Genomic DNA, 113,860 nt, shown 5'->3' with positions numbered 1-113,860 from the left:
GCGGGACCGGTGGAAGCGGGCATGGCAGTCCTAGGGCAGCGGGCGCGGGGACGTCGCCGTGCTGGGCCGGACAGGTCCGGGGCAGCGGCGCGTGTGGTGCACCACACTGAAGCCACTGACCTTTTCAGTCAACACCCAAGTCTCTATGAACTTTTAGGACGCGACTCCTTCACCTGTGAAGATTTCAGTCACATCACCGCGCGTTACGGGCGTCTGCTGGACGTCGGGAACTGCACCCCGCTGCGCTTGAACGCGTCGACCACCAGATGCGACTGCACGGCCTCCACATGCCGCACCCAGGGCGAGGCGGTCAGGAACTCGTACAGCGCGGCCTTCGACGGCTGCGTCACGTCGACCAGGAGCTGATGCTCACCCATGACCGCGGCCGCGTACCGCACGAGCGGCGACTCCACGAGCAGCCGCCCCACCTTCTCGACCTCGTCGGGGCGGGTCCTGATCCACAGGAGCGCCTCGACCGGGAGGCCGAGCAGCGCGGGCTCGACGGCGGCCCGGATGCTCACGTGCCCGTCGCGGGTGAGCGTCTCGACACGGCGGCGGGCGGTCGCCACGGAGACCCCGGCGACGGCGGCCAGGTCCTCGTGCGTACGCCGCCCGTCCTCGGCGAGCGCCCCCAGGATCGCGTGCTCCTCGGGCCCGACCTCGACCTCCGGGAGACCGATCTCGTCGACGATGCCCGACGGCCCGCCGAGCGCCTCGATCTCCCCGGCGCCGAGGATCCCCGGCGACCACTCGTGCACGGTCCTGAAGTAGCGCAGCACAGGCGACACGCTCTGCGAGACGAGACCGGGCAGCGCGGGCACCTCGTCGAGCATCAGCGGCCCCAACTGCCCCTGAGGAAACTGCAGTTCGGCCACGCAGTCGACGGGTCCCGCGAGTGCGTACGAGAAGATGCAGTCCGCCCGCCGGGCCGCCGCCACGGCCACGTCCCGCACCGATCCCGGCCGGCACGTCATCCGCAGAATCACGGTCTCGCCCCGCACGACGAGCCCCCGCACGGCCACGTCCCCGCTCTCCAGCAACCGCAGCCCCCGCCGCGCCACCTTCCGCTCGGGCTCCCCGAGCGCGGCCGCGATCCGCCGCCACGACGCCCGCCCATCGATCTGAAGGGCGGCGACGATGCGCCGGTCGAGGGGGTCCAGGGGGGCGGGGGCGTTCGCGGCGGCGGTCGGGGTGGCCGGTACTGGGTGCGTCACAGGACTGACCATAACGAGCGGGGGTGACGGGGTGGGCCGGGGCCGTACGGCCCGTCCACTGCCGCGCACCGGAGCCCCGACCGCAACATGAGCAGGCACAGGAACCAGGCCCCGCCCCTAGGCCGCCCCGGCCGCGAGCCGAGCCTGCTCGTCCTCCACGATCCGGCGGGCCAGCGACGTGTCGGAGACGTCCACGGCGTCGGGGGTCGCCTCGGCCGTCGCGCTGCGGCGCGCGTAGGCGTCGAAGAGCCGGGACTTGTTCTCGAGGAGCTTCACCATGCGCTCGTCCACGCCCCCCGTGGCGAGCAGCCGGTGGACCTGGACCGAGCGCACCTGCCCCATGCGGTGGGCCCGCGCCACGGCCTGGTGCTCGACGGTCGGCTTGACCTGGGGCTCGCAGATGATCACGACGGTCGCGGCCTGCATGTTGAGCCCCACGCCCCCGGCCTCGATCTGCGCCAGAAGCACCGCGTGACCGGACACGGCGGCGAACTCGTCGACGAGCTGCTGCCTGCGCGCGGGCGGCACGCTCCCCGAGACCGGGCCGAACAGGGCGGCGCCGTCGAGCGCGTCCTTCACCACGGCGAGAACGTCTCGGAAGGTGGAGAACACCACGACCTTCAGCCCGTTCTCCGCTGCGTCCTCGACGATCTCGCGCAGCCGGTTCAGCTTCGCCGACGACTCCGGCCGCGCGTATGCCGCACGGCGCATCGCCATGAAGTTCCCGGCCCGGACCGCCTCCCGATAGGCCTCCTCGTCCGACGCGCTCAACTCCTCCCATTCGTCGGTGTGCTGGAGCGCCGGGAGTTCGGTCAGTACGTCCTGCTGGTTGCGGCGGAGATAGACGGGGGCGACCGCCTTGCGGAAGGCCTTCGAGCCGGCCACTCCGTCGCGGTCGCCGACGACGTCGGCCAGGTCGGGCCGGAGGATCTGCACGAGGTTGCGGAACTCGGCGACGCGGTTCTCCATCGGCGTACCGCTCATGAAGAGCACGCGTTCGCAGCGCTCGGCCCACTCGGCGACGGTGCGGGAGCGGCGGGTCTGCGGATTCTTCACGTAGTGCGCCTCGTCCACGACCAGCATGCCGAGCTCGCCGCCGCCGGGGACGGGGAAGCGGCACAGCGCGTCGAAGGTGGTCACGCCGACACCGCCGCGGCCCTTCCAGTCGGCGTACGCGTCCTGCCGGTCGGGGCCGTGCAGGGGCAGGGCGCGCAGCTTGCTGCGGGACTCGATCTCGCGCGTCCAGTTGATCAGTACGCTCGCCGGGCAGACGACCATGAAGTGGCTCCTGCCCTCGGCGGCGAGATGCGCCAGGGCGGCGATGGCCTGGACGGTCTTGCCGAGCCCCATCTCGTCGCCGAGGATCACCTTGCGCTGGGCGAGGGCGAACCGGGCGCCGAAGGCCTGGTAGCCGCGCAGTGACACCCGGCGCCGCGTGTCGTCGAGCGCCTGCCCGCGGACCCGTTCGGCGACCTCGTCGGGCAGGAACCCTTCGGAGGCGGCCGTGTCGGGGGCGTGCCCCGAGATCTCGGCGAGCAGGCTGTAGTACTCGGCGGACCGCAACTCGAAGTCGACCCAGGCCGCCACGTCGTCCGAACAACCGCGCAACAGGTCCACCGACGCCTGCGCGAGCAGCTCCGGGTGCCCGGCGCGCACCGCCTCCTCGGTCAGCTCACGGATCTCCGCGACAGCCTTGAGTGCCTGCGCCCGCTCGGCCCTCCCGGCCAGCAGCATCCGAAGCCGCCCGGTGGCCGGCCGGGCGTCGGCCAGCAACGGACCGAGCCGCTCGGCAAGAGCCGCGGCCGTCTCGACGGCACGCCGCGCCTCGGGCCCCGCCTCCACCAGAACATGCAGGGCGGTGACGAGTGCGGTGGTACGCGGCTCGGGCCGGTCCACATCGATGTGGACGGCGACGGTCTCCCGGACGGCATCGGAAATCTGCCGGGCGGCAGCGACCAGCTGATTGGCGGTCTGCTCCCCCACGCCAGGAATCTGCCGCAACCGGTAGGTCCCGGCCTCGAGCACCTGAAGAACGCAGGACAGCCCGCTCCTCTCCACCTCCCCGAGCCTCAGCCGCCCCTCGGTGACGTCCTTGAGCCGAGCAACAGGAATAGCCCCCAGGGCCTGCGCGGCCTCGGCCTCATGAATCGGCTGCAAGGCGCCCCTGACCGCCTCGACAGCCCGAGCGTGATCCCCGACAACCCCCCGAGCGGCCCCCTCCAGCCGCACACCCCCGTCAACAACCCCCCGCTCCCGCAGCCCCATCCCAGCCCTTTCTCGCTCCCGTCCCGGAATCCTGCCACCGCCGCCCCCACGGACAACGCCCCGCCCGGACAGCAAAGCAGGGCCCGCCCCCGAAGAGGCGGACCCTGGATGACCTGCGAGTGAGGTCGAGAGAGACCTCCCGACCGCGACGCCCCTTCAGCCTGATCGCGCCCCAAATCCCTTGCCTCGCCTACTACTTGCCACTCACCGCGGCCAGGCTGTCAGCAAGTGATCGGGGCCGTAGGAGGCGTCGAGCCCCCGGCAGTCGACTCCGCTGCGCGAAACCGCCACGACGGGAACAGGTTCGTCGGTGAGGGCGGCCCGGTGCCGGTGGAGGGCGGCCAGGTCGTGCCGGTCGAAGGGCGACTGCTCCAGCCACTTGATGGAGCCGACGAAGAGCAGCTCCTTGGCAATGGGGGCGCGGTCCGCCCCGACGATGTCGATTTCGACGTCGTTGGTGCGGGTCCAGTAGCCGCCCACGGCTGGGGCTGCGGGCAGTTGACCGTCGGGCAGTATCCGGGCGAGCGCCTCGCGAATGAGCGGCTCGATCGCCCGGCCTCGCCAGCTGGTCCAGTTCTCCCGGATGCGCGCCAAGGTCAGGTCGCCCCGTCCCCGCTCGATCTCTTCCATGGACGGGCCGAGCAAGTGCAGCCAGAACCGCAGGTAGGGATCGGTCACCCGGTAGCGGCGATCCTTCGACGGTCGCAGCGACACGGGAAGCTCCCCGGCGACGATCCGCTTGTCCGTAAGCGTCTCCAGAGCTCGCTGCAGCGGCGTGGCCCCGATCCCGCCGGCCGCACGGGCGATGTTGGTGAAGGTCCGCTCGCCACTGCCGATGGCCGCCAGCACCGTACGCGCCTGGGCCTGCGGGGGAAATTCGGCAGCCAGCGAGCGCTCGGCCGACACGAGCAGGGCCGAGACCGGATCGCTCAACGCCTCACCGAGGAAGTCCCACAGCCCTGCGCCGCTCGGCCACTCGGCGCAGATCAGCGGCAGCCCGCCGGTGACCAGCGCGGCGTCGAAGGCTTCCGCCGGATCCAGTCCGAGCATCTGCCCCACCTCGGCAGGGTTGAGCGGTCCCAGCACCATCTCCCGGCCGCGCTGATGGAAGGGTCGCCCGTAGCTGTTCAGGGCCTCCATCATCGAAAGATCGGAGCCGATGAGGACCAGCAGCACCGGCTTGGTCTCCAGCACCCGGTCCCAGGCCCGCTGCAGCATCCCCTCGAAGGCGCCGGCGGTATCCATCAGATACGGCACTTCGTCGATGACCAGCACGCTCGCCCTGTCGGCGGGCAGCGCCGCAGCCAGCACGTCGAACGCGGCATCCCAGCTCTCCGGCCGCGCGGCGGCCACCAGCCCCGCCAACGACAGGGTCGACGCCTGGGCGTCCCGGGCCAGCCGTGCCAGATCATCCCTGGGGGACGCACCAGTCGCCGCGTAGAAGAGGAACGGGGCCCCGGAGCGCTCGGCGAACCGCTCGACCAGTCGCGACTTGCCCACCCGGCGCCGCCCACGCAACATCACGCACCGACCGGGCCGCTCCCCACCAACCCCTGCCGCCACCTTCTGCAGCTCTCGTTCCAGCGTCGCCAGCTCCTGCCGACGGCCCACGAAATCAACCACGTCCGCCGACCTCCACGCACGTCACTAACAACATTGTTAGTAACATACACGTTAGTATCCGTGGTCGCGATCGATCTCCACCTGTTCGGAGACCAGGGCCGAGGCCTTCTCCTTGGCCTTCTCCTTGCCGGCCAAGAGACCGAAAACGTCGAGGCGTGCAGATCTGCCGCTCCGGCCACGGAGCCATGAAAAAGGTGAAGGGCCCGACTCCAAAGAGTCGGGCCCTCCTTGACCTGCGCGTTTGCCAGATCAGCGACGTGGTGACGCGTCAGCCGCTACACGTTGAAGCGGAACTCCACCACGTCCCCGTCCTGCATCACATAGTCCTTGCCCTCCATGCGGGCCTTGCCCTTGGCGCGGGCCTCCGCGACCGAGCCCGTCTCCATCAGGTCGTCGAAGGAGATGACCTCCGCCTTGATGAAGCCCTTCTGGAAGTCGGTGTGGATCACGCCGGCCGCCTCGGGGGCCGTGGCGCCCTTCTTGATGGTCCAGGCACGCGTTTCCTTCGGGCCCGCCGTCAGGTACGTCTGGAGGCCGAGGGTGTCGAAGCCGACGCGGCCGAGCGTGGCCAGGCCGGGCTCTTCCTGGCCCATCGACTGGAGGAGTTCGAGCGCCTCGTCGTCGTCGAGCTCGATCAGCTCGGACTCGATCTTGGCGTTGAGGAAGATCGCCTCGGCGGGGGCGACCAGGGCGCGCTGCTCGTTCTTGAAGTCCTCGTCGACCAGCTCGTCCTCGTCCACGTTGAACACGTAGAGGAAGGGCTTGGTCGTGAGGAGGTGCAGCTCGTGGAGCAGGCGGCCCTTCTCCGTGCCGGCGGTGATGCCCGCGGCGAAGAGCGTCGTGCCGGACTCGAGGATCTTCTGCGCCTCCTCGACCGCGGCCAGCACCGCGACCTTCTCCTTCTGGAGGCGGGACTCCTTCTGGAGGCGCGGGACCTGCTTCTCGACGGACTGGAGGTCCGCGAGGATCAGCTCGGTGTTGATCGTCTCGATGTCGTCCTTGGGCGAGACCTTGCCGTCGACGTGCACGACGTTCTCGTCCTTGAAGGCACGGATGACCTGGCAGATCGCGTCCGACTCGCGGATGTTCGCGAGGAACTTGTTGCCCAGGCCCTCACCCTCGGAGGCGCCGCGCACGATGCCCGCGATGTCGACGAAGTCGACCGTCGCCGGGAGGATCTTCTGGGAGCTGAAGACCTCGGCGAGCTTGGCGAGGCGGGGGTCGGGGACACCGACCACGCCCACGTTCGGCTCGATCGTGGCGAACGGGTAGTTGGCCGCCAGCACGTCGTTCTTGGTCAGGGCGTTAAAAAGGGTCGACTTGCCGACATTCGGCAGGCCGACGATTCCGATCGTGAGCGACACGTTGCGACTTCCCGTACGTGAGGATGGAGGGACCCCAGTCTACGGCGTGCCGTGCCACCCCCCGGGCGCCGCATAGAACGCTTGGCCAAGGTCGGCGAAACCGCGTGTCCCGGAGCGGATTCCACACATAACCCGACCTAAGTTGGTGCGGTGGAACAACCCAGTCGCACTCCGCCGCGCGCCCAGCAGAACCGGACCCGCCGCACGCCCCCGCTCCCCCCGCAGGCGCAGGGCCGCAGCGACCGACGCGACGGGCCCTCCGCGTCCCGTTCCGGAACGGTGTACCGGGCGTCGGGCAAGGCCGGCGGCAGCGCGCCGCGGCCCGTGCCGCCGGTCGTCCTCGCGCTGCGCCGCTTCCCCGACCCGCGCCTCACCGGCCTGGGCAGCGGACTGTTCTGCACGGCCGCGATGTTCGCGCTCGCCTGCCTGGACGCCCTGCTGTTCGGCGGCTCGATCGTCGTGTACGGGGTGCTGTTCCTGCTGGTGAGCACGCTCACCGCGATGTGGGTGCGGCGAGCCGACCTGGTGGCCGCGCCCGTCGCCGTGCCGATCGGTTTCGCCGTCGGGATCCTGCCGGTGGCCGACGGCTCGGGCGGGCTCGGCGGGCAGGTGATGGGGCTGGTGACGGCCCTGGCGATGCACGCGGGCTGGCTCTACGGCGGCACGCTCGTCGCCGGACTCGTCGTGACCGTGCGCGGCATCCGTCACATGGCGCGTCGCGCGGCCCGCCGCCGAGCCCTCGCCCAGGCCCGCGCCGGCTCCCCCCGCACACAGGCACAACAGGTGCCCTCGGCCCCGCGCCCCCGGCGGCGTACGGCCTGAGGCCAGGGCTCCCGCGCCGCTTACGCCTGCTTCTGCCGCGCGTCTACTTCTGCTGAACGTCTACTTCTGCTGCGCCGCCGCCATGGCCGCCCCCACGATCCCCGCATTGTTCTGCAGCTGCGCCGGGACGATCTCCGCCTTGATGCCCTTGATCAGGGGCAGGAACTTGTCGGCCTTGCGGCTGACGCCGCCGCCGATGATGAACAGTTCGGGCGAGAACAGCATCTCGACGTGCGCCAGGTACTTCTGGACACGGTGCGCCCAGTGCTCCCAGCTCAGGTCGTGGTCTTCCTTCGCCTTCGTCGAGGCGTGCTTCTCGGCGTCGTGGCCGTGCAGCTCCAGATGGCCGAGCTCGGTGTTCGGGACGAGCTGACCGTCGAGGAACAGGGCGCTGCCGATGCCGGTGCCGAAGGTGAGCAGCAGGACCACGCCCTTGCGGCCGCGGCCCGCGCCGAAGTGCATCTCGGCGACGCCCGCCGCGTCCGCGTCGTTGAGGACCGTCACGGGGAGCCCGCCGAGCCGCTCGCCGAGGAGGGCGCGGGCGTCGACGTCGATCCACGACTTGTCGACATTGGCGGCCGTACGGATCGTGGCGCCGCCCGTGACGACGCCGGGGAAGGTGATGCCGACCCGGTCGGGCCGGGTGCCGAAGTGCTCCACGACCTGTTTCACCCCGTCGGCCACGCCGTCGGGCGTGGCCGGGTGCGGGGTGAGGACCTTGAACCGCTCCTGTGCCAGGTCTCCGCGGTCCAGGTCAACGGGTGCGCCCTTGATCCCTGATCCGCCGATGTCCACGCCGAAGATCTGCATGGACACCACGTTACGACGAGTGGCTGACCGTCACTTCTCGGAAGTGCCGTCTTCCGTGAGGGCGGCGGCCTCCGCGCGCAGGTCACGGCGGAGTTCCTTCGGCAGCGAGAAGGTGATGGACTCCTCGGCGGTCTTCACGGTCTCCACGTCGGCGTAACCGCGCTCGGCCAGCCACTCCAGTACGCCGTCCACCAGCACGTCGGGGACGGAGGCGCCGGAGGTGAGGCCGACCGTGGTGACGCCCTCGAGCCAGGTCTCGTCGATCTCGGCGGCGAAGTCCACCAGGTGCGCGGCGGGCGCGCCGGCGTCCAGGGCGACCTCGACCATGCGGATCGAGTTCGAGGAGTTCTTGGAGCCGACGACGATGACGAGCTCAGCGTCCTCGGCCAGCTTCTTCACCGCGATCTGGCGGTTCTGTGTGGCGTAGCAGATGTCGTCGCTGGGCGGCGAGAGCAGGTTCGGGAACTTGGCCTTGAGGGCGTCGACCGTCTCCATGGTCTCGTCCACGGAGAGCGTGGTCTGGGAGAGCCAGACGACCTTCGACTCGTCCCGCACCTCCACGTTCGCCACGTCCTCGGGGCCGTCGACCAGCGTGATGTGGTCGGGGGCCTCGCCCGAGGTGCCGATGACCTCTTCGTGTCCCTCGTGGCCGATCAGGAGGATGTCGTAGTCCTCCTTCGCGAAGCGGACGGCTTCCTTGTGGACCTTGGTGACGAGCGGGCAGGTCGCATCGATGGTGGCGAGCTTGCCGGCCGCGGCCTCGTCGTGGACGACGGGCGCGACGCCGTGCGCCGAGAACATCACGATGGAGCCCTCGGGGACCTCCTGGGTCTGCTCGACGAAGATCGCGCCCTTCTTCTCCAGGGTCTGCACGACGTACTTGTTGTGGACGATCTCGTGGCGGACATAGATCGGGGCCCCGTACTGCTCAAGGGCCTTCTCGACGGCGATCACGGCACGGTCCACACCGGCGCAGTAGCCCCGGGGGGCGGCGAGCAGGACGCGGCGGGGGCCAGTCGTAGCAGTCATGCCCACCATCGTAAGGCCGCGTCCAACAGGTCAAAGATCCACCGTTTGGCGAGACTGGAGGCCCGTGCGCGACGACGTGCGCGACAGACGGAGGCCCGATGTCCGCCCACACCGCTCCACCAGCCGGGGAAGCCGGGGAAGAAGGACAGCCGCCCGCAGGGGAGGACACGCTGCGGCGCAGCCTCGGCTTCCGGGACCTCGTCGTCTACGGGCTCCTGTTCATCGCCCCGATGGCCCCCGTGGGCGTCTTCGGCACCCTCGACGCCAAGTCGCACGGCGCTGTCGCGCTGGTGTACGTCGTCGCGACCGTCGCGATGGCGTTCACCGCGTTCAGCTACGCGCAGATGGTGCGGGTCGCCCCGCAGGCCGGCTCGGTCTTCACCTACGCGCGCGTGGGGCTCGGTGAGGCGCCGGGGTTCATCGCCGGGTGGATGGCGATGCTCGACTACCTGCTCATCCCGGCGGTCGCCTATCTCTTCTCCGGGATCGCGATGAACGCTCTGGTGCCGTCGGTGTCGCGCTGGGTGTGGACGGCGCTGGCCGTGATCATCACGACGTTCCTGAACCTGTGGGGCGTGCGGGCGGCGGCCCGGGCCGGCTTCGCGGTCCTGGCGATGGAGATCGTCGTTCTGCTCGTGTTCCTCGTGTCGGCGGTCGTCGTACTCGTACGCGACGGCGCGGAGCGCGGCTGGCTGTCGCCGCTGACGGGGGACGGCTCGCGGGGCGCGTTCGCGCTGTCGGCGGTCGTCGGCGCGGTGTCCGTCGCCGTGCTGTCGTATCTGGGCTTCGACGCGATCGTGTCGTTCGCGGAGGAGGTCACGGGCGGCTCGGCGAAGGTGGCGCGGGCGGTGCTGTTCTGTCTGGCGCTCGCGGGTGTCCTGTTCATCGCGCAGACGTATCTCGTAGCGCTGCTCGAACCGGTGTCGTCGGCGGAGCTCGCCGCCGACCCGGCCAGGCAGGGGTCCGCGTTCTACGACGCGATCGACGTGTCGGTCGGCGGGTGGCTGCACGACCTGGTGGCGGTCAGCAAGGCGATCGGCGCGGCGTTCGCGGCACTGGCCGGGCAGGCGGCGGCCGGGCGGCTGCTGTTCGCGATGGCCCGCGACCGGCGGCTGCCGAAGGCGCTGTCGCGGACGGACTCCGGGGTGCCGCGGGTCGCGCTGCTGTGCGCGGCGGTGGTGACGCTGGTGGCGGCGGTCTGGGCGGCCCGCAGGGACGACGGCCTCGACCATCTGGTCTCGGTGGTCGACATCGGCGCTCTCACGGCGTTCGTACTGCTGCACGCGAGCGTAGTGGGCTGGTTCGTGGTGCGGCGCGGCGCGGGGACATTCAGCTGGTGGCGGCATCTGATCGTGCCGGTGCTCGGCGCGGCCGTCACGGTCGCTGTGATCGTCGAGGCGTCGCGCACGGCCCAGGTGGTGGGCGCGGTCTGGCTGGCGGCGGGGCTCGTGGTGCTGGTGGCACAGAGGGGGCGGCGGGGCGCGCGGGTGGTCTGACGGACGCGCGGGTGGTCTGACGACGTCCGGCTGCGGTGCGCGTACGGGCGCCGCGCCCGTACGCGCACACCGGGGCTCCGCCCCGTCCCCGTAACGCCTTACGTACGTCCTCCGTACGCCCTCCGTACGTCCTTCACGTCACGGAGCGTTGTCGGTGGGTGCGGTTACGCTCACGGGCATGGCTGTGAATACGTCCGCGGACGCCCCGCTGCCCGTCGGGGAGGTGTCGCGGCTCATCGGGCGGTGGATCGACCGGCTCGGTGCCGTGTGGGTCGAGGGACAGATCACCCAGCTGTCCCGGCGCCCCGGCGCCGGCGTCGTGTTCCTGACGCTGCGCGATCCGTCGCACGACATCTCGGTCGGCGTCACCTGCTACCGGCAGGTGTTCGACGCGGTCGCGGACGTCGTGACGGAGGGCGCGCGCGTCGTCGTCCAGGCGAAGCCGGAGTGGTACGCGCCGCGCGGCCAGCTGTCGCTGCGGGCCTCCGAGATCAGACCGGTGGGGGTCGGTGAACTGCTCGCCAGGCTGGAGCAGTTGAAGAAGTCCCTGGCCCGCGAGGGGCTCTTCGCCCCGGAGCGCAAGAAGCCGCTGCCGTTCCTGCCGCAGCTCATCGGGCTCGTGTGCGGGCGCGCGTCGGCCGCCGAGCGGGACGTCCTGGAGAACGCGCGGCACCGCTGGCCCGCAGTCCGCTTCGAGGTGCGCAATGTGCCGGTCCAGGGCGTGCACGCCGTGCCGCAGGTCGTGCAGGCGGTCAAGGAGCTGGACTCGCTCGACGACGTCGACGTGATCATCGTGGCGCGCGGCGGCGGCAGCGTGGAGGACCTCCTGCCGTTCTCGGACGAGCAGCTGGTCCGGGCGGTCGCCGCCTGCCGCACGCCGGTCGTCTCGGCGATCGGCCACGAGCCGGACAACCCGCTCCTCGACCACGTCGCGGACCTGCGCGCCTCCACACCGACCGACGCGGCGAAGAAGGTCGTGCCGGACGTCGGCGAGGAGTACGAGCGGGTGCAGTGGCTGCGGGACCGGGCGCGGCGCAGCGTCGAGTCGTTCGTGGACCGGGAGGAGCGCGGGCTCGGACAGGCCCTCGCCCGGCCGGTCATGGAGGACCCGCACCGCATGGTCGAGGTGCGCGAGGAGCAGGTGACGGCGCTGGCCGAGCGCGGCCGGCGCACCCTCGGGCACCTCCTCGACCGCGCCGAGTCGGAGCTGTCGCACACGCACGCGCGCGTGGTGGCCCTGTCCCCCGCCGCGACCCTCAAGCGGGGTTACGCGGTGCTGCAGAAGGCGGACGGGGACGTCGTGCGCGCCGCGGACGACGTGGCGGCGGACGAGGTGCTGCGGGCGCGGGTCGCCGAGGGCGAATTCACCGTACGGGTCGAGACCGGGAACCAGGAGAGCGCATGACCACGAAGACCGACGAGGCCGGGCTCGGCTACGAGCAGGCGCGGGACGAGCTGATCGAGGTCGTCCGGCGGCTCGAGGCGGGCGGCACGTCACTGGAGGAGTCGCTCGCGCTGTGGGAGCGCGGCGAGGAGCTGGCCAAGGTGTGCCGGCGCTGGCTCGACGGTGCGCGGGCGCGCCTGGACGCGGCGCTGGCGGAGACCGGGCCGGACGGGGGCGCGGACGAGGAGGAGTGAGCGTCGGGGCCTGCGGACGGTGAGCGGGACGAGACGCGGCGTCAGGGGTTTGTGAAGCGGGTCACGAGGTTCCAGTTTTGGTTGAATGTTAAACGGTGCTGACATACTGTCGTGTGCATCGGCTGATCCGTTCGCAGCGTCGCGGGCGGACCGGCCGCACCCCCCAGCACGTACGCATCGAGAAGGTTGATCCATGTCTCTCGTTCTTGACTCCGCCGCCCAGGACCTGCTGTTCCGCGAGGCCCGCACCGCGAACACCTTCACCGACGAGCCGGTGACCGACGAGCAGGTCCAGGCGATCTACGACCTGGTCAAGTACGGTCCGACGGCGTTCAACCAGTCGCCGCTGCGCATCACCCTGGTCCGCTCCCCCGAGGCCCGCGAGCGCCTCGTGCAGCACATGGCCGAGGGCAACCGTCCGAAGACGGCCTCCGCCCCGCTGGTCGCGATCCTCTCCGCGGACAACGAGTTCCACGAGGAGCTCCCGGCGCTCTTCCCGCACTTCCCGCAGGCCAAGGACGTCTTCTTCGCGGAGCGCCCCGCCCGCGAGGGTGCCGCCGCCCTGAACGCCACGCTGCAGGCCGCCTACTTCATCATCGGCATCCGCGCCGCCGGCCTGGCCGCGGGCCCGATGACCGGCCTCGACTTCGCCGGCGTCCAGAAGGAGTTCCTGGACGACGACCACACCCCGCTGATGGTCATCAACATCGGCAAGCCGGGCGAGGACGCCTGGTTCCCGCGCTCCCCGCGCCTGGAGCACGACCAGGTCATCACCACGATCTGAGTGCTCCCGCCGGGCACTCCCCGCGAGTGCTCCCGCACGCCTGACGAGAAAGGCCCCCCGGCAACGGCCGGGGGGCCTTTTCCCTTGCGCCGAAGCGCCTGAAGTCCCCGGGATCCCGTGCGCCGGGATCCCTGGAATGCCTACTTCGTCCGCAGCGCCTCGGCCATCTTCGTCAGCTGCGCGAACGACGCCGTACCGGTCACGACAGTCGTCGACTTGTCGCCCTTGAGCACCAGGGCGTCGTACTGGCCGCCCTTGTAGCGCCGCCAGGTCTCGCCGCCGATGCGCTGCGTCGCGCTGGTCTCGGTGGCGCCCAGGCTGGCCCGGTCGATGAAGGCCGACGCCTTCTCCGTCGACTGCTCGACGCTCACGTACTGGCCGTCGGCGTCGTGGAAGCCGAGGTGCCAGGCGTCGAAGTCCGCCCCCTCGAACCGCACCGACGTCGGCTTCCAGGACTTCGCCAGCCCTTCGGGCGCCGCCACCGGGTACGGCGCGGCGCGCCGCGCCGTCAGCAGCTCCACGCGGTAGTCCACGCGCTTCACCGGCGGGGTGCCGGAGTCGTCGTGCGGGATGAACACGTAGATGCTTGCCGCCACGAGCACGGTCACCCCCATCGAGAGGACCAGACTTCCCACGGTCTTCTTGCCTTTGGTACCTGCCACGCCCCCATCGTCGCAGGTACGTGAGCGATCACCGCACGTGGGCCCGGTCTGCTCAAACGTGGGGCCCTCTGCTCATTTTGTCGGCCTAACGATAGAGTCTGGGCATCACCCTCATCCGGCCGTCGTCGTATCAGAAAGGTGCGTCTCGATGACCGAGCATCATCAACTGCCGTCCGAACTCGAAGTCCCCGCGGAGGCTCCCGACCGGAACCTCGCCCTGGAACTCGTCCGGGTCACGGAGGCCGCGGCCATGGCCGCCGGCCGCTGGGTCGGCCGCGGCGACAAGAACGGGGCGGACGGCGCCGCCGTGCGCGCCATGCGGACCCTCGTCTCCACCGTCTCGATGAACGGCGTCGTCGTCATCGGCGAGGGTGAGAAGGACGAAGCCCCGATGCTCTACAACGGGGAGCGCGTCGGCGACGGGACGAGCGCCGAGGTCGACATCGCCGTCGACCCGATCGACGGCACCACGCTCTGCGCCAAGGGCATGCCGAACGCCATCGCGGTCCTGGCCGCCGCCGACCGCGGCACCATGTTCGACCCGTCCGCCGTCTTCTACATGGACAAGCTGGTCGCGGGCCCCGAGGCCGCCGACTACGTGGACATCAACGCCCCGGTGGCGGTGAACATCCGCCGTATCGCCAAGGCCAAGCGCGCCGCTCCCGAGGACGTCACGGTCGTCATCCTGGACCGGCCGCGCCACGAGGGCATCATCAAGGAGGTCCGCGAGGCCGGCGCCCGGATCAAGCTGATCTCGGACGGCGATGTCGCGGGCTCCGTGCTCGCGGTGCGCGAGGACAGCGGCGTCGACCTGCTCCTGGGCATCGGCGGCACCCCCGAGGGCATCATCTCGGCGTGCGCCATCAAGTGCCTCGGCGGCGTCATCCAGGGCAAGCTGTGGCCCAAGGACGATGCGGAGCGCCAGCGGGCGATCGACGCGGGCCACGACCTGGACCGGGTCCTGTCGACGAACGACCTGGTCTCCGGCGAGAACGTGTTCTTCGTCGCCACCGGCATCACGGACGGCGAGCTGCTGCGCGGTGTGCGGTACCGCGCCGAGAGCGCCACGACGTCCTCGCTGGTGATGCGCTCCAAGTCGGGCACGATCCGTCAGATCGACTCGCAGCACCGGCTGTCGAAGCTGCGCGCGTACAGCGCGATCGACTTCGACCGCGCCAAGTAGGTCACGCGAAACTGGTTCTTTCCGTCACGTGTTCGGGGCGCCCCTTTGTGCGGAGGGGCGCCCCGTTCGCGTATCAGGAGGGCGGTCAGCCGGCCGCGCGGATCTGGTCGACCGCGCTCGCCGCCTTCTGGAGTTCGACCTCGCGCCGGCGCCTGCGGGCGAGGACCACGCGGCGCTCGGCGGCGGTGAGGCCGCCCCACACCCCGTAGGGCTCGGGCTGAAGGAGCGCGTGCTCGCGGCACTCGACCATCACGGGGCAGCGGGCGCAGACCCGCTTGGCCGCCTCCTCGCGGGACAGGCGGGCCGCCGTCGGCTCCTTGGACGGGGCGAAGAAAAGGCCGGCTTCGTCGCGCCTGCACACGGCCTCCGTGTGCCACGGGGCGTCCTGGTCCCGATCTCGCACTGGCCCCCGCTGCGGGGGGACGGCGGCGACCTGCAGGGACTGATGCGGCGGATGCAGCACGGTCTACTCCTGACGACGGCTTCGCGAGCGAGCGACGATGCAGCAACCTCTACCCGCTGTGTGCGCGCCTATGCACTGAGTTCCGAAGGACGGGAGTTCCCCGGCCACCGGCCGCCGCGCGTCCGCCGCCCCGGAGGCGGGTCAGCCGTCGAGGTGTTTGCGCGTGCGGTCGTGCAGATCGCGCAGGCGCTTCCCGCGCTTGGGCTTGGCCTCGATGTTGCCGAGGACCGCGATGCCGTCGACGTGGACCACGGGCGCGTCCGGGTCGGCCGAGTCGAGGTTGTCCACCTCGAAGTTGCCGAGGACGCCGCCGCCGCTGCCGCGCAGCGAGACGTTCTCCGGGACGCGGACCTCCACGTTCCCGAAGACGGAGACCGCCTTGATCACGACCTGCTGGTACTCGAAGATCGCCTCGCTGAGGTCGATCTCGATGTTGCCGAAGACGGCGTACGCGTGCGTCCTGCGGCCCACGCGCCAGCGGCCCTTGCGGGCCGAGGTGCTGAAGACGGCGACCAGGTTCTCGTCGGCGACCGCGGGGACCGCGCCCGTGGCGGGGCGGTTCGGGGCCGGCGACGAGGCCGCGGGCCGGTGCTGCGTGTGGGCGCCGGGCAGGTCCCGGACGAGCGGCTCCAGCTCGGCGTGGGTCTTCGCCCGGTACACCCCGTCGATCCGCTCGGCGTGCTCCTCCGCGGTCAGCCGGCCCTCCGCGAGGGCCTCGCGCAGGATGTCCGCGGTGCGGTCACGGTCGGCGTCGGAGGCGCGCAGATCGGTCTGCGGCGCGGGCTGCTCGGGGCGCTTCTCAAGGTCCACCGGGTCAGCGTACCCAAACGCGATAGATCGCGACTAGGGGGCGACAGCGGGAACTGAGCCTTACCTCACAGGCTCGCCCGCGCCGTCAGGTTCTACGCTGGTTGGCGCTGCCAATGGATGCCAGCTGCTACCGGCCGAAAGAGGAATGGGCGAGATGCCTGAGTTCGCGTACACCGATCTGCTCCCCCAGGGCGAGGACACCACCCCGTACCGACTGGTGACCACGGAGGGTGTCTCCACCGCCGAGGGGCCGGACGGCCGTACGTTCCTGAAGGTCGAGCCGGAGGCGCTGCGCAAGCTCGCCGAAGAGGCGATCCACGACATCCAGCACTACCTGCGCCCGGCCCACCTCGCGCAGCTGCGCCGCATCATCGACGACCCGGAGGCCTCGGGCAACGACAAGTTCGTCGCGCTCGACCTGCTGAAGAACGCGAACATCGCGGCAGCCGGCGTGCTCCCGATGTGCCAGGACACCGGCACCGCGATCGTCATGGGCAAGCGCGGCCAGAACGTCCTCACGGAGGGCGGCGACGAGGCGGCCCTCTCCCGCGGCATCTACGACGCGTACAAGAACCTCAACCTGCGCTACTCGCAGATGGCCCCGCTGAACATGTGGGACGAGAAGAACACCGGCTCGAACCTGCCGGCGCAGATCGAGCTGTACGCGACCGACGGCGGCGCCTACAAGTTCCTGATCATGGCCAAGGGCGGCGGCTCGGCCAACAAGTCCTTCCTCTACCAGGAGACGAAGGCGGTCCTCAACGAGGGCTCGATGATGAAGTTCCTGGAAGAGAAGATCCGTTCGCTCGGCACGGCGGCCTGCCCGCCGTACCACCTGGCGATCGTCGTCGGCGGCACGTCCGCCGAGTACGCGCTGAAGACCGCGAAGTACGCCTCCGCCCACTACCTGGACGAGATCCCCGCCGAGGGCTCCGAGCTCGGCCACGGCTTCCGTGACAAGGAGCTGGAGGAGAAGGTCTTCGAGCTGACGCAGAAGATCGGCATCGGCGCGCAGTTCGGCGGCAAGTACTTCTGCCACGACGTGCGCGTGGTGCGCCTGCCGCGGCACGGCGCGTCCTGCCCGGTCGCGATCGCCGTGTCCTGCTCGGCCGACCGCCAGGCCGTCGCGAAGATCACCGCCGAGGGCGTCTTCCTGGAGCAGCTGGAGACGGACCCGGCGCGCTTCCTGCCGGAGACCACGGACGAGCATCTCGACGAGTCGGGCGACGTCGTGAAGATCGACCTGAACCAGCCGATGGACGACATCCTCGCCGCCCTGACGAAGCACCCGGTCAAGACCCGCCTCTCCCTGACCGGCCCTCTGGTCGTGGCCCGCGACATCGCGCACGCCAAGATCAAGGAGCGCCTGGACGCGGGCGAGGAGATGCCGCAGTACCTGAAGGACCACCCGGTGTACTACGCGGGCCCGGCGAAGACCCCGGAGGGCTACGCTTCCGGTTCCTTCGGCCCGACGACGGCCGGCCGCATGGACTCCTACGTGGAGCAGTTCCAGGCGGCGGGCGGCTCCAAGGTCATGCTGGCCAAGGGCAACCGCTCGCAGCAGGTCACCGACGCGTGTGGCGCGCACGGCGGCTTCTACCTCGGCTCGATCGGCGGCCCTGCCGCCCGTCTCGCGCAGGACTGCATCAAGAAGGTCGAGGTCGTCGAGTACGAGGAGCTCGGCATGGAGGCGGTCTGGAAGATCGAGGTCGAGGACTTCCCGGCGTTCGTCGTCGTGGACGACAAGGGCAACGACTTCTTCAAGGACCCGGCCCCGGCGCCGACGTTCACCAGCATCCCGGTGCGCGGCCCCGGCCTCGCGTAACACCTGACGCACGACACAAGGGCCGCCCCGCCGACGTCACGGCGACGGGCGGCCCTTGTGCTGTCCGCCGGGAGATCAGGCGAACCGCTGGCCCGCCGAGCCGTCGCAGTTCTGGAGCCGTACGTTGTCCTTCGCCGAGGCGAGGGTCAGGCCGTTCGTGCCGGCCTCGTACGTGCCGACACCCTCCCCCGAGATCTCGCTGTCCCCGAGCGAGACGAGGGCGGTCCTGCCGTCGGCGAGGGGCCGTTCGGCCGGATCCCCGTACAGCTCGGTGGCCTCGGCCGCGCGGATCTTCTCCAGGTCCGGCGTGAGCGGGGTGGTGGCCGCGGCGGCGGGTGCCGCGGACGCGGTCGGCGCGGTCAGGCCGACGAGTGCGGCGGCCGTCGCCGCGACAACGGCGACGGCGCATCTGATGCTGGGTCTGGTGCGGTGCAGGACGTTCATGACGCCTCCCCGGTTTGGGTGTTACCCGAGGCATTTACTGGCGGGTAAGGGACTTGGGAATAGCCAGAACTAGACAAGTGCTCACGTTTTACGAGGGATGAGGGATACGGAGGGACGACGATGACGACGGCGATGGACGACGACGGCGGCGACAGCGGCCGATACCGGATCGAGCACGACTCCATGGGCGAGGTACGGGTCCCCGCGGAGGCCAAATGGCGGGCCCAGACACAGCGGGCCGTGGAGAACTTCCCCATCTCGGGCCGGCGCCTGGAGCGCGCCCACATTGAGGCGCTCGCCCGCATCAAGGCGGCCGCGGCCCATGTGAACGCCGAGCTCGGCGTCGTGGACAAGGACATCGCGCAGGCGATCGCGGAGTCGGCCGGCGAGGTCGCCGACGGGCGTTGGGACGACCAGTTCCCCGTGGACGTCTTCCAGACCGGCTCCGGCACGTCGTCCAACATGAACACCAACGAGGTCCTCGCGACGCTCGCGACGGAGCGCCTCGGCCGCGACGTCCACCCGAACGACCATGTGAACGCGTCCCAGTCGTCGAACGACGTCTTCCCCTCGTCGATCCACATCGCGGCCACCGCCGCCGTCACCCATGACCTGATCCCGGCGCTCGGCCATCTGCGGGCGGCCCTGGAGCGCAAGGCGGACGAGTTCGCCGACGTCGTGAAGTCGGGGCGCACGCACCTCATGGACGCGACGCCGGTGACCCTCGGGCAGGAGTTCGGCGGATACGCGGCGCAGGTCGCGTACGGCATCGAACGCCTTCAGGCCTCGCTGCCGCGCCTGGCCGAACTGCCGCTCGGGGGAACGGCGGTGGGCACGGGGATCAACACGCCGCCCGGGTTCTCGGCCGCCGTCATCGCGGAGGTGGCGCGGACCACGGGCCTGCCGCTGACCGAGGCGCGCAACCACTTCGAGGCGCAGGGCGCGCGCGACGGCATCGTGGAGACGAGCGGGCAGCTGCGGACCATCGCCGTCGGCCTGACGAAGATCGCCAACGATCTGCGCTGGATGGCGTCGGGACCCCGCACCGGACTGGCCGAGATCAGCCTGCCGGACCTCCAGCCGGGCTCGTCGATCATGCCGGGCAAGGTGAATCCGGTCATTCCCGAGGCGGTGCTCATGGTCGCCGCCCAGGTCACGGGGAACGACGCGACGGTCGCCGCCGCGGGCGCCGCGGGGAACTTCGAGCTCAACGTCATGCTGCCGGTCATCGCCAAGAACGTCCTGGAGTCGATCAGGCTGCTCACCAACGTCGCGCGCCTGCTCGCCGACCGGACCGTGGACGGCATCACCGCGCACCGCGAGCGCGCCCGCGAGTACGCCGAGTCGTCACCGTCCGTGGTGACCCCGCTGAACAAGTACATCGGCTACGAGGAGGCCGCGAAGGTGGCCAAGAAGTCGCTGGCCGAGCGGAGGACGATCCGCGAGGTCGTCCTGGAGGGCGGCTACGTGGAGCGCGGCGACCTCACGGTCGAGCAGCTCGACGAGGCGCTGGATGTCCTGCGGATGACGCGTCCGTAACAGCGTTCGGCGACTGACCGAATTCGTGACGCGCACCGCGGTGTCATGTGTCGGGGGCACCTAATATCTGTCCATGACGGACCGGACGAGCATTCTGGCAGGTGAGACCGACGGCAGCGTCGGGCGCTGGGCGCCCGGCAGCCGGATTCTGTGGCGGTACCGGACGAACGGCGGGGACGGCTTCCACATCTGCCGCCCCGTGACGGTCGTCGAGGACAGCGCCGAGCTGCTCGCCGTGTGGCTGGCACCCGGCACCGAGTGCGTGAGACCGGTCCTGGCCGACGGCACACCGGTGCACGAGGAGCCCCTGGCCACCCGGTACACGAAGCCGCGCACCGTCCTGCGCGACCGGTGGTTCGGCACCGGCGTCCTGAAGCTGGCGCGGCCCGGCGAGCCCTGGTCGGTGTGGCTGTTCTGGGAGCCGGGCTGGCGGTTCAGGAACTGGTACGTGAACCTGGAGGAGCCGCGGGTGCGGTGGGCCGGCGGCGTGGACTCCGAGGATCACTTCCTCGACCTGTCGGTCTACGCGGACCGCACCTGGCGCTGGCACGACGAGGACGAGTTCGCGCAGGCGCAGATCGCGGGGCTGATGAGCGCGGCGCAGGCCGCATCCGTACGGAGAGCGGGGCGCGCCGCGGTCGAGGTGATCGAGGGCTGGGGGCACCCGTTCCCCGACGACTGGCAGCACTGGCGGCCCGATCCCGCGTGGCCGGTTCCCGCGCTTCCGGGTGACTGGAACCGTACGCCCGCGCATGTGTCCTCATGAGACCCTTGATGCGCCCCCGTGGTTCAAACGTAGGATCGTCCTCCGCAAGTGCGCACAGGTACAACTCTTCGCGCTTGCAGCAGGTCTGACACGATGTCAACGAGGTCATCGAGGGGCGGCGGGACCGTGAGTCACGGCAGCGAGGGTTACGAGACGTACGGGAGCGGCCGCCCGACCCCGGCGCCGGACCGCACGGGCCAGGCCGAGGCCTTCGACGCGATCGGCGCCCGCTACGACGACGCCTTCCCGCACAAGGAAGGCCAGTTGGCCGCGGTGGACACGCTGCTCGCAGGCCTCGCACCCGGCTCGCGCGTGCTCGAGGTCGGCTGCGGCACGGGAGTTCCGACGAGCCGCCAACTGGCCGACGCGGGGCACCGCGTGGTCGGCGTGGACCTGTCGGCCGGCATGCTGGAACTCGCCCGCAAGAACGTCCCCGAGGCCGAGTTCCATCAGCTGGACCTCGCCTCGCTGAGACCCGAACGAGGCCAGGAGCAGGGCGAGTTGGGCGAGTTCGACGCCGTCACCTGCTTCTTCACGCTGCTGATGCTGCCGCGCGCCGAGATCCCTGCGGCGCTGCGGCTGCTGCGCTCGATGCTCCGGCCGGGCGGGCTGCTCGCCCTGTCGATGGTCGAGGCCGATCTGGACGACGCCGAAATTCCGTTCCTGGGCCACACAATCCGGGTATCGGGATTTCTGCGGGACGAGCTGCGCCAGGCCGTACGCGACGCGGGACTGGAGATCACCGGCGAGCACACGTACGCGTACGCTCCGGCGAGCACCGAAGTACCACCCGAACACCAGCTGTTCTTCAACTGCCGGCGTGCCGGGAAGTGAAGCGGCACGTCATCAGGCGCGCAGCCCAGGACGGACGGATTCGAAACGCGTGACGGAGCACCCCACCTCCCACGAGGGCCGCCGGCCGGCCGCCCGCCCCGCCGCCCCCGCGGACCCCCGCGGGGCCCTGAGGCGCGCCTCCGACGCGCTCCCCGCACAACAGGGGCGCCCCGGAGCGACCGCGTCCGCCGACGACGCCGATCCCGCGCGCCGGGCGCCCGCGTCGGGCTCCTCCGCACCGCGCGGCGCCGCGCCCGGGCACTCCGGAGCCGCGCCCGCACCCGAGCCCCCGCGCCGTGCGGGCGGTGCCGGTGGCGTGCCCGGGCGGCGCAAGCCCGGTTCCGCTTCCGGGGACGCCGACAGCGCGCCCGAACACGCCCTGTCGGACGCCGGACCGGACGATCCCCACCGGCCGAGGCCCGTGCCCGACCGCCGGAGCGGACAGCCGCGCCCGCCGGGGACGCCCGTCCCGATGCGGCGGGACGGGGACCGGCTGCGCTTCGTGGGCGCCGCGACCCGGCGGATCGCCCGCGGGATAGACCTCGACGAGATCGTCATGGGCCTGTGCCGCGCGTCCGTGCCCACGTTCTCCGACGTGATCCTGGTCTATCTGCGGGACCCGCTGCCGGTCGGCGACGAGCGGCCCACCGGGCCCGTCGTGCTGCGGCTGCGCAGGACGGACCGACTGCGCCTCATCGAGGAGGGCGCCGAGGATCCGGACACCGACGGCGGCGGACTCCTGACGATGGCGGCCGGCACCGCCCAGGGCGACCCCGTCACCGCCGAGCTGTGCGAGGTGCGCACCGGCGGAGCGCTCGCCGAGGTACTGCGGGGCGTACGGCCCGTGTTCGCGGACTCGCCCGCCGCCCTGGCCGCGCTGCCGGAGCTGCTCGGCGACGACCCGGACCTCGCCCTGCCCACCGGGCAGCGGGCGATCCTCGCGCCGCTGCGCGGGCGCCGCCGGGTCATCGGCGCGGCCGTCTTCCTGCGCCGCCCCGAGCGCCACGCGTTCGAGAACGACGACCTGCTGGTCGCGGGGCAGCTCGCCACGCACAGCGCGCTCGGCATCGACAAGGCCGTCCTGTACGGCCGCGAGGCGTACATCGCCGACGAGCTCCAGCGCACGATGCTGCCCGAGACGCTGCCGCGGCCCACGGGCGTGCGTCTCGCGTCCCGGTATCTGCCGGCCGCGGAGACCGCGCGCGTGGGCGGCGACTGGTACGACGCGATCCCGCTGCCGGGCAGCAGGGTCGCCCTCGTCGTGGGCGACGTCATGGGCCACTCCATGACGTCCGCCGCGATCATGGGCCAGCTGCGCACGACCGCGCAGACCCTCGCCGGCCTCGACCTGCCGCCGCAGGAGGTCCTGCACCACCTGGACGAGCAGGCCCAGCGCCTCGGCAGCGACCGCATGGCGACCTGCCTGTACGCCGTCTACGACCCGGTCTCGCACCGCATCACCATCGCCAACGCGGGCCACCCGCCGCCGGTCCTGCTGCATCTGGGCGGCCGCGCCGAGGTGCTCCGCGTCCCGCCGGGCGCCCCGATCGGTGTCGGCGGGGTCGACTTCGAGGCGGTCGAGCTGGACGCCCCGGCGGGCGCGACGCTCCTCCTCTACACGGACGGTCTGGTCGAGTCGCGGCTGCGGGACGTGTGGACCGGGATAGAGCAGCTGCGCGAGCGGCTCGCCGCGACGGCCCAGCTGACCGGCCCGGACCATCCGCCGCCCCTCGAGGCGTTGTGCGACGAGGTCCTCGACATGCTCGGCCCGGGCGACCGGGACGACGACATCGCGCTGCTCGCGGCCCGCTTCGACGGGATCGCGCCGAGCGACGTCGCGTACTGGCTGCTCGAGCCCGAGGACGCGGCGCCGGGCCGGGCCCGCCGTCTGGCGCGCAGCGCGCTCGCCCGGTGGGGCCTGGAGGAGCTGACCGACTCGGTGGAGCTCCTCGTGAGCGAGGTCGTGACGAACGCCGTGCGGTACGCGTCCCGGCCCGTCACGCTGCGCCTGCTGCGGACCGATGTGCTGCGCTGCGAGGTCGGCGACGACGTGCCGCAGCTGCCGCGGCTGCGGCAGGCCCGCGCCACCGACGAGGGCGGGCGCGGCCTGTATCTGGTCAACAGGCTGGCGCGGCGCTGGGGCGCGACGCGGCTGAGCACCGGGAAGGTCGTGTGGTTCGAGCTGGCGCACGGCAACGGCAGCGCCTGAACCCGGACAGGCGGGTGGGCCCGGAACCGTACGGTTCCGGGCCCACCCGCGTGCGTCACTGTCAGCCGGTCAGGCCGCGTGGTCTGTTGCTGCCCGAGTCGGCCGGGTCCTCCGGGATTCCGACGGTCGGCGACGAGGGGTCCGTCGGGGGCGTGACGCCGCCTGACGGCTCGTCGGTCGGCGGGGTGGTCTCCGGGCTCGACTCCGGGGGACTCGGGGTGTCCTCAGGGGTGGACTCCGGGGCGCTCGGCGTGTTCTCCGGGGTGGACTCCGGGGCGCTCGGGGTGTCCTGCGGGGTGGACGGCACCTCGACGGCCGCGCCCATGTCCGTGTCGAGGTCGAACTCGCTCGGCGCGCCCATGGCGCCGAACGTGTACGCCGCCCAGATCTCGGCCGGGAAGCCACCGCCGTTGACACGGCCGCCGCCGGCGGCGCCCTTCAGCGTCAGCTGCGTACCCTGCTTGATCGGCTTGCCGTCGGCGTCCTTGGCGCCCGGCGCCGCCTCGCCGAACAGGCCGACCGAGGTGACCATCTTCGGCGTGTAGCCCGTGAACCAGGCCGACTTGTCCTCGTCGGACGTACCGGTCTTGCCCGCGACGTCCTGGCGGGAGTTGCGCACGGCGAAGCCCGTACCGTCGTCGACCACGCCGGTGAGCACCGAGGTGACGGAGTCGGCAGCACCGCGGCTGATGACCTGGGTGCCGATCGGGTCGGGCAGCTCGACCGTGCGGTCCTTGTGCTCGGCGCTCTTGAGGATCGCCGGGGTGACCTTCTTGCCGTGGTTGTCGAGGGTCGCGTAGACGCCCGCCATCTCCAGCGGGCTCGCGCCCATGGAGCCCAGGGTCTGCGCGGGTACGGCCTGCTGGTCCTTGACGTCCATGCCGAGCTCGCCGGCCGTCTTCATGACCTCGTCCATCCCGACGTCGACGCCCATCTGCGCGAAGACGGAGTTGATGGACTTGTTCATGGCCTTCTGGACCGTGGAGGGGCCGTAGTCGACGCCGTCCTCGTTCGGCGGGGCGAAGCCGACCTTGGTGCCGCCGTCGACGACGGGGCGCTTGCTCGTGCCGTCGTAGATCGTGTTCGCGGTGATCGGCCTGCCGGTCTGCGTCTGCGCCTGGTTCTCCAGGGCCGAGGCGAAGATGACCGGCTTGAACGTCGAGGCGGGCTGGTAGTCACGCCGCAGCGCGTTGTTCGTCCAGTGCTTGGTGAGCCCCTCGCCGCCGTACATCGCGAGGACGCGGCCCGTCCTGGGGTCGACGGAGACGGCGCCCGCCTGCACATTGGCGTCGGTCTTGCGGGACTTGGGGTTCAGCTTGCTGGTGAGCTTGGCCTTGACGGCCTTCTCCAGCTGGGCCTGCTTCTTCTTGTCGATGTTGAGCGTGATGGTCCAGCCGCCGTCGCTCACCATCTTCTCGGCGTCCTTGTCCGAGGCGCCCTGGGCGACGAGCTGCTTCTCCAGAGAGGCGTCGGCGGCCTTCACGAGATAGCCGGTCTGGCCTTCGAGGCCGGGTGCTGCCTTCGGGGCGTGCGGCACGGGGAACGTCATGCCGGCCCGCTCGCCCGCGGAGAGCCAGTGCTTCTCGACCATGTTGTCGAGCACGTAGTTCCAGCGCTGCTTCACCAGCTTCCTGCCGGTGTCGGAGGCGACGGCCCAGTCGTACTGGCTGGGGGCCTGGAGCAGCGCGGCGAGGTACGCGCCCTGCGCCACGTTCAGCTGGCTCGCGTCGACGCCGTAGTAGGCCTGGGCGGCGGCCTGGATGCCCGAGGCGCCACGGCCGTAGTAGCTGGTGTTGATGTACCCGGCGAGTATGTACTCCTTGGACTTCTCGCGGTCCACCTTCAGCGAGATGACGATTTCCTTCAGCTTGCGGCTGACCGTCTGGTCCTGCGTCAGGTAGTAGTTCTTCACGTACTGCTGGGTGATGGTCGAGCCACCCTGCTTGCCCTTGCCGGTGACCGTGTTGACCAGGCCGCGGGCGGTGCCGCGCAGGTCGACGCCCTTGTCGGCGTAGAACGACTTGTTCTCGGCGGCGACGAAGGTGTGCTGCACGCCCCCGGGCACCTCGGAGAGGTCCACGATCTCGCGGTTGACGGCGCCGGTGCGGGCCATGACCGAGCCGTCGCTGTACTTATAGACGTTGCTCTGCTTCTTCGCGAGGGCGTTGCCCTCGGGGATGTCGATCACCAGGTACAGCACGATGAACGCGCCCATGCCGAGCAGGCACAGGCCGAGGAACGTGCCGACGATCTTCTTCCAGGTGAAGAGGCGGCGTATACCCGTCCGCCGGGTGGACGAGCCCCCGCGCGCCGCCCGGCGCGCGCCGCCGCGCTGCCGTGCTCGTCTCTCGTCCGCTCGACCCATGGCTCCCGGTACTCCGCTTCTCGTCGCTGACACGTCCGCGCGCCCACGGCGCACTTCACACTCATCGGTGCTGAATCAGCTCATGAAGCTAACACCGCACCTAAGGGCAAAAGGCCGCCGATCCGGGCATTTCCGGACGTGACAATCAGCACCTGCCCCATGGGAACCGACGAGCGAGGGGCTCGGATGGTTGCGTGATTCTCGATCGTGTGAACCGGATCGCACCAGACAGTACGGGTTCGGGCGTCCTACGATGATGACCTCGGCACCAGTCCATGGGAGGCGCGAGATGTCCGCAGCACCTGTCGAGCACACCTGCCCCGAGCCCCAGCCGGCCCCTCGTCCGCTGACGCTGCTCGAGCAGGCCGACAAGCTCGCGGATCAGCTCCCTGGCTACCGGGTCGAGATCCTCGGAGGCGCGCTCACTGTGACCCCACCCCCTGACGGCGCCCACGCGAGGGCCTTGTCCCGCCTCAGGCGCCCGTTCGCCGGGGCCGGCCTGGACGGCGGCGAGACAGAGCTCCTTGAAGGCGTCGGCCTGTGGCTGCCGGACGGCCCCGAGGACTTCGCCGTACCGGACCTCTGCGTGATCGACGCGGACTTCGAGGATCACCTGGTCGACCACAACTGCTATGACCCGGCGTCCTTCCGCCTCGTCCTCGAGGTGACCTCCGGCAACTACCGCAACGACCTCCAGACCAAGGTTGTCACCTACGGCAACGCGAAGGTCCCGGTCTACGTGATCGTCGACCGCAAGCACAACCGCCTGCACGTCCTGACCGAGCCCATCGAGAACGGATACGGCAGCCACCGCCTCCACGCTCCCGGCCAGCAGGTCACGCTCCCGGAATGCCTCGGCGCCGAGGTCACGCTCGACGTGACCGAAGTCCTCTCTGCGGCCACCACGGTCACACCACAGCGCTGAGGGCCCCGAGATCGCCTCGGCCATGCTCCAGCGCCAGCAGGCGGGCGCCGTGGTCGCGGACGGCGGCTCATCGTGGACGGCGCGGTCGGCATGGTCGAGGACGCGCTCGCCCGGATCACGGAGCAGGACTTCGTGGCGCTCGACGAGGAGCGCAAGGCGGCCATGGTCAGCAATCTGCTCGTGGTCCTGTGCGGCGACCGCGCGGCCCAGCCGGTCCTGAACACGGGAACGCTCTACCAGTGAGCCCTCCGGAAGAGGAGCGCGAGGGTCCCCCCGCGGGGCCCGCACGCCGGTCGCGGCCGCAGCGCAAGCAGGTACTGCTGCGGCTCGACCCGCTCGTGTACGACGCGCTCGCGCGGTGGGCCGGGTACGACCTGCGCTCGGCGAACGCGCAGATCGAGTTCCTGCTGCGGCGCGCTCTCGCGGAGGCCGGGCGGCTGCCCGGCTCGGCGGGACCGCTGCCGCGGCGGGGGCGGCCGCCCAAGGGACCGCAGGGCGACGAGGCGGAGTGAACGGCCCGGGGCCCGCGCCCCGGACCGTTCCGCGCCCCCCGAGCTCCAGAGCCCCTGAAGACGCCCGGGCATCCCCCCCACCGCGCTATACACACCGCGTATACCCACTATGTATAGTGACCGCCATGTCCATCGGTCACACCCTTCTGGGACTTCTCGAGTCCGGGCCACGACACGGCTACGACCTCAAGCGCACCTTCGACGCCACCTTCGGGCACGACAAGCCGCTGCACTACGGACAGGTCTACTCGACCATGTCCCGGCTCCTGAAGAACGGCCTGGTCGAGGTCGACGGGATCGAGGCCGGCGGCGGCCCGGAACGCAAGCGCTACGCCATCACCGACGCCGGCATCACCGATGTCCAGCGCTGGCTAGCCACCCCCGAGACGCCCGAGCCCTACCTCCAGTCCGTCCTCTACACCAAGGTCGTCCTGGCGCTGCTCACCGAGCGCGACGCCGTCACGGTCCTGGACGCCCAGCGCGCCGAGCACCTGCGCATGATGCGCATCCTCACCGACCGCAAGCGCAAGGGCGACCTCGCCGACCAGCTGATCTGCGACCACGCCCTCTTCCACCTCGAAGCGGACCTGCGGTGGCTCGAACTCACCGCCGCGCGCCTGGACAAGCTCGCCGCGGAGGTGCGCAAGCCATGACGCCTGCCGGCTCCCTCCTGACCGCCGACGGTCTCCACAAGACCTACGGCGCCACGAAGGCGCTCGACGGCGCCGAGTTCTCCGTCCACCCGGGCGAGGTCGTCGCCGTCATGGGCCCCTCCGGCTCCGGCAAGTCGACGCTCCTGCACTGCCTCGCCGGCATCGTCACGCCCGACGAAGGCACCGTCACCTACGCGGGACAGAACCTCGCCACCATGTCCGACGCCACCCGCAGCGCCCTGCGCCGCAGCGACTTCGGCTTCGTCTTCCAGTTCGGCCAGCTCGTCCCCGAACTCACCTGCCTGGAAAACGTCGCCCTGCCCCTGCGCCTCAACGGCGCCAGGCGCAGGGCCGCCGAGGCCACCGCCCGTACGTGGATGGAGCGCCTGGAGGTCGACGACCTCACCGGCAAACGCCCCGGCGAGGTCTCCGGCGGCCAGGGCCAGCGCGTCGCGGTCGCCCGCGCCCTGGCCACGAGCCCTCGCGTCCTGTTCGCCGACGAACCCACCGGCGCCCTCGACTCCCTCAACGGCGAGCGCGTCATGGAGTTGCTCACCGAAGCCGCCCGGTCCACCAACGCCGCCGTCGTCCTCGTCACCCACGAGGCCCGCGTCGCCGCCTACTCGGACCGCGAGATCATCGTCCGTGACGGCAGGTCCCGCGACATGGAGCGCATCGCATGAGCGCGACGCGCACGAAGCCGCAGCCCGCGCCTGCGGCCACGGCGCCGGACTCCGCCCCCACCGGCGTACGCGCCTGCATCCGCGATCTGGGCATGGGCATGCGCTTCGCGGCCGGCGGGGGGCGCGAGGGCTGGATCCGCACGGTCCTCACCGCCGTCGGCGTGGGCCTCGGTGTCGCGCTGCTGCTCGGCGCCGCGTCCGTGCCGTACCTGACCGACCATCGCAGCGACCGCTCGTCGGCGCGCGAGGCCGCGGACCGGTTGTCAGGGCCGGGCAAGGTCAAGCGGTCCGACGCGACGCTGCTGATGCGGGACACGTTCACGACGTTCCGCGACCGCTCGCTGGAGGGCAGGTTCGTCCGGGCCGAGGGCAGCAGGCCCGTCCTGCCGCCCGGCCTCGGCAAGCTGCCCGGCAACGACGAGATGGTCGTCTCGCCCGCGCTGCGCGACCTCCTCGACGACCCCGGCGCGAAGCTCCTCAAGGAGCGCTTCCGCGACTACCGCGTCACCGGAACGATCGCCGGCGCGGGCCTGGTCTCCCCGCAGGAGCTCTTCTATTACGCGGGATCCGACACCCTCACACTCCGCGACGGCGGCTACCGCGCGGCGAAGTTCGGCACCGACCTGTCGGAGCCGCTGAACGCGCTCCTGATGGTCCTCGTCGTCCTGATCTGCGTCGTACTGCTCACGCCCGTGGCCGTCTTCATCGGTACGGCGGTGCGGTTCGGCGGCGACCGCCGCGACCGGCGCCTGGCCGCGCTGCGCCTGGTCGGCGCGGACGCCAGGGCGGTCCGGCGGATCGCGGCGGGCGAGTCCCTGTTCGGGGCGCTGCTCGGCCTCGCCGTCGGCGCCGTGTTCTTCCTCGCCCTGCGCCGGCTGATCGGCGTGGTCGACATCGACAGGGTCAGCGCGTTCCCGTCCGACCTGCAGCCGGTGCCGGCGCTCGCCGCGCTGATCGTCGTGACCGTGCCGCTCTCGGCGGTCCTCGTCACCGTCCTCTCGCTGCGCTCGGTGGCCATCGAGCCGCTCGGTGTCGTGCGCGGCGGCGTACCGCGCAGGCGCCGCCTGTGGTGGCGGCTGCTCCTGCCCGTCGCAGGCATCGGGATCCTGCTGGCCGTCGGCCGGGTCAGCAGTACCGACCAGGACATCAACACGTACGCCATCGCCGCCGGCGCGACCCTGGCCCTGGTCGGACTGAGCACGCTGCTTCCCTGGCTGCTCGAATCGGTCGTGGCCCGGCTGCGCGGCGGCCCGGTGCCGTGGCAACTGGCCACGCGGCGGCTCCAGTTGAGCAGCGGCACGGCGACCCGTGCGGTCAGCGGTATCACCATCGCGGTGGCCGGCGCGGTCGCCCTGCAGATGATGTTCGCGTCGATGCACGACGACTTCAACCGGACGACGGGCCAGGACCCGCACCGAGCGCAGCTGACCGTGCGCTCCATGGTCGGCGACGGCAGGCTCGCGCAGCGGATGATCGACGACTTCCGTGACACGGAGGGCGTCAAGAGCGTCATCGGCACCGTGTCGACGTTCGCCACCCGCCCCGGCGCGGTCCCGGAGGGCGAGATCGAGCCCACGACGATGATCAGCGTCGGCACCTGCGCGACCCTGCGCGAACTGGCCCGCGTCGGCGACTGCCGTGACGGCGACACGTTCGTCTCGCACACCGGCGACCGGAAGATGAACGACTGGATCGACGAGTCGGCACGCCCCGGCAAGCCCGTCGACGTGGGTCCCGACGACGGCAGCGAGGCGAGCCAGGACCTGTGGACGCTGCCCGCGGACACCCGCATCGTCCAGGCGCGACCTAACCCGGCCGGTGACAAGGTCGACGGCATCCTCGCCACCCCCGGCGCGATCGACATCGCGAAGCTGACCGAGGCCACGACCACCGCCATGGTGCAGATCGACCCGAGGGTGCCGGACGCCGAGGAGTACGCGCGCAACACCGCGGCCCATATCGATCCGCTGCTCAACGTGATGTCGATCAAGGCGGTCAACCGCGACAAGCAGTACGCGAGCATCGCGAGGGGGCTGCAGATCGGCGCGGCCGCGACGATGGCCCTCATCGCGGCGTCCATGCTGGTCTCCACACTGGAGCAACTGCGGGAGCGCAAGCGGCTGTTGGCGGCCCTGACCGCGTTCGGCACGCGGCGCCGCTCGATGGCCTGGTCGGTCCTGTGGCAGACGGCGATCCCGGTGGTCCTCGGTCTCGGCCTGGCGATCGGGGGCGGGCTCGGCCTGGGCTACGTCATGACCCGCATGATCGACAAGCAGGTCACCGACTGGTGGGTGTTCGCGCCCCTGACAGCGGGCGGGGCCGGGCTCGTCGCGGCGGTGACACTGCTCAGCCTGCCGCCGCTGTGGCGCATGATGCGGCCGGACGGCCTGCGCACCGAGTAACCCACCCTGCCGGTACGGGAGTTGCCCCCAGGAGCTGGGGTCACAGCACCCGTACCGGCAGCGGTCGCACCGCCTCGCGCAGGGCCGCGGCCAGCTCCTCGTACTCCGCGCCGCGCGCGGCACCCGTCCGCATGGCGAGGGCGATGCGGCGGGTCGGCGCCGGGTCCTCGAAGAACCCGGTGAGCAACTGGCTGCTGCGGCTGGCCTCCACGGCGAGCGCGGTGCGCGGCAGCAGCGTCACGCCGAGCCCGCCCGCGACCAGCTGGACCAGCGTGGACAGGCCGGCGGCCGTCGTGGTGACCGGGGCGTCCGCGCGGCCGGCCTCGCGGCAGATGTCGAGCGCCTGATCGCGCAGGCAGTGCCCCTCGTCGAGCAGCAGCAGCCGCAGCTCCCGCAGCGCCTCGCGCGGGATGCCCTCGCGGCCCCCGAGCCAGTGGTCGAGCGGTGTGACCAGCACGAAGTCCTCGTCGAACAGGGGCAGTTCGGTGACGCCGGGCATGCCGAGCGGCACGGCGAGGAGCAGCAGATCGAGCCGCCCCGCCGCGAGCCCTTCGAGCAGGGACGACGTCTGCTCCTCGTGGACCTGGAGGTCGAGATCCGGGTACTTCTCGTGGACGAGGCGCAGGACGGCCGGCAGGAGGTAGGGCGCGACGGTGGGGATGACGCCGAGACGGAGCGCTCCCGTGAACGGCGCCCGTACCGCCTCGGCCTCCTCCATCAGCGCGCCCACCTCGTCGAGCACGGCCTTCGCGCGCACCGCGAGCCGCTCACCCTCGGGCGAGAGCAGCACCTTGCGGGTCGTGCGTTCGAGGAGGGTCACGCCGAGGCACTCCTCCAGCGCGGACACGGCGCCGGAGAGCGCGGGCTGGCTCATGCCGATCGCGGCGGCGGCGTCCCGGAAATGCAGATGCTCGGCGACGGCCGCGAAGGCCCGCAGCTGCGCGAGGCTCGGCTGCCGCCGCTTGATGCTGGCCACGGTCACTCCTCTTACCTACGGCTACTGATAACCGGGTCCGATCAACACAACCGAGTCTAGCTATTTCCATAATCAATGCACCCTGTGCCACGATCGGGCCCAGTCCAACCCCCTTGGAAAGCCCTCAAAAAGGGCTCCTCCATGCTGCAAGGAGTAGTGCGTGCTCACTGTCGGTGACAAGTTCCCCCAGTTCGACCTGACTGCCTGTGTCTCCCTGGAGAAGGGCAAGGAGTTCGAGCAGATCGACCACAAGACCTACGAGGGCAAGTGGAAGATCGTCTTCGCGTGGCCCAAGGACTTCACCTTCGTGTGCCCGACCGAGATCGCCGCGTTCGGCAAGCTGAACGACGAGTTCGCCGACCGTGACGCCCAGATCCTCGGCTTCTCCGGCGACTCCGAGTTCGTGCACCACGCCTGGCGCAAGGACCACCCGGACCTGACCGACCTGCCCTTCCCGATGCTCGCCGACTCGAAGCACGAGCTCATGCGCGACCTCGGCATCGAGGGCGAGGACGGCTTCGCGCAGCGCGCCGTCTTCATCGTCGACCAGAACAACGAGATCCAGTTCACGATGGTGACCGCCGGTTCCGTGGGCCGTAACCCCAAGGAGGTCCTGCGGGTCCTCGACGCCCTGCAGACCGACGAGCTGTGCCCGTGCAACTGGACCAAGGGCGAGAACACCCTCGACCCGGTCGCGCTCCTGTCGGGCGAGTGATCTGACATGGCTCTCGACGAACTGAAGTCCGCCGTCCCGGACTACGCCAAGGACCTGCGCCTGAACCTCGGCTCGGTCATCGGCAACTCGGACCTGCCGCAGCAGCAGCTGTGGGGCACCGTGCTCGCCTGCGCGATCGCGTCCCGCTCCCCGCGCGTCCTGCGTGAGCTGGAGCCCGAGGCGAAGGCGAACCTGTCGCCGGAGGCGTACACCGCCGCCAAGTCGGCCGCCGCCGTCATGGCGATGAACAACGTCTTCTACCGCACGCGCCACCTGCTCTCCGACCCGGAGTACGGGACGCTGCGCGCCGGTCTGCGGATGAACGTCATCGGCAACCCGGGCGTCGAGAAGGTCGACTTCGAGCTGTGGTCCCTCGCGGTCTCCGCGATCAACGGCTGCGGCCAGTGCCTCGACTCGCACGAGCAGGTGCTGCGCAAGGCGGGCGTCGACCGCGAGACGATCCAGGAAGCGTTCAAGATCGCCGCGGTCATCCAGGCCGTGGGCGTCACCCTGGACTCCGAGGACGTCCTGTCCTGACGGACGGAACTCCCTGGTAGGCGCATACGCGAACGCCGGGCGGGCTGAAGGAAATTCAGCCCGCCCGGCGTTCTCGCGTATCGGGCGTTCCCGCGTATCGGGCGCTCTCGCGTATCGGGCGCTCTCGTGCGTCCGGCGTTCGCGTGCGTCCGGACGAAAGACCCTAGGTCTTCCCGGCCGTCGGATCGACCGGCGCCACGTCGATGGCCGTCGCCCCGTGCGGCGCGGGCGACAGCCGCAGCGCCGCCTCACGCGAGTACGAGCGCAGATAGCCGACGACCGTGTTCGTCACGGCCACGAGCGGTACCGCCACGACCGCGCCGCCGATCCCGTTCACCAGGCCCCCGGCCGCGACGGCCAGTACCACCGCGAGCGGATGCACCCGCACGGCCCGGCCCAGGATGAACGGCTGGAGGATGTGGCCCTCGATCTGCTGCACGGCCAGCACCACCGCGAGCGTCATGACGGCCGTGAAGACACCCTGGGTCACCAGGGCCACCACCACCGCGAGCGCCCCCGAAATCACCGCGCCCACCAGCGGGATGAACGCGAACAGGAAGATGAAGACGGCGAGCGGCACCGCCATCGGGACGCCGAGGAAGAAGATGCCGAGCCCGATGAAGATCGCGTCGATGAGCGCGACTATCACCGTGCCGCGCACATACGCGGTGAGCGTGCGCCAGGCCCGTGGCCCCGCACCGGCGATACCGGGACGGGCCTGCGCCGGGACGAGCCTGGTGGTCCACTCCCAGATGCGCCGGCCGTCGTAGAGCAGGAACAGCGTCGAGAACATCGTGAGCAGGATGCCGGTGAGCGCCTCGACGATGACGGTGACGCCTTCGAGGCCCGCGGACGTGATCTGGTCGGTGTTGGCGCCGACCGCGTCGCGCAGGGACTTGGCGATGTCGTTGATCTGGCTCTCGGTCACATGGAACGGACTGTTGAGGAGCCAGTTGCGCAGCTCGTCGATGCCGTCCTGGATCTGGTCCGAGAGGTTGTCGATGTTCTCCTGGACCTGCCAGACGACGAACCAGCCGACAAGTCCCATGATGACGAAGCCGAGGATCGCGGTGAGTGCGGTGGCCAGGCCCCGCGGCACGCCGTGCCTCCTCAGGCGGGCCACGGTCGGCTGGAGGAGTGCGGTGATGAGCATCGCGGCGACGAACGCGTACACCACCAGCTGCACAGCGCTGATGACCCTCATCAGGACCCAGAGGGCGCCCGCCAGGACGAGCAGCCGCCAGCCGGCCTCGGCCGCGACGCGCATCCCCCACGGCACGGCCGCGACGGGGTCGGGCCTGGCCGCTATCGCGGGCGCGTACGCGGGCGGCGGGGGTACGTGGTCGCCGCCGCCGCTCTCCGGCCGGGTGACGGGCACTTGGGGCACTTCGGCGGCCGCATGCGCGGGTGCCTGAGCGGCATCACGGGCGGTATGGGGGGCGGACCCGGTGGCGGCATCCGGAACGGCGTCGTCCACGCGGTGGGCACGCTCGGCCTCGGCGCGGCGCTCGTCCAAGCGCTCCCCCATCCGGCTGAGCTCACTGCCGAGCCGGCCGAGCCATCCTGGAACGTGCGACATGATCTGCCCTCTTCCCCCGTGCTCTCTCACCACTCCCCCGGGAGTCGTCGGCTCCGACCGTACATGCCCGAAGCCCCTCACCGTAGGACGGCGAGGGGCTCAGGAAGGTTGACGGGCCGAGGGCCCGTCATGAAGCTGTACCGGCTTCTAGTACCAGTGGTTGGCCTGCCAGAAGGTCCAGGCCTCACACGGGCTGCCGTAGCGGCTGTCCATGTAGTTGAGGCCCCACTTGATCTGGGTGGCCGGGTTGGTCTGCCAGTCGGCGCCCGCGGAGGAGTACTTGGACGCGGGCAGCGCCTGGAAGAGGCCGTAGGCGCCGGAGGAGGCGTTGGTCGCCCGGTAGTTCCAGCTGGACTCGTGGTCCACGATGTTGCTGAAGCACTGGAACTGCCCGGCGGGGACCATCTGACGCGCCATCGCCTGGATCTGCGACGCCGTGTAGGAGGCCTGCGTGGCGAAGCTGGAGGCGTCGCGGGTGGCCGAGCGGCTGGCGACCTTCTTGGCCTCCTCACGCTCCTTGGCTTCCTTCTCCGCCTTCTCCTTGGCGTCGGCGGCCGCCTGCTGCTTGGCGACGGCGTCCTCGGCGGCCTTCTTACGGGCCGCTTCCTCCGCCGACTTCTGAGCGGCGTTGTCCGCGGCGATGGCCTGCGTCTCCGCCTGCTGCGTCAGCGTGGCGGTCTGCACCTGGGCCTGCTGGCCCGCGGGTATGTCGGCGAGGAGGGTCGCGTCGCTCGCCGTGGCCTCAGCCTCGTTGGTGGAGGGCTGAGCGGTGCTGCCCGAGGCAACACCCACGACTGCGCCGACTGTGGTGACCGCGGTGGCCGAAGCCACTGCGAATCCCCGGACCGAAATCCGGCTCACACGGTTTCCTTCCAGCATCGCCCGCTGTAGGTGACCCTCGCGGACGCAATCGTGCCCCTGACGCTGGCCTCCCAACTGCGGGGTCACGGGAGACACGGGCCCGGTGGGCAACTCCCGTCAAGGGAGAGCCGCGTGGTGCTCGGGCGGCATACGACGGCCTCTGTGAAGTTCTGGTGTCCGTGGTGCTCGTAATGCTGTGGATGCACAAGTGTCGTATGCGGGGCCTGACAGGACTGAGACTCTGCCGGACGCGGTTGCCTCAAGGCAATTCTCATCCAAGTGGGAAAGCTCACACCTCGTTTGCCCCAGCGGTTTCGCGGAAACAAGCGCACGGCACAACGCCGCCCGGCTAAGCTCCTGCGCTTCGCCGGGCGGCGCCAACTACCGCGTAACCCCTACAAGATGGGGCGCTTCGCTCGCTCTCTCCTCACAGAGGGCCGTCCTCCAGCATCTCGGTGACCAGGGCCGCGATCTGCGAACGCTCCGACCGCGTGAGCGTGACGTGCGCGAACAGCGGGTGCCCCTTCAGCTTTTCGACGACGGCGACCACTCCGTCGTACCGGCCGACCCGGAGGTTGTCGCGCTGTGCCACGTCATGTGTGAGCACGACCCGTGAATTTGCCCCGATCCTCGACAGAACGGTCAAAAGGACGTTCCGTTCGAGGGATTGGGCCTCGTCCACGATCACGAACGCGTCGTGCAGGGAGCGGCCGCGGATGTGGGTGAGCGGCAGGACCTCCAGCATGCCGCGCGCGGTGACCTCCTCGATGACGGCCTTGCCGGCGACGGACCCGAGCGTGTCGAAGACCGCCTGCGCCCACGGGCCCATCTTCTCGGCCTCGGTGCCGGGCAGATAGCCGAGCTCCTGGCCGCCCACCGCGTACAGCGGGCGGAAGACCATCACCTTCTGGTGCTGGCGCCGTTCGAGCACCGCTTCGAGACCCGCGCACAGCGCGAGCGCCGACTTGCCGGTGCCGGCCCGGCCCCCCATCGACAGGATCCCGATGTCCGGGTCGAGGAGCAGATCGAGCGCGATGCGCTGCTCGGCGCTGCGCCCCTTGATACCGAATGCCTCGCGGTCGCCGCGCACCAGGCGGACGTTGCCCTCGGCCGTGATCCTGCCGAGCGCCTTGCCGCGCTCGGACTGGATGGTGAGGCCGGTGTGGACGGGCAGCTCCGCCGCCTCCGGTACGTACAGGCTCTCCTCCTCGAAGAGGAGGTCCACCTGCTCACCGGAGAGCCGCAGTTCGGACATTCCGGTCCAGCCGGAGTCCGTGATGGCGAGCTCGGCGCGGTACTCCTCGGCGAGCAGGCCCACCGACGACGCCTTGATGCGCAGCGGCAGGTCCTTGGAGACGACGGTGACGTCGTACCCCTCGGCCTGGAGGTTGCGGGCGACGGCGAGGATGCGGGAGTCGTTGTCCCCCAGGCGGTAGCCCGCCGGGAGAACGCCCGGATCCGAGTGGTTGAGCTCGACGCGCAGGGTCCCGCCCAGGTCGCCGATGGGGATCGGGGAGTCCAGGCGTCCCTGCCGGACACGGAAGTCGTCGAGCAGGCGCAGGGCCTGCCGGGCGAAGTATCCGAGCTCCGGATGGTGCCGCTTGGCCTCCAGTTCCGTGACCACGACGATCGGGAGCACCACTTCGTGCTCGTCGAACCTGGTCAGGGCGTTCGGGTCGGCCAGCAGGACGCTGGTGTCGAGAACATAAGTGCGCCGGTCGGGCTGGCGCTTGTTGCTGGTCACCACGGAAGGACGTACCCCCTCGGATGAGGTCGGGGAGCGACAGAGGGATCCAGGGCCGGGCGGGGCGGGTCGTACCCGCCGGTCGACGGCCGCGATGCATGGGCCGTGGACCGGCCCCCAGCCTCTCCAGCGGAGCAGGTGCTCCCCGCGTGGTCGTCCTGGCGCAAAGGGCCTCCCGGGCGGACAGCCCCGTGCCGTCCGCTGAGACTCGACGTCCGTGAATCGGACATCGACCTGGAAGGCTTATTCCCTCGAACACGCGCGGCCATGCCACGGCATATGACGGCGCGTGCGTTAACTCCTGGTGACGTACGTCCCGGAGGTCAGCCGCCGTAACGCCGGTGGCGGGCCGCGTAGTCGCGCAGGGCCCTCAGGAAGTCCACCTTGCGGAAGGCGGGCCAGAAGACTTCGCAGAAGTAGTACTCGGAGTGGGCCGACTGCCAGAGCATGAATCCGGACAGGCGCTGCTCGCCGCTCGTGCGGATGACGAGGTCGGGGTCGGGCTGCCCGCTGGTGTAGAGGTGCTTCGAGATCTGGTCGATGTCGACGCTCTCGGCGATCTCCTCGAGGCTGGTGCCCTTGTCCGCGTGGTCGAGGAGCAGGGAGCGCACCGCGTCGGCGATCTCCTGGCGGCCGCCGTAACCGACCGCGACGTTCACGAGTATCCCCGCGTTGTCGGCGGTGGCCTGCTCGGCCTCCTTGAGGACGGTCTGGGTGCGGGCCGGGAGGAGGTCGAGCGTGCCGACGTGGTGGACGCGCCAGCGGCCGTCGACGGCGAGGCTGCGGACGGTCTCCTCGATGATGCCGAGGAGCGGCCTCAGCTCCTCCTCCGGACGGTCGAAGTTGTCCGTCGACAGCATCCAGAGGGTGACGACCTCGACGTCCGTCTCGGCACACCAGCCGAGGAACTCCTCGATCTTGTACGCACCGGCCTGGTGGCCCTGCGCCGCAGTGCCACCGGAGGCCTTCGCCCAGCGCCTGTTCCCGTCGAGGATGACCCCGATGTGTTTGGGCACCTGGTCGTGGTCGAGACGGCCTTCCACCCGGCGCGCGTAAAGTCCGTACACCAGGTCGCGCAGGTTCACTGTCTTTCAGCCCCTCCGTGCAGACGGCAGTCCCCGAAGGCGAAGCCTACCGCTGCTGGGGGCCGTCCTCATTGTGGGGTCTCTGTGCTCCGGTGCTGTGGGCTGTCCGTGCTCTGACGTAGCTTCGTACCCATGAACGACATGTCTTCGTACCGCGCCGCCGCGGACCGCTACGACTCGATGGAGTACCGGCGCACCGGCCGCAGCGGTCTCAAGCTGCCCGCGATCTCGCTCGGCCTGTGGCACAACTTCGGTGACGACCGCACCCTTGACTCGCAGCGGGAGATCCTCCGCCGCGCTTTTGACATCGGTGTCACCCACTTCGACCTGGCGAACAACTACGGGCCGCCCCCCGGCTCCGCCGAGCTGAACTTCGGCAAGATGTTCGCCCAGGACTTCGCTCCGTACCGTGATGAGCTGGTCATTTCGACCAAGGCGGGCTATCTCATGCACCCGGGCCCGTACGGGGAGTGGGGCAGCCGCAAGTACCTGCTGTCGTCCCTCGACGCGTCCCTGTCCCGGATGGGCCTCGACTACGTCGACATCTTCTACTCGCACCGCTTCGACCCGGACACCCCGCTCGAGGAGACGATGGGCGCCCTCGCGTCCGCCGTACAGCAGGGCAAGGCGCTGTACGTGGGCGTGTCCTCGTACACCAGCGAGCAGACCGCCGAGGCGGCGCGCCTGCTGAAGGAGATGGGCGTCCCGGCGCTCATCCACCAGCCCTCCTATTCGATGATCAACCGCTGGACCGAGGACGACGGCCTGCTGGACACGCTGGAGACGGCCGGCATGGGCTGCATCTCCTTCGTCCCGCTCGCGCAGGGCCTGCTCACGGACAAGTACCTGAAGGGCATCCCGGAGGGGTCGCGCGCCACGCAGGGCAAGTCCCTCGACCCGGGCCTCGCGGGCGACTCCGAGGTGATCCGCCGGCTGAACGGGCTGAACGACATCGCCCAGCGCCGCGGCCAGTCCCTCGCGCAGCTCGCGCTCAACTGGGTGCTGCGGGACGAGCGGATGACGTCGGCCCTGATCGGCGCCTCCAGCGTCCGGCAGCTGGAGGAGAACGTGGCGGCTCTGGCGGGCCCGAAGCTCACCGAGGAAGAGCTGTCCGAAATCGACTCGTTCGCGGTGTCGACCCCGGGCACGAACATCTGGGCCGGGCGGAGCTAGGGCCCATCGCCGCGTTCCGTGGGCCGCGGCTCTCGCGCTATGCGCCGGGGGTACGCGGCCTGCGGAACCACGCGCCCGCGCTCGCCCGACTGAGCAGGACGACCATGACGACGGCTCCGACCAGCGCGATGGGGCCGCCGATGTTGCCGCGCAGCGTTGCGCTCAGGCCGAGCAGGATCTGGACGCCCGCGATGACGATCGACGTGACGCGCAGCCCGCGGCCCGCCCTCCCGTAGAAGCAGCCGAGGACCAGGAGCACGACGCCGAAGACGTTCCCGCCGAACGCGGCGCCGGCGCCCCGCGCCCCCTCCGTCACGCCTACGGCGACGGAGGCAAGGAGGGCGAGGCCGACCATCACATACGTGGCCGTCCGGGCGGCACGGAGCGAGGACGGCATGCTCAGGGGCGGCGCGGGGGCGAGCTGCGGGTCCTCCCCGTACGGCCCGGGCGCCTTGCCGGGGCCGGGGATGCGGGGGACGGGAGCGCCGTGCTGAACCGGGCCGCCGTACGGACCGGGAGCGGTGGGCGGCACCTGGTGCGGATGGTCGTTCGGCATGCCGCGGACTCTAATCCCGGCGCCGCGGCCCCGGGGGCGCACGCGCGCGGCACGGCCGGAGACAAAAAAACGGGCCGGTCCGTGGGGGGGAGACGGACCGGCCCGAGGGGGGGTTTCCACCATAACCCTTCGTAAGTGATGGTGGGTGCATCGGCGTGCCACAACTACTCTCCGAAGTCGCCCGGCGACGGCTGGAGGTATGTTTCCAGCCGCTACGCACGGGGTTTCGCAACGGTTTTCCCGGCTTGCGGCCCGTGCGGGGCGTCCCCCTCATGGGTTAGTCGCGCGATGAACGCGGGCTTGACGTCCGAGCGGCCCGGAGGTTGGCTGCGCACCCATGGCGACCTTCACCGTGCCGGGACTCGAGGCCGAACTGCCGCTGGAAATCGCGGAGTCGGGGCGGACGCGGCGACGCGGACTGCTGGGCCGGGACGGGGTGAACGGCGCGCTCCTGCTGACGTCGTCGTCGAGCGTGCACACCCTGGGGATGCGCTTCGGCATAGATGTGGCGTATTTGGACCGGCGTGGCACGGTGCTCGCCGTTCGGACGATGCGGCCGGGCCGGATCGGACTCCCCCGGCTGCGCGCCCGGCGCGTCCTGGAGTCGGAGGCGGGGTCGATGGCCCGGTGGGGGGTGCGGCGGGGGGTGCGGGTCACGGTGCTGGGGCGGTAACGACCTAGGGGGCAACGCCCTGGGGTGGTAGCGGCCCTGGGGCGACAATGACCCTGCGGTGGTAATGGCGTATCGCGTACCACTTGTCACGTATCACTTGCCACGTACCGCTTGTCACGCATCGCGAGGGCCCGGTGAGCTGACCGTGGACGAGGAGAGGGAGGCACGCGGCACCGCGCAGCCCCCTCCACTGCACGGTGCCGCCGCGCAGCTTTGCTCGCGCGAATTGCCTTGGTCTGAACCTACGTGACGGTGACACGTGTAGCGAGCGATTGTCGATAACGATGCGGAATCGGTTGGAGGGAGTGCCTCCGCAAAGGCCTCCGAACTCCGCCCGCTTGCACACCAATTGCCATGAATCAGTCGGCGATCATCTTGCGGGCCTCGATGAGGTGGCGAGTGCTGTGGGCGACGAACGGCCCGTCCTCTGCGATCCGTTCATACAGTTCCAGGAGCTGCGGCCGGTACGCCTCGACGGTGAAGCCCGGAACCATCCAGATCACCTTGCGCAGGAAGTGCACGACGGCACCGATGTCGAAGAACTCGATGCGCAGGCGCTCGGCGCGCAGGTCGACGACTTCGAGGCCGGCCGCCTCGGCCTCCGCGCGCTCGCCCTCCGGGTCGCGGCCGTTCCTGACCTCCTGGGGCTGCGGGCCGAGGAAGTACTCGACAACCTCGAAGACGCTGCTCGGGCCGACATGCTGGGCGAAGTACGTACCGCCGGGCGTCAGCACCCGGGCGATCTCGGCGAACGGGGCCTTCACCGGGTGGCGGCTGGTCACCAGGTCGAACGTGCCGTCGGCGAACGGCAGCGGCGCCTCTTCCGGCGAGGCGACGACCACGACGCCGCGCGGGGCGAGCAGCGCGGAGGCCTTGGCCACGTTGGGCGGCCAGCCCTCGGTGGCGGCGATCAGCGCCGGCAGCTTCGGGGCGGAGGCGAGGACCTCGCCGCCGCCCGTCTGGAGGTCCAGCCCGGCCGAGGCACGGCCCATGCGCTCGCCCATGGCACGCGCGTAACCCCAGGAGGGCCGCTCCTCGGTGGCCCGGCCCTCGAACCAGGAGAAGTCCCAGCCCTCCACGGGGGCGGCGGCCGCCTCCGTGACGAGCTCGTCGAAGGGGCGGCCGGCGTGGGTGGGAGGTGTGCTCATGGGCCCATGTTCGCAGCGGCGTTCCCGCGACGGCACATGGTTTTGCACTGGCGGAAGGTGTCGATGCGGTGGGTGCTCATCCGCATGCTGGAGGAGACGGCCCGGCACGCGGGCCACATCGACATCCTGCGGGAACTGATCGACGGCGCGGCGGGCGATCACCAGGGCACGTCCAGGGCGTGATGGTCGGGTTCCGGGCGATGGATTGCGGGACCGCAGCCGCGTGACCGGGGGATGCCGGCGGCCGGACTCGCGCGCTCGCGGCAGCGTGACCGTCGCCGGGATCCGGCCGGGACCGGGCGCTGGATTGTCGGGCGGCTGACGCGTGTTCGTCGCCCGGCTCTGCCCGAACTCCCGCCCGGTTCACGGGCCGGGCCGCTGACGTGGGCGGCGGAGGCCACCGTCCGCCCGCCCTCGGCCCACGAGGGTTCTGCACGTACTCTGGGCGGATCCGCTCCGGGCACCGCTGCCCGACACAGGTAACGGCACCGTCCGTCCCGCGCCGAAATGCGAGCACATGTCCGATCGTTCCCTCCGCTCCGTTCGTTCTGCCCGTTCAGCGATAGCGGCCTGGCTCACCCGCCTCTACTTCGCCCGGCTCCGGAAGAAGGGCGGCCTCGACCTGTCCGTCCTCTCGAAGCTGCCCGACGCCGCGCTCCTTCCGCTGCGCCGCGAGGGCCTCGACCCGGTGGCCGAGATCGGCGAGCTGCGTGACCGGGAGCCGGTCAGCAGGCTGCCCATCCCCGGCATGACGGTCTGGCTGGTCACCGGCTACGACGAGGCGAAGGCCGTGCTGGGCCACGGGTCCGCCTTCAGCAACGACTTCCGGAACCTGGTCGGCAACACCGGAGTCACCGACGACCAGAACCCGGGCGGGCTCGGCTTCACCGACCCGCCGGACCACACCCGGCTGCGGAAGATGCTGACGCCGGAGTTCACGATGCGCCGGCTGTCCCGGCTCACGCCCCGTATCCACGCCATCGTCGAGGAGCGCCTCGCCGACCTCGCGAAGGCGGCGGACGGCGACGGCGCCGTGGACCTCGTCGAGCACTTCGCGATGCCGGTGCCCGCGCTGGTGATCTGCGAACTGCTCGGCGTCCCCTACGAGGACCGGGACGACTTCCAGCAGTTCTCCGTGGCCCGCTTCGACGTGTTCGGCGGCGCGGGCGCCTCGTTCAGCGCCGTGTCGCAGTCCCTCGACTACCTGCGCGGGATCGTCGCCGAGCAGCGCCGCAACCCCGGCGACGGCCTCCTCGGCATGCTCGTACGCGAATACGGCGACTCCATCACGGACGAGGAGCTCACGGGCCTCGCCGACGGTGTCCTCACCGGCGGCCTGGAGACCACCGCGAGCATGCTGGCGCTCGGCACGCTCATCCTGCTCCAGAACCCCGAGCACTTCGCGGCGCTGCGCGACGCGGAGGACCCGGAGGCCGTCGCCGCGCCCTTCGTCGACGAGCTGCTGCGCCATCTGACCGTCGTCCAGACCGCGTTCCCGCGCTTCGCGCGCGAAGACGTCGAGATAGGCGGGGTCCAGATATCCGGCGGGGACATCGTCCTCGTCTCCCTCAGCGCGGCCGACCGCGACGGGCGCCTCGGCGAGGACATGGACCGCTTCGACCCGTCCCGCCAGGTCACCGGCTCCCACCTCGCCTTCGGCTACGGCATCCACCGCTGCATCGGAGCCGAGCTCGGCAAGATGGAACTCCGCGCGGCCTTCCCCCAACTGGTCCGCCGCTTCCCGGAGTTGAAGCTCGCCATCGAGCCCCGCGACCTGGAGTTCCGCAAACTGTCGATCGTGTACGGGGTGGACTCGCTGCCGGTCTACGTGGCCTGAAGCACGGTCCAGCCCCAGCACCCCACTGCGCTTCCGACGCCGATCGGACGGCGGCAAGCCGGTCCGAAGTCAGCACACTCTCGCGCCCTGACTGGAGCATCCCCGCCCGGATAACCGGACGGGGATGCTGTCGCGCTCGCCGCGCTACGTGCAGCGGTGCTCAGATCGTGCTATTTGATGCGTTCACCCAGCCTGGCCAACTGCCGTTCCGAGTCCTTCATGTGCCACCATTCGAACAAGCGGATTCGGAAGGCTGATGCCACGCTCCGGACCAGGTGATGAGGCGGCTGACCGTCGAAGACGGCCATCTCCGAACTATCGCTTTCAAGACGCACCCGCCAGCGTTGCCCGCAGGCTGTCAGCTCGAGTTCGACCGTGAAGCGCCGGCCATGCTCCACCACGCGAAAGCCGACCACGTCGAGTTCCGCGCTCCCGTCGTCCAGCCGCCCCATCAGATGTGGGACGAGAAGGTCACGAACACCTTCTGCTGTTGGCATGGGAGTCCTCCTAGCAAGCGGACGAAGCAAGGCCGGCCGGCTTGTACGCGGTCACGGCCCCCTGCGGCTTGATGCGGGGATCCCGGCCGTAAGGCCCGGGGTTCGTCACGACCTTGAACAGCGTCCGAGGCGGGCAGCCGGTGAACTTGCGCTCATATGTGCGCTCCCCGGGCTGGTCGACTGTGCTGGTACCGCTCCAGATAGTCGTGTTGATCTTCTTGCTGAAGTTGCCACTCCAGCGGCCACGCTTCACCAAGTGCTTGTAGCCCCACGTCGACGTGCCACAGCGCAGCGGCACCACCGCGGGGCCGCGGTAGTGGTTCTTCACGATGGTCTTCGCAGGCTTCCCCGTGCAGGCATTAGCTGCAACACCCGCGACAGTCTCCGGGCCGGACGACGCGGCGGCCGGCTCGACGGTCAGCGGCAGTGCGAAGCATGTTGCGGCAACGCTGACGACAATAGTGTTTGCGAATTTCAACGAGCCCCCCTTTGCGGTCGTTACTGCATGTACATGCCTATCAGCAGCAAGTTCCGCAATGGGGGTTGAGATGCACCTCTGACTTAAAGGTGATCACGAGTTGACCGGCGCGTCACCAAGTGCCAGATCATTGACTTCGTGGCTCGAATAAGGCATATGAATGTCCGCTCAGACCAGGCGTATTCCTGAGGTGATGGCTGTGGGGCTGTCCAGCGTGGAACAGGTCAAAGAACTCAGATCACCTTGCGCGACCTGCAAGTGGGCCTCCCGACCAGACATCCAGTCGTGACGTACAAACCGTCGGACACCGAGAATCAGGGTTGGACTGCCTATTGTTCCTGGAACGCAGCGGCCTGCTGTCCCGGAAATCGTCAGTGGCGTCGCTGTCTGGGTGGACCCGGGAGGAACCTCCAACTGGCCCTGCGCGGTGGGCGAATATCAATAGGGCAGATCAGGTACCCCCAGGTGCGACCGCGTCCGGCTGTGTGGACTGGTCGGCGCCTTCGCGATCGGGCTCCGTCGAGGTGGCCATCACCCAGGTCGATTTCAAAGTCGTGGTGATCCATACGGCCAACGAGAACAAGGACCCGCACATCACCGCGATCGGCCATTCCTACAGCTCGCTCACTGCATAGTGCAGGCCGAGACAGGCGGGACCGAGACGTTCCCCGGCCCCGCCGGCAGATCAGTTGGCTTCCGCCGCCCGACACTGCCCACACCGGCACGGCGGGTACGCGGACGAAGGCACGGGCTGGTCCTTGTCCGAGCCGACGAGCACGTTCACCTCCCCTCGGTCGCCGACGACCTCACCGCCTGCTCGCATCCGGTAGACGCGGAGGGTAAGCCGAGAACGTCGAGTTGGAAGCTCCAACTGACCCTCCCCACTGATGAGTTCCAGCTCATCGACGAGAGGTGGCGGGTAGTGGGCGGCGCATTCCTGGCAGGCGTAGACGTTGAAGCCGGGGCCGGTCGCCGCGTGCACCTCATGCACGAGGACAGGTTCACCTGTGACGCATTGGCAGCGGGCACACATGCGCACTGCCGGACGGCGAGGGGCTGTCATCGGGCGCCTCCGTGGATGAGGTGCGGGTGCGGGCCCACGTCGACGCCGAACGTGGCCAGGTACAGAGCGCGGCGGCGTCCGCGTTGGCAATGGCGTTCGCCAGGCGTCAGGACATAGGGGCGTACGAGCGCGGATGCGGCGCCGTCGAGGCGTTCGGTGTGGCGGGGTGGGGGCGGGGCGAGCGGCGAGGTGCGGATGCCTAGGCGGTGGCGGCCTCGGGGTGGCGGGGTGCAAGTCTTCAGCACCCAGAGGAGGAGTCGGACGGTATGGTCCAGCACGTTGACGCTCCTTTGCAGCGTTGACCGTGCCCCGGGGCGGTCCAGTCCACCGTCGCCGGGGTCTCATGCGACAAATCCTAGCCAGCATCGCACAGCTATGCATAGCAGTTAGATGCAATCCATTGATTGGCGCAGCTCATGACTGTCGTACGTTGTTCGATATGGCTGCTGATTCCGGCGGGTTCCGCATCGACCCCAACAAGATCGCCTACGTCTACACACAGGTGGCGGACCACATCGCCCAGCGGATCAAGGATGGCGACCTGCACCCGGGAGCACGCCTGCCCGGCGAGCGCGACCTCGCCGCCGAATACGGAGTCGCCTACCTGTCCATCCGCCGCGCCACCAAGGAACTCCGTGAGCGTGGCCTCGTCGTCACCCTGCCTGGCAAGGGCACCTTCATCGCCTACCCCGAGTCCGCCTCTGAGCCCGCGAAGGACTCAGACGGCACCGAGGACTGATCACCGCGGGGCGAAGCAGGACGGGATCGGCGTAGCTGGCCGCCGGTGGGTGGTCGCCCATGCCTCCCTCCCCGTCGGCGTCGGCTCTTTAGTCCGGTGGGCCGACTTTCATGGGCGCGCGGCCCAGTTGGGATGCCGAGCCGAGAGCTCACGCCTTCGGGAACGACACCTCCACGCGGCGGTTCTTCTTGCGGCCCTCTTCGCTGTTGTTGTCGGCGATCGGGTAGTCCTCGCTGTAGCCGCGCACCGCGAACGTGACGTCCTGATCCTGCGAACCGAGCGCTGCCGCGAGCTGCTCGTGCACAGCCTCCGCGCGCTTCTTCGAGAGCGTCAGCCCGTGTGCGTACGAGCCGAGGTCGTCCGTGAAGCCGAAGACGCGGACGTTCGTGGCGTTCTGCGCCTTGATCTCGTCGGCGATGGCCTGGATCCGGGACTTCGCGTCCGGATTCAACTTGGCACTGTCCTTCTGGAACAGCACCTCCGCCTGGAGCGCGAACTTCACGTCCTGATTGGTGTCCTCACGCCGCTCGTCGCCCGACAGGTCCTCGACGACGGACTTGATGTCGAGCACCTTGGCCGGCGCCAGCGTGGCGCCGTCGGCGAGCTTCAGCCCCGGACTGTTGGCGTCGACCTCCGGAGGCGGCGAGGTGGTCGTACTCCCCGGCGGAGCGCCCGACGGCTCCGGATCATCGGCGTAGGCGCTGCCGCTGAGGCTTGCGCTGAGGGTGATCAGGGCGACGGTGGTGAGGGCGGCGAGGTGACGGGTGAGGGGCATGGGGTTACTCGCCCTCGGAGATTTCTACGGGGGCGGGGGGCATCGCGCCGACTTGGAAGCTGACCTTTGTGGTGCCTTCTGGGGGCGCCGGGAACTGGGCGAACCAGGTGGCGCTCTCCCCGGACCTGAGCCGGCTGAATTTCGTGCAGAGGCAGCGGCCGTTGGTGTCCCGCAGGACGAGGTACTTCTTCTTGCCCTGCTCGTCCACGAGACTCGCGCCGGACAATGACCCTCCGTTGGCGGCGAGTTCACGTTCGTCGCTCTGCCAGTCGGCTCCGAGCCATGAGCCGGATCCGTCGTTGCGTACGGTTCCCTCGACAGTCACGAACCCGCCTTGGTCCCGTGTCGCGGAATTGATCGCGACAGAGACATCGCCGTCCTTGCTCTCCGCCAGGACTTTGTCGGTGGACGGGGTCGGCGACGCGTCCTTCTTGTCGTCGCTCCCCTTTCCCGCGGGGGCGGACGACGAGGACTCGGACTTGTGACCACCGTTGTCATCACTGCCGCCGCAGCCGGCCACCGTAAGGACCAGCCCTGAAGTGATCGCCACCGCAGCCAGTGCCCGGCGGGTCGTCATGGTGCGCCGAAAATTCATTGCTGCGGCTTCCCTCTCGTGATGTGTCAGTCGGCCAGGTGTACGGAGAAGAGGACGGAGGGATCGGGCAGATCGCCCACCTCGAAGTCATCCGGGTCGAAATCAAAGGAATCGCCACCGTCGCAGTCGAATTCCACGCCCTTCCCCGGATCGGCGGACGGATCGACCTCACAACGCGGTTCGATGACAGCGGTAGCCTCGGCCGTCGCGTGCTTCGACTCCGTACCGGGAATGACAGACTCGCCGACCGTGCCATTGGACTGCACTTTCGCCCAGTAGCCCGGATAGCCGTTCACCTCGGACGGTCCGAATCCGACAACACGGGCATCGTTGCCCGCAGCCAGGCTGTCCGCCGCACCCCGGGCCCCGTCGCCGGTGAACTTGTCACCCGCGAGCCAGTCCAGCCAGCCGTCGCCCGTGCCGATGGCCTTCCCCAAGCCGGTCACCAATTCGTCCCTCGAGTCCTGGGCAGCCGCCAAAGCGGCGGCATCCGCGGCCGATTGGGCACCATTGCGCGCGGAGGCCGCCTGAGCGAACGCGAAGAACGCGAAGGCGGCGAAGAGCAGGATCGCCGTGAGCCAGATATAGATGGGCAGCGTCTGACCGCGATCACCGGAGAGCCGCGTGATGGTCAGCCGCCGCCGATGACCCGGTCGACCGCGTCGCCGATCGCCCCGGAGATCAACCCGTCCAGTCCCAACTGGTCGATCAACGTAAAGATCCCCGCAATCAAAATCATCAACCCCGCATACTCCACGAACCCCGCCCCGGAATCCCGTTCCCTCCCGCGGATGCGTTCCCCCACCGACACGGTCCACTTCACCCACACCCCGAGTACGCGTTCCTTCAGCACGGTTTCCCCTTCGTTCCCGCACGACTGCGCCGCCCCGAACCTCCCGGGCACCATACGCAACGTACGGGAACTGCAACCCTCTGTGCCGCGTTTCGCACATTAACGGCGCACGCTTGACCGGAAGTTGGTCGCTTCCTGTCATTCCCCTCGCCGCCCGTCGTACGCCACCACGACCCCGCCCAGGTCGCGGGCGACCTTCGCGCCGAGGGTGGTGTCGCAGAGGTTGACGGTCCAGTTGCCCGCGGTGACCAGCTCGGCGGGGACGCCCCGGTACTTGATCGCCTCACGCAGAGCGGCATCGCGGCGGGCGTGGGTCGGGTGCAGGACCACCGCGTGCAGCGCCTTCGCGATCGCCGGTGCGGACGGCGGGTCCGTGACGGGCATGTACCAGTTCCCGGCTGCGCACGGTCGCGCAGTCGAGGCCGGCCTCGCCCATCGCCCGTACGACCGCCTTCGCCGTGGTGTACGTCGGCTTGGCCGGCACGCCGGACGGGATCGCCGTACCCGACGGCTCCGGGTCGGACTCGAAGCGGCCGCAGGCCGTGAGCGCGGTCAGTGCCAGGCAGGCACCTGCCGCCGAGACAGCTCTGTTCTTCATCGGTCAGCCATTTCCGGGCGGGGTCGTGCGGGGCCTTGAGTTCCTGCACTGACACCATCCGGCACCGTCCAGGGACTTGCCGGCGGCGCGCACCTTGGCGCCCAGTCATGTGACCCCCGTAGTGAGGCATCGCAGTCGCCGAATTCGCAACTGCCAACTAATCGCTCACACCACTGTAACCAGTCGACATCTCACGCCGTAGTCCCTCAACGTCCCAGAATCGAACCGAAGTTGGACCCGGACCCCAGGAACATGCCCGTCGCGATGAGGATCATCGTGGCGGGGAGCATGAAGACGAGGGTGACCATCGTGGCCTTCGGGATCGTCTTCGCGGCCCGGCGGCGGGAGTTCTGGGCGTCGGTGCGCCGCATGTCCGTGGCGATCTGGATGAGGGTCTCGGCGATGGGTGAGCCCAGTTCCTCGCCCTGTTGGAGCGCGGAGACGAACTGGGTGACCTGTTCCGACGCGTTGCGGCGGCGCAGTTCGTCGAAGGCCTGGCGCCGGCTGACGCCCATGTCCATTTGCCGGAGCGTAATGCGCAACTCGTCGGCCCACGGCCCCTCGTACTTCTCGGCGACCCGGTCGAGCGCCTGGCGGAAGCCGAGGCCCGCGCTGACGACGACGGCGAGTACGTCGAGGAAGTCGGGGAGCGTGCGGTCGATGACCTCTTTGCGCTCGCGTGTGGCCTGCCAGATCAGACCGTCCGCGGCGAGGAGGCCGAACGCGAGGGTGAGGGCCGCGAACAGGGTCTGGCCGTTGGTGAGGAAGACCAGGCCGAGGACGACGCCGAAGACCCCGTAGACCGCGCGGCGGGCGGCGTAGCGGTCGATGGTGAGGCCGCCCGGGTTCCCCGCCATGTCGATCTTGCGGCGCTTCGAGGTGACACGCCTGGGCCCCATGGCCCGCAGGACGAGGGGGGCGAAGCGCATGCCCAGGCGGTCGACCGCGGACCCGGCGGCGGACACGCGCGTCGCGCCGACCTCCAGGGCGATGGCCAGATCGCCGGGGAGCTTCGCCTCGGCGCGGTACATGCGGATGCCCAGGAAGATCCCGAGGACGGCGAGGCCCATCGCGAGGGCGAGCAGCAGCCCGATCAGACCCGTACTCATGACCTACCCGCCTCGCTCGCCGTGGGCCGGATGCCGGACACCCGTGTCGGACCTCGGCCTTGCCGAGCCGGCGGATCACTAGGAACGCGGACGCCCATGTCAGACCTCGATCTTCCCGAGCCGGCGGATCACGAAGAACCCGATCCCGTACAGGCCCAGCGAGACGAGGATCAGTGCCTGCCCGACCGGCGATCCCGTCACCCTGGCCAGCGCGCCCTCGTTCGACGAGTTGATCAGGAGCAGGGAGCCGAGGCCGAGGAGCGGCACGGTGAACGCGGTCGCGTTGACCTCGGAGAGCATCGTGCGGATCTCGCGCCGGGTCTCCTTGCGGTCCTCCAGGGTCTGGGTGAGGTTCCGCAGGGACGACACCACCGAGCCGCCCGCCTTGTTGGCGAGGACGAGGGTCGTGACCAGGACGACGAGTTCGCGCGACGGGAGGCGTTCGGCGAGCTCGCCGAGGGTGTCGTCGACGGTGCGGCCGAGCGCGAGCTGGTCGGCGACCATGGACAGCTCCTCGCCCGCGGGCGCCTCCAGCTCCTCCGCGGCCATCGCGAGGGACGTGCGCAGGGCGAGCCCGGCGGCGGTGGCGTTGGCCAGGAGACGGGCCACGTCCGGGAGTTGGTTGATGAACGCCTCGATGCGCTTCTGCCGCTGCCAGTTGAGGAAGATCACCGCGCTCCACACGCCGACGAGCCCGGCGATCGGCCCGAAGAAGGGCGCGAGGGCGGCGGACGCGATCAGCCAGAGGGCGACGACCACGGCGAGTACGTACGTGAAGAACTCCCCCGCGGTCAGGTCGAGCCCCGTCGCGGACAGGCGCAGATGGATGGCGCGGCCGAGCCGGGTGCGGCGCAGCCTGCGGTCGACGGCGGCGAAGCGCCGTACGCGGCCGGAGGCGCCGTGCGGCCCCGCGCCCGACAGGCCGTCGAGCCGGTCGACGAGGGCCTGGCGCTGGGCGCGGCCCGACGCGTACGCATGGAGGCCGGCGACGGCGAGTGCGCAGGTCAGGATGGTGGCGCCGAGGGCGATGAGGGCGCGGTCGCTCATGATCCGCCACCCTCGCCGACGGGTCGCTCGGTCCTCATCCGATGGCCTCCCTCGTGTTGCGTCCGTCGATGCCGTCCAGCACGCCGAACGCCGGCGGGATCGGCTCGTTCGCGACGTACAGGCGCTCGGCCACGCGGCGCGGCAGCGGCAGATGTTCGAAGGTGCCGCGCACGCGGTGGTCGTGACCGAGCGGGTGCGGCACGAAGCGGGAGACCGTCGAGATCCTGAACTGTTCCCGGCCGTGCGAGACCAGCAGGGCGATCTCGGTGACCTTGCGCGAGCCGTCGGCGTGCCGGGTGAGCTGGACGAGGACGTCGACGGCCGAGTTGATCTGGTCCTTGAGCGCCTCGAACGGGATCTGCACCTCGGACATGGACCCGAGGGTCTGCAGGCGCATGAGCGCGTCCTCGGCGGTATTCGCGTGGACGGTGGCGAGCGAGCCGTCGTGACCGGTCGACATGGCCTGGAGCATGTCGAGGGTCTCGCCGCCTCGGACCTCGCCGACGATGATGCGGTCGGGGCGCATGCGCAGGGAGTTGCGGACGAGGTCGCGGATGGTGATCTGGCCCTTGCCCTCGACGTTCGGGGGCCGCGATTCGAGGCGGATCACATGGTCCTGCTGGAGCTGGAGTTCCGCCGAGTCCTCGATGGTGATGATGCGCTCGTGGGGCGGGATGAGGCCGGAGAGCGCGTTGAGGAGCGTGGTCTTCCCGGAGCCCGTACCGCCGCTCACGATGACGTTGAAGCGGGCGCGGACGAACGCGGAAAGGAGCATCAGCATCTGCTCGTCGAGGGAGCCGAGGCCGATCAGCTCGGGCAGGGTGTAGGCGCGCGGAAAGCGGCGGATCGTGAGGGTGGCGCCGGTGAGGGACAGCGGCGGGATGATCACGTTGACGCGCTCGCCGGTGGGCAGGCGGGCGTCGACCATCGGGTTCGACTCGTCGACGCGCCGGTTCACCGTGGAGACGATGCGCTCGATGGTCTGCATGAGCTGTTCCTGCGAGGCGAAGCGCAGGGGGAGCTGCTCCACGCGCCCGGCACGCTCCACGAAGATCGCGTCCGGGCCGTTGACCATGATCTCGGTGATGGACGCGTCGGCGAGCAGGGGTTCCAGTACGCCGAGCCCGAGCGCCTCGTCGACGACGCGGCGGACCAGCTGACTGCGTTCGGAGGAGGAGAGGACCGGGCCCTCGCGGCTGATGATGTGGCCGAGGACGCGTTCGAGACGGATCCGCCGGTCGGCCGCCGCGAGGGACGACATCTCGGCGAGGTCGATCTCCTCCAGGAGTTTCGCGCGGTAGACGGCGACGAGGCCGTCGTCGCGGGAAGGGCCGGGCTCCTCGCGGACCGTCACCCGTGATCGCAGGCTCATGGTGCGGCTCAACCCCCGTCCGGGTCACGGTCGTTCGGCATGGTGGCGGTGCGCCGCACGTCCCACTGGTCGTCCAGGAACGGGACGAGGACCGGGACGTGCACGGTGACGGTGGCGGTGGTCGTGTCGCCGCCTCCGCCTCCGGCGTCGATGTCCGCGTCGAGCCAGCCGCTCATCGCGGCCTGCCCGGCGCCGGTGCCGTCGCCGCCCTGCGACTGCACGCGGGCGGCGGCCCTGGCGCCGGAACCGGCCTGGTTCGCGCTGTAGCCGACGAGGCCGAGCTGGATGGCGGCCATGCCGATGAGGAGGAGGAACGGCAGGAACCCGGCGAACTCGAGGATGGAGACGCCTCGGTCGTCGGTGCGGAGATTGCGGCGGGGGGCGTTCTCCGTGCGCGGGCGCCGGGCTCCGTCGACACCCGTCCGAGTGGACAGCCGGAGACGGCCCACCGCGTCGCCCGAGCGCCGGCGCCTCACGGCGCGACCCCCTGGTCGTCCTCCCTCGCCGCGCCCGCCTCGCCCTTGACGGTCCACCCGGCGTCGATCCCGGGGAAGAACACCGGCACCTCGAGCTGCACGGTCGCCTTCATCACCGAACCGTCGGGTCCGCAGGTGATGGCGGCGCCCTGCCACGCGCCGGGCAGATTCTTCTCGCCCGCGGTCTGGCACGCGCCCGCCGTGTCGCCGCTCCCGGCCTCGGCGGAGGTCGCGGCCCTGGCCGCCTCGTCCGCCGCGTTCCCTGCGAGCGAGTACGTGTACCCGTACAGGACGCACTGCCACAGCAGCCCCATGACGACGAGCAGCAGCGGGAACATGCCCGCGAACTCCAGGGTGACGGCGCCCTTGTCGCCGCCGCGGCGACGGGCGCGGCGGCCGGACTCCGGCGCGGCGCCGTCGACCAGGCCGAGCTCGCCCGCGAGCCCCCACAGCGCCTGCTTCACCGTCGACCGGCTGTCGAGGTCCTGCATGCGGCCCGCGTCGACCGCGCCCTGGAGCTCCTTGAACCCGGCGGGCACGCTGGCGCGCGCGACCCGGGTACCCGTCACACGCTCCACGAGCGACGCGGTGATCTCGGAGCCGCGCGCGTGACGGTTGATGACCGTGACGGTCTCCTCGGCCTTACGGATCTGGAGGCGGTCCCACATACGGATCATGCGCTTCGCGGCACGTACGGCGACGACGTCGGGGGTGACCAACAGAACTGCCTGGTCGGCGAGTTCGACGGCCGCCGCGTTCGCGGACCCCATCTGCGTACCGCAGTCGACGACCACGAGGTCGTAGCGGCTGCGCAGCGCCTGGACGACCTGGCGGGCCACGCGGTCGGTGACCTCCTCGCCGCGCTCGCCGTCGGACGGCGCGAGCAGGAGGCCGAGGCCGGTCTCATGGGTGAAGACGGCGTCCTGGAGGACGCGCGGGGTGATGTCGCGGATGGCGGCGAGGTCGGCGACGGAGCGGCGGAACTGGACGTCGAGGTACGACGCGACGTCACCGGACTGGAGGTCGAGGTCGAGGAGCGCGACGGAGCGGCCCGACGCCTGAGCGGCGAGAGCGAGTTGGACGGCGGTGACGGTGGTGCCGACGCCGCCCTTCGCGCCGGTGACGGTGATGACGCGGCCGCCGGACGCGCCGGCCGTGATCGCCAGCTCTCCGCCGGTGCCGAGGTGCCTGCGCATGCCGCCGGACCAGGACGCGGCGGCCTGCACGCGCTCGGCGAGCGCGTCGTACCCGAGCGGGAACCCGACGATGCCGCGCGCGCCCGAGTCCATCGCGGCGGTGAGCAGGGCGGGGCTGGTGTCGGCGGTGGCGAGGACGACGCCGACGGCCGGGAAGCGCAGGACGAGGTCCCGGATCAGTTCGAGGGCGGGCACGGGCCCGATCCGCTCGTGGACGAGGACGACCTCGGGCAGTTCGTCGAGCGACTCGGCGGCGAGCCGGGCGAGGGTGTCGAGGAGGGCGGTGGAGTCGGCGACGGGCGGCGCGGGCTCGGCGTCGGGCAGCTGCCCGAGCAGCGTGACCAGGGACCGGGCGGCGTCCAGGTCTCCCACCGCGGGAAGAATACGGATGCTCACAGTGCGGCTCGCCTCCTCTCTGATCTGAATCTATTTGTCGGCTTTGCCGGGCTACGTATTGCTGGTCTCTGGCCTGCTGGTCTCTGGCCTGCCGGTCTCTGGCCTGCTGATCTCTGGTCGCTGGACTACTTATCGGTGGACTACTGGTCGCTGGGCTACTTGTCCTCGTCGAGGGTGTACGAGCGGTCGCCCGGCGGGACGGCCGCGTCGCTGCCCGCGGCGACGAGGGCGAGCCGGACGTGGGTCGCGAACGACTCCGCGTACGCGACGCGCTGCGCGTCGGCGGGGTCGAGGGCGAACGTGATCGGCACGGCCTCGCCCTGCCGGCGCCGGCCGTTGTCGCCGCCCTGTTCGTCGATGGGCGTGAGCTTGCCGACGTCCATGACCTCCGCGTTCTCGACGATGACCTTGGACTGGTCCTTGGCCTTCTCGTTGGCGGCCTTGAAGGTGGCATAGATGTTGACCTTCGACCCGGGCGTGATCTTCCCGGCGACGCCGGTCTCGGCGTCGATCATGATGGCGATCTCCTGCTGCCCGTCCCGCAGTTGGGGCCGCGCGACGATCATGTCGGTCTGGAGCAGGGACCCCTTCTTCAGCGTCGTGACGGCGATCTTGCCGCGGATCTGACCGAGGCTGGTGACGGCGGTCTTCGAGAGCCACCGCTCGGGCATCTCGACCTTCTCGAACCGGTCGGCGGTCAGCTCCTTGTAGGGCGCGACATCGTCCTTCAGCCGGTACGCCGCGACTTCCGGGCCCACCTTCGAGTTCACGTCGCGGATCACCGAGAGGACCCCGGCGAAGGCGCCGACGGCGCACAGGGCCGAGATGACCAGCAGGATGACGCCGCGACGCTGACGTGAGTTCATGGACCGGACTACCTCGTGGGGATCTCGTTGGGGATCGCTTGGGGGGTCACTTGGGGGATCAGGATCGGGCGGCGGGTGGCAGGGCGGCGCGGGCCGGTCCGGTGGCGGGGGCCAGGGCGGTGGCGGGCGTGAGGCCGGCGGCGGGTGCGAGACCACTGACGACGCCGCGGCCGCCGGGCGGCTTTGCGGCCGGGGCGGGCGGATCGGCGAGCGGCGCGGCGCAGAAGCCGCAGCGGTCACCGATGAGTTCGAGGCCGCACCAGTGGCACACCTCGCGCCGGACGGACGAGACGAGCTGGTAGAGCACGGAGATGTCGGGGATGGCGGCCGCGAACTCGGCGAGCTTTCCAGGGTTCCCCGGCTTCCCGGTGGCCCACCAGCGCCCCGACTCGGCGGGCAGCCGGGTCTCGACGGCGCCCTGCACCTGCCAGGCGGGCGCGAGGGTGCCGGTGATCCAGTCGGTGGGCTGCTGCCCGGCGGCGTAATACATACGGGTGCCGAAGGCGGGCCCGCCCAGCCGGGGCGGCTCGGGTCCGGTGAGCCGTACGAGTTCGGGCTGCGGGGTGGCGAGTACGGCGAACTGGGCGCCCGGCACCCACGACTTGGCGTGGGAGGTGAGGCTGACGGGGACGCGGTCGAGGCGGGCGACCGAGCCCAGTACGGCACCGGCGTAGATGTAGTGGGCGAGGAGCCGCGCGGCGGAGGCGAGCACGCCGGGACTGAAGTCGCACATGGTCAACTGCCGCAGCTGGAGCACGAGTACGGAGAGTCCGAGCGGCGGCAGGTCCGGCCGCAGGATGGCGATCCGGTCACTCTCCAGCACGGAACGCACAGCGTGCAGCCGGTGAACGACCAGGTCAGGCACAGAGGCCGGGCACAAGGCGATCACATAGCCGTGGTGTTCGATCAGGGTGTGCATCTCGACGATCGCACGATCGAGGTCGTACGGCTCCGCCCTGCCGCCCTTGCCCTCGGCCGAATGCAGCACGGCGGCGGACGGCGTATGCCGGTCGGACGCGGCGAGGACCAGGTCCGGGCTGGTCACGGCTATCGCGGTCGGCACGCTCGCACACCCCCCGGTCTCTGTGCACTCCTGTCTCAGCACCATATCCGCGCATTGCCCGCCCAACACCCAACTTCCTGGTGTTCACCGGGTGGTTGCCCTGGCGGCCGTCGCGGCCTGGCCGGGAACCAGTAATTCCAGAGGTCTTGACAACCCAAATGGTCTGGACCAGTTTGTACACCCAGCAACTGCCCCTCCCCCCACATCTGAACCGGAGGCAGCAATGGCACGTGCGACGACAAAATCCGCGCGGAAGCGTTCATTCCTGGCGGCGGCACTGACCACTCTGGCCCTGGCCCTCTCCGGCACGGCGACGGCCACCGCGGACCCCGCCGGGGCGGCCGCGGCACCCCCGGCCCACGCCGTCACCGGCTACTGGCAGAACTTCGACAACGGCGCGACGGTCCAGAAGCTCAGCGACGTACCGGGCGACTACGACATCATCGCGGTGGCGTTCGCCGACGCCACATCGACGCCGGGCGCGGTCGACTTCACGCTCGACTCGGCGGGCCTCGACGGCTACACGAAGGACGCGTTCAAGGCCGACATCAAGGCGAAGCAGGCCGCCGGCAAGTCGGTCGTCATCTCGATCGGCGGCCAGAACGGCACGGTCTCGGTCAATGACGCGAACTCCGCGACGAACTTCGCGAACTCGGTCTACTCGCTGATGCAGGAATACGGCTTCGACGGCGTCGACATCGACCTCGAGAACGGCCTGAATTCGACGTACATGACGCAGGCCCTGAAGTCCATTGCCGCACAAGCGGGTTCGGACTTCGTCCTGACGATGGCCCCGCAGACGATAGACATGCAGTCGACGTCGGCCGAGTACTTCAAGACCGCACTGGCCGTGAAGGACATCCTGACGGTCGTCAACATGCAGTACTACAACAGCGGTTCGATGCTCGGCTGCGACGGCAAGGTCTACAGCCAGGGCTCGGTCGACTTCCTGACCGCGCTCGCCTGCATCCAGCTGGAAGGCGGCCTGGACCCGTCCCAGGTCGGCCTCGGCGTACCGGCCTCCACCAGCGCGGCGGGCAGCGGCTACGTGTCCCCGTCCGTGGTCAACGCGGCCCTGGACTGCCTGAGCAAGGGCACGAACTGCGGCTCCTTCAAGCCGTCGAAGACCTACCCCGGCCTGCGCGGCGCGATGACCTGGTCCACGAACTGGGACGCGTCGACGGGCAACGGCTGGTCCTCAGCGGTCGGGCCGCACGTGCACGGTATGTAACCCCCCTCCCCCCTTCCCCACTTCCCCCCCGCCCCTCCGACCGCAGCGCCGCCGCTCCCCCGGCGGCGCTGCCGTGCGTCCCGAATGCAGTCGACGCCACCCACATTCCATGGCACGTCCCCTTCAAGCTTCCGCACCGGCACCCGGCCGGTGAGCAATCTTGAATTCGTTCCGGGAGAATCGCATCACGCCTGCGCGCCGTGCAGGCGCGTGAGGGTGAGGGTTGGTTGTGAAGAAGATTGCCGGCGGGGTCGCGTTGGGTGCCGTGGTTGTCGGGGCCGGGGTCTGGGGTGCTCTTGGGCCGGGCGGCACTCGGGAGTCCCGGGCCGCGTCGCCGGACGCCTTCAAGCTGTGGGCCGCGGCCGCCCATGCCGCCGTCGAACGTGAGGGCGGGACCGCCACCTTCAACCAGAGCGGCGGCAACGGAGTCTCCGGCGCTCACCAGCTCGGCCTGCGCAACGGCGGCCACGCCACCATCCGTATCCGCGATCTCGACCAGTCCCCCGAGAAGGCCACGATGATCGAAGGCCGTACGTATTCACTGACCTTCGCCTGCGCCGGTTCGGGCAAGTTCACCGTTCACGCCGTCGGCGCGAAGGGCATCCGGCGGGACATGTACTGCACGCCCGTCAGGAAGATCGAGACCGTCAGCCTCAATCATCTTGAGGGCAGTCACACAGGCGGGCACCGGTGGGACGGGCGCATGGACCTGACCATCACCACAGACGGCGTGCAGGGCGTCCTCTCCTGGCACGCCGCCCAGATGTTCGTCCCGAGCTGACAGCGCCCGGCCCGCCGTACGCCCACGCCGTGGCATTCGGGCCACCACCCCAACGCCACGGCCCGCCGCACGAGCGCATCGACGTCATCGACGAAGACGTGCAGCGGGTTCGCCGGCGGCGTCGGTACACGGAACAACGACCCCTCCGCGTCACCCAGCCGCGACACGGCCTCTGGTGATCGGCGGATTCGGGCCACGCCTCCCCCGCCACCGAGGCCGTCCAACGGCCCAGATCCTCCGATCCACGCCTACATCGCCGGCGAAGCCTCGCCCGCGCCCGTGCCCTTGTCCGCGTAGCGGCCCGCCCGTACCGCGGCCGTCGCGCACACGAACGTCGCCGCCAGCAGCGTCCACTCCAGGGTCACCATCCAGCCCGGGACCAGGTCGTACGTCTTGCCGTCCGCGTAGACGCATGTCGTCTGCGCGGGGAAGGGCGTGCGCCGGACCGACTCCGCCCGTTCGTAGATGCCCGTGGTGAACGCCGAGCACGTCTGGAGGGGGTCACTCTTCGGGGAGCCCGTGATCAAGAACGCGAGAGCGTAGAGCGCGGCGAGTGCGGCGGCGCCGGTGATCGCCAGCCTGCTCAGGCGGGACGCCGCCTTCGCGCCGCGGATCCCGGTGAGTTCCAGGGCGAGTGCGCCCAGGCCGGACACGGTCAGGACCACGACCGCCGCCCAGAAGATCCAGACGAGGGCGCCGGCGCTGGAGAGGGTCGTGCCGTCCTCGTACACGCAGCTCACGTCGGGCGGGAAGCTGCTCTCCTCCAGGCGGAAGTTGCCACCCGGGCCGATCAGCCCCTGGGCGCAGCGCTCGTCCTGCTCGGAGATCCCGCTGACGAGCCAGGACACCAGCCACACGACGAACGCGGCCCCCAGGGCGATCCCGAAGGCCCCCCACAACCGGTCGGCGTCACGCTGCGATGCACGTATGTTCGGCATGACGCGGGAGCCTAGCCCGTGCCCGGAGAGAACTCAGAAGAAGTCCGACCAGGGCTGGTCCCAGACCTGCTGGGCGCACAGGACCACGAAGAGCAGGCCCGCCACCGTCAGCATTCCGTTGCTCAGCCAGCTGTTGCGCCACTCCCGGGGTGTGCGGGAGGAGTTGAGGAGCCAGATCAGGGTCAGGGCCAGGAAGGGCATGAAGGCCGCGCCCAGCACTCCGTAGAGGATGATCAGGCGGAACGGCTGGCCCTGGAAGAGGAGGACGATCGGGGGGAAGGTGAGCCAGAGCAGGTAGGCGCGGAACGGCCAGCCCTTCTCGCGTCGGCCCGTCGCCACGTCCTCGCCCGTCACCGATACCCGGTCCGCGCGGACGCGGGTGCGGCGGTAGCGCTCCACGAAGTCCGCGAACATCAGGCTCACCCCGTGCCACACCCCGATCAGGGACGTGAACGACGTGGCGAAGAAACCGATCAGGAAGAGCTTGGCCGTGGCTGTGCCGTACTGGGTCTGCAGGATGGCCGTCAGGTCGATCAGGCCCTTGTCGCCCAACGCGATGGACGTGTGTGAGGCGTGCAGGAGTTCCGCCCCGACGAACAGCATCGCCACTACGAAGATGCCCGTCGTGATGTACGCGACCCGGTTGTCCAGACGCATGACCTTCATCCAGCCCGCGTTCGTCCAGCCCTTCGCGTTGACCCAGTAGCCGTACGCCGCAAGCGTGATGGTGCCGCCGACGCCGCCGATCAGGCCGAGCGTGTTGAGGACCGAGTCCTTCTCGTCGGGCAGGACCGGGAGCAGGCCGGCGAACGCGTCGCCGAGGTGCGGCGTGACCCGGATCGCCAGGTAGACCGTCACGACGAACATGACGCCCACCAGGACCGTCATGACCTTCTCGAAGACGGCGTACTTGTTGAACCAGACGAAGGCCAGGCCGACCAGGCCGCAGATGATCGCCCACGGCTTGATCGACCAGTCGGCGGGGAACAGGTCGGGGAACAGCGCCTGGAGCGGGAGCGCGCTCGACGACATCGCCGCCGCGCCGTACACGAAGCCCCAGACGACGACGTAGACCACGAAGAAGTACGTCGTCCAGCGGCCGAGGCTCGCCCAGCCGTCGAACAGGGTGCGGCCCGTCGACAGGTGCCAGCGGCCCGCCGCCTCCGCCAGGCTGATCTTGACCAGACAGCCGATCACGGCTGCCCACAGCAGCGTGTAGCCGAAGTTGCTGCCCGCGATCAGCGTGGCGACCAGGTCACCGGCGCCGACGCCCGTCGCGGCGACGACGATGCCCGGGCCGATGTACTTCCAACTCGACTTGCGAGGATGCGCGTTGAGGCCTGCGGTGCCGGTGCCTGTTCCTGAGGTGCCCGTGGTGTCCGCCATACCGTCAAGGAAGCGTAAAGCGCGGCAAGGGGCAAGGGGGCTTGCGGGAACTTGTGCCGGTCAGTCCTCGAAGTACGCGTCCAGGACCTTGTCGAGCTCGTCCGCCCACTCCTGGGCGCGCGCCTTGTCCGGGGCCTCCACGTCGTTCGGGTACCAGCGGCTGTCCGGGGTGTGGACCGTGACGGTGAGGCGGCGCCGGGATGTGCCCACCTCGACCGCGCCGATCTCGTCCCAGCGGAACTCGGCCTCCTGGTCGTCGAGCCGGAGCGTCACTCCGGTCGCGTCCGCCGTGATCGAGCCTCGGCGGTCGGAGGCGGTGAAGTCCGGGGCGGCCGTGCCGGCGGAAGCGGGGTCGGTCGGGGCGTCGGCCAGGTCCGCGGCGGGCTCGGCATCGGTCCCGGCGGGCTCGTCCTCCGTCTCGGAGACAGACTCCGAGACCGACTCCGAGACCTGCTCCGGCTCCGTGTCCGGCTCGTCCGCCGGTTCCGACGACTCCGTCGGCTCCGCCTTGTCCAGCGAGGGACCGTTCTCCTCCGGGGCCTTGCGCGGGGGCATGAGGCCGGGGACGGAGGCCGGGTCGGCACCGGCGGCGTCTACGGGCGTGACCTTCTGAGTGTCTATGCGCTGCTCCACGGAGCGAAGTATGGCGGACGAGCCTGTGGGGCGGGAGCCTGAGCCCTGCGGAACGTCGTCGCCACTGCGCGCCGTCTGCTGTGTGCCGGCGGGTTCGTCGCCGACAGTGCCCGAGCCAAGCACGCGGAACACATGAGTAGTTGACTGGTGGTGATGGAAACGATGAGCCTCACCACAACGTCCCTGATCCCTCGGGGCGGTTACGACTGTTCCGGGATCGCGGGCCTCACGCAGTGAGGCGCCGGGCCCGCGGAGCGCTGCTCCGTCGGTCCGGCGCCTCAGCCGTCAGTGCACAGCCCGTGCCCTAGACGAACACGCTGATCACCGCCGCCACCGCGAAGCCCGCCACCGACAGGACCGACTCCAGGACCGTCCAGGTCTTGAGGGTGTCGCGTTCCGAGATGCCGAAGTACTTCGCGACCATCCAGAAGCCGCCGTCGTTGACGTGCGAGGCGAAGATGGAGCCCGCCGAGATGGCCATGATGACCAGGGCCGTGAACGGCTGGGAGTAGTGGCCCGCCTCGATCAGGGGCCAGACGATGCCGGCCGTCGTGACGATCGCGACCGTCGCCGAGCCCTGGGCGACGCGCAGGACCAGGGAGATCAGGTAGGCGAGGAAGATGACGGGCAGGCCCACGTTGTTGAACGTGTCGGAGAGCGCCTGGGCGACGCCGCTGCCCTTGAGGACCGCGCCGAAGATGCCGCCGGCACCGACCACCAGAAGGATGTTGCCGACCGGCTTCAGGGACGCCGTGGACACCGTCTCCAGGGACTTGCGGGACCAGCCGCGGCGGATGCCGAGCAGGTAGTAGGCCAGGAGCAGGGCGATCGTCAGGGCGACGAAGGGGTGGCCGAAGAACTCGATGACCGAGCGGACCGTGGAGGGGTCGAAGGCGATCGAGGAGAACGTGGCCAGGAGGATCAGGACGAGCGGGGTGCCGATGATCGCGAGGATGGTGCCGAGCGGGACCGGCTTCTCGGTCGGCTTCACGCCGGCCTTGTGCTGCTCCTCGACGAGCGCGGCCTTGGCCTCGTCGGCGGCCTCGACCATGTCCTGCGGGACGGGCACGAAGATGCGCTTGCCGATCCACGCGGACCAGACCCAGGCGGCGAGCACGGCGGGGATGCCGCAGACGATGCCCATGAGGATGACCCAGCCGAGCTGCACGTGGAGCAGTCCGGCGGCGGCGACGGGGCCGGGGTGCGGGGGCAGGAACGCGTGGGTCATCGACAGGCCGGCGAGCAGCGGCATGGCGTAGAGGACGATCGACTTGCCGCCGCGCTTGGCGGCCGCGTAGACGATCGGCGCGAGGACGAAGATGCCGACGTCGAAGAAGACCGGGATACCGAAGATGAGGCCGGTGAGGCCCATGGCGAGGGGGGCGCGCTTCTCGCCGAAGAGGTTCAGGAGGCGGGACGCCAACACCTCGGCGCCGCCGGAGACTTCGAGCACCGCGCCGAGCATGGTGCCGAGTCCGATGATGATCGCCACATGGCCGAGGGTGCCGCCCATGCCGGACTCGATGAGGGAGACGGCGTCGGACTTCTGGACGGTGCCGAACAGCTCGGTGACGGAGAGACCGGCCGCGAGGCCGACGGCTATGGAGACCGTCAGGAGGGCCAGGAAGGGCTGGAGTCTGACCTTGATGATCAGGAAGAGCAGAAGGGCGATGCCGAGCGCTGCGCAGGTGAGCAGGCCCGCGGTGCCGCCGATGACCGTCAGGAGACCGCCGGTGTGGGGTGGCAGTGGGGCGGGGGCGGTCGCGGCGAGAGGCAGGAGGGACATGAGGGGGGACCTCGTAATTCCATGCGGCTTTCAGGGCAGGGGGGATCGCGGTGCGGCGCCTCGGGGAGCGGCGCCGCACCGTGACGACGTACGCGGGTTACGGGTGGTGCGAAGGCGTCAGCTCAGGACGGCGAGCGCGTCGATCTCGATGAGGAGACCCTTGGGGAGACCGACGTAGACGGTGGTGCGGGCGGAGGCGGGGGCCTTGAGGCCCTGCTCCTCGAAGTACGCGTTGTAGATCGCGTTCATCTCGGCGAAGTGGTCGACGTCGGTGAGGTAGACGCGCATCATCATGACGTCGTCCCAGGACGCGCCGCCCTCTTCGAGGATCGCCTTGACGTTGGCGAAGGTCTGGAGGGTCTGCTCGCGCAGGGTCGGGCCCGCGGGGGTGGGGGCCTGGCCCTCGACGGCCGGCAGGAAGCCGACCTGGCCCGCGACCTGAAGGATGTTGCCCTTCTTGACGCCGTGCGAGAACTTCGCGGGCGGGGCCGTGTGGGTGGCGGGGGTGAGCGCGGTCTTCTCGGTCATCGTGAAGTGACTTCCTTCGTGGGGGCTTCTTTGGGGGTGGCCTTGGTGGTGGCCTCTTTGGAGCCGGGTACGGCACCGGAGTACTCCCGGCTGATCGCGTCGGCGGTGCGGCGGACCAGCGGGAGCAGGGTGAGGAGTTCCTCGGCCGTGACGACCACGTTCGGCGCGGAGACCGACATGGCGGCGACGACGCGGCCGTCCGCACCCCGGATGGGTGCTCCGATGCAGTTGATGGACTCCTCGTGGCCGCCGAGGTCGGTGGCCCAGCCCTGTTCGCGGACGACGGCGAGTTCCTTGAGGAAGGCGCCGGCGTTCGGGGTCGAACGGGCCGTGTACGTGGGGTAGTCGAGCTTCTCGGCGATGGCGCGGCGCTCGGCTTCGGAGAGATCGGCGAGGAGGAGCTTGGCGACCGCGGCGACCGTGATGGCCACCGGCTTCCCGATGCGCGAGTACATGCGCACGGGGTAGCGGCTCTCCACCTTGTCGATGTAGAGGACCTCGTTCTCCTCGTACACGGCGAGGTGGACCGTGTGGCCGCACTTCTCGTTGAGCGCGGTGAGGTGGGGGTGGGCGATCTCGCGGACGTCGAGGTTCTCGACGGCTTCCTGGGCGAGGGCGAACAGGCGCGCGCCGAGGCGGTAGCGCTGATCGGACTGGCGGTAGACCAGGCCGTGTTCGTGGAGGGTGCGCAGCAGGCGCAGGGCCGTGGACTTGTGGACGCCGAGGCGGTCGGCGACCTGGCCCAGGTCGGCGGGGCCCTCGGCGAGCAGCGGCAGGATGCTCAGCGCTCGGTCGACTGTCTGGCTCATGGCGTACGTACCTCCTCGTCGGCCCTCGCGTCGCCGGCGGTCCAGCCGGGGCCGAGGTGCAGTGTGCCCCAGGAGGCGTCGTCGAGGTCGGCGAGGCGGTCGGCGTGGGCGCGGCTCGGGGGCGCGGCGAGGTCGCCGGGGGTGGTGAGGGCGGCCGCGGCCATGAGGTGGCCGTGGCGCAGACGGGCGGGTACGGGCAGGCCGCGCAGGGCGCCGGAGAGGTAGCCGGCGGCGAAGGCGTCGCCGGCGCCGACCGCGGCGACGACGTCCACGCGGGGGGCGGGCTCGGTGTGGCGTACGCCGTGTTCGTCGTAGGCGACCGCGCCGTCGGCGCCGCGCTTGACGACGAGCGTGGCGGGCTCGGGCAGGGCCGCGCGTATGGCGTCGGGGCCGCCGGTGATGCCCCAGGCGTCCTCGGCCTCGTCCTCGCCGACGAAGACGAGGTCGGCGCCGCGGGCCAGGTCGAGCAGCACGCGGGCGTCGTCGGGGCGGGGCCACAGGCCGGGGCGGTGGTTGACGTCGAAGGAGACGAGGGGCCGGCCGGCGGGCGTGCGCGCGGTGAGGTCGGCGGTGAGGTCGAGGCAGCCGGCGGAGAGCGCGGGCGTGATCCCGGACAGGTGCAGGACGCGGCCGGAGCGGATCGCGGCCAGGTCCATGTTCTGGCTGCTCATCGCGGAGGCGGCGGATCCGGCGCGGTAGTAGGCGACCTCGTGGGCGTCGGTGGCGCGGTCGCCCGCGGTGCGGAAGTAGATGCCGGTGGGGCGGGCGGGGTCGCGGCGCACGGCGGAGGTGTCGACGCCGTACGCGCCGATCGCGTCGACCAGGTGGTCGCCGAAGCCGTCGGCGCCGACGCGGCTGACCCAGCGGACGGTGTGTCCGGCGGCGGCGAGCACGCACGCCACGTTGGACTCGGCTCCGCCGATGCCGCGGTCGAAGGACGGTACGTCGGCGAGGCGCCCGGGTACGGAGGGCACGAAGGTGACCATGGACTCGCCGAGCGTGACGACATCCACGGGTGCGTGGTGCGCGGGGGCGGCGGATCCGGTGGCGGTCACGGTGGTTCGGGCTCCTCGTGGGGTCTGGGCTCATGCCGGCGGGGTCAACGGCTCCGTTGACCCGGCGTTGGCTCGGATGTTAGACAGCAGTAAGCGACATACGCAATGACCGTTGCATCATTTGCAACGGCCTTCTTACGAGGAGGCTCCATGGCCGCCGACAGCGCCGTCAACGCCGTAGCCCGGCTCAGGGATCTGGATCTCGAGCGGGTCGACCACCGCTTCAAGGGGCTGCCCCCGGACGCGGAAGGCCTGACCGTCGGCGAGCTCGCGGCCGAGCGCCGCAACCTCTTCACCGGCGGCTTCACGACCCCGGTCCTCGCCCTCTCCGCCGAGCGCCTGGAGCACAACCTCGCGCTCATGGAGACATATGCCACTCGGCACGGCCTGGCCTTCGCGCCGCACGGCAAGACGTCGATGGCGCCGCAGCTCTTCCACCGCCAGATCGAGCACGGCGCCTGGGGCATCACCCTCGCCGTCCCGCACCAGGTGCGGATCGCGCGCGCCTTCGGCATCCAGCGGATCTTCCTCGCGAACGAGCTCGTCGACGCGGCGGCCCTGCGCTGGCTCGCGGGCGAACTCGACCGCGACCCCGACTTCCGCTTCATCTGTTACGTCGACTCCGTGCGCGCCGTCGAGCTGATGGACGCCGCCCTCGCCGAGGCCGGGGCCACGCGGCCGGTCGACCTGGTCGTGGAGCTGGGCGCGGGCGAGGGCGCGCGCACGGGCGTGCGGACCGAGGCCGAGTGCTTCGACATCGCCAACGCGGTCGCCGCGGCGGACACGCTGCGCCTGGTCGGGGTCGCCGGTTACGAGGGCGAGGTGCCGGACGCGTCGCCCGAGACCGTGGGCGCCTGGCTGCGCCGCCTGACCTCGCTGCTCGTCGAGTTCGACAAGGCGAACCGCTTCGCGGACCTGGACGAGATCGTGGTCAGCGCGGGCGGCAGCGCCTGGTTCGACGCGGTGGCCGAGGTCTTCGCCGAACTGCCCGAACTCTCCGCTCCTGTACTGAAGATGCTGCGCTCGGGCGCGTACGTGTCGCACGACGACGGCCACTACAAGCACCTGACGCCGTTCAACCGGGTCCCCGAGGAGGGCGCCCTGCACCCGGCGTTCCGGCTGTGGGCGCAGGTCGTCTCGCGCCCGACGGCGGAGCAGGCGTTCACGAACGCGGGCAAGCGCGACGCGGCGTACGACCTCGACCTGCCCGAGGCGCAGGTCGTGCGGGACGCCCGCACGGGCGAGGTGCGCGAGGCCACCGGTGTGACGGTGACAGGACTTTCCGACCAGCACGGCTGGGTGCGTACGGAGGGGGGCGAGGACCTGGCGGTGGGCGACTGGCTCGGCATGGGCCTGTCGCACCCGTGCACGTCCTTCGACAAGTGGCAGCTGATCCCGCTGGTGGAGGCGGACGGCACGGTCGTGGACTACGTGCGGACGTACTTCTAGACGGCCGGCTCGTACGGGAGCCCGCTCACCGTCACCGGCGAGCGGGCTCCCGGCACCGGGCCCCACCCCGATCCCCATCGGCCGCCGGCCGGCAGCGCAGAGAGTTGAGAGAGGCACCCCCATGGACCTGGTCATCCGCGACGCACGGATCATCGACGGCAGCGGAGGTGCCTCCTACCGCGCCGACGTCGCCGTCCAGGACGGCCGGATCGCCACGATCCACCGGGAGGGCGCGGCCGGACCGCGTCCCACCGGGCGCCGCACGCTCGACGCCCAGGGACTCGCCCTGTCCCCCGGCTTCATCGACATGCACGCCCACAGCGACCTGGCGCTGCTGCGCGACCCCGACCACAGCGCGAAAGCCGCGCAGGGCGTCACGCTCGAAGTCCTCGGCCAGGACGGCCTCTCGTACGCGCCGGTGGACGACCGCACGCTCGCGGAGGTCCGCCGCGCGATCACCGGCTGGAACGGTGACGGCTCCGACATCGACTTCGACTGGCGCACGGTCGGCGAGTACCTGGACCGCCTGGACCGCGGCATCGCGGTCAACGCCGCGTACCTGATCCCCCAGGGCACCGTCCGGATGTACGCGGTCGGCTGGGACGACCGGGACGCGACGCCCGAGGAGCTCGACCGCATGCGGCAGCTCGTCGCCGAGGGAATGGAACAGGGCGCCGTCGGCATGTCGTCCGGCCTCACCTACACGCCCGGCATGTACGCGAAGGACGCCGAACTCACCGAGCTGTGCCGGGTCGTGGCCGCGTACGACGGTTACTACTGCCCGCACCACCGCTCGTACGGCGCCGGGGCGCTCGACGCGTACCGGGAGATGGTAGAGCTCACCCGGGAGGCGGGCTGCCCCCTCCATCTCGCGCACGCCACCATGAACTTCGGCGTGAACAAGGGCAAGGCGCCCGACCTGATCTCCCTGCTCGACGCGGCCCTCGCCGACGGCGCCGACATCTCGCTCGACACCTACCCGTACACGCCGGGCAGTACGACGCTCGTCGCGATGCTGCCGAGCTGGGCGAGCGAGGGCGGCCCCGACAAGATCATGAAGCGGCTGCAGGACGACGCGACCGCCGAGAAGATCCGCCACCACATGGAGGTCATCGGGGCGGACGGCTGCCACGGCGTGCCCATCGAGTGGGACGCCATCGAGATCTCCGGCGTGTCCGACCCGGGGCTCGCGTCCTGTGTCGGCAAGACGGTCCAGGAGTCGGCCGACATGCGCGGCGAGGCGCCGTGGGTGACCGCGCGCCGTCTGCTCATCGACGACAGGCTGGGCTCGACGATCCTCCAGCACGTGGGCCACGAGGAGAACGTCCGGGCGATCATGCAGCACCCGGTGCACACCGGCGGCAGTGACGGCATCCTCCAGGGCTTCAAGCCGCACCCGCGCGCGTACGGCACGTTCCCGCACTACCTGGGCCGCTACGCGCGCGAGCTCGGCATCATGTCGCTGGAGGAGACGGTCGCCCACCTCACGTCCCGCCCCGCGGCCCGCCTGCGCCTGGCAGACCGCGGCCTCGTCCGCGAGGGCTACCGCGCCGACCTGGTCCTCTTCGACCCGGAGACGGTCGCGGCGGGCTCCACCTTCGAGGCCCCGCGCACCCTCCCCCTGGGCATCCCGCACGTCCTGATCGACGGGAAGTTCGTGATCGAGGACGGGCGTCGCACGGATGTCCTCGCGGGGCGGTCGGTCCGCAGGACGGCGTAACCGCCCCGGACGACCTGGGTGGGCGCGGACCCCCGCGCCCACCCGCGACGACGCCCGTCCACGCCGCCCCACGTGTCCGAAAACACGGAGCGCCCCGCGATGACCGCCCGTAAGCTCACGGGCATGCAGGTGATCCAGTCGACGAAGCTCGCCAATGTCTGTTACGAGATCCGGGGCCCGGTGCTCGAGGAGGCGATGCGTCTGGAGACAGCGGGCCACCGCATCCTCAAGCTCAACACCGGCAACCCGGCCGCCTTCGGCTTCGAGTGCCCGCCCGAGATCCTCGAGGACATGCTCCGCAACCTCGGCGACGCGCACGGCTACGGGGACGCGAAGGGCCTGCTCGCGGCCCGCCGCGCGGTGATGATGCATTACCAGACCCTTGGTGTGGAGACGGACGTCGAGAACGTCTTCATCGGCAACGGCGTCTCCGAGCTGATCGTGATGGCGATGCAGGGGCTCCTCGACGACGGTGACGAGGTCCTCGTCCCCGCGCCGGACTACCCCCTGTGGACGGCCGCGGTCTCCCTCTCCGGCGGCACCGCCGTGCACTACCGCTGCGACGAGCAGTCCGACTGGATGCCCGATCTCGCCGACGTGGAGCGGAAGATCACCGACCGCACCAAGGCGATCGTGATCATCAACCCGAACAACCCGACGGGCGCCGTCTACAGCGACGACATGCTGCGCGGCCTGACCGACATCGCCCGCCGCCACAACCTCCTGGTCTGCTCGGACGAGATCTACGACAAGATCCTCTACGACGGCGCGACGCACACGCCGACCGCCGCCATCGCCCCGGACCTGCTCACCCTCACCTTCAACGGCATGTCGAAGGCGTACCGGGTGGCCGGCTACCGCGTGGGCTGGATGGCGATCTCCGGGCCGCGCGCGCACGCCGACTCGTACATCGAGGGCCTCACGATCCTGGCGAACATGCGCCTGTGCGCGAACATGCCGGGTCAGCACGGTGTGGTCGCGGCGCTCAGCGGACGCCAGACGATCAACGAACTGGTGCTGCCCGGCGGACGGCTGAAGGAACAGCGGGACGTCGCCTACGAGTTGCTGACGCAGATCCCGGGCGTGAGCTGTGTGAAGCCGAGGGGGGCGCTGTACCTCTTCCCCCGCCTCGACCCGAAGGTCTTCAAGATCAAGGACGACCGGCAGATGGTCCTCGACCTGCTGCGCCGCGAGAAGATCATGGTCGTCCAGGGGACGGGCTTCAACTGGCCCGAGTCGGACCACTTCCGGGTGGTCACCCTGCCGACGGTCGGCGATCTGACTGACGCGGTGACCCGGATCGGGAACTTCCTGGACGGCTACAGCCAGCCGTGAGGCCCGTCCACCACCCCCTCGGGGACAAGTCTCAACTTTAGACTGAATCTAAGCTAGGATGGACTTCAAGCTACCCGCCTGGAGGCCATCCCATGTACGAGCCGATCCGCACCAAGTCGGTCCATGCCATGGCCGACCCCGGCGACTTCCCGCACCGCTCCCGCGAGGAGGAGCTCGACATCCAACTCGCGGGGCATCTGGCGGCCCTGCTCGCGGTCACCGACGAACTCGGCCTGGACGAGGTGGGTGACCGCATCGCCGACCAGGTCGCCCGACTGCGCGGCACACCGCCCGCCCGGCACACCGGCCGGACCGATGCACCCGCACTCGCGCTCCACCGACGCGCCCACGCACTCGCGGGCCGCGCACTGGTGGTGGCCGCGTCCCGCGCCGACACGGCGGCCGCGATCCTCGCGGCCGAGCAGATGGACGCGCACACGGCGGCAATCACCACTGCCACCACCCCCGCCGCACCCGCTCGACTGGTCGGCGCCCTCTGACGGCCCCGGTCCGTGGGCCGGGGAGGCGCGCGGACCGGGTGCCATTCATGTACCGCACCTGGCGGCCGTCGGCTCGTCCGCGAGTGCCGGCCGCAAGGCGGAACCGTCGGATCCGGTCAGGCGTCCACGAGTTCCCTCGAACCCAGCTTCTCTTGTGACAATTCGAGGTTGCGGGTCACCCGGTCGAGGTGGTCGGGGGGCACCTTGCCGCCCTTGAGGAGGCGTTGGCTGCAGCTCGCTGACTCCTCATATTCTCCGATCCAGTAGGCGGCTACGGCGAGTTCGTCGAGTGAGTGCCACTCGTACCATTCGAACTCGACGAACAAAATGTCTTTCGGGTACGGAATCTGCGCTGCTTGCCGCGCGAACATGTACGCAAGTGGCCAGCGCTCGCCGTTCATACGGCAATAGCGTGCGAGTTCACCGAGGGCTTCGGCGCGCGAGGGACGGCTTTCGTGCGCGCGGAGGTAGCGGTCGATCACCTGAGTCTGCGGCCGGCCGAGCTCTGCCGCGAGCCGTGCGGCATAGAGGTGAGCACAGAAGACTTCCTCGGCATAGCCGCCCATACGTGCCCGGCGGTCGTAGGCGGCGAGTGACTTTTTCGGCTCTCCGGCATCGCGCCAGCTCTGGGCTAGGTAGAAGACGTAGCGGGAGTTGTCGGGTTCCTTGATCAGACCATTCTGGAGGATCTTGGCGTCCCGGAGGTACTTCTTCCGCTGGCCTTCTTCCTTCAGGCGTGCGCCGCCTCCGACCGAGAGGATATTGGCGCCCTTGAACGTCCCGAGGCTGAACGACGTTCCGCACTCGATGTACTCGTGCAGGACGCCGACGTAGCGCCATGGCAGCCGAGTCGAGACCAGAGCCTGGCGCCAGTGGATGAGCGACCCGCTGTGCAGTGCGACACGGTAGGCGTCGTGAGTCAGCTCCGGCACGCGAAAGCCGGGTTCCACCTCCATCAGGTCGTCGGCGTCGATGAACAACAGATAGTCGGCTTCGGAGCGTGCCAGGTCGATCGCCTCGCTGCGGCTCCCGTCGTATCCCTTCCAGGGACTCTCGTGCAGGGCGCCGGGCAGATCGCTGAAGACGTCACGGATGACGTCCTGGGTGCCGTCGGTCGAGCCCGTATCCAGGATGACCCAAGTGTCGATCAAAGGGCGCACGGATTCGAGGCAGCGGCGGATGACATGGGCCTCGTTCTTGACGATCATGTTCAAGCAGATCGTTGATTTCACAGGTTTCATCCAGCTCGTGAGGTAAATCAGCGAAACGGAGAGGCATCTGACTGCACAACGCTGGCCAGTCAGGCGCGTCGAGTTGACGCAAGAAGGGGCACGCGACACTTTTCCCGCGGCAACGCAGCGCAGGTTCGGGCTCTATCGCTTACGCGCCAGCAGTGCGACAGTCAGACCACTTGGGGAGGCCGTCCCGTAGGTGGTGTACTGCGCACGCAGCGCCCTGGCCTCATTCGCAGGGACGACATTAAATGGATCGGATTATTGCCCGGCACCACCACCCAGATTCGACTCTCGCCTCAAGAGCCGCCGTTCCGCTCATGGCCAGCGCCGAGGGCGTGCGCATGGCTGTCTCCGAGTCGCCGAAGACAGCCATCCACCCGTGCATCAGAACGTAGTACGTGGCATGCACCGCGTCGACGTTGTGCAGCATCGCCAGAGTCTGGCCCATGCCGCGACGGGCCACATCCGAGGTGACGAGCTCATCGGTGCCCAGCTGAGGGCCGTCGATCCGGAGGAACGCGATCGCCAGCGTGGTCAGCGCCGGCCCCATCCATAGACCGACAGATGCCCCAAGGGGTCGTGCCCTCCCTGTGGTCTCCGGCTGAGTCTCTGCGTTCTGAACAGGGCTGGTAAGGGTTGTCACGGAAACAGTTTTAGATCCGCCGCATTGCCGTACGGGACAGCCACGGACAATGAAAGCCGTCATTCGCCTGATCGGCTCCCAGGCGTGGCGCCCCCAAACCGATAATCCCACTCTTTCGCCGACCGGAGTAGGCGCAGCACACCAATGGATCTCTTATGGGTTTTTTATGCTGGGCCATTGTATTGATCGTTTTGCGCACCACTCAACCGCATTGCGCTTCCTGTCGAAAGATCCCCAAGGAGGCTAGAAGGAGCTTCCAGACAAATCCAATCGGTTCCCCCAAGGAGTAATACAGATGAGTCCTGAAAACGGGACCCCCTCCGGTCTGGGCCCGCTTCCCCGGCACGGCAGGTGGCTCGCTGGCGGTGCGGTGGCATCGCTGGCCGTCGTGATGCTCGGCTTCACCAGCCCCGCGCTGGCGGTCGCCGCAACGTCGCAGACCGCCGTGACCCCGGCAGGCGCGCAGGGCACCGACAAGTGCAAGGACAAGGGGCACCGCTACGGTGCTGCCGGTGTCCTGGCCGACAAGGACAAGGACAAGTGCAAGGGGAAGGTCGGTCCCACCGGTCCGAAGGGCGACACCGGACCGAAGGGCGACACCGGACCCCAGGGCGACACCGGACCGAAGGGCGACACCGGACCCCAGGGCGACACCGGACCCCAGGGCGACACCGGACCGAAGGGCGACACCGGACCCCAGGGCGACACCGGACCCCAGGGCGACACCGGACCGAAGGGCGACACCGGACCCCAGGGCGACACCGGACCGAAGGGCGACACCGGACCCACGGGCCCGTGCATCGAGTGGGACTCTGTCATCGAGGACGGGTCCCAGTACGACGCCGTGCTCTTCGAGAACACGGTGTACGCCTCACAGGGGGCCCCGGGTAACCCCAGCTTCTTCGCGCTCGAAAACACGCCAGCCAACGCTTGCAGCCTCGGCGTGGCACTGGACGAGGGAGACACCAGCACGACGACGGACGACGTCCTCTACATCAAGGTGCTGTCCACGGATGGCTTCGTCTACCACACCACGTGCACCACCACGCCGTTGGTCTGTAATCCGTTCCCCGCGACCGCGAGCGCCAGTAACATCCCGATCACGCCCCAGAGCCGGGGGGCGGGGAGCGCCCCGAAGATCCCTGGGAATCTTTCCGTGAAGCAGCCGAGGATGGGCAAGGTTTCCTGACGCGCTGACCCGGTCAGAACCTTGAGGTGATGTGTGCCGCGAGGCGTCACGCCGTCGCGCCCAGCCGAACGCTGTCGACCGTCCACCCCGCCAACCGCTCGCTCAGCGACAGGCCAAGGCCCGGCTGGTCGGGCAACTGCATCTGCCTGTCTTTCAGTTGCAGCCGTTCGTTGAGCAGGGGCTCCAGCTACGCGAAGTGCTCCACCCACGCGGTCCACGGATACACCGCCGGGAGATGCAGATGCACTCCGTCACGAAGTGTGGCGCCCACGAAAGGCCCTTCTGGTCGGCAAGCGCCATGATTCGCAAAACGGGGTGAGAGGCCCGCGGTGGTGAGCGTCAGTGCGGCGAGCGTCGCCGCTATGCGCCGGCAGTGCCCAGACGTATTCAGCTGAGTCCCCCACGGACTCGGTTGGCCTCCGGACGGCTCGACCGAAGGTGATGTGCAGGAACATCGAAGCCATGTAAGGCGCAAGTCTACGGCGATGCGCGAATGTTCTCTATAAAAGGGGCGGGCAAGGGCGGCCCCCCGGAACCGTAAGGGGATTCCGGGGGCCGTTCCGCAGCGGGCTGTTGACCCCACAGGTCAGGGCGGACGTCGGAACACCCGGCCGCGGGGATTTTGCAGGCGCGCTTCAAAACTGCGCCCGGGTGGGCGACGCCTCGAAGGCGCCGCCCAAGGGGCGTCAGCCCAGGCGCTTCACCAGTGCCCGATACTCGTCCCACAGCTCCTTCGGCGTGTGGTCGCCGAAGGTGTTGAGGTGCTCGGGGACCAGGGAGGCCTCGTCGCGCCACACCTCCTTGTCGACCGTCAGCAGGAAGTCGAGGTCGGAGTCGGCCAGTTCGAGGCCGTCCGTGTCGAGGGAGTCACGCGTCGGCAGGATGCCGATCGGCGACTCGACGCCCTCGGCCTTGCCCTCCAGGCGCTCGACGATCCACTTCAGGACACGGCTGTTCTCGCCGAAGCCGGGCCACACGAACTTGCCCGCGTCGTTCTTGCGGAACCAGTTGACGTAGTAGATCTTCGGCAGCTTGGACTGGTCCTTGTCCTTGGCCACGTCGACCCAGTGGGCCATGTAGTCGCCCATGTTGTAGCCGCAGAACGGGAGCATCGCGAAGGGGTCGCGGCGCAGCTCGCCGACCTTGCCCTCGGCGGCGGCGGTCTTCTCGGAGGCGACGTTCGCGCCGAGGAACACGCCGTGGTTCCAGTCGAAGGACTCGGTCACCAGCGGCACGGCGGAGGCGCGGCGGCCGCCGAAGAGGATCGCCGAGATCGGCACGCCCTTCGGGTCCTCCCACTCGGGCGCGATGATCGGGCACTGCGAGGCGGGGGTGGTGAAGCGCGCGTTCGGGTGCGCGGCCGGGACGCCGGACTCGGGGGTCCAGTCGTTGCCCTTCCAGTCGGTGAGGTGCGCCGGAGTCTCCTCCGTCATGCCCTCCCACCAGATGTCGTTGTCGTCGGTGAGCGCGACGTTCGTGAAGACGGAGTTGCCCCACAGCGTCTTCATGGCGTTGGCGTTGGTGTGCTCGCCGGTGCCGGGCGCGACGCCGAAGAAGCCGGCCTCGGGGTTGATCGCGTAGAGGCGGCCGTCCTCGCCGAACCGCATCCAGGCGATGTCGTCGCCGATGGTCTCGACGGTCCAGCCGGAGATCGTGGGCTCCAGCATGGCGAGGTTGGTCTTGCCGCACGCGCTCGGGAAGGCGGCGGCGACGTACTTCGACTCACCCTGCGGCGGCGTCAGCTTGAGGATGAGCATGTGCTCGGCGAGCCAGCCCTCGTCGCGCGCCATCACGGACGCGATGCGCAGGGCGTAGCACTTCTTGCCGAGCAGGGCGTTGCCGCCGTAGCCGGAGCCGTACGACCAGATTTCGCGGCTCTCCGGGAAGTGCGAGATGTACTTGGTGGAGTTGCAGGGCCACGGCACGTCCTGCTGGCCCTCCTCCAGCGGCGCGCCCAGCGTGTGGACGGCCTTCACGAAGAAGCCGTCGGTGCCGAGCTCGTCGAGGACGGGCCGGCCCATGCGCGTCATGGTGCGCATCGAGACGGCGACGTACGCGGAGTCGGTGATCTCGACGCCGATCGCGGAGAGCTCCGAGCCGAGCGGGCCCATGCAGAACGGGACGACGTACATCGTCCGGCCCTTCATCGAGCCGCGGAAGATGCCGCCCTCGCCCTCGTCGCCCTGGAAACTGTCTCCTTCTCCCGTAAAGATGGCGCGCATCTCCGCGGGGGCTTTCCAGTGGTTGGTGGGGCCCGCGTCCTGCTCCTTCTCGGAGCAGATGAACGTCCGGTCCTCGACGCGCGCGACGTCGGTCGGGTCGGAGGCGGCGTAGTACGAGTTCGGGCGCTTGATCGGGTCGAGCTTCTTGAACGTTCCCTTGTCGACCAGTTCCTCTGCGAGGCGCTCGTACTCGGCCTCCGACCCGTCGCACCAGACCACACGGTCCGGCTGCGTCAGCTCAGCGATCTCGTTGACCCACGAGATCAGTTCCTGGTGCTTGGTGGGGACATTGCCCAAAGAAACGGGAGCCGCGATGTCGCGCGCCACGATTGCTCCTAAATGAGGGGTTTTTGTTTGTTGCCCCTTGGGGGCTGCGACCCGGATGCTTCACGTGTTGATCCCTCTGGCGCTCATCCGGTGCCGACCGCACTCATATGATCATCCGACGCGAGCGCCCATATGTCCAGAGGGCCTCACAGCTGAGCGACGTGAGGATCGCCACTCGTATGCGTCACTGGTCGTCACTCGGATTCGTTACTTACGCCCCCGTAGGTACGATGCGGCACATGACTGCCGCCACGCCATCCGAAGTGACCGCGACAGAGCCCGTTCCGGTGAAACCCCGGCTGCGCGGCTGGCTGCACGCAGGGATGTTCCCCGCGGTCGTCATCTCCGGCCTGGTGCTGACCGCGCTCGCGGACTCCACCCGCGGCCGGATCGCCTGCGGGATCTACGTCCTCACAGCCTGCCTGCTGTTCGGCGTGAGCGCGCTTTATCACCGGGGCAACTGGGGCCCGCGCGCGGACGGCGTGCTGCGCCGCCTCGACCACGCGAACATCTTCCTGATCATCGCGGGCACCTACACGCCGCTCACGATGCTGCTGCTCCCCGAGGCCAAGGGCCAGTGGCTGCTGTGGGGCATCTGGGCAGCCGCCGCGGCCGGCATCGTCTTCCGCGTCTTCTGGGTCGGCGCCCCACGCTGGCTCTACACGCCCTGCTACATCGCGATGGGCTGGGCGGCCGTCTTCTTCCTGCCCGACTTTCTGCACGCGGGCGGCACGGCCGTGCTCGTCTGCGTGATCGTCGGCGGGCTTCTCTACAGCGCGGGCGGCGTGATCTACGGGATCAAGCGCCCGAACCCGTCACCGCGCTGGTTCGGCTTCCACGAGGTCTTCCACTCGCTCACGCTCGCGGCGTTCGTCGTGCACTACGTCGGCATCTCGCTGGTGGCGTACCAGCACGCCTGACCTCGCCCCTCCCCCTCCTGGCCGCGGCTTCCGAGCCACGGCCGTTCTTTGTGCCCCGGCCCTTGCGGTCGGAGACCACCATTTTTTAAGAGTTACTCTCATTTCATAGCTACTGTCACCACGCAGGACTCACCACAGGACGGTGTGCAGCGCGATCCGCGCCGCTGGACGGGCCCCCGTCCCCGGTGATGCCCGAGAATGAACCCATGTCCCCCTCCGCACGCTCCACCCCCGCCGCCGACCGCCCCGGGATGGGCCTGCGCGAACGCAAGAAGCTCAAGACCCGCGTGGCGATCAGGGACGCGACGTACCGCCTGATCACCGAGCAGGGGTACGACGCGACGACGGTCGAGCAGATCGCGGAGGCCGCCGAGGTGTCGCCGTCCACGGTGTTCCGGTACTTCCCCACCAAGGAGGACATCGTCCTCACGGACGAGTACGACGCGATGCTGGAGGCCGAGCTGCGTGCGCGGCCCGCGGACGAGTCGATCGTCGACTCGCTTCGGCATGTGATCACGCAAGCCGTACACCTCGGGTTCGACGACGATCCCGAGGTGTCACGACTGCGGACCAGGCTCCAGGTCGAGGTGCCCGCGGTGCGCTCCCGGATGATGGAGTCCATGTCCGTCACCGGACAGCTGCTGTGCCGGGTGATCGGCGAGCGCACCGGCCGCGACGCGGACGGCCTGGAGGTCCGCGTCTACGCGATGGCGCTCGTCGGCGCGCTCATGGAGACCACGCTGTACTGGGCCGAGCACGACCACCAGGAAGAGCTGCGCGACCTGCTGGAGCGGACGCTGGAGACGTTCAAGAACGGTCTCTAGGGGGCCCGGCATCCCCTGGCGCCCAGCAGGGCCCGAGGGCGTCCGGCCCCTTCAGTCCTGCAGCTTCGCCGCGAGCTCCTGGGCGTCGGTGACGGGGGCGTCACAGGTGAAGTTGCGGCACACGTACGCGGCCGGGCGGCCGCCGACGAGCGGCCGGTCCGCCAGCAACGGCAGTTCACCGGAGCCGGGCCGGCCCGCCGCGACGACCGCGCCCGGCGCCGTGCCGAGCAGCGCCGTGCGATGGAGTTCGCCACCGATCTCGCCCACGACGGCGACCTCCTTCGGCCCGTCGAGCAGCGCCTCCGCGACGGCGAGCCCGTGCCCGATGAAACGCGGGGCACGCGGCCCGAGGGCCCGCACCACACCCAACGCCCGCTCGGCGGCGGTGCGATGGGGCTCCGAACCGGTCTGAGCCGCGTACGACAGCAACGCACCCGCCGCCGCGCTCCAGCCCGAGGGCGTGGCGTTGTCGGTCGGGTCCTGCGGCCTGCGGATCAGCCGCTCCGCGTCCCGCGCCGTGTCGTACAGGGCGCCGGACTCCGCGTCGGTGAACTGGTCGAGGACGTGGTCGAGGAGGAACCCGGCGAACTCCAGCCAGACCCCCTCGCCCGTCACGGACGCCAGCGCGAGGAAGCCCTCGGCGACATCCGCGTAGTCCTCGAGGACCCCCGCGTTCGCGCCGGCCCGGCCGTCCTTGCTGGTACGGGCGATGCGCGCCCGCGCGTCCATGTGGAGCCGTACGAGCAGGTCGGCGGCGGCCAGCGCGGCCTGCACCAGGTCCGGCCGGTCGAAGTACGCGCCGGTCTCCGCGAGCGCGGCGATCGCCAGGCCGTTCCACGCGGCGACGACCTTGTCGTCCCGCCCGGGGGCCGGCCGCTCGGCGCGCGCGGCGAACAGCCTGCGCCGGACGTCCTCGACCCGCGCGGCGTCGAACTCGGCCTCTTGTCGCGGGAGCTGGAGGACGGAGGCGCCCTCCTCGAAGGTGCCCTGCTGCGTCACGCCGAAATACTGGGCGGCCAGCTCGGCGTCCGCGTCGCCGAGCACCTCGCGCAGCTGCCCGGGCGTCCACACATAGAACGCGCCCTCGACGTGGCGGCCCTCGGCGTCCTCGCTGTCCGCGTCCAGCGCGGACGCGAACCCGCCCTCGTTCGTCCGCAGCTCCCGCACCATGAAGTCGGCGGTCTCCAGCGCGACCCGCTTGGCCGTCTCCGAACCGGTGGCCCGCCACAGATGCGCGTAGGCGCGGCACAACAGCGCGTTGTCGTAGAGCATCTTCTCGAAGTGGGGCACGACCCACTCACGGTCGACGGAGTAGCGCGCGAAGCCGCCGCCCAGCTGGTCGTAGATCCCGCCGCGCGCCATCCGCTCGCAGGTGTCGTCGGCCATCTGGAGCGCGCCCTCGGCGCCGGTGCGGGCGTAGTGGCGCAGCAGGAACTCGATCACCATCGACGGCGGGAACTTGGGGGCGCCGCCGAATCCGCCGTTCGTCTCGTCGTACTCACGGGTCAGGCCGAGCAGCGCCTGCGCGAGCTCGCCCTCGCCGGGGATCTGCGTGTCCCCGTACGGCAGCTCGCGTCCGGCCAGATCGCCGACGATCTTCGCGGCGACCTCGGCGACCTCGTCCTTGCGCTCCGCCCACGCCTGCGCGACGCCCTCCAGGATCTGCGGGAAGGACGCCATTCCGTGCCGGGGCTCGGGCGGGAAGTAGGTGCCGAAGTAGAACGGCTCGGCGTCGGGCGTGAGGAACACGGTCATGGGCCAGCCGCCCTGTCCGGTGGCGGCCTGCACGGCCTCCATGTAGACGGCGTCGACGTCGGGACGCTCCTCGCGGTCGACCTTGATGTTGACGAAGCGGTCGTTCATGAGGGCGGCGGTCGACTCGTCCTCGAAGGACTCGTGGGCCATGACGTGGCACCAGTGGCAGCTGGAGTATCCGACGCTGAGCAGCACCGGGACCCCGCGCCGCAACGCCTCCTCGAAGGCGTCGGCCGACCACGGCCACCAGTCGACGGGGTTGTCGGCATGCTGGAGGAGGTAGGGGGACGTCTCATGGGCCAGTCGGTTCGGCATGCGCCCCATCCTCGCGCACGCCGGTCGCCGATCGGCCCTTTGATCCCCGGCCTCTCGCGCCGTGACCCCATACGCAGCACACTTGACGCGGAACCGTTTGCCGCCGGAGGGGGACCTGAGATGCGAGACAGCCATCGGGCGGAAGCCGAGGGGCTGTTGGCCCGGGCCGTGGAGGAGGAAGTACGGCGTTCGGGAGGGCGCACGGACGGCGGGGTGCTGCTGTCCCGTGCGCGCGGTGCGCTCGATGCCATGGCGCAGACCGCTGCCGAGGAGTACACGCAGTTCACACACGCCCTGGACGAGGCCGAGGCCGGGCAGATGTCGTTCGGGCAGCGCTTCACCCAGGAACGGGGGTCGACTCCCCTGCTGGTCACGGCCGTTGCCGCGGTGGCCGCCTGCGTGGCCGACCTACTGCTCGGTACGGGCGCGGGGACCGCGGTCGGCACGGGCGCGGCCGTCGCCGTGGTGGGCGCCGCCACGACCGTCGCGAAGGTGACGGCCTCTCATGTGCCCGCCGCGAGCCGCCGCGCCGGGGCGAGGAGCCAGCCGGGCGGGCCCGAACAGCTGAGACTGCAGTGGCTGACGGCACTCGACGTGCGGGGGATCCGACCGTTCCTCGATCAGCAGCGTGTCCTCGCCGCGACCGCGGGGGCCGGCGCGAAGAAGCCGACGCCGCAGTTACGCCGTACCGACAAGAGCGCGGCGGCCAGGCGGCGCAACGTACTGGAGCAGTCGTTCGGTCAACTTCCGGAGCCGGAGGGCCCGTTCGCGGGCCGCAGGGCGCAGATGCAGCGCATCGCCCAGTGGGTGCACGCGGCGCGCGCGAGCACCGAGACGCGGCCCACCGTCGTCGTGCTGCACGGCGCGCCCGGCTCCGGCCGTACGACGCTCGCGGTGCGGGCGGCGCACGAGCTGCGCGACCAGTTCCGCGGCGCGTGCGTCGTGGACCTGCGGGGCGACGCGCCCGAGGCCCCGCTGTCGACCCGGGACGCGCTGCTCCATCTGCTGAACCGGCTCGGCGCGCCGCGCGAGCAGTTGCTCTTCCGGGAGCGTTCCTCGCAGGAGCAGCAGGTGCGGCGCCTGAGCGAGCTGTACCACCAGCATCTGACGGGGCTTCCGGTCACGATCGTCCTGGACGACGCCAACGACGCGGAGCAGGTGCGCACGCTGATCCCCGAGCGGTCCGACAGCCTCGTCCTGGTGACGGCGCGCAAGCCGCTCGACCTGCCGGCGGACGTCCCGGCGTGGCTGCACCAGGTGCCGGTGGACGCGCTGGACGCGGCGGGCTCGGAGGAACTGCTGCGTGAGTGCGCGGAGGACGCGTCGGGCCCGTACGACGCCGAATCGTCCGACACGGTGAGGGAGTTGTGTGGCGGCCTGCCGCTGGCGCTGCGCATCGCGGGCTCCGCGATCGGGCCGCGTACGACGCGCGCGCTGGCGTCCGATCTGGGCGCGTACGGGCCCGTGGAGCCGGTCGAGCGGGTGCTGTGGCTGCGCTACACCGACCAGCCGGAGGCGACCCGGCGGCTGCTGCGGCGGCTCGCGCTGGCCGGGCGGGCCTCGCTCGGTGCGGCCGCGGCGGCCGCGCTCCTCGCGACGGACGAGTCGGAGGCCTCCCGCCATCTGACGGCGCTGTCACGCTCCGGGCTGATCGACCACGTGCGGGGAAGCCGGTACCGGCTGCACGACCTCGTCCGCTCCTTCGCGCAGACCCGCCTCCTCGACGAGGAGGAACCGGACGAGCGGACGGCCGCTCAGGAACGCCTCATCCAGAACTACGCGGAGCTCGCGGACTCGGTGATCCGGCTCGTCGACGGCAAGATGTCGACGCGTGCCGGGCAGGTCGGCCCGCACGGCTTCACCTCGCTGGACGCCGCGCTGCGCTGGCTCGACGACGAGTCCAGCTTCATCACGGCGACGCTGCGGGGCGCGGAGGGCGTCGACCAGGCGGCCGTACTCAATCTGCTCGGCGCCCTGTGCGACTACTGCCTGCTGCGCGGCGACCTGTACCGGCTCGGCGAGATCAGCGAGCTCACCCAGGCCGTCGACCAGGGGCTTCTGGTGCGCTCGGTCCAGTGGCGCACGGGTATCGCGGCGCGCCAGCTCGGTGAGCTCGACAAGGCGCGTACGACGCTGGCGTCCGTGGTGGACCTCTACTTCGAGGCGCACCACAACGCGGGCGCGGCCCGCGCCCTGTGTTCGCTGGGCATCACGCTGCACCACCAGGGCCAGCTCAAGGAGGCGGCGGCGAAGCTCCGCGAGGCCCTCGACCTCCAGATCACGGAGGAGACGGCGGGCGACCGGGGCTGGACGCTGCATGCGCTCGCCGCGGTGGAGCGCGACCGGGCCCATGTGAAGGAGGCGCTCGATCTGCTGACCTCGGCGCTGGCCCTGCACCGCGAGAACGAGTCCGTGCACGGCGAGGCGTGGGCGCACTTCCAGCTGGGGCAGCTGTGCCTGCGGATGGGCGACGTGCCGGGCGCGGAGCGTGAGCTGCGCACCGCCCTCGACCTGTACAGCCGTACGCGCGACAGCCGCGGCGAGGCGTGGGCGCTCACGCAGCTGGCGCGGGCGCGCCTGGTGGAGGGCGACGCGTCGGCGGCGGTCGACGGACTGCGCCAGGCCGCCTCGCGCCACCGTGACAGCGAGGACGCGCGCGGCGAGGCCTGGACGCTCTACTACCTGGGCCAGGCCCTGGAGGAGAGCGGCAACCTCGACCAGGCGGTACGCGAGCTGGAGCGCTCCCGCACGATGTTCTCGCGGATGCGCGACGTGTACGGGCTCGCCTGCGCCCGCCACCACTCGGCCCGGGTCACGCGTGACCAGCGCGCCGCGCAGACGGGCTCGCTGCGCAACTCCGGGTTCGCGCGTCAGCTCCTGGTCGACGCCCGCGCCGACTTCCAGCGCATCGGCGTCGCGCACGGCGAGGGGTGGACGTGCCTGGAACTGGCGGTGGTGGACGCGGGCAACGGGCGCGCGGCCCAGGCCCTGGCCCTGTGCGAGGAGGCGGCGGCGCTGTTCGCGTCGTACGGCGACCGCCGCGGCGAGGACTGGGCGAACTTCCTGCGGTGCACGCTGCTGCCGTACGCGTCCCCGGGCGGCTCGGAGATCGGCACGGCCGTGGCGATCGAAGAGCTGTCCCAGCTCGCCCGCGCCACCCACGCCGGCCGGGACGCCAAGCTCGACGACTACGTGGAGGCCTACCAGCTCCTCCTGGAACGCGGCGCGGACCTGGAGGCAGGCTGGCAGGCCTGGCGCCTCGGCATGGTCCCCGACCGGCACGCCCGCGACGTGATGGGCGTGGAGGTGGGGGCGGGGCGGTGAGGGGGCGTGGCACTGCGTGGCGCGACGGCGCTCAGGGCAAGGCGCTCCGGGCGCGTGAGCGCGGGGGCGTTGCGGGGCGCGTGGTGCCGGGGGCGAGGCGCCGGATACGTGGGTGCTGCGGGCGCGTGAGCGTGCCGGCGCAGCGCGAAACTGCTCGGCGCGGCTCACCGCCGTGCCGAGCGCGTTCCGTTCAGCGGGGCGTCAGCCCTTGGCGGGCGAGGCCGGGGAGCCGGACGCGGGGTCCGCGGCGGCGTCCGTCTTCTCCTTGAAGTCGACCTTGCCCATGTGGCGGTTCATCGACTTCATCAGGCCCCAGACGGCGACGGCCATCACCGCGAAGACGATGAAACCGAGGACGCCCGGGGTCACCTTGTTCTCGTCGACCTCCTTGGCGAGGGGGACGAGATGCGTCATTGCCAGGCTTGCGCTTGCGCTCATGTCAGGCATTGTCGCGGATGCCCGCAAAGAGGTCGTCCTCGGGGAGGGAGGTATCGACGAGAGACTTCGCGAGCTCGTACTCCTCGGTCGGCCACACCGCGCGCTGGAGTTCCATCGGGACCCGGAACCAGCCGCCGTCGGGGTCGATCTGCGTGGCGTGCGCGATCAGCGCCTTGTCGCGGATCTCATAGAAGTCGGCGCACGGAATGTGCGTGGTCAGCGTCCGCTCGACCCGCTCGAACTCGTCCCACCGCTTGAGCCACTCCGCGTAGGGCGACTCCAGACCGCTGTCGAGCATCGCCTGGTGCAGCGCCTCGGTGCGCGGCCGGTTGAAGCCCTGGTTGTAGTAGAGCTTCTGCGGCTGGTAGGCCGCGCCGTACTCGGACTCCGGGTACTTCTCGGTGTCCGCCGCGCCCTCGAAAGCCACCATCGAGATCTTGTGGGTCATGATGTGGTCGGGGTGCGGGTAGCCCCCGTTCTCGTCGTACGTCGTGACGACCTGCGGACGGAACGAGCGGATCTGCCTGACCAGCTCCCCCGCCGCCTTGTCGACGTCCTCGAGCGCGAAGCAGCCCTCGGGCAGCGGCGGCAGCGGGTCGCCCTCGGGCAGGCCCGAGTCGACGAAGCCCAGCCACTCCTGGTCGACGCCCAGGATCTCGCGCGCCTCGTCCATCTCCTTCTTGCGTACCTCGTGGATGTTCTCCTCGATGTACGTGTCCCCCTGAAGCTTCGGGTTGAGGATGGAGCCGCGTTCCCCGCCCGTGCAGGTCACGACAAGGACGGCCACCCCCTCGGACACGTACTTGGCCATGGTGGCCGCGCCCTTCGACGACTCGTCGTCGGGGTGGGCGTGAACGGCCATCAGTCGCAGCTGCTCAGTCAAGACAAGATCCTCAGTGAATGACTCGGTGAATAAGGCGCCCTCGGTCATACAGCGCATTGGGCGGCTTCTATAGTGACGGAACCGGGGGGCGGAAAATTCCGGCAGTCTGTCCGGGGCCGGTCCTCGATCCGCCCCGCGCGAGAGGAACGATCATGAGTGCGGTGAGTGAGCAGCTCCCGGACGGCCGCTACGGCCGCTCCCGCTCCGCCGACGAACGAGCGGACCGCACCCTGAAGATCGTCGGCGCCGTGCTCGGCGCCCTGCTGGTCGTCCTGGTCGGCTGGTTCGGCTACCACTACGTCTTCGGTACGAAGATCAGCGCCGAGGTCATCACCTTCAAGGCGTCCGACGCGGCGGTCAAGGTGCACCTCGAGGTCCGCAAGGACAGCGACGCCAAGGGTTACTGCACCATCCGGTCGCTGTCCGCCGACGGCGCCGAGGTGGGCCGCGCGGACTTCCGCTTCGATCAGCGCGACAGCCGGATCGACAAGGTCGTGACGCTGCGCACCACGGCCCGGGGCACCAGCGCGGAGCTGCTCGGCTGTCACGCGGTGTGACCGCACGACGGCCATACGTTCGGTCGTACTGTGGGTGTACGGGTTTCGTCGCCTGACCTGCGGTGACGAATTCTTGATGGCATATGTCCTCCCCCTTCGGCGCCTGAATTGTTAGGCTCGTGGTTTCGCCCACCCGTGAAGGCACATGCTTCTGGGTAGGGCGATGCTTTGTATTCCCAGTACCTACGAGGAGCACCTGTGACCCAGACCAGCGAAGACGTCACCTGGCTCACGCAGGAGGCGTACACCAAGCTCAAGGACGAGCTGGAGTACCTGTCTGGTCCCGCGCGCGCCGAGATCACCGTGAAGATCGCGGCAGCACGCGAGGAGGGCGACCTGCGCGAGAACGGCGGGTACCACGCGGCCAAGGAGGAGCAGGGCAAGCAAGAGCTCCGCATCCGCCAGCTGACCCAGCTCCTGGAGAAGGCCAAGGTCGGCGAGGCGCCTGCCGCGGCCGGCGTCGCCGCCCCCGGCATGGTCGTCACGATCGCCTTCGACGGCGACGAGGACGACACCATGACGTTCCTGCTCGCCTCGCGTGAGTACGCGAGCGCCGATTTCGAGACGTACTCACCGCAGTCCCCGCTGGGCTCCGGTGTGAACGGCAAGAAGATCGGCGAGGACGCCCGGTACGAGCTGCCGAACGGCAAGCTCGCCTCGGTGAAGATCCTCGCGGCGAAGCCCTACAACGGCTGAGACGCCGTACAACGGCTGAACCGACCGTATGGCGAAGGCCCCCGGCGCGTACTGTGCCGGGGGCCTTCGCGTGGTCGCGCTCGGGGGCGCAGCCGTCAGGCCGTCGCGTTGCGGTACTTGCGGACCGAGAGCGTCCGGAAGACGACGATGATCACGACGGACCAGAGCAGCGAGGCCCACACGGCGTGCTGCATGGGCCAGGCGGGAGAGTCGGAGACGCCCGGATTGCCGAACAGCTCGCGGCAGGCCTGCACCGTGGCGCTGAACGGGTTCCAGTCGGCGATGTGGCGCAGCCAGGGCGTCATCTGGCTGGAGTCCACGAACGCGTTGGAGATGAACGTCACCGGGAAGAGCCAGACCAGTCCGCCCGACGTGGCCGCCTCGGGGGTGCGCACGGACAGGCCGATGAGGGCGCCGATCCACGTGAACGCGTATCCGAGGAGGAGGAGCAGGCCGAAGGCGCCGAGGGCCTTCGGGACGCCCTCGTGGATGCGCCAGCCCACCAGGAGCGCGACGATCGCGAGGACGAGCAGGGTCAGGGCCGTCTGCACGAGGTCCGCGAGGGTGCGTCCGGTGAGGACGGCGCCACGGGACATCGGCAGCGACCTGAAGCGGTCGATGAGGCCCTTGTGCATGTCGTCGGCGATGCCCGCGCCGGCGCCCGCCGTGGCGAACGTGACGGTCTGGGCGAAGATGCCGGCCATCAGGAACTCGCGGTAGACCGCGGGGTCGGTGGTGCCCCCGATGTTCATCGAGCCGCCGAACACGTAGCTGAACAGCACCACGAACATGATCGGCTGGATCAGCCCGAAGATGACGACTTCGGGGATCCGCGTCATCCGGATCAGATTGCGCTTGGCGACGACGAGGGAGTCCCTGGCGGACTGCACGGGGCCGCCCGCGGGGCGGGGGGCGAGGGGCTGGGTGACGGCGCTCACTTGACGGCCTCCTTCTTCCGCTGGGACTGCCTGGCGGCGCCCGCCTCCGAGCCGTTCTCGTCCTCCTTCTCCTCGGCCACGTGGCCGGTCAGGGAGATGAAGACGTCGTCGAGCGTGGGCCGGCGCAGACCGATGTCGTCGATCTCGATGCCGCGGATGTCCAACTCCCTGATGACCTCGGCGAGGAGCTTGGCGCCGCCGGAGACGGGGACGGTGAGCTTGCGGGTGTGCTGCTCGACGGTGGTCTCGCCCTTGCCGAACCCGGCGAGGACCTCGGCGGCGGGCGTCATGTGCTCCCGCTCGTGGACCACGAGCTCGACCCGCTCGCCGCCGGTCTGGGCCTTGAGCTGGTCGGACGTGCCACGCGCGATGACGCGGCCGTGGTCGATCACGCAGATGTCGTGCGCCAGGTGGTCGGCCTCTTCGAGGTACTGGGTGGTGAGCAGCAGTGTCGTGCCGCCGGCGACCAGCTCCTGGATGACCTCCCACAGCTGCAGCCTGTTGCGCGGGTCGAGTCCCGTCGTCGGCTCGTCCATGAACATCACGGGCGGCGAGACGACGAGTGCGGCGGCCAGGTCGAGCCGGCGGCGCATGCCTCCGGAGTACGTCTTCGAGGTCCGGTCGGCGGCGTCGGCGAGGTTGAACCGCTCGAGCAGCTCGGACGCGCGCGCCTTCGCCTCCTTGGCCTTCATCTGGTACAACTGGCCGACCATTTGCAGGTTCTCACGACCCGTCAGATACTCGTCGACCGCGGCGAACTGGCCGGAGAGCCCGATCGAGCGCCGCACCTCGTTCGGATGCTTGAGAACGTCGATGCCCGCGACGACGGCCTTGCCGCTGTCCGGCGTGAGCAGCGTCGTCAGACAGCGCACGGCAGTGGTCTTCCCCGCCCCGTTCGGACCGAGCAGGCCGAGGACCGTGCCCTCCGGGACATCGAGATCGACGCCGTCCAGAGCTCTGACGTCGCCGAAGGTCTTCACCAGACCTTCGGCGTAGATGGCGCCTGGCATGTGGCTTCCCCCATGGGTTGTGGGTGACCTGTTTGGTTGCCTTGCTCAGGAAAGCTTAGGTATGTCTGTCGGGGCATGCCCGACGAATTGGTGACGCGCACCACAAGGTATCGCGATACATCGCGTCTCATCAACCGGTTTTCCGTAATCCCCCGGGCTCCGCCGGTCAGTCGATGACGAGGTAACCCGCGTCCCGCAGCGCCGCGCCCACCTCGGCGCAGTGCACCGGCCCCTTCGTCTCCAGGTGCAGCTCGACCTCGGCCTCCGTGAGCCCGAGGCGGGGGTCGGTCCGTACATGGCTCACGTCGAGGACGTTGGCGTCGACCGCCGACAGCACGCCGAGAAGCGTGGCCAGGGCGCCGGGACGGTCCGTCAGACGCAGCCGCAGCGACAGATAACGGCCGGCGGCGGCCATGCCGTGGCGCAGGATCCGCTGCATCAGGAGCGGGTCGACGTTGCCGCCCGACAGCAGCGCCACGACCGGGCCCTCGAAGGAGTGCGGGTCGCTCAGGAGCGCCGCGACCGGACTCGCCCCGGCCGGTTCGACGACCAGTTTGGCCCGCTCCAGGCAGAGCAGCAGCGCGCTCGACAGCTCGTCCTCGGAGACCGTACGGACCTCGTCGACCAGCTCCTGGACCACCTGGAAGGGCACGTCACCGGGCCGCCCCACCCTGATGCCGTCGGCCATCGTCGCCGGATAGGGGATCGACACCGGCCGCCCGGCCTTCAGTGAGGGCGGGTACGCCGCCGCGCCCGCCGCCTGGACGCCGATCACCTTCACATCGGGGCGCACCGCCTTGACCGCCACCGCGATGCCCGCGGCAAGCCCGCCGCCGCCGATGCCCACGACGATCGTGCGCACCTCGGGGCACTGCTCCAGGATTTCGAGGCCGACCGTGCCCTGCCCGGCGATGATGTCCGGGTGGTCGAAGGGGTGGATGAAGACGGCGCCCGTCTCGCGCGCGTACTCCTGCGCCGCCGCCAGCGTCTCGTCGACCACCTGTCCGTGCAGCCGCACCTCCGCGCCGTAGTCACGGGTCGCCGCGACCTTCGGCAGGGGCGCGCCGACCGGCATGAAGACCGTGGAGCGTACGCCGAGGAGAGAAGACGCGTGCGCTACACCCTGCGCATGGTTTCCGGCACTCGCGGCGACCACGCCCGCGGCGCGCTCCTCGGGAAGCAGGCCCGCGATCCTGACGTACGCGCCGCGCAGCTTGAAGGATCCGGTCCGCTGGAGGTTCTCGCACTTGAGGTGCACCGGCGCTCCGACCAGCCCCGAGAGGTACCGGCTGCCCTCCATCGCCGTCGTCCGCACGACCCCCGAGAGCATCTTCTGCGCGCCGCGCACATCGTCCAGGGTCACCGTCGGCAAGGAGTCAGCCGTGCTGTAGCTCATGACGGCAAGTCTCCCAGCTCACGCCGTACGGCTCCTGGTGTGACCAAGGTCCGAGACTGGTTTGCGCAGCGTCGGTACGACCCGCCTTCCGGCCGCGTACCCTGTCCCCCAACCCAACACCCCCGCATGAAGTGAGCCCCCGGCCATGCCCACACCACCGGAAACGATGGACATGACGACCGCCGGCGACACCGGCCTCCTCGAAACGCTCCAGCACGAGGTGGCGGTCTTCGCCCGCCGTGCCGAACAGACCCGGCTCGGCGGGGTCGGGCAGGTGCGCAACTCGATGGACCGAGCCGCGTATCTGCTGCTCAACCGCCTGGACAAGGAAGGCCCGATGGGCGTCAAGGCGCTCGCCGCGAGCATGGGCATCGACTCGTCGACGGTGACGCGTCAGGTCGCGCCGCTCGTCGACACGGGCCTCGTCAAGCGGACGTCCCACCCGGAGGACGGACGCGCGGTCGTCCTCCAGCTGTCGCCGCGCGGCCTCGCCCGGCTCGACGAGGTACGCGTGTCCCGGCAGTCCCTGATGGCCGAGTTGACGCAGGAGTGGACCCCGCAGGAGCGCGAACAGTTCTGCGCGCTCCTCACGCGCTTCAACACCGCGCTGTCCGCGCGGCAGGCGGGCCAGCCCGCCCCCTCCGGGGAAGCCTCTCCCGGCTCTTGACCCCGGGCCCGCACCTGCCCTCATATGAGACCGGGCCCCTGTCGTACGCGGCCGGGGCCCGTCCCGTCCCAGCGACCGGCCGCCGAGCGGCCCGGCTGGAGGTGCGGTGCGAGAACGGCGCGCGTTCCAGGACGCCCGCCGGGCCCGGGAGTTCGAGGCGTTCGTCGCGGGCGCGGCAGGGCGGCTGCTCCATGCCGCGACCCTGCTCACCACGGAGCCGGCCGGCGGCAACCCGCGCGCGCGGAAACTGCTCGTCGCGGCGCTCGCGCAGACGTACGCCTCCTGGGACCGGCTGCGCGGCGACGACCCCTACGACCGCGCCCGCACGGAGCTCGCCCTGCGCTTCGCCCGCGCGGCCTGGCACCGGCACCGCGGGTACGGCGGCGTACTGCGTCACCTCGGCCCGCAGGCGCGGCTGATCCTGGTGCTGCGCCTCTACGAGGGGGTCGGCGAGGAACAGGTGGCCGCGCTGCTCGGGCTTCCCATGGAGCGCGTGCACGTGATCCACGCGCGCGCCATGGCGCTCGTCCTGCACCCGCCGCGCGGGCCCGCCCCGGCCCTTGGGAACGCGCCGTCCCTGGAGAAGGTGCCGTCATGAACGGACAGGCTCGCAGGGAACGCGAGGTCCGCGCGATCCTGGAGGCCGCTCAGGGAGCGCTGCCGCCCGGGATCCACACCGAGGCGGTGCGCCGGGGCGGGCGGATCCTGCGCCGCAGGAGAGTGCTGCGGCGCCTGACGTGGCTCGCGCTGTGCCTGGCGACGACCGCGTTCTTCGTATGGCTCCTGCTGGCCAGGCCCTGGGTGGAGCCGCCGTCCGGGACGACTCCACCACTCACGGGCTGGTGACCGCGCGCGTCCTCGCGGCGGCCGTCCTCGGTGTCAGCCGAGCGCCTGCTGGAGGTCGGCGAGCAGGTCGTCGGCCGACTCGATGCCCACGGAGAGCCGTACGAGATCGCTGGGCACCTCGAGCGCCGAGCCCGCGACCGAGGCGTGCGTCATGCGTCCCGGGTGCTCGATCAGGGACTCCACACCACCCAGGGACTCGCCCAGGGTGAACAGCTTCGCCCGGTCACAGACCGCGACCGCGGCCTCCTCGCCGCCCTCGATCTGGAACGACACCATGCCGCCGAACGCCTTCATCTGCTTGGCGGCGACCTCGTGACCGGGGTGCTCCGGAAGGCCCGGGTACAGAACACGCGTCACGCGCGCGTGCCGGGACAGCATGTCGGCGACCTTCGTCGCGTTCTCACTGTGCCGGTCCATGCGCACGGGCAGCGTCTTGATGCCGCGCAGCACCAGCCACGCGTCCATGGGCCCGGCGACGGCGCCCATCGCGTTCTGGTGGTAGGCCAGCTCCTCGCCGAGCGCCGGGTCGGCGACGATCAGCGCACCGCCGACGACGTCCGAGTGACCGCCCATGTACTTCGTCAGGGAGTGCACGACGACGTCCGCGCCGAGCGCCAGCGGCTGCTGGAGGTACGGGCTCGCGAAAGTGTTGTCGACGACGAGCCGCGCCCCCGCGTCCCGCGCGACCTGCGCGACGGCGGCGATGTCGGTGATCCCGAGCAGCGGGTTGGACGGCGTCTCGACCCAGATGACCTTGGTCTTCGGTGTGAGCGCCGCGCGCACGGAGGCCGGGTCGCTGGTGTCGGCGACCGACCACTCCACGCCCCATCGCGAGACGACCTTCGCGAACAGACGGAACGTGCCGCCGTACGCGTCGTTCGGGATGACCACGTGATCGCCGGGGCTGAGCAGCGTACGGAGAAGGCAGTCCTCGGCGGCGAGCCCGGAGGCGAACGCGAGGCCGCGGCGGCCCCCTTCGAGGGCGGCGAGGTTCTCCTCCAGGGCGGTCCTGGTCGGGTTGGCGCTGCGGCTGTACTCGTAGCCGCCGCGCAGCCCGCCCACGCCGTCCTGCTTGTACGTGGAGACCTGGTAGATCGGGGGGACAACGGCACCCGTCAGGGGGTCGGCCGTGTTGCCCGCGTGAATGGCCACGGTCTCGAACCCGTGACCACCGTGGGCGCTCTGGCTGTTGTGCGTGTCGCTCATGCGGCCAGAGCGTAGTGCGCGCACGGGCCGCGCGGCGGCCCTAACGGACCTCATTCGCCAATTGTCCGACCCTTCTGGTTCGCTTGTACGCATGGGAATTCTCTGGGTCCTGATGGCAGTGGTCATGTTGGGGGCGGTGCTGGGCCCGTACCTGCTGCGCCGGCGCGGCGGCATACGCCAGGTCGCGCCGGGTTCGCCGGACGCGGCGGACCCCGCGGAGTACGGCTTCATGCGCCAGGAGGACCTGGACGTGCGGCTCCCGGGCCCCGACCAGGACCTGTTGAACGTGATGGCGGTGGTCCAGCGCAACCAGGACTTCACCGCCGCCAAGCAGCTCCTCGCCGGCACGGGCAAGGAGAGCGAGCAGCGCTGGGAGCGCGTGCAGGCGATCGCAGGCGCCGCCGCCCTGGAGCTCGCGCAGACGCCGCGGCTCGGGGCCGGGTGGCTCCACGCGTGGCGTGCCCAGGACCCCAAAGACCCGGGCGGGGCGCAGGTGTTCGCGGAGTTCCTCGTCCAGCAGGCCTGGCGGAACGCGGGCGGTGAAGCGCAGGCCGACGAGCGGCGGATCATCCTGGAAGAGGCCAGGTCGGCCTGCGAGGACGCGGCGCTCCTGGCCCCCGGCGACCCGGTCCCCCACATCACCCATCTCGCCGTGGCCCGCGGCCTCGGGTACTCCCAGCACGACTTCGAGCAGCTCTGGCTCAAGATCCTCGACACGGCGCCGGGCCACATGGGCGCGCACCTGGCGGGCCTGCGGTACTGGTGCGAGAAGTGGCACGGCTCGCGCGAGCTCGCCTTCTCCTTCGCGGAGGCCGCCGCCGCGCGCGCCCCGCGCGGCTCGCTCCTCGCGGCGCTCCCCCTCTTCGCGGTCTACGAGCACCTGCCCGACGTCAATCTGGTGCGCAGCTTCTACCGGAGCGAGGTCGTCACCAAGTCGATCCACGGCGCGCTCTTCGCCGTCCAGGCCGCCCGCCCGGACGACCCGATGCTCGCCCACGTCCGCCACCTCCTGGTGTTCTTCCTGGTCCGCTGCGAGCGCTGGGCCGAGGCGATGGAGCAGCTGCTCCACGTCGACGGCCACGTCGGCGCGCTCCCCTGGACGACGGGCTCGGACCCGGCGGCGGACTACGCGGTGTACCGGGCACTCGCGGTAGCGGGCTACGAGGCGAACGGCGGGAGCCCGGCGACGCTGCGCCACTGACCGCCCCGCGCGGCCGGGAATTCCGGGCCGCTCTCCCGACGCAGGGCTTCCGTCAGGGCGACGACGTCGGCGGTCAGCCCTCCGCGCGGGCCGGCAGCCGCCATCCCGGGCGCGGGAAGTGGCAGGTGTAGCCGTCCGGGTAACGCTCCAGGTAGTCCTGGTGCTCGGGCTCGGCCTCCCAGAAGGGGCCGACCGGCTCCACCTCGGTGACGGCCTTGCCGGGCCACAGTCCGGAGGCGTCCACGTCCGCGATCGTGTCCTCGGCGATCCGCTTCTGCTCGTCGTCCACGTAGTAGATCGCCGAGCGGTAGCTGAGGCCGATGTCGTTGCCCTGGCGGTTCTTCGTGCTCGGGTCGTGGATCTGGAAGAAGAACTCCAGGATCGCGCGGAAATCGGTCTTCGCGGGGTCGAAAAGGATCTCAATGCCCTCCGCGTGCGTTCCGTGGTTACGGTACGTCGCGTTCGGCACGTCACCCCCGGTGTATCCGACCCGGGTCTCCGTCACGCCCGGGAGCCGGCGGATCAGGTCCTGCATCCCCCAGAAGCATCCGCCCGCCAGCACGGCCCTCTGCGTCTGCCCAGCCATCGTGGTCCCTCCAATATCTGTCAGCTCGGTCACTCGGCTCGCACACCAACCCCGCGGCCACTGTCCTCAACACGTGAGGGTTCCCAGCGATTCCGTGCCCGATCGGCGGGGTCAGGGGTGGGCGCCGGGCCTTGCAGATCCAGACGAGGTCAGAGGTGGGCGCTGCGCAGTGCCGTCGCGTGGTGGCGTAGAGGTTCGATCTCCTCTGTGGCGCGACCACTGACAACGGGCTCCTCGTACGCGAGTGTCCGAGGCGGCGTCCTCAGGCCGCGAGGCGTACCTCTCCCTGGCGCGGGGCGGCCCGGCGGGCGCCGTGGCCGGCGGGCGCAGTCGCGAGGCGGAGCAGTTCGGACTGGCCGAGGGCCAGGACGTCGGCGAGGCCGAGACCCAGGGCGTGGGCCGCGGCCGCCAGGACCTCGGACGACGCTTCCTTGAGGCCGCGCTCGATCTCGGAGAGGTACGGGAGGGAGATCCGGGCCACGTCGGCGACGTCCTTCAGCGTGCGTTCCTGGGCGAGGCGCTCGCGGCGCAGGACATCACCCACGACGTCCCGCCAGAGAGGCTCCTTGGGCGGCACCCCGGCGGGCTCCGCCGGAATCGGGCGCAGGGCCGGGTGCACAGGGATGACGCGGGTCTGGTTCGACGCGTGGCTGCTCACGGGTTCAGCGTAGGAGCGGCGCACGCCGTGCGGCACGTCGTTCTGCCCGCGGCAGAAAACGATGCCCCTCGTCATACGTCCCGCCCCGTCATACGTCCCGCGCCGCCTCCGCCCGCATCCGCGCAGCCGTACTCGACGGGTCGTACCCCTCGGGAACCCCCTCCACGAAGATCACCTCGCCGTCCAGGTTCCGGGTCCGCAGCGGGATGAGCTCCTGGTAGGCGTCGGAGTCGTACCAGCCGTGGGCCGCGGCCTTGTCGGGGAACGAGATGACGACGACGCCGCCCGGCCACGCCCCCTCGATCTCCTCCAGCCGGGCGCCGTGCACGAGGAAGCGGCCGCCGAACGGGTCGAGGGTCGACTGGATGCGCTCCATGTAGTCGAAGACCTCGTCGTTCGGCGCGGTGGTGTTGCGCAGGGCGGCGATGGCGTAGGCGGTCATGGGGTCCTCCCCGGCAGGATCGGTTCGATGACTCGATCCTGCCGGGGGACGGACGGACCGTCGATTACGCCTCAGGTAATGCACCGGTTGATGCTGGGTGATGCCCTGGGTGCTGCGACGGGCAACGGTGAGGGTCAGATCGTCGCCGTGTCGATCACGAAGCGGTACCGCACGTCGCTCGCGAGCACGCGCTCGTACGCCTCGTTGATCTGGCTCGCCTCGATCAGCTCGATCTCGGCGCCGAGGCCGTGCTCGGCGCAGAAGTCGAGCATCTCCTGGGTCTCCTGGATGCCGCCGATGCCGGAGCCGGAGAGGGACTTGCGGCCCGCGATCACGGAGAACAGGTTGAGGGAGATGGGCTCCTCGGGGGCGCCCACGTTCACCAGGGCGCCGTCCGTCTTCAGGAGCGAGAGGAACGCGCCGAAGTCGAGCGGGGCCGAGACCGTGGACAGGATGATGTCGAAGGTGCCGGCCAACTCCTCGAAGGTCTTCGGGTCGCTGGTCGCGTAGTAGTGGGCGGCGCCCAGCTTGAGGCCGTCCTCCTGCTTGCGCAGGGACTGCGACAGGACCGTCACCTCGGCGCCGAGCGCGTGCGCGATCTTGACGCCCATGTGGCCGAGGCCGCCCATGCCGAGGACGGCGACCTTCTTGCCGGGGCCCGCGTTCCAGTGCTTGAGCGGGGAGTACGTGGTGATGCCCGCGCACAGCAGCGGCGCGGCCTCGTCGAGGGCGAGGCCCTCGGGGATGCCGACGGTGTAGTTCTCGTCGACGACGATGTGGGTGGAGTAGCCGCCGTAGGTGGGCTCGCCGTTCTTGTCGAGGGCGTTGTACGTGCCGACGTTGCCCTTGGCGCAGTACTGCTCCAGGCCCGCCTTGCAGTTGTCGCACTCGCGGCAGGAGTCGACCATGCAGCCGACGCCGACGCGGTCGCCGACGGCGAACTTGGTCACGCCAGGTCCCACCTCGGTGACGATGCCGGCGATCTCGTGGCCGGGGACCATCGGGAAGATGCCCTCGCCCCAGCCGTCGCGGGCCTGGTGGATGTCGGAGTGGCAGATGCCGGCGAACTTGATGTCGATCAGGACGTCGAACTCGCCCACCGGGCGGCGCGGAATGGTGGTGCGCTCCAGCGGGGCCTTTGCGGAGGGTGCGGCGTAGGCGCTGACGGTGGTGATCTCTGAGGTCATGTGTCAAGCCTGCCCCAGCCGGAGGCATCCTCCGAGCTCAGGGCCTTGCCCCGCTTTGCGTACGCCCACTGGTCCTACTACTGGCGGGGTCAGGAACACCTTCGTACGACCGTGTCCGCCCGGCGATACTTGAGGCATGGACGATGACGGGACCCGCGCCACCCCGGCCGCCGGCGAGCCGATGGACCGGCGGGCCGAGCTGAGCGAGTTCCTGCGCACCCGGCGGGCCCGGCTGAAGCCGCAGGACGTGGGGCTGCCCGACTTCGGGCGGCACCGGCGCGTGCCGGGCCTGCGGCGCGAGGAGCTGGCGCAGCTGGCCGGTGTCTCGGTGGCGTACTACACGCGCCTGGAGCAGGGGAACGGGCGGAACGTGTCGGCGGAGGTGCTCGACGCGATCGCGCGCGCCCTGCGCCTCACGGACGCCGAGCACGCGCATCTGACGCATCTCGCCAAGCCGAAGCAGCACAAGAAGAAGCGGGCCTCGCGGGAGCAGCAGCAGGTGCGCGGGGCGCTGCGGCATCTGCTCGACAGCCTGGAGGGCGTGCCCGCGTACGTGTCCGGCCGGCGCTCCGAGGTGCTCGCCTGGAACCGGATGGCCGCGGCCGTCTTCGGCGACTGGAGCGAGCTGCCGCCCCGGGAGCGGAACTGGGCGCGGATGGTGTTCCTCGCCCCGGCCTACCGCGACCTGTTCGTGGAGTGGGACGCGAAGGCGTCCGACATGGTCAGCTATCTGCGGCTGTACGCGGGCTGCCACCCGGACGACCCGGAGCTGTCGGCGCTGGTGGGTGAACTCTCCGTCAAGAGCGAGGAGTTCAGGCGGCTGTGGGCGACGCACGACGTCAAGGAGAAGGGCCACGGCGTGAAGCGGCTGCGGCATCCGCTGGTGGGCGAGCTGAGCCTGAGTTACGAGACCATGAACCTGCCCGACGACGAGGAGCAGCACCTCGTGGTCTACCACGCGGAGCCCGGCTCCCCGTCGGCCGAGGCGCTGCGCCTCCTCGCGAGCTGGGGCACGGACGCGGTCCGGGCGGGCCTGGGCGAGAACCTCGGGATCCACCCCGACCGCTGACGAATGGCCCGGCCGCGCCCGTATCGCAAGGCCCTACGGCTGATACGGCGGCGCGGCCCCCCAGTTCCACAGCGGTACGGGCTGCTCGGCGGGCCGGGTCGCGTCGGGGCCCGAGAAGTACACGGCGAGCCGGGTGCCCCACTCGATGTAGGCGCTGAACGCGGAGCGGAACTCGGCGTCGGCCGGCAGGCCCGCCTCGTCCGCCGCGTCGTGCATCAGGTTGACCCAGCGGCGGCGCTGCGGCTCCGTGATGTGTTTGCCGACGTGCTTGGCGACCATGTGGCTGTGGCCGCCCTGCTGTTCGGAGTAGGCGGCGGGGCCGCCGAACACCTCACCGATCCACAGCGCGACGTGCCCGGCGTGCTCGGGCGGGAGGTCCGCGAAGAGGGGGCCGAGGAGGTCGTCCTTGAGGACCTTGGCGTAGAAGACGTCGGTGAGCCGCGCGAAGGCCTCGGCGCCGCCGGCCCAGTCGTACAGGCTCGGGACGGACGCGCCGGTGCCGCGCACCGACGTGGGCGTGTAGTGGCGCATCTCGTCGATGTTCCCGACGTACGGCCTGATCTCCGCGAGGAAGTCCTGGAAGAGCTCGGACTTGCGGAAGCCCTCGACGTGGTCCTCGGTCGAGGTCCAGGTGATGCGGAGGATGAAGTGCTCGAAGTCCTCTTCGCAGCGCGCCAGTTCGTAGTCGACGCACTGGGGCGCGGCGGCGAGCCGGACGGCGGCGCGCGTGTAGGCCGCGAGGAACTCTGCGGACCGGTCCTCGGGGATCCGGTAGCGGATGTACTCGACTGTCTGCGTCGTCATGGCAGTCAGCAAAACACGGGTGGCCCGCCCCGGCCATGAGGTCGGGGCGGGCCGCCCGGGCTGTCAGCGCTGGGCGTAACGGGCCGTGCCCGTCACTACGCCGGCGGGCGTAGCGCGCCTACGCCACGCGACCGCGGCTACTTGCCGTAGTACGCGTTGTAGACCGAGATCGTCGCCTTGTTGCCCTTCTTGTCGGCGATCTTGGCGTGGAAGGAGACGGCCTTGCCCTTGGCCGGGTTCTTCACGGTGACCTTGCCGTTCTTGACGTCCAGCTTCTTCCACGTCTGGCCGTAGTCGTAGGAGACGTACACGGACAGCGACTTGAGGTTGCTGCCCGCGGCCGCGCCCTGGACGGTGACGGGGACCGACTGGGTCCTTTCGGCGGGGGCGGTGCTGTCGAGGCCGACGGCCGCGTCGAAGCGGGCCGTGGACAGCGGCAGCCTGGCCGCCTCGGCGGAGGAGGCCGGCTTCTTCGAGCGGAACGTCCAGCTGGCGTCGACGCGGGTGGAGGCCGCGGCGACCTTGACGCTGCGCTTGATGGACGTCGACAGCTTGTACTCGGCGTCGCCGGAGGTGACCTTGAAGGGCTTCTCGCCGACCAGCGGGTCGTCGTTCTCGCCGACCTTGGTGCTGCCCTTGTAGAGGGTGGTCTTCACCGAGAGGTACTGCGAGTAGCCGGCGTGGGTCTTGCCGTCGGCGTACATCGGCAGGTTCCCGTAGATCTCGTTGCCGTCGCGGAAGACGCCGTAGTCACCGCCGATGCGGGGACCGAAGACGCCGGTGTTGAACGTCTTCTCGTACGCCTTGCCGCCCTGGAACGACTGGGGCGTGCCCAGCGTGTAGGAGGCCTCCTCAGTCGGGAAGCCGTCGCTGTCCTCGGGGCCGTTCTGCGTGAACGCCAGGCCCCACTTCACCTTGTCGCCGGTGGACAGGTGCAGGGTGCGGGTGCCGGGGAGCTTCTGGTCGACGGCGACGGACCAGCCGCCGGAGCTGAGGGGCAGCATGCCGCTCGCGCCGATGGAGCCGGTCTTGTCCCTGGCCGCTCCGCCGAGGCCGACCTTCACCGTGGCCAGGTCGTTCGCCGTGTAGTGCTTGGTGTAGCCGGTGGCGAGCTTCTTGACGGCGCCGCCGGAGACGGTGTCGTACTCGGTGTCGGCGCCCTTCGTCCACACACCGGTCCACTGCTGCTGGAGCTTGACGCCGGTCGGCTCCGGGCCGATGCCGGCGGTGCGGAAGTTGGTGTACGAGTCCAGGAGCCAGCCGTAGCTGGACGAGGAGTCGGCGGTGTCGACCGTGAACTCCGGCGCGGCCAGGACGCCCTGGGCGGCGGTGTCGGGGACGGTCACGGACACGGGCTTGGTGGTGCGGGCGTCGAGCGTGACCGTCGTGTTCCTGGTGACGTCCAGCTTCGGCTGCACCAGCCAGTCGGCGCCCTTGGAGAAGTCCTCGGGGTCGGCCACCAGGTACTCGTTCAGGATGTAACTGCCCTTGGGGACACGGACCGTGACGGTGCCCGAGTTCGGGTCGTAGGCGTTGAAGTACGCGTCCGTGCCGATGCCCGCCAGGGACGTCTCGTAGCCCTGGGCGTCCTTGCCGTCGCGCCCGATGTGCTTGAGCGTCACGTCGTACGACTCGACCTCGCGCTGCACGGCGGCCGCGGTGCGCACGGACTGGCCGCCGCCCGTCGCCACGACGTACGCGGAGTACGCGCCGTCGACCGTGCCGCCGAGCTTCGTGTTCGCGGTCAGGTCCACGGAGGCGGTGCCGCCCGCGGGGACGGTCACCTTCGTCGCACCGAGCTGGAAGAAGCCGGCCGGGGCGGCCTGCCCCTTCGGGTTGGTGCCGGTGGCCGTCAGAGCGAGGGTGACGTCCTTGTCGCCGGTGTTCCTGTACGTCACCTTCTTGGTGATCGCGGCATCGTCGGTGTGCGGCCATTGCGCGACGCCGAAGCTCACCGAGACGGGCTCGGCGAACACGGTCTGCTCGATGGCCCTGTCGACCTGGATGCGGCCCGAACCCTGCTCGAACGGCGTGTACTTGCCGCCCTTGGTGGAGCCGGTGAGAACGCCCTTGAGCTCGGCGGACTTCCAGTCCGGGTGCTCCTGCTTGAGGATCGCGGCGGCGCCCGCGACGTGCGGGGTCGCCATCGACGTACCGGAGATCGTGAGGTAGCCGGCGGGGTTCTCGCCGACTTCCCTGTCGATGACGCTGCCCGGGGCGGCGGCGGCCGTGATGTCGACGCCGGGGGCGGTGACGTCCGGCTTGACGGCGCCGTCGCCGACGCGCGGGCCGCGGCTGGAGAAGTCGGCGAGCTTGTCGTTGCCGTCGACCGCGCCGACGGTCAGGGCGGCGTCCGCGCTGCCGGGGGAGCCGACGGTCGAGTCGCCGAACTCGCCCTCGTTGCCCGCCGCGATGGCGAACAGGATGCCCTTCTCCGCCGACAGCTTGTCGACCTCGGCCTCGAGCGGGTCGATCCCGGGGGCGTCGCCACCGCCGAGGCTGAGGTTGACGACGTCGGCGCCCTGGTCGGCCGCCCACTCCATGCCGGCGAGGATGCCGGAGTCGTCGCCGTAACCGTCGTCGCTGAGCACCTTGCCGTTGAGCAGCTTCGCTCCGGGGGCGACGCCCTTGAACTTGCCGCCCGACTTGGCTCCCGTACCGGCGGCGATGGACGCGACGTGCGTGCCATGGCCGTAGCGGTCCACGGCGTCGGCGGAGGTGGAGAAGTTCTTCTCGCCGACGACCTGGCCCTTGAGGTCGGGGTGGGTCGCGTCGACGCCCGTGTCCAGGACGGCGATCTTGACGCCCTTGCCGTCGTAGCCGGCCGCCCACGCCTTGGGGGCGCCGATCTGCGGGACCGACTTGTCGAGGCTGGCCTTGCGCACTCCGTCGAGCCAGATGCGGCTGACGCCGGAGGCGGCGGAGCCCCGGGAGGTCGTGAGGGCCTCCCAGAGACGGGTGGCGTCCGGCTCGGGCGTGGTGACGGCGTCCGCGTTCAGCGACTTGAGGGTCCTGCGGACCGTGGTGTCACCGGCGTCGCGCACGTCGGCCCGGGCGGCGGTCGCGGTGCCCTTGTAGCCGACGATCACCTTGAGGCCGTGTTTCTGCGCCTTGCGGTTGGCCGACTTGGAGAGCTCGGTGACGTCGAAGAGCCGCTGGTCGAGCTTGCCGCTCGCGACCAGCCGCTGTGCGTCGGCCGGCACCACGAGGGTGTGGCCGGCGACGGTGCGCGTCTGCGCGGGGATGTGCTCACGGCCCTTGGCGTGCCGATAGCCGACCGGCTTCCCCTTCGCGTCGAGGGTGACGCGGTCGCCGGTGATGAGCGTGATGTGCCGGCCGGGCGAGGCCTTCGCCGTCTCGCCGGACTGCGCCGCGGGGGCGGCGGCCACGGCCGGGGTGGTCAGACCCGCGGTGAGGACGACGGCCGCTGCGGCGGCCACGGTCGTGGCGCGCAGTCTCTTCGAGGTTATTCGTGCCTGTCTGTGCAACTTTCCCCCTGGTGACGGTAGTTCACCGGTGGGAGACCCGAGCGGACCCCCCTGCAGAGAGATGATGCAGGGGGGTCACCGGTTGTGCACCGAAGCGATGGAAATCAGACAGCTTTTGAGTTTTCCGTGATGGTGATCCGGCCCTTGCGGATGGTGGCGAGCCGGGGCGCCCTGCGGGCGATCGACGAGTCGTGGGTGACCATGATGAAGGTCAGCCCGTGCTCCTTCCACATGGTCTCGAGCACGTCCATGATCTCGTCGCGCATGGACTCGTCGAGGTTGCCGGTGGGCTCGTCGGCGAGCAGGACCTTGGGGTTCTTGACGAGGGCGCGGGCGATGGCGACGCGCTGCTGCTGGCCGCCGGACATCTCCCCGGGCAGATGGCCGAGCCGTTCGCCGAGTCCGACCGAGTTCAGGGCCTGCGCGGCGCGTTCGCGGCGGTCGGCGGCCTTGAGGCCGAGCGGCACGAGGGCCGTCTCGACGTTCTCCTGGGCGTTGAGCGTCGGGATCAGGTTGAAGCTCTGGAAGACGAACCCGATGGACTCGGCACGGAACTTGGTGAGCCGCGCCTCCGGGAGCTTCGCCAGGTCGACGCCGTCGAGCTCGATGCTGCCCGCGGTCGGCCGGTCCAGCCCGCCGAGCATCTGGAGGAGGGTGGACTTGCCGCCGCCGGTGGGGCCCTGGATGACGAGCCGGTCGCCGTCGCCGATGGTCAGGTCCACCCCGGCGAGCGCGTCGACGGTGTCCTTGCCGCGCCGGTACTGCTTGGTGACGCCTCTCAGCTGATACATGGTGCAACTCCTGCGGTACGTAGAGGTGTTCGGGAGGCCGCGCGGTGCGGCTACTCGACGCGGCGCAGGGCGTCGGCCGGGCGGAGGCGGGAGGCGCGCCAGCCGCCGAAGGCGCCGGCGATCAGCCCTCCGGCGACGGCGAGGCCGACGGCGAGCGTGATGGTGGTGGCGCTGACCGGAGCACTGAGGGCGATGTCGAGGGTCTTGCCGGCGCTCTGGCGCATGCCGGGGCCGCCCATGCCCATGCCGCCGCCCCTGGCGCCCCCGCCCGCGCCGGAGCCGAGTTCGGCGGTGAGGGTGGGGCTGATCGCGGTGACCGCGTAGGCGCCCGCGAGGCCGACGGCTATGCCGAGGACGCCGCCGACGAGCCCGTTGACGACGGCCTCGCCGACGACCTGGCGGGTGACCCGTCCGGACTTCCAGCCGAGCGCCTTGAGCGTGCCGAACTCCCGTACGCGGCGGGAGACCGCCGACGAGGTGAGCAGCCCCGCGACCAGGAACGCGGCGACGAGCACGGCGATGGAGAGCCACTTGCCGACGTTCGCGGCGAGGTCGGATGCGGTGGACAGGGAGCCGGAGACGGTGTCGGCGAGATCGGCCGAAGTGGTCACCGTCGTACCGGAGATGTTCTTCTGGATGGTGGCCTTGACCGCGGAGATCTGCTGCGAGTCCGTCGCCTTCACATAGACCGTAGTGATCTTGTTCTTGGCGTCGGCGAGGGTCTGCGCCTGCTTCAGCGGCACGTAGAGATTGGCGGCCGCGTCACCGCTGTCGGGCGTCGCGATGCCGATGATCTTGTACTTGACGCCCTTGATCTTGACGGTGCCGCCGAGGGCGAGCTTCTTCTCCTTGGCGTACGACGTGTCGGCCACGGCGACCTTGGCGTCGGTCTCGGACGTCTTGAACGTACGGCCCTTGGTGACCTTGGAGGAGGTGAGAGGGCCGAGACCCTGCTTGGCCACGTCGGTGCCGTACACGCTGTAGGAGTTGACGTCGAAGGAGGCGCCGCCGCCCTCGACCCGGCCCTGCGGCTGGCCGCCGGAGCCGCCCGGACCGCTCTGGCGGGTGGTGCCGCCGCTCTGGTCCTGCTTGAACTGGCCGCGCTTGAACTCGCCGCTGACCTTCATCACCTGGAGGCTGAGGCCGCCCACCGAGTCGGCGACGCCCTTCTGCCCGGCGACCTTGGTGACCGTCGACGAGGCCAGGGTCTGGAAGCCCTGCACCATGACGCGGTCGCTGCTCTGCTCCTCGCCGTCGTCCTTGGCGCCGAACTCGAATCGCGGCCGCCCGCTCTCCCCGCTCTTGGGCGCCTCGGCGGCCTTGGTGACGGTCATGTCGGTGCCGAGGCCGTACAGGGACTGGAGGACCTTGTCCTGGGCCTGGTTCATGCCGGAGGACACGGAGTTGACCACGATGACCAGCGCGATGCCGAGCGCGAGCCCGGAGGCGACGACGAGGGCCGCCTTTCTGCGGCGGCGCAGTTCGCGCCTCAGGTAGGTGAAGAACATGCCGTGAAGCTAGGGACACACCGTGATGTTCGGATAAGCCCGGGATAAGAGACCCATGAGAACTCTGGGAAAGGCCGAAGGCCCGCACCCCGTCGCCGGGGTGCGGGCCTTCCGCGAGGACTTGCCGGACCGTGGACCGTCAGGCGGCCGAACCGGCCGTCCACTGCGCCCAGTCCATGTTCCAGCCGTTGAGGCCGTTGTCGGGCTGGATCGTCTTGTCGCCCGTGTTCTTCACGACGACGACGTCACCGACCATGGAGTTGTCGTAGAACCAGGAACCCGGCGTGTTCGGGTCATCGGCACCCTTGGCGTCGGCCAGGCCGACGCAGCCGTGGCTCGTGTTGGCGCTGCCGAAGATCGACTTGGCGCCCCAGTAGTTGCCGTGGATGAACGTGCCGGAGCTCGACAGACGCATCGCGTGCGGCACGTCCTTGATGTCGTACTCGCCCTTGCCGTCGTCATCCTTGAAGCCGACCGTCGAACCGTCCATGCGGGTCTCCTTGAACTTCTCGGAGATCACCATCTGGCCCTGGTACGTCTTGTTCTCCGGCGAACCGGCCGAGATCGGGATGGTCTTGACGACCTTGCCGTCCCGCGTGACCGTCATGGTCTTGGTCTCCGCGTCGACGGTCGAGACCTGGTTGCGGCCGACCTTGAAGGTGACCGTCTTCTGCTGCACGCCGTAGACGCCGTTCGCGCCCTCGACGCCGTCCAGGTTCAGCTTCAGCGTGACCGTGGAGCCGCCGGTCCAGTAGTCCTGGGGGCGCAGGTCGAGGCGCTGGTTGCCGAACCAGTGGCCGACGACCTCCTGGCCGCTGCTGGAGGAGACGGTGATGCCCTTCTGGACATCGGCCTTGTTCGTGATCGCCTTGTCGAAGTTGATCGAGACCGGCATGCCGACGCCGACGGTGGAACCGTCCTCGGGCGTGAAGTTGCCGATGAAGCTGTTGGCCTGCGAGACCGTCGTGAACGAGGCGTTCTCGTGGGCCGCGCGGCCGCTGGAGTCCTTGGCCTCGGCGGCGATCTTGTAGACAGTGGCGCGCTGGAGCTGGCCCGCGGGCTTCCAGCTCTTCTTGTCAGCGGATATCTGCCCCTGGACCGCAGCGCCGTCGGCGGTCGTCATCTTCACGTTCGTGAGCGAACCCTTGCTCACGGTGACGGCGGCGGCGTTGTTGATGCTGGCGTTGTCGGAGCCGTTCTTCGGCGCGATCTTGATCTGCGCCTCCGAGGTCTTCTTGGCAGCCGCCTCGTCGACGGCGGCCTGCGACTTCGTGCCGCCGCCGTCCGCTCCGCGGGCCTCGCTGCCGCCTCCGCTGCACGCGGAGAGCACCAGCACTCCTCCGACCAGAGCGGACGCGGCCATCAGACCCTTGCGCCGCTTACTGTCCGTCATCACACGCATCTCCATCGTCGCCGATTTCCCAACAACCCCGAAGGCCCTGCGGCCCTGATCCCCGTCGAGCGGGAATCCCCAATGGCCCATGTAACGCCATGACCGGTTCGTCCCGTTCCAAATCCGCCCCCGATGTGGGGGATGCCACGTCCAAAACGCCGTGACCAGGCATGCACCCGTGGTAGCAGAACCCCCCGGGTACCCCTGTGGGACGGGGAAACCACGGCCGGCGGTTGCCGCCACCGAGGTTCCCGAGTCGTGCGCTCCCCACCCGGCCCCGAACCCCGCCCTGAGGTCTTCCGTCCGGATCAGGCCGGGCTCGCGGGGTCCGGGGCGCGTGTCTGCCGCGCTGCTGTCAGTCACCGAATCCCCCGAACTCCCGGCTTCGCTCGAGCGGGGAAAGACCCCCGTCGCGTCGCCTCGATCTCCCGCCTTGCTGCACACTCCCCCAGGTCCCCGGCTTCGCTCGAACAGGGGGACCCTCATGCCCTCGCTCTCCGGCCCAGCCCGATCCGAACGAAAGGACCTGAACGAAAGGACCTAGTCGTCCGCGTCGAGAGCGTCGCCGGACTCGTCATCATCCACGTCGAGGTCCCAATCGGGCGAATCGGGATCGTAGTCGACCTGCTCGCTGGACCAGGAGGCCTGCACGAGGTCCGCCCCGGGCACCTCACTGACCAGGTCGAACGGGTCGACCAGATACGCGAGTGCCTCCGCCTCGTCGTCGTTGACGGCGGCCTCGGCATGGGCGCGCTCTTCGGCCGGCATGTCATCGTCCTCGGCGATGCGCTGCAACGCGGCCCCGGTGAGGGCGGCGGTGTCCTCGATCTCCAGGACCAATTCCACGCGGAGCCGAACAAATCGTGATGTCTCAGGGGTGCTCATACGACGGAGCGTATGCCTCACCCCACCCGCGACTTTCGTGTGACCCGCACCTTTCACTAACATCGCCTCACACGGCCAATTCGCCAGCTCCACAAGGGGGATCGATTCCGTGTCCGCCGCACGACGATCGCTGCTCACCGCCACTGCCGCCGGGACACTCCTGGCTGCTCTGTGGTTCGTTCCGTCCGCCACCGCGACGCCCGAGAAGACAGCGGAGGCAGATCAGCAGCAGGCCGCGACAGCGGTACACACACAGGCCGAGGGCCAACTGCGCCTGGCCGACACGGGAACGGTCGATACGACGCCGTACGTGATCGGCGGATCGGCGTTCCTCGGGATCGGCGCCGGCTTCCTGACGTACTCGGCCAGAAAGAGCCGCGCCGCGGCCTTCTGAGCACAAGAGAGCCGGGCCGCACCCGAGGGTGCGGCCCGCTCGTGATTCCGAAAGCCCCTAGGCCAGCGGCCCCGTGACGGGCTCCACGGCGGCAACGAGGTGCCCGCCGCGCACGAAGGCGTCGGCGGCCGCGAGGTCGGGCGCGAGGAACCGGTCGGGGCCGGGACCCTGAACTCCCGCGGCCCGTACGGCATCGATCACGGCGCGCGAGGCGGGGGCGGGCGTGAGGCCCTCCCGCAGCTCGATGCCGCGCGTGGCCGCGTACAGCTCGACGGCGACGATCCGCGTCAGGTTGTCGATCGCGGTGCGCAGTTTGCGGGCGGCCGACCAGCCCATGGACACATGGTCCTCCTGCATGGCGGAGGACGGGATGGAGTCCGCGGAGGCGGGCACGGCGAGCCGCTTCATCTCGCTGACCAGGGCGGCCTGCGTGTACTGGGCGATCATCAGGCCGGAGTCGACGCCCGCGTCGTCGGCGAGGAACGGCGGCAACCCGTGGGACCGGTTCTTGTCGAGCAGGCGGTCGGTGCGCCGCTCGGCGATGGACCCGAGGTCGGCGGCCGCGATGGCGAGGAAGTCGAGCACGTAAGCCACGGGCGCGCCATGGAAGTTGCCGTTGGACTCCACACGCCCTCCCCCAGGGCCGAAAGCCTGGGAGGTACCCCCAGGCAGCACGACGGGGTTGTCCACGGCGGACGCCAGCTCGCGCTCGGCGACGAGCCGCGCGTGGGCCATGGTGTCCCGCCCGGCGCCGGCGACCTGCGGGGCGCAGCGCACGGAGTACGCGTCCTGCACGCGCGGCGCGTCGTCCTGGTGGTGCCCGGTGAGCTCCGAACCCTTCAGCACGGCGAGCATGTTGGCGGCGCTGGCGCCCTGCCCGGGGTGCGGCCGGATGGCGTGCAGCTCGGGGGCGAGGACCTTCTCGGTGCCGAGGAGCGCTTCGAGCGACAAGGCGGCAGTGATGTCAGCGGACTTGTACAGGTTCTCGAGGTCGGCGAGCGCCATGACGAGCATGCCGAGCATGCCGTCGGTGCCGTTCAGAAGGGCGAGCCCTTCCTTCTCCCGCAGTTCGACGGGCGCGATGCCGTGGGCGGCGAGCAGTTCACCGGCGGGTGCCACGACGCCGTCGGGCCCTTCGGCGTCGCCTTCGCCCATCAGCGTCAGGGCGCAGTGGCTGAGCGGCGCGAGGTCGCCGGAGCACCCGAGGGACCCGTACTCGTGCACGACGGGCGTGATCTTGGCGTTGAGCACGTCGGCCATGGCCTGCGCGACCTCGGGCCGCACACCGGTGTGCCCGGAGCAGACGGTCTTCAGGCGCAGGAACATCAGCGCCCGTACGACCTCCCGCTCGACGCGCGGGCCCATTCCCGCGGCGTGCGAGCGGACGATGTTCCGCTGCAACTGAGCCCGCAGGTCCTGGCTGATGTGCCGAGTGGCGAGGGCGCCGAACCCGGTGGAGACCCCGTAGACGGGCTCGGGCTTCGCGGCCAGCGCGTCCACGACCGCGCGGGCCGAGGCAAGCGCGGCCACCGCCTCTTCGGAGAGCTCGATCCGGGCATCCGCCCGCGCCACGGCGACGACATCTGCCGCGCTGACACCGGACGTCCCCACCACCACAGTGCGCATATCCATATTCAGGAGCGTACGAGGTGAAGAGTCCAATGTCACGACCGAGTTCGGGAAGGACCCCTTACGCCCCCACGTCCCGCCCCCGGAGCCGGCGCCGCTCACCGTCGGCGACGGCAGGCGGAGGCGAGTCGGCCAGACGCACGACGGGATCGTCGGGACCGGCCCTCCCGGCGACAACGGGTTTCACCGCCCGCAGCGCCTTGGCCCGGTACTGGGCGGCATCGGCCAGCCGGAAGAGCCGCCGCGCGCTGAGCACCTCGCCGATCGGGTCACCGGTGGAGGCGATCCCACAGGCAACTCCGTCACCCAGCTCCAACTCGGAGGCGCGCAGACACAGTTCATCGCCCGCCCGCACCACGTCATCGGCGTCGGGCCCCACCGCCACCAGACAGAACTCGTCGCCCCCCAGCCGCGCGGCCAGGGTCCCCGGCAACTTCGCGCCGCACAACGAGAGAACGGACCCGAACCGCTCCAGCAACCGGTCCCCGACCGCATGCCCCAACGAGTCGTTGACGCGCTTGAGCCCGTTCAGATCACACACGACAAGAGAAACGACATCACCCCCGACGCGATGCGCCTCGATGGCCTCATCGAGGCGCATGTCGACGGCACGCCGGTTCGCGAGCCCGGTGAGGGCGTCGGTGAAGGCAAGCCGCCGAGCCTCCTCGAGCCGCTCGGTCTGAGCGATGCCCGCGGCGGCGACAGCGGCGAGCACGGTGGCGAAGGCGGCATCCTGCGCGCCGAAGACCTCGACTCCCTCGGGCCGGGCGACGTACAACTCGCCCCAGGCGCGCCCGTGGAGCACGATCGGCGCGACGACGCAGCAACCGCGCCCGCCGACGCAGGGCGGAGACGCGCTGATGGCAGTAGCCGCCGCCCTCCACGGTCCCGGCGGCGGTCTCGACCCAGGCGCGCGGAGCGCCCCCGCCCACCCACTGCTCGTGCAGAAACTCGGTGATCTCGGGGAACTGGTGCACGGGATAGGCCTCGTCCTCGGGGAACTCGGCCTCGCCCTCGGCGCGCTCCCCCACGTTCACGAGGACGCGCAGCCGCCCGCGCTCCCGCTCCCACACGGAAAGCGCCGCGAAGGTGCCGGCCAGGGCGCGGCAGGCGCCGAGGGCGGCGGCCCGCCAGGACTCACGCGGAGACTGCGCCGCGGCCATCCCCTGCGCCATCGCGACCACGGCCCGCAACCGGACTTCGTCTCCCATGGCCCAAGATTAGGAAAGAAAAGCCCAAATCGATACATTCAGGACCCATACGAGGCCGGGAATAGTCATTCACCGGGCCACTGGGGCGCCCGCTTCTCATTGAAGGCGGCGACACCTTCGGCCCGATCACCGGAGAAGGCCACGGACCGCCAGGCGGCATCCTCGACCTCGAGGCCGGCCCGCAGGTCGAGCCCGTACCCCACCCGCAGAGCGCGCTTGGCGGCACGGAGCCCCACGGGCGAATGGGCGGCAATGCGCCCCGCCAGCTCAAGGGCGGCGTCACGATCGTCACCCGCCCCCACGACCTGGTCGACAAGCCCGATTTCCAGGGCCTCCTGGGCCTCGACACGCCGCGCGGAAAAGATCAGCTCAGCAGCTCTCGCGGCCCCCACCCGCCGGGGCAGCAGCTGCGTACCGCCCCCGCCGGGAATGACCCCCACAGACACCTCGGGCAGCCCCACGACGGCGGTCTCGTCGGCCACGATGAGATCGCAGGCGAGAGCAAGCTCGAACCCGCCACCGAGGGCGAACCCGTGCACGGCGGCGATGACGGGCACAGGAAGCTCGAGAACGCCCCCGTAGGCCCCCCGGGTCAAAGGCCTCTGCCGAAGAAGTTCGGCGTCGGAAAAGGAATTCCGCTCCTTCAGATCGGCCCCCACACAAAAGGCGCGCGCGGCGGACGAAGAAAGAACAACGACCCGAGCGCCGCCGTCACCCGCCAGAGAGGCGCAGGCCTCTCCCACGCTCACCGCCATGGCGCTGGACACGGCGTTCATGGCCTTGGGCCGGTCGAGGACAAGCTCGGCCACAAAACCGTGCCGCCGCACCTCGACGAACTCTCCGAACCGCTCGCTCACAGACCCTCCCGGTTAACGACAGTTAACAACGGCAGAATCCTAGAGCGGCCGCCGCGTCAGAAGCCAGGGCTCGACGACGCCGAGACCACGCACGGGCCGCTGCCACATGGGCTGCAGAGCGAAGCGGTACGAGGGCGCGTCCTCGCCCTCCTTCTCGGCAAGAGCGGCGGCCTCGGCCTCGGAGACGGGGGCCTCACCGGCCCGCTGAAGCTCCTCGGCGAACGCGCCGTCGACCAGCACGGCATCCCGAGGAGCTATCGAGGTGAGCCGACTCGCCAGATTCACGGTCGTCCCGAAGACATCGCCCATCCGGGTCGTAACGGTCCCGAAGGCCATCCCCACCCGCACCTCGGGCATGGTCTCGTCATTGGCCATGGTCTCGATGAGCCGAAGAGCGATCTCGGCCGCGACTCCCGAGTCATCGGCGGCGTACAGCACCTCATCGCCCAGGGTCTTGATCAACCGCCCGCCATTGGCGGCGACAAGATCGGCGGCAGTGGTCTCGAAGGCCTCGACGAGCTCCCCGAGCTCCTCCTCCTCCATACGCCGAGTGAGCCGCGTGAAGCCGACGAGGTCGGCAAACCCGACGGCAAGCCGCCGGTCCACCATCTCCTCGTCATCGGCGGCCTGCACCACACGCCCCGTGGCCGCGGCCAACTGCCGCCGCCACACATAGACGAGGAACTCCTCCAGCTCAGGCAGGAGCAGTTCCATCAGGGGATACGTGACTTCGGTGCGGGTCATCCCGGGCTCGGGAGGCTCAGTGAGCCCCTCCAGAAAGGAATCGATCTGCCACTCGGCGAGCCGGGCGGTGGTCTGTCCGGTCGAGCGGGCGACCTGCACGGCCATGGCCTCGCTGAGCAGCCCGGCCTCGACAAGACCGGCAAGCCGCCGCAGGGCGAGCACATCGGCCTCGGTCAGCGCCTTGGCCTGCCCGATATCGGCAAAACCCATGGCCCGCCAGAACCGGGAGGCGAGCTCCATGGAAACACCGGCGCTGCGGGCGGCCTGAAACGGCGTATACCGCCGCTCCGCACCAAGAATGAGCCCCTCGAGCCGGAGGGCAAGCGGATCCTCACCGCCGGCACCGTCCTCGACAGACTCGATGTCGGATGGGGTGCCCGCGCCGGAGCCCGAGTCGTCGACGGTCACGCCTGCTGCCCTTCCGATCTGCCACGGTCATGTATCGACCGGCCTCAACTTTACGGCAGGTGTGCCGCAGCTCACTCCCCCAGCACACACGAGTCCCGACCCCCACCCAAGTACAAACCGAAAGGACACGCCTCACCGGCGGTCAGCCGCGTACGAGACAGCGCCGGAGACGGCGAAGCCCACCGGACGGCCAGCCGCATACGAGACAGGGCCGCAGACAGCGAACCCCCACCGGACGGCCAGGCGCGTACGAGACGGGAGGGGACGTGGGGACATGTGCGCGCGGAGCCACCAGCGCCACGTACCGGCAATCAACTGGCTGACGTGCACCGATAGAACAGCGAGCACGTACATGCCCCCGCGGCCCCGCACCCAAAAACGCACCTGACGCGCCCGCACCGAGCCCGCACCCGACAACGAAGGCCGCCCACACCGAACCCGCACCCGAAACGCGGCAGCCCGCACCGAGCCGGCACCCGCCAAAGAAGCCGAGCCCCCCACCGGGCCGACGCCCGAAACGCGGCCCGCACCAAATGAGCCCCGTCAGCCCCCCGCCCGCAGATGAACGATGTCCCCCGCCCCCACAGGCTGCTGCACCCCGTCCTCAGAGGCGATGACCAGCCGCCCGTCCCCGTCGACGGCAACCGCCTCGCCCACAAGCTCCTGCCCCCCGGGAAGCTCGGCCCGCACAGTGCGCCCGAGCGTCGCGCACCCCGCCGCATAGGTCTCCTGGAGCCGCGACACGGCAGGGTCCCCACCCGCGGCGCGCCACTGCACGAACCGCTCCTCCAGCGACCGGAGAACGGCCCGCAGCAACGGGTCACGGTCGGTGGAAACGGCCCCGGCCAGGGCAAGCGACCCGGCCCCCGGCACAGGCAGCTCGTCGGCGCGCAGCGAAACGTTGAGCCCGATCCCGACGACCACACCGTCCCCGGCCCGCTCGGCGAGGATGCCCCCGGCCTTGCGCTCCTCGTCGCCGACATTCACCAGCAGGTCGTTGGGCCACTTGAGGGCGGTGTCGACCCCGGCGGCCCGCGCGAGCCCCGTCGCGACGGCCACCCCGGTGAGCAGCGGCAGCCACCCCCACCGCTCCACGGGCACATCGGCGCCGGGCTTCAGGAAGACGGAGAAGAAGAGCCCGGACCGAGCAGGAGCGGTCCACTGCCGGTCGAGCCGCCCGCGCCCGGCGCTCTGCGACTCGGCGACGAGGACGGCCCCTTCCTCGGCCTTGCCGGCCAGGGCGAGGGCAACGAGATCGGAGTTGGTGGACCCGGTGGCGGGCACAACATCGACGGAGGACCAGAGCCCGCCACGCACCAGGGCGCGCCGCAGGGCAGAGGCGTTCAACGGCGGCCGGTCCAGGTCCGACCACTGCTGACCGTCGTTCGCATCGGAGGGATCGTCTGAAGCATTTCGGGGCGTCATGCAACCCACCCTAGGTGTGGTAAACGCCGCACTGCCGAACGGTATCCACGCCACTACGCTACGAGCCAGTAGCTCGGGGGCCGGGCCCCGGCCCCCGCGTCACCGCCCCACCGCACCGCCGCGCCACATCGCCCCGCCCCATCCTCACGTCCCCATTGAGCAGCCAGGGAGCCGCATCCCGATGTCCGTTCCGGAAGAGCCCACCGTGTCCAGCGCCATCGACATCCACACGACCGCGGGAAAGCTCGCGGACCTGCAGCGCCGGATCGAAGAGGCCACACACGCCGGCTCCGCGCGCGCGGTGGAGAAGC

104 protein-coding genes and 4 pseudogenes (1 of these 108 cut by a window edge) are annotated in these 113,860 nt (G+C 70.2%); 42 read left to right on the top strand and 66 right to left on the bottom strand.

The features are described 5' to 3' along the window. The 5 genes from ACZ67T_RS26405 to ychF all read right to left on the bottom strand — a co-directional run. Positions 1–23: the 5' end (the start) of an amidase gene (locus tag ACZ67T_RS26405; RefSeq protein ID WP_469987449.1), read on the bottom strand. Its footprint begins 1,429 nt before the window's first position; 23 of the gene's 1,452 nt are visible here — the first part of the coding sequence; its start codon is at positions 21–23; its stop codon lies off the left edge, out of view. 180 nt (positions 24–203) lie between these two features. Further along, entirely contained in the window at positions 204–1,214 is a 1,011-nt protein-coding gene (locus tag ACZ67T_RS26400) for an Lrp/AsnC family transcriptional regulator (RefSeq protein WP_469987447.1), read from the bottom strand. A gap of 117 nt (positions 1,215–1,331) precedes the next feature. Then, complete coding sequence (locus ACZ67T_RS26395; RefSeq protein ID WP_469987446.1) at positions 1,332–3,479, bottom strand: DEAD/DEAH box helicase; 2,148 nt, start codon at positions 3,477–3,479, stop codon at positions 1,332–1,334. A gap of 204 nt (positions 3,480–3,683) precedes the next feature. After that, complete coding sequence (locus ACZ67T_RS26390; protein WP_469987444.1) at positions 3,684–5,102, bottom strand: ATP-binding protein; 1,419 nt, start codon at positions 5,100–5,102, stop codon at positions 3,684–3,686. A 275-nt stretch (positions 5,103–5,377) separates the two neighbouring features. Then, entirely contained in the window at positions 5,378–6,466 is a 1,089-nt protein-coding gene (gene ychF / locus ACZ67T_RS26385; protein WP_116510423.1) for a redox-regulated ATPase YchF, read from the bottom strand. Positions 6,467–6,616: 150 nt separating this feature from the next. Between ychF and ACZ67T_RS26380 the strand changes: the two genes are divergently transcribed. Then, on the top strand, positions 6,617–7,288 hold the full coding sequence (locus ACZ67T_RS26380; protein WP_469987443.1) for a DUF6542 domain-containing protein: 672 nt from the start codon (positions 6,617–6,619) through the stop codon (positions 7,286–7,288). 60 nt (positions 7,289–7,348) lie between these two features. Here the strand turns inward: ACZ67T_RS26380 and ppgK are convergent, their stop codons facing one another. Continuing rightward, positions 7,349–8,098: a polyphosphate--glucose phosphotransferase gene (gene ppgK, locus ACZ67T_RS26375; protein ID WP_326774279.1), complete on the bottom strand. Its 750-nt coding sequence runs from the start codon at positions 8,096–8,098 to the stop codon at positions 7,349–7,351. Between the two features lie 30 nt (positions 8,099–8,128). After that, entirely contained in the window at positions 8,129–9,127 is a 999-nt protein-coding gene (locus ACZ67T_RS26370) for a 4-hydroxy-3-methylbut-2-enyl diphosphate reductase (protein WP_469987441.1), read from the bottom strand. A gap of 98 nt (positions 9,128–9,225) precedes the next feature. Here ACZ67T_RS26370 and ACZ67T_RS26365 point away from each other — a divergent pair, with 98 nt between their 5' ends. From ACZ67T_RS26365 to ACZ67T_RS26350, 4 genes are all read left to right on the top strand, one after another. Beyond that, positions 9,226–10,623, top strand: coding sequence for an APC family permease (locus ACZ67T_RS26365; RefSeq protein ID WP_469987439.1), 1,398 nt, complete (start codon positions 9,226–9,228; stop codon positions 10,621–10,623). Between the two features lie 178 nt (positions 10,624–10,801). Continuing rightward, the gene (xseA, locus tag ACZ67T_RS26360) at positions 10,802–12,028 is read left to right on the top strand and encodes an exodeoxyribonuclease VII large subunit (protein WP_469987437.1); all 1,227 of its coding nucleotides are present in this window, start codon (positions 10,802–10,804) and stop codon (positions 12,026–12,028) included. Then, positions 12,025–12,261 (top strand): exodeoxyribonuclease VII small subunit, encoded by a 237-nt coding sequence (locus ACZ67T_RS26355; RefSeq protein WP_326774283.1) that lies wholly within the window; start codon positions 12,025–12,027, stop codon positions 12,259–12,261. The genes xseA and ACZ67T_RS26355 overlap by 4 nt, the downstream gene beginning before the upstream one ends. 193 nt (positions 12,262–12,454) lie before the next feature. Further along, positions 12,455–13,045 carry a malonic semialdehyde reductase gene (locus ACZ67T_RS26350; protein WP_469987435.1) on the top strand — a complete coding sequence of 197 codons (591 nt, stop codon included), beginning with the start codon at positions 12,455–12,457 and terminating at the stop codon, positions 13,043–13,045. A gap of 140 nt (positions 13,046–13,185) precedes the next feature. Here ACZ67T_RS26350 and ACZ67T_RS26345 read toward each other — a convergent pair whose 3' ends face one another. After that, complete coding sequence (locus ACZ67T_RS26345; RefSeq protein WP_469987434.1) at positions 13,186–13,707, bottom strand: DUF4245 domain-containing protein; 522 nt, start codon at positions 13,705–13,707, stop codon at positions 13,186–13,188. A 148-nt stretch (positions 13,708–13,855) separates the two neighbouring features. Between ACZ67T_RS26345 and glpX the strand changes: the two genes are divergently transcribed. Then, positions 13,856–14,890, top strand: coding sequence for a class II fructose-bisphosphatase (gene glpX / locus ACZ67T_RS26340; protein WP_266560607.1), 1,035 nt, complete (start codon positions 13,856–13,858; stop codon positions 14,888–14,890). Positions 14,891–14,975: 85 nt separating this feature from the next. Here the strand turns inward: glpX and ACZ67T_RS26335 are convergent, their stop codons facing one another. Together ACZ67T_RS26335 and ACZ67T_RS26330 are read right to left on the bottom strand one after the other, a co-directional pair. Beyond that, entirely contained in the window at positions 14,976–15,353 is a 378-nt protein-coding gene (locus ACZ67T_RS26335; RefSeq protein ID WP_469987432.1) for a WhiB family transcriptional regulator, read from the bottom strand. Positions 15,354–15,494: 141 nt separating this feature from the next. Beyond that, a complete protein-coding gene (locus tag ACZ67T_RS26330; RefSeq protein ID WP_469987430.1) occupies positions 15,495–16,163 on the bottom strand; it encodes a DUF1707 SHOCT-like domain-containing protein in 669 nt (222 codons plus the stop codon). Between the two features lie 154 nt (positions 16,164–16,317). Here ACZ67T_RS26330 and ACZ67T_RS26325 point away from each other — a divergent pair, with 154 nt between their 5' ends. After that, on the top strand, positions 16,318–17,988 hold the full coding sequence (locus ACZ67T_RS26325; RefSeq protein ID WP_356277123.1) for a fumarate hydratase: 1,671 nt from the start codon (positions 16,318–16,320) through the stop codon (positions 17,986–17,988). A 150-nt stretch (positions 17,989–18,138) separates the two neighbouring features. Here ACZ67T_RS26325 and ACZ67T_RS26320 read toward each other — a convergent pair. Further along, positions 18,139–18,432, bottom strand: a pseudogene (locus tag ACZ67T_RS26320) (ricin-type beta-trefoil lectin domain protein); the annotation flags it as partial. A 132-nt stretch (positions 18,433–18,564) separates the two neighbouring features. On the opposite strand from ACZ67T_RS26320, the gene ACZ67T_RS26315 reads away from it, so the two are divergent. The 4 genes from ACZ67T_RS26315 (at position 18,565) to ACZ67T_RS26300 (ending at position 23,780) form a co-directional block, all read left to right on the top strand. Beyond that, complete coding sequence (locus ACZ67T_RS26315) at positions 18,565–19,971, top strand: class II fumarate hydratase (RefSeq protein ID WP_469987606.1); 1,407 nt, start codon at positions 18,565–18,567, stop codon at positions 19,969–19,971. Between the two features lie 73 nt (positions 19,972–20,044). Beyond that, a complete protein-coding gene (fomD, locus tag ACZ67T_RS26310; RefSeq protein ID WP_469987428.1) occupies positions 20,045–20,737 on the top strand; it encodes a cytidylyl-2-hydroxypropylphosphonate hydrolase in 693 nt (230 codons plus the stop codon). Positions 20,738–20,830: 93 nt separating this feature from the next. Beyond that, positions 20,831–21,571: a class I SAM-dependent DNA methyltransferase gene (locus ACZ67T_RS26305; RefSeq protein WP_469987426.1), complete on the top strand. Its 741-nt coding sequence runs from the start codon at positions 20,831–20,833 to the stop codon at positions 21,569–21,571. A gap of 49 nt (positions 21,572–21,620) precedes the next feature. After that, complete coding sequence (locus tag ACZ67T_RS26300) at positions 21,621–23,780, top strand: ATP-binding SpoIIE family protein phosphatase (protein WP_469987424.1); 2,160 nt, start codon at positions 21,621–21,623, stop codon at positions 23,778–23,780. 61 nt (positions 23,781–23,841) lie between these two features. Here the strand turns inward: ACZ67T_RS26300 and ACZ67T_RS26295 are convergent, their stop codons facing one another. Further along, positions 23,842–26,145 carry a transglycosylase domain-containing protein gene (locus ACZ67T_RS26295; RefSeq protein WP_469987422.1) on the bottom strand — a complete coding sequence of 768 codons (2,304 nt, stop codon included), beginning with the start codon at positions 26,143–26,145 and terminating at the stop codon, positions 23,842–23,844. Between the two features lie 289 nt (positions 26,146–26,434). On the opposite strand from ACZ67T_RS26295, the gene ACZ67T_RS26290 reads away from it, so the two are divergent. The 6 genes and pseudogenes from ACZ67T_RS26290 to ACZ67T_RS26265 all read left to right on the top strand — a co-directional run bounded on the left by ACZ67T_RS26290 (position 26,435) and on the right by ACZ67T_RS26265 (position 31,320). Further along, positions 26,435–27,070, top strand: coding sequence for a Uma2 family endonuclease (locus ACZ67T_RS26290; RefSeq protein ID WP_469987420.1), 636 nt, complete (start codon positions 26,435–26,437; stop codon positions 27,068–27,070). Continuing rightward, a pseudogene (locus ACZ67T_RS26285) lies at positions 27,066–27,313 on the top strand (SPFH domain-containing protein); the annotation flags it as partial. The gene ACZ67T_RS26290 and the pseudogene ACZ67T_RS26285, both read left to right, overlap by 5 nt. After that, positions 27,310–27,582, top strand: a complete 273-nt coding sequence (locus tag ACZ67T_RS26280) for a type II toxin-antitoxin system antitoxin (RefSeq protein ID WP_469987418.1) — start codon at positions 27,310–27,312, stop codon at positions 27,580–27,582. The pseudogene ACZ67T_RS26285 and the gene ACZ67T_RS26280, both read left to right, overlap by 4 nt. 125 nt (positions 27,583–27,707) lie before the next feature. Beyond that, the gene (locus ACZ67T_RS26275; protein WP_469987416.1) at positions 27,708–28,235 is read left to right on the top strand and encodes a PadR family transcriptional regulator; all 528 of its coding nucleotides are present in this window, start codon (positions 27,708–27,710) and stop codon (positions 28,233–28,235) included. Then, complete coding sequence (locus ACZ67T_RS26270) at positions 28,232–28,918, top strand: ABC transporter ATP-binding protein (protein ID WP_469987415.1); 687 nt, start codon at positions 28,232–28,234, stop codon at positions 28,916–28,918. The genes ACZ67T_RS26275 and ACZ67T_RS26270 overlap by 4 nt, the downstream gene beginning before the upstream one ends. Continuing rightward, positions 28,915–31,320, top strand: coding sequence for an FtsX-like permease family protein (locus tag ACZ67T_RS26265; protein WP_469987413.1), 2,406 nt, complete (start codon positions 28,915–28,917; stop codon positions 31,318–31,320). The genes ACZ67T_RS26270 and ACZ67T_RS26265 overlap by 4 nt, the downstream gene beginning before the upstream one ends. Before the next feature lie 40 nt (positions 31,321–31,360). Here ACZ67T_RS26265 and ACZ67T_RS26260 read toward each other — a convergent pair whose 3' ends face one another. Continuing rightward, positions 31,361–32,296: a LysR substrate-binding domain-containing protein gene (locus ACZ67T_RS26260; protein WP_469987411.1), complete on the bottom strand. Its 936-nt coding sequence runs from the start codon at positions 32,294–32,296 to the stop codon at positions 31,361–31,363. A gap of 160 nt (positions 32,297–32,456) precedes the next feature. Between ACZ67T_RS26260 and ACZ67T_RS26255 the strand changes: the two genes are divergently transcribed. Then, a complete protein-coding gene (locus tag ACZ67T_RS26255) occupies positions 32,457–33,011 on the top strand; it encodes a peroxiredoxin (protein WP_100598182.1) in 555 nt (184 codons plus the stop codon). 6 nt (positions 33,012–33,017) lie between these two features. Then, complete coding sequence (locus ACZ67T_RS26250; RefSeq protein WP_100598183.1) at positions 33,018–33,548, top strand: alkyl hydroperoxide reductase; 531 nt, start codon at positions 33,018–33,020, stop codon at positions 33,546–33,548. Between the two features lie 163 nt (positions 33,549–33,711). Here the strand turns inward: ACZ67T_RS26250 and ACZ67T_RS26245 are convergent, their stop codons facing one another. The 4 genes from ACZ67T_RS26245 to ACZ67T_RS26230 all read right to left on the bottom strand — a co-directional run bounded on the left by ACZ67T_RS26245 (position 33,712) and on the right by ACZ67T_RS26230 (position 38,817). Further along, positions 33,712–35,127: an AI-2E family transporter gene (locus tag ACZ67T_RS26245; protein ID WP_469987409.1), complete on the bottom strand. Its 1,416-nt coding sequence runs from the start codon at positions 35,125–35,127 to the stop codon at positions 33,712–33,714. A 147-nt stretch (positions 35,128–35,274) separates the two neighbouring features. Continuing rightward, the gene (locus tag ACZ67T_RS26240; protein ID WP_469987407.1) at positions 35,275–36,006 is read right to left on the bottom strand and encodes an aggregation-promoting factor C-terminal-like domain-containing protein; all 732 of its coding nucleotides are present in this window, start codon (positions 36,004–36,006) and stop codon (positions 35,275–35,277) included. A 409-nt stretch (positions 36,007–36,415) separates the two neighbouring features. Continuing rightward, positions 36,416–37,735, bottom strand: coding sequence for a PhoH family protein (locus ACZ67T_RS26235; RefSeq protein ID WP_469987406.1), 1,320 nt, complete (start codon positions 37,733–37,735; stop codon positions 36,416–36,418). 320 nt (positions 37,736–38,055) lie between these two features. Continuing rightward, on the bottom strand, positions 38,056–38,817 hold the full coding sequence (locus ACZ67T_RS26230) for an isoprenyl transferase (RefSeq protein ID WP_100598187.1): 762 nt from the start codon (positions 38,815–38,817) through the stop codon (positions 38,056–38,058). Positions 38,818–38,949: 132 nt separating this feature from the next. On the opposite strand from ACZ67T_RS26230, the gene mgrA reads away from it, so the two are divergent. Continuing rightward, complete coding sequence (mgrA, locus tag ACZ67T_RS26225) at positions 38,950–39,990, top strand: L-glyceraldehyde 3-phosphate reductase (RefSeq protein WP_469987404.1); 1,041 nt, start codon at positions 38,950–38,952, stop codon at positions 39,988–39,990. 37 nt (positions 39,991–40,027) lie between these two features. Here mgrA and ACZ67T_RS26220 read toward each other — a convergent pair whose 3' ends face one another. Beyond that, positions 40,028–40,546, bottom strand: a complete 519-nt coding sequence (locus ACZ67T_RS26220; protein ID WP_469987402.1) for a hypothetical protein — start codon at positions 40,544–40,546, stop codon at positions 40,028–40,030. 337 nt (positions 40,547–40,883) lie between these two features. On the opposite strand from ACZ67T_RS26220, the gene ACZ67T_RS26215 reads away from it, so the two are divergent. After that, the gene (locus ACZ67T_RS26215) at positions 40,884–41,219 is read left to right on the top strand and encodes a DUF192 domain-containing protein (RefSeq protein WP_469987400.1); all 336 of its coding nucleotides are present in this window, start codon (positions 40,884–40,886) and stop codon (positions 41,217–41,219) included. Positions 41,220–41,578: 359 nt separating this feature from the next. On the opposite strand, the gene ACZ67T_RS26210 is transcribed toward ACZ67T_RS26215, so the two are convergent. Next, on the bottom strand, positions 41,579–42,367 hold the full coding sequence (locus ACZ67T_RS26210; protein ID WP_469987399.1) for a class I SAM-dependent methyltransferase: 789 nt from the start codon (positions 42,365–42,367) through the stop codon (positions 41,579–41,581). A 54-nt stretch (positions 42,368–42,421) separates the two neighbouring features. Between ACZ67T_RS26210 and ACZ67T_RS26205 the strand changes: the two are divergent. Both ACZ67T_RS26205 and ACZ67T_RS26200 read left to right on the top strand, forming a co-directional pair. Then, a pseudogene (locus tag ACZ67T_RS26205) lies at positions 42,422–42,550 on the top strand (mycothiol transferase); the annotation flags it as partial. A gap of 334 nt (positions 42,551–42,884) precedes the next feature. Beyond that, the gene (locus ACZ67T_RS26200; RefSeq protein WP_469987397.1) at positions 42,885–44,204 is read left to right on the top strand and encodes a cytochrome P450; all 1,320 of its coding nucleotides are present in this window, start codon (positions 42,885–42,887) and stop codon (positions 44,202–44,204) included. A 170-nt stretch (positions 44,205–44,374) separates the two neighbouring features. On the opposite strand, the gene ACZ67T_RS26195 is transcribed toward ACZ67T_RS26200, so the two are convergent. The 3 genes from ACZ67T_RS26195 to ACZ67T_RS26185 all read right to left on the bottom strand — a co-directional run bounded on the left by ACZ67T_RS26195 (position 44,375) and on the right by ACZ67T_RS26185 (position 46,520). Continuing rightward, on the bottom strand, positions 44,375–44,701 hold the full coding sequence (locus ACZ67T_RS26195) for a hypothetical protein (RefSeq protein ID WP_469987395.1): 327 nt from the start codon (positions 44,699–44,701) through the stop codon (positions 44,375–44,377). 10 nt (positions 44,702–44,711) lie between these two features. Continuing rightward, positions 44,712–45,179 carry a hypothetical protein gene (locus tag ACZ67T_RS26190; protein WP_469987393.1) on the bottom strand — a complete coding sequence of 156 codons (468 nt, stop codon included), beginning with the start codon at positions 45,177–45,179 and terminating at the stop codon, positions 44,712–44,714. A gap of 1,059 nt (positions 45,180–46,238) precedes the next feature. Beyond that, a complete protein-coding gene (locus ACZ67T_RS26185; protein WP_469987391.1) occupies positions 46,239–46,520 on the bottom strand; it encodes a hypothetical protein in 282 nt (93 codons plus the stop codon). Positions 46,521–46,681: 161 nt separating this feature from the next. Between ACZ67T_RS26185 and ACZ67T_RS26180 the strand changes: the two genes are divergently transcribed. Next, positions 46,682–46,981 (top strand): winged helix-turn-helix domain-containing protein, encoded by a 300-nt coding sequence (locus tag ACZ67T_RS26180; protein ID WP_327578355.1) that lies wholly within the window; start codon positions 46,682–46,684, stop codon positions 46,979–46,981. A 148-nt stretch (positions 46,982–47,129) separates the two neighbouring features. Here the strand turns inward: ACZ67T_RS26180 and ACZ67T_RS26175 are convergent, their stop codons facing one another. From ACZ67T_RS26175 to ACZ67T_RS26120, 12 genes are all read right to left on the bottom strand, one after another. Next, a complete protein-coding gene (locus ACZ67T_RS26175) occupies positions 47,130–47,756 on the bottom strand; it encodes an OmpA family protein (RefSeq protein ID WP_469987389.1) in 627 nt (208 codons plus the stop codon). A gap of 4 nt (positions 47,757–47,760) precedes the next feature. Continuing rightward, positions 47,761–48,351: a hypothetical protein gene (locus ACZ67T_RS26170; protein ID WP_469987387.1), complete on the bottom strand. Its 591-nt coding sequence runs from the start codon at positions 48,349–48,351 to the stop codon at positions 47,761–47,763. A gap of 26 nt (positions 48,352–48,377) precedes the next feature. Then, positions 48,378–48,941 carry a pilus assembly protein TadG-related protein gene (locus tag ACZ67T_RS26165; protein WP_469987605.1) on the bottom strand — a complete coding sequence of 188 codons (564 nt, stop codon included), beginning with the start codon at positions 48,939–48,941 and terminating at the stop codon, positions 48,378–48,380. Between the two features lie 41 nt (positions 48,942–48,982). After that, positions 48,983–49,180 (bottom strand): hypothetical protein, encoded by a 198-nt coding sequence (locus tag ACZ67T_RS26160; protein WP_469987604.1) that lies wholly within the window; start codon positions 49,178–49,180, stop codon positions 48,983–48,985. A 162-nt stretch (positions 49,181–49,342) separates the two neighbouring features. Beyond that, the gene (locus ACZ67T_RS26155; RefSeq protein ID WP_469987386.1) at positions 49,343–49,588 is read right to left on the bottom strand and encodes a hypothetical protein; all 246 of its coding nucleotides are present in this window, start codon (positions 49,586–49,588) and stop codon (positions 49,343–49,345) included. 420 nt (positions 49,589–50,008) lie between these two features. Then, on the bottom strand, positions 50,009–50,911 hold the full coding sequence (locus tag ACZ67T_RS26150; RefSeq protein WP_469987384.1) for a DUF5936 domain-containing protein: 903 nt from the start codon (positions 50,909–50,911) through the stop codon (positions 50,009–50,011). A gap of 99 nt (positions 50,912–51,010) precedes the next feature. Further along, the gene (locus ACZ67T_RS26145) at positions 51,011–51,958 is read right to left on the bottom strand and encodes a type II secretion system F family protein (protein ID WP_469987383.1); all 948 of its coding nucleotides are present in this window, start codon (positions 51,956–51,958) and stop codon (positions 51,011–51,013) included. Between the two features lie 34 nt (positions 51,959–51,992). Then, positions 51,993–53,330 (bottom strand): CpaF family protein, encoded by a 1,338-nt coding sequence (locus tag ACZ67T_RS26140; RefSeq protein WP_469987381.1) that lies wholly within the window; start codon positions 53,328–53,330, stop codon positions 51,993–51,995. An 8-nt stretch (positions 53,331–53,338) separates the two neighbouring features. Then, on the bottom strand, positions 53,339–53,764 hold the full coding sequence (locus ACZ67T_RS26135) for a TadE family protein (protein ID WP_469987603.1): 426 nt from the start codon (positions 53,762–53,764) through the stop codon (positions 53,339–53,341). Between the two features lie 38 nt (positions 53,765–53,802). Then, positions 53,803–55,398 carry an AAA family ATPase gene (locus ACZ67T_RS26130; RefSeq protein WP_469987379.1) on the bottom strand — a complete coding sequence of 532 codons (1,596 nt, stop codon included), beginning with the start codon at positions 55,396–55,398 and terminating at the stop codon, positions 53,803–53,805. A gap of 155 nt (positions 55,399–55,553) precedes the next feature. Further along, the gene (gene cpaB, locus ACZ67T_RS26125; protein WP_405654206.1) at positions 55,554–56,264 is read right to left on the bottom strand and encodes a Flp pilus assembly protein CpaB; all 711 of its coding nucleotides are present in this window, start codon (positions 56,262–56,264) and stop codon (positions 55,554–55,556) included. 58 nt (positions 56,265–56,322) lie between these two features. Next, positions 56,323–57,372, bottom strand: a complete 1,050-nt coding sequence (locus ACZ67T_RS26120) for a hypothetical protein (protein ID WP_469987378.1) — start codon at positions 57,370–57,372, stop codon at positions 56,323–56,325. A gap of 178 nt (positions 57,373–57,550) precedes the next feature. On the opposite strand from ACZ67T_RS26120, the gene ACZ67T_RS26115 reads away from it, so the two are divergent. Both ACZ67T_RS26115 and ACZ67T_RS26110 read left to right on the top strand, forming a co-directional pair. Then, positions 57,551–58,558 (top strand): chitinase, encoded by a 1,008-nt coding sequence (locus ACZ67T_RS26115; RefSeq protein ID WP_469987377.1) that lies wholly within the window; start codon positions 57,551–57,553, stop codon positions 58,556–58,558. Between the two features lie 229 nt (positions 58,559–58,787). Continuing rightward, positions 58,788–59,339 carry a hypothetical protein gene (locus ACZ67T_RS26110; protein WP_469987375.1) on the top strand — a complete coding sequence of 184 codons (552 nt, stop codon included), beginning with the start codon at positions 58,788–58,790 and terminating at the stop codon, positions 59,337–59,339. A 248-nt stretch (positions 59,340–59,587) separates the two neighbouring features. On the opposite strand, the gene ACZ67T_RS26105 is transcribed toward ACZ67T_RS26110, so the two are convergent. From ACZ67T_RS26105 to ACZ67T_RS26075, 7 genes are all read right to left on the bottom strand, one after another. Continuing rightward, positions 59,588–60,277 carry a hypothetical protein gene (locus ACZ67T_RS26105; protein ID WP_469987373.1) on the bottom strand — a complete coding sequence of 230 codons (690 nt, stop codon included), beginning with the start codon at positions 60,275–60,277 and terminating at the stop codon, positions 59,588–59,590. 33 nt (positions 60,278–60,310) lie between these two features. Beyond that, complete coding sequence (locus ACZ67T_RS26100) at positions 60,311–61,663, bottom strand: Nramp family divalent metal transporter (protein WP_469987371.1); 1,353 nt, start codon at positions 61,661–61,663, stop codon at positions 60,311–60,313. 60 nt (positions 61,664–61,723) lie between these two features. Beyond that, complete coding sequence (locus ACZ67T_RS26095) at positions 61,724–62,296, bottom strand: hypothetical protein (protein WP_469987369.1); 573 nt, start codon at positions 62,294–62,296, stop codon at positions 61,724–61,726. A gap of 304 nt (positions 62,297–62,600) precedes the next feature. Then, positions 62,601–64,082, bottom strand: coding sequence for a GntP family permease (locus ACZ67T_RS26090; protein ID WP_469987367.1), 1,482 nt, complete (start codon positions 64,080–64,082; stop codon positions 62,601–62,603). 117 nt (positions 64,083–64,199) lie between these two features. After that, on the bottom strand, positions 64,200–64,610 hold the full coding sequence (locus tag ACZ67T_RS26085; RefSeq protein ID WP_469987365.1) for a RidA family protein: 411 nt from the start codon (positions 64,608–64,610) through the stop codon (positions 64,200–64,202). After that, positions 64,607–65,419 (bottom strand): IclR family transcriptional regulator, encoded by an 813-nt coding sequence (locus ACZ67T_RS26080; RefSeq protein WP_469987363.1) that lies wholly within the window; start codon positions 65,417–65,419, stop codon positions 64,607–64,609. The genes ACZ67T_RS26085 and ACZ67T_RS26080 overlap by 4 nt, the downstream gene beginning before the upstream one ends. Continuing rightward, a complete protein-coding gene (locus ACZ67T_RS26075) occupies positions 65,416–66,405 on the bottom strand; it encodes a sugar kinase (protein ID WP_469987602.1) in 990 nt (329 codons plus the stop codon). Before ACZ67T_RS26075 ends, ACZ67T_RS26080 begins: the two co-directional genes overlap by 4 nt. Before the next feature lie 219 nt (positions 66,406–66,624). Between ACZ67T_RS26075 and ACZ67T_RS26070 the strand changes: the two genes are divergently transcribed. The 4 genes from ACZ67T_RS26070 to ACZ67T_RS26055 all read left to right on the top strand — a co-directional run bounded on the left by ACZ67T_RS26070 (position 66,625) and on the right by ACZ67T_RS26055 (position 71,478). Continuing rightward, positions 66,625–67,923, top strand: a complete 1,299-nt coding sequence (locus ACZ67T_RS26070) for an amino acid deaminase (protein ID WP_469987361.1) — start codon at positions 66,625–66,627, stop codon at positions 67,921–67,923. Positions 67,924–68,044: 121 nt separating this feature from the next. Beyond that, the gene (locus ACZ67T_RS26065) at positions 68,045–69,643 is read left to right on the top strand and encodes an N-acyl-D-amino-acid deacylase family protein (RefSeq protein ID WP_469987359.1); all 1,599 of its coding nucleotides are present in this window, start codon (positions 68,045–68,047) and stop codon (positions 69,641–69,643) included. Positions 69,644–69,766: 123 nt separating this feature from the next. Next, positions 69,767–70,978: a pyridoxal phosphate-dependent aminotransferase gene (locus ACZ67T_RS26060; protein ID WP_469987601.1), complete on the top strand. Its 1,212-nt coding sequence runs from the start codon at positions 69,767–69,769 to the stop codon at positions 70,976–70,978. Between the two features lie 92 nt (positions 70,979–71,070). Then, positions 71,071–71,478, top strand: a complete 408-nt coding sequence (locus ACZ67T_RS26055; RefSeq protein ID WP_469987358.1) for an SCO4983 family protein — start codon at positions 71,071–71,073, stop codon at positions 71,476–71,478. 116 nt (positions 71,479–71,594) lie between these two features. On the opposite strand, the gene ACZ67T_RS26050 is transcribed toward ACZ67T_RS26055, so the two are convergent. After that, the gene (locus ACZ67T_RS26050) at positions 71,595–72,686 is read right to left on the bottom strand and encodes a tetratricopeptide repeat-containing glycosyltransferase (RefSeq protein WP_469987356.1); all 1,092 of its coding nucleotides are present in this window, start codon (positions 72,684–72,686) and stop codon (positions 71,595–71,597) included. 271 nt (positions 72,687–72,957) lie between these two features. Further along, complete coding sequence (locus ACZ67T_RS26045) at positions 72,958–73,263, bottom strand: hypothetical protein (protein ID WP_469987355.1); 306 nt, start codon at positions 73,261–73,263, stop codon at positions 72,958–72,960. A 388-nt stretch (positions 73,264–73,651) separates the two neighbouring features. Between ACZ67T_RS26045 and ACZ67T_RS26040 the strand changes: the two genes are divergently transcribed. Next, the gene (locus ACZ67T_RS26040) at positions 73,652–74,545 is read left to right on the top strand and encodes a hypothetical protein (RefSeq protein ID WP_469987353.1); all 894 of its coding nucleotides are present in this window, start codon (positions 73,652–73,654) and stop codon (positions 74,543–74,545) included. A gap of 686 nt (positions 74,546–75,231) precedes the next feature. Here ACZ67T_RS26040 and ACZ67T_RS26035 read toward each other — a convergent pair. Further along, a complete protein-coding gene (locus ACZ67T_RS26035; protein WP_469987351.1) occupies positions 75,232–77,094 on the bottom strand; it encodes a phosphoenolpyruvate carboxykinase (GTP) in 1,863 nt (620 codons plus the stop codon). 230 nt (positions 77,095–77,324) lie between these two features. On the opposite strand from ACZ67T_RS26035, the gene trhA reads away from it, so the two are divergent. After that, positions 77,325–78,014: a PAQR family membrane homeostasis protein TrhA gene (trhA, locus tag ACZ67T_RS26030; protein WP_326774334.1), complete on the top strand. Its 690-nt coding sequence runs from the start codon at positions 77,325–77,327 to the stop codon at positions 78,012–78,014. A 206-nt stretch (positions 78,015–78,220) separates the two neighbouring features. Further along, on the top strand, positions 78,221–78,838 hold the full coding sequence (locus ACZ67T_RS26025; protein WP_469987349.1) for a TetR/AcrR family transcriptional regulator: 618 nt from the start codon (positions 78,221–78,223) through the stop codon (positions 78,836–78,838). A gap of 51 nt (positions 78,839–78,889) precedes the next feature. Here the strand turns inward: ACZ67T_RS26025 and ACZ67T_RS26020 are convergent, their stop codons facing one another. Then, positions 78,890–80,908, bottom strand: coding sequence for a thioredoxin domain-containing protein (locus ACZ67T_RS26020; protein WP_469987347.1), 2,019 nt, complete (start codon positions 80,906–80,908; stop codon positions 78,890–78,892). Between the two features lie 120 nt (positions 80,909–81,028). Between ACZ67T_RS26020 and ACZ67T_RS26015 the strand changes: the two genes are divergently transcribed. Then, a complete protein-coding gene (locus ACZ67T_RS26015) occupies positions 81,029–84,232 on the top strand; it encodes a tetratricopeptide repeat protein (protein WP_469987345.1) in 3,204 nt (1,067 codons plus the stop codon). 201 nt (positions 84,233–84,433) lie between these two features. Here ACZ67T_RS26015 and ACZ67T_RS26010 read toward each other — a convergent pair whose 3' ends face one another. Both ACZ67T_RS26010 and mca read right to left on the bottom strand, forming a co-directional pair. Beyond that, entirely contained in the window at positions 84,434–84,679 is a 246-nt protein-coding gene (locus ACZ67T_RS26010; protein ID WP_329570827.1) for a hypothetical protein, read from the bottom strand. Next, entirely contained in the window at positions 84,672–85,532 is an 861-nt protein-coding gene (mca, locus tag ACZ67T_RS26005) for a mycothiol conjugate amidase Mca (protein ID WP_469987600.1), read from the bottom strand. Before mca ends, ACZ67T_RS26010 begins: the two co-directional genes overlap by 8 nt. Before the next feature lie 173 nt (positions 85,533–85,705). On the opposite strand from mca, the gene ACZ67T_RS26000 reads away from it, so the two are divergent. Together ACZ67T_RS26000 and greA are read left to right on the top strand one after the other, a co-directional pair. Continuing rightward, complete coding sequence (locus tag ACZ67T_RS26000; RefSeq protein ID WP_469987343.1) at positions 85,706–86,110, top strand: DUF4307 domain-containing protein; 405 nt, start codon at positions 85,706–85,708, stop codon at positions 86,108–86,110. 198 nt (positions 86,111–86,308) lie between these two features. Next, on the top strand, positions 86,309–86,806 hold the full coding sequence (gene greA / locus ACZ67T_RS25995) for a transcription elongation factor GreA (RefSeq protein ID WP_469987341.1): 498 nt from the start codon (positions 86,309–86,311) through the stop codon (positions 86,804–86,806). Between the two features lie 95 nt (positions 86,807–86,901). On the opposite strand, the gene ACZ67T_RS25990 is transcribed toward greA, so the two are convergent. The 3 genes from ACZ67T_RS25990 to ilvA all read right to left on the bottom strand — a co-directional run bounded on the left by ACZ67T_RS25990 (position 86,902) and on the right by ilvA (position 90,150). Next, on the bottom strand, positions 86,902–87,744 hold the full coding sequence (locus tag ACZ67T_RS25990) for an ABC transporter permease (protein ID WP_469987339.1): 843 nt from the start codon (positions 87,742–87,744) through the stop codon (positions 86,902–86,904). Further along, complete coding sequence (locus ACZ67T_RS25985) at positions 87,741–88,754, bottom strand: ATP-binding cassette domain-containing protein (protein ID WP_469987337.1); 1,014 nt, start codon at positions 88,752–88,754, stop codon at positions 87,741–87,743. Before ACZ67T_RS25985 ends, ACZ67T_RS25990 begins: the two co-directional genes overlap by 4 nt. Before the next feature lie 166 nt (positions 88,755–88,920). Continuing rightward, the gene (gene ilvA, locus ACZ67T_RS25980; protein ID WP_469987335.1) at positions 88,921–90,150 is read right to left on the bottom strand and encodes a threonine ammonia-lyase; all 1,230 of its coding nucleotides are present in this window, start codon (positions 90,148–90,150) and stop codon (positions 88,921–88,923) included. A 145-nt stretch (positions 90,151–90,295) separates the two neighbouring features. On the opposite strand from ilvA, the gene ACZ67T_RS25975 reads away from it, so the two are divergent. The 3 genes from ACZ67T_RS25975 (at position 90,296) to ACZ67T_RS25965 (ending at position 91,663) form a co-directional block, all read left to right on the top strand. Beyond that, positions 90,296–90,817, top strand: a complete 522-nt coding sequence (locus tag ACZ67T_RS25975; RefSeq protein ID WP_469987333.1) for a MarR family winged helix-turn-helix transcriptional regulator — start codon at positions 90,296–90,298, stop codon at positions 90,815–90,817. Positions 90,818–90,923: 106 nt separating this feature from the next. Beyond that, on the top strand, positions 90,924–91,415 hold the full coding sequence (locus ACZ67T_RS25970) for a sigma factor-like helix-turn-helix DNA-binding protein (protein ID WP_469987331.1): 492 nt from the start codon (positions 90,924–90,926) through the stop codon (positions 91,413–91,415). Further along, complete coding sequence (locus ACZ67T_RS25965) at positions 91,412–91,663, top strand: hypothetical protein (protein ID WP_469987329.1); 252 nt, start codon at positions 91,412–91,414, stop codon at positions 91,661–91,663. The genes ACZ67T_RS25970 and ACZ67T_RS25965 overlap by 4 nt, the downstream gene beginning before the upstream one ends. 33 nt (positions 91,664–91,696) lie before the next feature. On the opposite strand, the gene ACZ67T_RS25960 is transcribed toward ACZ67T_RS25965, so the two are convergent. Beyond that, the gene (locus tag ACZ67T_RS25960) at positions 91,697–92,869 is read right to left on the bottom strand and encodes a cystathionine gamma-synthase (protein WP_469987327.1); all 1,173 of its coding nucleotides are present in this window, start codon (positions 92,867–92,869) and stop codon (positions 91,697–91,699) included. 91 nt (positions 92,870–92,960) lie between these two features. Between ACZ67T_RS25960 and ACZ67T_RS25955 the strand changes: the two genes are divergently transcribed. Continuing rightward, on the top strand, positions 92,961–94,070 hold the full coding sequence (locus ACZ67T_RS25955; protein ID WP_469987325.1) for a hypothetical protein: 1,110 nt from the start codon (positions 92,961–92,963) through the stop codon (positions 94,068–94,070). A 73-nt stretch (positions 94,071–94,143) separates the two neighbouring features. On the opposite strand, the gene msrA is transcribed toward ACZ67T_RS25955, so the two are convergent. The 4 genes from msrA to ACZ67T_RS25935 all read right to left on the bottom strand — a co-directional run bounded on the left by msrA (position 94,144) and on the right by ACZ67T_RS25935 (position 96,931). Then, positions 94,144–94,656 (bottom strand): peptide-methionine (S)-S-oxide reductase MsrA, encoded by a 513-nt coding sequence (gene msrA, locus ACZ67T_RS25950; protein WP_469987323.1) that lies wholly within the window; start codon positions 94,654–94,656, stop codon positions 94,144–94,146. A gap of 262 nt (positions 94,657–94,918) precedes the next feature. Next, positions 94,919–95,314, bottom strand: coding sequence for a helix-turn-helix domain-containing protein (locus ACZ67T_RS25945; RefSeq protein WP_469987321.1), 396 nt, complete (start codon positions 95,312–95,314; stop codon positions 94,919–94,921). An 88-nt stretch (positions 95,315–95,402) separates the two neighbouring features. Further along, positions 95,403–95,756 (bottom strand): DUF1330 domain-containing protein, encoded by a 354-nt coding sequence (locus ACZ67T_RS25940; RefSeq protein WP_469987319.1) that lies wholly within the window; start codon positions 95,754–95,756, stop codon positions 95,403–95,405. Between the two features lie 134 nt (positions 95,757–95,890). Next, on the bottom strand, positions 95,891–96,931 hold the full coding sequence (locus ACZ67T_RS25935) for an NAD(P)-dependent alcohol dehydrogenase (RefSeq protein ID WP_469987599.1): 1,041 nt from the start codon (positions 96,929–96,931) through the stop codon (positions 95,891–95,893). Positions 96,932–97,079: 148 nt separating this feature from the next. Here ACZ67T_RS25935 and ACZ67T_RS25930 point away from each other — a divergent pair, with 148 nt between their 5' ends. Beyond that, entirely contained in the window at positions 97,080–98,012 is a 933-nt protein-coding gene (locus tag ACZ67T_RS25930; protein WP_469987317.1) for a helix-turn-helix domain-containing protein, read from the top strand. A gap of 33 nt (positions 98,013–98,045) precedes the next feature. On the opposite strand, the gene ACZ67T_RS25925 is transcribed toward ACZ67T_RS25930, so the two are convergent. From ACZ67T_RS25925 to ACZ67T_RS25900, 6 genes are all read right to left on the bottom strand, one after another. Continuing rightward, positions 98,046–98,816, bottom strand: coding sequence for a globin domain-containing protein (locus ACZ67T_RS25925; protein ID WP_469987315.1), 771 nt, complete (start codon positions 98,814–98,816; stop codon positions 98,046–98,048). 137 nt (positions 98,817–98,953) lie between these two features. Continuing rightward, a complete protein-coding gene (locus ACZ67T_RS25920) occupies positions 98,954–102,256 on the bottom strand; it encodes a S8 family serine peptidase (RefSeq protein WP_469987313.1) in 3,303 nt (1,100 codons plus the stop codon). A gap of 152 nt (positions 102,257–102,408) precedes the next feature. After that, positions 102,409–103,095, bottom strand: coding sequence for an ABC transporter ATP-binding protein (locus tag ACZ67T_RS25915; protein ID WP_356289540.1), 687 nt, complete (start codon positions 103,093–103,095; stop codon positions 102,409–102,411). A gap of 50 nt (positions 103,096–103,145) precedes the next feature. Next, positions 103,146–104,603, bottom strand: a complete 1,458-nt coding sequence (locus tag ACZ67T_RS25910) for an ABC transporter permease (protein WP_469987311.1) — start codon at positions 104,601–104,603, stop codon at positions 103,146–103,148. Between the two features lie 139 nt (positions 104,604–104,742). Further along, complete coding sequence (locus ACZ67T_RS25905; protein WP_469987309.1) at positions 104,743–106,011, bottom strand: L,D-transpeptidase; 1,269 nt, start codon at positions 106,009–106,011, stop codon at positions 104,743–104,745. A 525-nt stretch (positions 106,012–106,536) separates the two neighbouring features. Beyond that, on the bottom strand, positions 106,537–106,881 hold the full coding sequence (locus ACZ67T_RS25900) for a hypothetical protein (RefSeq protein ID WP_469987307.1): 345 nt from the start codon (positions 106,879–106,881) through the stop codon (positions 106,537–106,539). A gap of 109 nt (positions 106,882–106,990) precedes the next feature. Between ACZ67T_RS25900 and ACZ67T_RS25895 the strand changes: the two genes are divergently transcribed. After that, positions 106,991–107,275 (top strand): hypothetical protein, encoded by a 285-nt coding sequence (locus tag ACZ67T_RS25895; RefSeq protein WP_469987305.1) that lies wholly within the window; start codon positions 106,991–106,993, stop codon positions 107,273–107,275. Positions 107,276–107,332: 57 nt separating this feature from the next. On the opposite strand, the gene hutH is transcribed toward ACZ67T_RS25895, so the two are convergent. The 5 genes and pseudogenes from hutH to ACZ67T_RS25870 all read right to left on the bottom strand — a co-directional run bounded on the left by hutH (position 107,333) and on the right by ACZ67T_RS25870 (position 113,549). Next, positions 107,333–108,901, bottom strand: coding sequence for a histidine ammonia-lyase (gene hutH / locus ACZ67T_RS25890; RefSeq protein WP_469987598.1), 1,569 nt, complete (start codon positions 108,899–108,901; stop codon positions 107,333–107,335). A 64-nt stretch (positions 108,902–108,965) separates the two neighbouring features. Then, positions 108,966–110,115 (bottom strand): annotated as a pseudogene (locus ACZ67T_RS25885) (GGDEF domain-containing protein). A gap of 65 nt (positions 110,116–110,180) precedes the next feature. Beyond that, a complete protein-coding gene (locus ACZ67T_RS25880) occupies positions 110,181–110,972 on the bottom strand; it encodes an enoyl-CoA hydratase/isomerase family protein (protein WP_469987304.1) in 792 nt (263 codons plus the stop codon). A gap of 39 nt (positions 110,973–111,011) precedes the next feature. After that, a complete protein-coding gene (locus ACZ67T_RS25875) occupies positions 111,012–112,124 on the bottom strand; it encodes an adenylate/guanylate cyclase domain-containing protein (protein ID WP_469987302.1) in 1,113 nt (370 codons plus the stop codon). Positions 112,125–112,667: 543 nt separating this feature from the next. Beyond that, complete coding sequence (locus tag ACZ67T_RS25870) at positions 112,668–113,549, bottom strand: biotin--[acetyl-CoA-carboxylase] ligase (RefSeq protein WP_469987300.1); 882 nt, start codon at positions 113,547–113,549, stop codon at positions 112,668–112,670. Between the last annotated feature and the right edge of the window lie 311 nt (positions 113,550–113,860).

This window comes from Streptomyces sp. NPDC107517, assembly GCF_055582645.1.
This window is presented reverse-complemented; position numbering and strand designations above follow the sequence as displayed.

Coding starts and splice junctions, on each gene's coding strand:
- ACZ67T_RS26080 (WP_469987363.1), bottom strand. CDS start 65,419: ATGAGCCAGACAGTCGACCGAGCGCTGAGCATCCTGCCGCTGCTCGCC.
- ACZ67T_RS25870 (WP_469987300.1), bottom strand. CDS start 113,549: ATGACGCCCCGAAATGCTTCAGACGATCCCTCCGATGCGAACGACGGT.
- ACZ67T_RS25960 (WP_469987327.1), bottom strand. CDS start 92,869: ATGAGCGACACGCACAACAGCCAGAGCGCCCACGGTGGTCACGGGTTC.
- ppgK (WP_326774279.1), bottom strand. CDS start 8,098: ATGCAGATCTTCGGCGTGGACATCGGCGGATCAGGGATCAAGGGCGCA.
- ACZ67T_RS26270 (WP_469987415.1), top strand. CDS start 28,232: ATGACGCCTGCCGGCTCCCTCCTGACCGCCGACGGTCTCCACAAGACC.
- ACZ67T_RS26240 (WP_469987407.1), bottom strand. CDS start 36,006: ATGCTGGAAGGAAACCGTGTGAGCCGGATTTCGGTCCGGGGATTCGCA.
- ACZ67T_RS26395 (WP_469987446.1), bottom strand. CDS start 3,479: ATGGGGCTGCGGGAGCGGGGGGTTGTTGACGGGGGTGTGCGGCTGGAG.
- ACZ67T_RS26105 (WP_469987373.1), bottom strand. CDS start 60,277: ATGCCGAACATACGTGCATCGCAGCGTGACGCCGACCGGTTGTGGGGG.
- ACZ67T_RS26265 (WP_469987413.1), top strand. CDS start 28,915: ATGAGCGCGACGCGCACGAAGCCGCAGCCCGCGCCTGCGGCCACGGCG.
- ACZ67T_RS26090 (WP_469987367.1), bottom strand. CDS start 64,082: ATGTCCCTCCTGCCTCTCGCCGCGACCGCCCCCGCCCCACTGCCACCC.
- ACZ67T_RS26115 (WP_469987377.1), top strand. CDS start 57,551: ATGGCACGTGCGACGACAAAATCCGCGCGGAAGCGTTCATTCCTGGCG.
- ACZ67T_RS26140 (WP_469987381.1), bottom strand. CDS start 53,330: ATGAGCCTGCGATCACGGGTGACGGTCCGCGAGGAGCCCGGCCCTTCC.
- ACZ67T_RS25905 (WP_469987309.1), bottom strand. CDS start 106,011: ATGGAGATGCGTGTGATGACGGACAGTAAGCGGCGCAAGGGTCTGATG.
- ACZ67T_RS25955 (WP_469987325.1), top strand. CDS start 92,961: ATGGGAATTCTCTGGGTCCTGATGGCAGTGGTCATGTTGGGGGCGGTG.
- msrA (WP_469987323.1), bottom strand. CDS start 94,656: ATGGCTGGGCAGACGCAGAGGGCCGTGCTGGCGGGCGGATGCTTCTGG.
- mgrA (WP_469987404.1), top strand. CDS start 38,950: ATGAACGACATGTCTTCGTACCGCGCCGCCGCGGACCGCTACGACTCG.
- ACZ67T_RS26325 (WP_356277123.1), top strand. CDS start 16,318: ATGCCTGAGTTCGCGTACACCGATCTGCTCCCCCAGGGCGAGGACACC.
- ilvA (WP_469987335.1), bottom strand. CDS start 90,150: ATGAGCTACAGCACGGCTGACTCCTTGCCGACGGTGACCCTGGACGAT.
- ACZ67T_RS25940 (WP_469987319.1), bottom strand. CDS start 95,756: ATGACCGCCTACGCCATCGCCGCCCTGCGCAACACCACCGCGCCGAAC.
- ACZ67T_RS26050 (WP_469987356.1), bottom strand. CDS start 72,686: ATGATCGTCAAGAACGAGGCCCATGTCATCCGCCGCTGCCTCGAATCC.
- ACZ67T_RS26315 (WP_469987606.1), top strand. CDS start 18,565: ATGGACGACGACGGCGGCGACAGCGGCCGATACCGGATCGAGCACGAC.
- ACZ67T_RS26085 (WP_469987365.1), bottom strand. CDS start 64,610: ATGACCGAGAAGACCGCGCTCACCCCCGCCACCCACACGGCCCCGCCC.
- ACZ67T_RS25965 (WP_469987329.1), top strand. CDS start 91,412: ATGAACGGACAGGCTCGCAGGGAACGCGAGGTCCGCGCGATCCTGGAG.
- ACZ67T_RS26075 (WP_469987602.1), bottom strand. CDS start 66,405: ATGGTCACCTTCGTGCCCTCCGTACCCGGGCGCCTCGCCGACGTACCG.
- fomD (WP_469987428.1), top strand. CDS start 20,045: ATGACGGACCGGACGAGCATTCTGGCAGGTGAGACCGACGGCAGCGTC.
- ACZ67T_RS26020 (WP_469987347.1), bottom strand. CDS start 80,908: ATGCCGAACCGACTGGCCCATGAGACGTCCCCCTACCTCCTCCAGCAT.
- ACZ67T_RS26295 (WP_469987422.1), bottom strand. CDS start 26,145: ATGGGTCGAGCGGACGAGAGACGAGCACGGCAGCGCGGCGGCGCGCGC.
- ACZ67T_RS26200 (WP_469987397.1), top strand. CDS start 42,885: ATGTCCGATCGTTCCCTCCGCTCCGTTCGTTCTGCCCGTTCAGCGATA.
- ACZ67T_RS25910 (WP_469987311.1), bottom strand. CDS start 104,603: ATGTTCTTCACCTACCTGAGGCGCGAACTGCGCCGCCGCAGAAAGGCG.
- ACZ67T_RS26010 (WP_329570827.1), bottom strand. CDS start 84,679: ATGCCTGACATGAGCGCAAGCGCAAGCCTGGCAATGACGCATCTCGTC.
- ACZ67T_RS26000 (WP_469987343.1), top strand. CDS start 85,706: ATGAGTGCGGTGAGTGAGCAGCTCCCGGACGGCCGCTACGGCCGCTCC.
- ACZ67T_RS26145 (WP_469987383.1), bottom strand. CDS start 51,958: ATGAGCGACCGCGCCCTCATCGCCCTCGGCGCCACCATCCTGACCTGC.
- ACZ67T_RS25900 (WP_469987307.1), bottom strand. CDS start 106,881: ATGAGCACCCCTGAGACATCACGATTTGTTCGGCTCCGCGTGGAATTG.
- ACZ67T_RS25985 (WP_469987337.1), bottom strand. CDS start 88,754: ATGCCAGGCGCCATCTACGCCGAAGGTCTGGTGAAGACCTTCGGCGAC.
- ACZ67T_RS26215 (WP_469987400.1), top strand. CDS start 40,884: ATGGCGACCTTCACCGTGCCGGGACTCGAGGCCGAACTGCCGCTGGAA.
- ACZ67T_RS25915 (WP_356289540.1), bottom strand. CDS start 103,095: ATGTATCAGCTGAGAGGCGTCACCAAGCAGTACCGGCGCGGCAAGGAC.
- ACZ67T_RS26150 (WP_469987384.1), bottom strand. CDS start 50,911: ATGAGTACGGGTCTGATCGGGCTGCTGCTCGCCCTCGCGATGGGCCTC.
- ACZ67T_RS26365 (WP_469987439.1), top strand. CDS start 9,226: ATGTCCGCCCACACCGCTCCACCAGCCGGGGAAGCCGGGGAAGAAGGA.
- ACZ67T_RS26290 (WP_469987420.1), top strand. CDS start 26,435: ATGTCCGCAGCACCTGTCGAGCACACCTGCCCCGAGCCCCAGCCGGCC.
- ACZ67T_RS26055 (WP_469987358.1), top strand. CDS start 71,071: ATGTACGAGCCGATCCGCACCAAGTCGGTCCATGCCATGGCCGACCCC.
- ACZ67T_RS26250 (WP_100598183.1), top strand. CDS start 33,018: ATGGCTCTCGACGAACTGAAGTCCGCCGTCCCGGACTACGCCAAGGAC.
- xseA (WP_469987437.1), top strand. CDS start 10,802: ATGGCTGTGAATACGTCCGCGGACGCCCCGCTGCCCGTCGGGGAGGTG.
- ACZ67T_RS26060 (WP_469987601.1), top strand. CDS start 69,767: ATGCAGGTGATCCAGTCGACGAAGCTCGCCAATGTCTGTTACGAGATC.
- ACZ67T_RS26305 (WP_469987426.1), top strand. CDS start 20,831: ATGTCAACGAGGTCATCGAGGGGCGGCGGGACCGTGAGTCACGGCAGC.
- ACZ67T_RS26040 (WP_469987353.1), top strand. CDS start 73,652: ATGAGTCCTGAAAACGGGACCCCCTCCGGTCTGGGCCCGCTTCCCCGG.
- ACZ67T_RS26370 (WP_469987441.1), bottom strand. CDS start 9,127: ATGACTGCTACGACTGGCCCCCGCCGCGTCCTGCTCGCCGCCCCCCGG.
- ACZ67T_RS26065 (WP_469987359.1), top strand. CDS start 68,045: ATGGACCTGGTCATCCGCGACGCACGGATCATCGACGGCAGCGGAGGT.
- ACZ67T_RS26195 (WP_469987395.1), bottom strand. CDS start 44,701: ATGCCAACAGCAGAAGGTGTTCGTGACCTTCTCGTCCCACATCTGATG.
- ACZ67T_RS26120 (WP_469987378.1), bottom strand. CDS start 57,372: ATGGTGCTGAGACAGGAGTGCACAGAGACCGGGGGGTGTGCGAGCGTG.
- ACZ67T_RS26355 (WP_326774283.1), top strand. CDS start 12,025: ATGACCACGAAGACCGACGAGGCCGGGCTCGGCTACGAGCAGGCGCGG.
- ACZ67T_RS26220 (WP_469987402.1), bottom strand. CDS start 40,546: ATGCCGAACGACCATCCGCACCAGGTGCCGCCCACCGCTCCCGGTCCG.
- ACZ67T_RS26100 (WP_469987371.1), bottom strand. CDS start 61,663: ATGGCGGACACCACGGGCACCTCAGGAACAGGCACCGGCACCGCAGGC.
- ACZ67T_RS25925 (WP_469987315.1), bottom strand. CDS start 98,816: ATGACGACGCAGACAGTCGAGTACATCCGCTACCGGATCCCCGAGGAC.
- ACZ67T_RS26245 (WP_469987409.1), bottom strand. CDS start 35,127: ATGTCGCACGTTCCAGGATGGCTCGGCCGGCTCGGCAGTGAGCTCAGC.
- ACZ67T_RS26070 (WP_469987361.1), top strand. CDS start 66,625: ATGGCCGCCGACAGCGCCGTCAACGCCGTAGCCCGGCTCAGGGATCTG.
- ACZ67T_RS26025 (WP_469987349.1), top strand. CDS start 78,221: ATGTCCCCCTCCGCACGCTCCACCCCCGCCGCCGACCGCCCCGGGATG.
- ACZ67T_RS26350 (WP_469987435.1), top strand. CDS start 12,455: ATGTCTCTCGTTCTTGACTCCGCCGCCCAGGACCTGCTGTTCCGCGAG.
- ACZ67T_RS26175 (WP_469987389.1), bottom strand. CDS start 47,756: ATGCCCCTCACCCGTCACCTCGCCGCCCTCACCACCGTCGCCCTGATC.
- trhA (WP_326774334.1), top strand. CDS start 77,325: ATGCGGCACATGACTGCCGCCACGCCATCCGAAGTGACCGCGACAGAG.
- ACZ67T_RS26015 (WP_469987345.1), top strand. CDS start 81,029: ATGCGAGACAGCCATCGGGCGGAAGCCGAGGGGCTGTTGGCCCGGGCC.
- ACZ67T_RS26275 (WP_469987416.1), top strand. CDS start 27,708: ATGTCCATCGGTCACACCCTTCTGGGACTTCTCGAGTCCGGGCCACGA.
- mca (WP_469987600.1), bottom strand. CDS start 85,532: ATGGCCGTTCACGCCCACCCCGACGACGAGTCGTCGAAGGGCGCGGCC.
- ACZ67T_RS26155 (WP_469987386.1), bottom strand. CDS start 49,588: ATGCCCGTCACGGACCCGCCGTCCGCACCGGCGATCGCGAAGGCGCTG.
- ACZ67T_RS26180 (WP_327578355.1), top strand. CDS start 46,682: ATGGCTGCTGATTCCGGCGGGTTCCGCATCGACCCCAACAAGATCGCC.
- ACZ67T_RS26045 (WP_469987355.1), bottom strand. CDS start 73,263: ATGGGGCCGGCGCTGACCACGCTGGCGATCGCGTTCCTCCGGATCGAC.
- cpaB (WP_405654206.1), bottom strand. CDS start 56,264: ATGAACTCACGTCAGCGTCGCGGCGTCATCCTGCTGGTCATCTCGGCC.
- ACZ67T_RS26170 (WP_469987387.1), bottom strand. CDS start 48,351: ATGAATTTTCGGCGCACCATGACGACCCGCCGGGCACTGGCTGCGGTG.
- ACZ67T_RS25975 (WP_469987333.1), top strand. CDS start 90,296: ATGCCCACACCACCGGAAACGATGGACATGACGACCGCCGGCGACACC.
- hutH (WP_469987598.1), bottom strand. CDS start 108,901: ATGCGCACTGTGGTGGTGGGGACGTCCGGTGTCAGCGCGGCAGATGTC.
- ACZ67T_RS25930 (WP_469987317.1), top strand. CDS start 97,080: ATGGACGATGACGGGACCCGCGCCACCCCGGCCGCCGGCGAGCCGATG.
- glpX (WP_266560607.1), top strand. CDS start 13,856: ATGACCGAGCATCATCAACTGCCGTCCGAACTCGAAGTCCCCGCGGAG.
- ACZ67T_RS26210 (WP_469987399.1), bottom strand. CDS start 42,367: ATGAGCACACCTCCCACCCACGCCGGCCGCCCCTTCGACGAGCTCGTC.